General features: G+C 65.5%; 108 protein-coding genes, 1 tRNA gene and 1 pseudogene (1 of these 110 running past the window's edge). 75 read left to right on the forward strand and 35 right to left on the reverse strand.

What is annotated here, in order from left to right:
* Positions 1-1,541: 1,541 nt before the first annotated feature.
* Both FMZ75_RS08180 and FMZ75_RS08185 read left to right on the forward strand, forming a co-directional pair.
* Positions 1,542-3,218: an electron transfer flavoprotein-ubiquinone oxidoreductase gene (locus FMZ75_RS08180; RefSeq protein ID WP_166142100.1), complete on the forward strand. Its 1,677-nt coding sequence runs from the start codon at positions 1,542-1,544 to the stop codon at positions 3,216-3,218.
* A 65-nt stretch (positions 3,219-3,283) separates the two neighbouring features.
* Positions 3,284-4,078 (forward strand): YdcF family protein, encoded by a 795-nt coding sequence (locus FMZ75_RS08185; protein ID WP_166142102.1) that lies wholly within the window; start codon positions 3,284-3,286, stop codon positions 4,076-4,078.
* Between the two features lie 13 nt (positions 4,079-4,091).
* On the opposite strand, the gene FMZ75_RS08190 is transcribed toward FMZ75_RS08185, so the two are convergent.
* Entirely contained in the window at positions 4,092-4,895 is an 804-nt protein-coding gene (locus FMZ75_RS08190) for a class I SAM-dependent methyltransferase (RefSeq protein WP_166142104.1), read from the reverse strand.
* Between the two features lie 23 nt (positions 4,896-4,918).
* Positions 4,919-5,065, reverse strand: a complete 147-nt coding sequence (locus tag FMZ75_RS08195) for a hypothetical protein (RefSeq protein ID WP_158271796.1) — start codon at positions 5,063-5,065, stop codon at positions 4,919-4,921.
* Positions 5,066-5,292: 227 nt separating this feature from the next.
* Between FMZ75_RS08195 and rpsD the strand changes: the two genes are divergently transcribed.
* Positions 5,293-5,910 (forward strand): 30S ribosomal protein S4, encoded by a 618-nt coding sequence (rpsD, locus tag FMZ75_RS08200; RefSeq protein ID WP_108916983.1) that lies wholly within the window; start codon positions 5,293-5,295, stop codon positions 5,908-5,910.
* Positions 5,911-5,950: 40 nt separating this feature from the next.
* Here rpsD and FMZ75_RS08205 read toward each other — a convergent pair whose 3' ends face one another.
* The 3 genes from FMZ75_RS08205 to FMZ75_RS08215 form a co-directional block, all read right to left on the reverse strand.
* Positions 5,951-6,838 carry a TetM/TetW/TetO/TetS family tetracycline resistance ribosomal protection protein gene (locus FMZ75_RS08205; RefSeq protein WP_166142106.1) on the reverse strand — a complete coding sequence of 296 codons (888 nt, stop codon included), beginning with the start codon at positions 6,836-6,838 and terminating at the stop codon, positions 5,951-5,953.
* Positions 6,839-6,931: 93 nt separating this feature from the next.
* A complete protein-coding gene (locus FMZ75_RS08210; protein ID WP_142864264.1) occupies positions 6,932-7,684 on the reverse strand; it encodes a hypothetical protein in 753 nt (250 codons plus the stop codon).
* 91 nt (positions 7,685-7,775) lie between these two features.
* Positions 7,776-8,147, reverse strand: a complete 372-nt coding sequence (locus FMZ75_RS08215) for a Rieske (2Fe-2S) protein (RefSeq protein ID WP_142864263.1) — start codon at positions 8,145-8,147, stop codon at positions 7,776-7,778.
* A 159-nt stretch (positions 8,148-8,306) separates the two neighbouring features.
* Between FMZ75_RS08215 and FMZ75_RS08220 the strand changes: the two genes are divergently transcribed.
* The 4 genes from FMZ75_RS08220 (at position 8,307) to FMZ75_RS08235 (ending at position 11,845) form a co-directional block, all read left to right on the forward strand.
* Positions 8,307-8,783 carry a hypothetical protein gene (locus FMZ75_RS08220; protein WP_166142108.1) on the forward strand — a complete coding sequence of 159 codons (477 nt, stop codon included), beginning with the start codon at positions 8,307-8,309 and terminating at the stop codon, positions 8,781-8,783.
* A 9-nt stretch (positions 8,784-8,792) separates the two neighbouring features.
* Complete coding sequence (locus FMZ75_RS08225) at positions 8,793-9,092, forward strand: helix-turn-helix domain-containing protein (protein ID WP_166142110.1); 300 nt, start codon at positions 8,793-8,795, stop codon at positions 9,090-9,092.
* A 73-nt stretch (positions 9,093-9,165) separates the two neighbouring features.
* The gene (gene shc / locus FMZ75_RS08230; protein WP_166142112.1) at positions 9,166-11,127 is read left to right on the forward strand and encodes a squalene--hopene cyclase; all 1,962 of its coding nucleotides are present in this window, start codon (positions 9,166-9,168) and stop codon (positions 11,125-11,127) included.
* 7 nt (positions 11,128-11,134) lie between these two features.
* Positions 11,135-11,845 carry a phosphorylase gene (locus FMZ75_RS08235; protein ID WP_246659942.1) on the forward strand — a complete coding sequence of 237 codons (711 nt, stop codon included), beginning with the start codon at positions 11,135-11,137 and terminating at the stop codon, positions 11,843-11,845.
* On the opposite strand, the gene hpnH is transcribed toward FMZ75_RS08235, so the two are convergent.
* Positions 11,786-12,937, reverse strand: a complete 1,152-nt coding sequence (gene hpnH / locus FMZ75_RS08240; RefSeq protein ID WP_166142114.1) for an adenosyl-hopene transferase HpnH — start codon at positions 12,935-12,937, stop codon at positions 11,786-11,788. The genes FMZ75_RS08235 and hpnH overlap by 60 nt on opposite strands.
* A 236-nt stretch (positions 12,938-13,173) precedes the next feature.
* Between hpnH and FMZ75_RS08245 the strand changes: the two genes are divergently transcribed.
* The 8 genes from FMZ75_RS08245 (at position 13,174) to FMZ75_RS08280 (ending at position 19,746) form a co-directional block, all read left to right on the forward strand.
* Positions 13,174-13,827 (forward strand): phosphoribosylanthranilate isomerase, encoded by a 654-nt coding sequence (locus tag FMZ75_RS08245; RefSeq protein WP_166142116.1) that lies wholly within the window; start codon positions 13,174-13,176, stop codon positions 13,825-13,827.
* 60 nt (positions 13,828-13,887) lie between these two features.
* Entirely contained in the window at positions 13,888-14,343 is a 456-nt protein-coding gene (locus tag FMZ75_RS08250; RefSeq protein WP_166142118.1) for a type II toxin-antitoxin system PemK/MazF family toxin, read from the forward strand.
* 366 nt (positions 14,344-14,709) lie between these two features.
* Complete coding sequence (trpB, locus tag FMZ75_RS08255) at positions 14,710-15,957, forward strand: tryptophan synthase subunit beta (RefSeq protein ID WP_166142120.1); 1,248 nt, start codon at positions 14,710-14,712, stop codon at positions 15,955-15,957.
* A 57-nt stretch (positions 15,958-16,014) separates the two neighbouring features.
* On the forward strand, positions 16,015-16,266 hold the full coding sequence (locus FMZ75_RS08260) for an antitoxin (protein WP_142863867.1): 252 nt from the start codon (positions 16,015-16,017) through the stop codon (positions 16,264-16,266).
* Positions 16,266-16,598 carry a type II toxin-antitoxin system PemK/MazF family toxin gene (locus FMZ75_RS08265; RefSeq protein WP_142863866.1) on the forward strand — a complete coding sequence of 111 codons (333 nt, stop codon included), beginning with the start codon at positions 16,266-16,268 and terminating at the stop codon, positions 16,596-16,598. The genes FMZ75_RS08260 and FMZ75_RS08265 overlap by 1 nt, the downstream gene beginning before the upstream one ends.
* 52 nt (positions 16,599-16,650) lie before the next feature.
* A complete protein-coding gene (gene trpA / locus FMZ75_RS08270) occupies positions 16,651-17,562 on the forward strand; it encodes a tryptophan synthase subunit alpha (protein WP_166142126.1) in 912 nt (303 codons plus the stop codon).
* Positions 17,559-18,419 (forward strand): acetyl-CoA carboxylase, carboxyltransferase subunit beta, encoded by an 861-nt coding sequence (accD, locus tag FMZ75_RS08275; RefSeq protein WP_108916997.1) that lies wholly within the window; start codon positions 17,559-17,561, stop codon positions 18,417-18,419. The genes trpA and accD overlap by 4 nt, the downstream gene beginning before the upstream one ends.
* 19 nt (positions 18,420-18,438) lie before the next feature.
* Positions 18,439-19,746 (forward strand): folylpolyglutamate synthase/dihydrofolate synthase family protein, encoded by a 1,308-nt coding sequence (locus FMZ75_RS08280; protein ID WP_166142128.1) that lies wholly within the window; start codon positions 18,439-18,441, stop codon positions 19,744-19,746.
* 221 nt (positions 19,747-19,967) lie between these two features.
* Here the strand turns inward: FMZ75_RS08280 and FMZ75_RS08285 are convergent, their stop codons facing one another.
* Positions 19,968-20,651, reverse strand: a complete 684-nt coding sequence (locus FMZ75_RS08285) for a type 1 glutamine amidotransferase domain-containing protein (RefSeq protein WP_166142130.1) — start codon at positions 20,649-20,651, stop codon at positions 19,968-19,970.
* A gap of 178 nt (positions 20,652-20,829) precedes the next feature.
* Here FMZ75_RS08285 and FMZ75_RS08290 point away from each other — a divergent pair, with 178 nt between their 5' ends.
* The 7 genes from FMZ75_RS08290 (at position 20,830) to FMZ75_RS08320 (ending at position 27,808) form a co-directional block, all read left to right on the forward strand.
* Positions 20,830-22,011 carry a (5-formylfuran-3-yl)methyl phosphate synthase gene (locus FMZ75_RS08290; protein WP_166142132.1) on the forward strand — a complete coding sequence of 394 codons (1,182 nt, stop codon included), beginning with the start codon at positions 20,830-20,832 and terminating at the stop codon, positions 22,009-22,011.
* Entirely contained in the window at positions 21,989-22,744 is a 756-nt protein-coding gene (locus FMZ75_RS08295; protein ID WP_166142134.1) for an aspartate kinase, read from the forward strand. The genes FMZ75_RS08290 and FMZ75_RS08295 overlap by 23 nt, the downstream gene beginning before the upstream one ends.
* A complete protein-coding gene (locus tag FMZ75_RS08300; protein WP_036294230.1) occupies positions 22,741-23,310 on the forward strand; it encodes a flavoprotein in 570 nt (189 codons plus the stop codon). Before FMZ75_RS08295 ends, FMZ75_RS08300 begins: the two co-directional genes overlap by 4 nt.
* Positions 23,303-24,697, forward strand: coding sequence for a DUF6513 domain-containing protein (locus FMZ75_RS08305; protein ID WP_166142136.1), 1,395 nt, complete (start codon positions 23,303-23,305; stop codon positions 24,695-24,697). Before FMZ75_RS08300 ends, FMZ75_RS08305 begins: the two co-directional genes overlap by 8 nt.
* 101 nt (positions 24,698-24,798) lie before the next feature.
* A complete protein-coding gene (locus FMZ75_RS08310; RefSeq protein ID WP_166142138.1) occupies positions 24,799-25,368 on the forward strand; it encodes a DUF447 domain-containing protein in 570 nt (189 codons plus the stop codon).
* Positions 25,369-25,443: 75 nt separating this feature from the next.
* Positions 25,444-26,010 carry a DUF4337 family protein gene (locus FMZ75_RS08315; protein WP_108917004.1) on the forward strand — a complete coding sequence of 189 codons (567 nt, stop codon included), beginning with the start codon at positions 25,444-25,446 and terminating at the stop codon, positions 26,008-26,010.
* A gap of 214 nt (positions 26,011-26,224) precedes the next feature.
* Positions 26,225-27,808 (forward strand): ATP-binding protein, encoded by a 1,584-nt coding sequence (locus tag FMZ75_RS08320; protein WP_166142140.1) that lies wholly within the window; start codon positions 26,225-26,227, stop codon positions 27,806-27,808.
* Between the two features lie 7 nt (positions 27,809-27,815).
* On the opposite strand, the gene FMZ75_RS08325 is transcribed toward FMZ75_RS08320, so the two are convergent.
* The 4 genes from FMZ75_RS08325 to FMZ75_RS08340 form a co-directional block, all read right to left on the reverse strand.
* Complete coding sequence (locus FMZ75_RS08325; RefSeq protein WP_166142142.1) at positions 27,816-28,838, reverse strand: hydantoinase/oxoprolinase family protein; 1,023 nt, start codon at positions 28,836-28,838, stop codon at positions 27,816-27,818.
* A gap of 144 nt (positions 28,839-28,982) precedes the next feature.
* Positions 28,983-29,492, reverse strand: a complete 510-nt coding sequence (gene fae / locus FMZ75_RS08330; RefSeq protein ID WP_108917062.1) for a formaldehyde-activating enzyme — start codon at positions 29,490-29,492, stop codon at positions 28,983-28,985.
* A gap of 135 nt (positions 29,493-29,627) precedes the next feature.
* The gene (locus FMZ75_RS08335; RefSeq protein WP_108917007.1) at positions 29,628-30,518 is read right to left on the reverse strand and encodes an NAD(P)-dependent methylenetetrahydromethanopterin dehydrogenase; all 891 of its coding nucleotides are present in this window, start codon (positions 30,516-30,518) and stop codon (positions 29,628-29,630) included.
* A 219-nt stretch (positions 30,519-30,737) separates the two neighbouring features.
* Positions 30,738-30,983 (reverse strand): hypothetical protein, encoded by a 246-nt coding sequence (locus tag FMZ75_RS08340; RefSeq protein WP_166142145.1) that lies wholly within the window; start codon positions 30,981-30,983, stop codon positions 30,738-30,740.
* 102 nt (positions 30,984-31,085) lie between these two features.
* Here FMZ75_RS08340 and FMZ75_RS08345 point away from each other — a divergent pair, with 102 nt between their 5' ends.
* Entirely contained in the window at positions 31,086-31,556 is a 471-nt protein-coding gene (locus FMZ75_RS08345; protein WP_246728855.1) for a nuclear transport factor 2 family protein, read from the forward strand.
* A gap of 201 nt (positions 31,557-31,757) precedes the next feature.
* On the forward strand, positions 31,758-32,051 hold the full coding sequence (gene rpmB / locus FMZ75_RS08350) for a 50S ribosomal protein L28 (RefSeq protein ID WP_108917009.1): 294 nt from the start codon (positions 31,758-31,760) through the stop codon (positions 32,049-32,051).
* 175 nt (positions 32,052-32,226) lie between these two features.
* Here rpmB and FMZ75_RS08355 read toward each other — a convergent pair whose 3' ends face one another.
* Both FMZ75_RS08355 and cobT read right to left on the reverse strand, forming a co-directional pair.
* The gene (locus tag FMZ75_RS08355) at positions 32,227-32,376 is read right to left on the reverse strand and encodes a hypothetical protein (RefSeq protein ID WP_166142148.1); all 150 of its coding nucleotides are present in this window, start codon (positions 32,374-32,376) and stop codon (positions 32,227-32,229) included.
* A 309-nt stretch (positions 32,377-32,685) separates the two neighbouring features.
* Positions 32,686-34,611, reverse strand: coding sequence for a cobaltochelatase subunit CobT (cobT, locus tag FMZ75_RS08360; protein ID WP_166142150.1), 1,926 nt, complete (start codon positions 34,609-34,611; stop codon positions 32,686-32,688).
* 270 nt (positions 34,612-34,881) lie between these two features.
* On the opposite strand from cobT, the gene FMZ75_RS08365 reads away from it, so the two are divergent.
* Positions 34,882-37,365, forward strand: a complete 2,484-nt coding sequence (locus FMZ75_RS08365; protein ID WP_142863856.1) for a bifunctional diguanylate cyclase/phosphodiesterase — start codon at positions 34,882-34,884, stop codon at positions 37,363-37,365.
* A gap of 48 nt (positions 37,366-37,413) precedes the next feature.
* On the opposite strand, the gene FMZ75_RS08370 is transcribed toward FMZ75_RS08365, so the two are convergent.
* The 4 genes from FMZ75_RS08370 to FMZ75_RS08385 form a co-directional block, all read right to left on the reverse strand.
* Positions 37,414-37,498 (reverse strand) — tRNA-Tyr (locus tag FMZ75_RS08370).
* A 150-nt stretch (positions 37,499-37,648) separates the two neighbouring features.
* Positions 37,649-38,467, reverse strand: coding sequence for a transglutaminase family protein (locus tag FMZ75_RS08375; protein ID WP_142863855.1), 819 nt, complete (start codon positions 38,465-38,467; stop codon positions 37,649-37,651).
* A gap of 37 nt (positions 38,468-38,504) precedes the next feature.
* The gene (locus FMZ75_RS08380) at positions 38,505-39,446 is read right to left on the reverse strand and encodes an alpha-E domain-containing protein (RefSeq protein ID WP_108917014.1); all 942 of its coding nucleotides are present in this window, start codon (positions 39,444-39,446) and stop codon (positions 38,505-38,507) included.
* 42 nt (positions 39,447-39,488) lie between these two features.
* Positions 39,489-40,904, reverse strand: coding sequence for a circularly permuted type 2 ATP-grasp protein (locus FMZ75_RS08385; protein ID WP_207783352.1), 1,416 nt, complete (start codon positions 40,902-40,904; stop codon positions 39,489-39,491).
* A gap of 441 nt (positions 40,905-41,345) precedes the next feature.
* Between FMZ75_RS08385 and FMZ75_RS08390 the strand changes: the two genes are divergently transcribed.
* From FMZ75_RS08390 to FMZ75_RS08500, 23 genes are all read left to right on the forward strand, one after another.
* Entirely contained in the window at positions 41,346-41,669 is a 324-nt protein-coding gene (locus FMZ75_RS08390; protein ID WP_166142153.1) for a hypothetical protein, read from the forward strand.
* 228 nt (positions 41,670-41,897) lie between these two features.
* On the forward strand, positions 41,898-44,162 hold the full coding sequence (locus FMZ75_RS08395; RefSeq protein WP_166142155.1) for a carbohydrate porin: 2,265 nt from the start codon (positions 41,898-41,900) through the stop codon (positions 44,160-44,162).
* Positions 44,163-44,217: 55 nt separating this feature from the next.
* A complete protein-coding gene (locus FMZ75_RS08400) occupies positions 44,218-45,234 on the forward strand; it encodes a HupU protein (RefSeq protein ID WP_166142157.1) in 1,017 nt (338 codons plus the stop codon).
* Positions 45,231-46,673, forward strand: a complete 1,443-nt coding sequence (locus FMZ75_RS08405; RefSeq protein ID WP_166142159.1) for a nickel-dependent hydrogenase large subunit — start codon at positions 45,231-45,233, stop codon at positions 46,671-46,673. Before FMZ75_RS08400 ends, FMZ75_RS08405 begins: the two co-directional genes overlap by 4 nt.
* A 191-nt stretch (positions 46,674-46,864) precedes the next feature.
* Positions 46,865-47,938 carry a hydrogenase small subunit gene (locus tag FMZ75_RS08410; RefSeq protein ID WP_108917019.1) on the forward strand — a complete coding sequence of 358 codons (1,074 nt, stop codon included), beginning with the start codon at positions 46,865-46,867 and terminating at the stop codon, positions 47,936-47,938.
* Positions 47,939-48,150: 212 nt separating this feature from the next.
* Positions 48,151-49,941, forward strand: coding sequence for a nickel-dependent hydrogenase large subunit (locus FMZ75_RS08415; RefSeq protein ID WP_166142161.1), 1,791 nt, complete (start codon positions 48,151-48,153; stop codon positions 49,939-49,941).
* Positions 49,942-49,953: 12 nt separating this feature from the next.
* Positions 49,954-50,679 (forward strand): Ni/Fe-hydrogenase, b-type cytochrome subunit, encoded by a 726-nt coding sequence (cybH, locus tag FMZ75_RS08420; protein ID WP_166142163.1) that lies wholly within the window; start codon positions 49,954-49,956, stop codon positions 50,677-50,679.
* Positions 50,680-50,754: 75 nt separating this feature from the next.
* Positions 50,755-51,333 carry a HyaD/HybD family hydrogenase maturation endopeptidase gene (locus FMZ75_RS08425; RefSeq protein ID WP_166142165.1) on the forward strand — a complete coding sequence of 193 codons (579 nt, stop codon included), beginning with the start codon at positions 50,755-50,757 and terminating at the stop codon, positions 51,331-51,333.
* Complete coding sequence (locus FMZ75_RS08430) at positions 51,330-51,551, forward strand: hypothetical protein (protein WP_161911912.1); 222 nt, start codon at positions 51,330-51,332, stop codon at positions 51,549-51,551. The genes FMZ75_RS08425 and FMZ75_RS08430 overlap by 4 nt, the downstream gene beginning before the upstream one ends.
* Positions 51,552-51,564: 13 nt before the next feature.
* Positions 51,565-51,858, forward strand: coding sequence for a HypC/HybG/HupF family hydrogenase formation chaperone (locus tag FMZ75_RS08435; protein ID WP_166142167.1), 294 nt, complete (start codon positions 51,565-51,567; stop codon positions 51,856-51,858).
* A gap of 177 nt (positions 51,859-52,035) precedes the next feature.
* Positions 52,036-52,476 (forward strand): hydrogenase accessory protein, encoded by a 441-nt coding sequence (locus FMZ75_RS08440; RefSeq protein ID WP_246728856.1) that lies wholly within the window; start codon positions 52,036-52,038, stop codon positions 52,474-52,476.
* Positions 52,473-53,327, forward strand: a complete 855-nt coding sequence (locus FMZ75_RS08445) for a hydrogenase expression/formation protein (protein WP_166142171.1) — start codon at positions 52,473-52,475, stop codon at positions 53,325-53,327. The genes FMZ75_RS08440 and FMZ75_RS08445 overlap by 4 nt, the downstream gene beginning before the upstream one ends.
* Positions 53,324-53,521, forward strand: a complete 198-nt coding sequence (locus FMZ75_RS08450) for a rubredoxin (RefSeq protein WP_018266926.1) — start codon at positions 53,324-53,326, stop codon at positions 53,519-53,521. The genes FMZ75_RS08445 and FMZ75_RS08450 overlap by 4 nt, the downstream gene beginning before the upstream one ends.
* The gene (gene hybE, locus FMZ75_RS08455) at positions 53,509-54,018 is read left to right on the forward strand and encodes a [NiFe]-hydrogenase assembly chaperone HybE (protein ID WP_370464690.1); all 510 of its coding nucleotides are present in this window, start codon (positions 53,509-53,511) and stop codon (positions 54,016-54,018) included. The genes FMZ75_RS08450 and hybE overlap by 13 nt, the downstream gene beginning before the upstream one ends.
* Positions 54,015-55,079, forward strand: coding sequence for a nickel-dependent hydrogenase large subunit (locus FMZ75_RS08460; protein WP_166142175.1), 1,065 nt, complete (start codon positions 54,015-54,017; stop codon positions 55,077-55,079). The genes hybE and FMZ75_RS08460 overlap by 4 nt, the downstream gene beginning before the upstream one ends.
* A complete protein-coding gene (gene hypA, locus FMZ75_RS08465) occupies positions 55,072-55,413 on the forward strand; it encodes a hydrogenase maturation nickel metallochaperone HypA (protein WP_108917030.1) in 342 nt (113 codons plus the stop codon). The genes FMZ75_RS08460 and hypA overlap by 8 nt, the downstream gene beginning before the upstream one ends.
* Positions 55,413-56,387, forward strand: coding sequence for a hydrogenase nickel incorporation protein HypB (gene hypB, locus FMZ75_RS08470; protein WP_166142177.1), 975 nt, complete (start codon positions 55,413-55,415; stop codon positions 56,385-56,387). The genes hypA and hypB overlap by 1 nt, the downstream gene beginning before the upstream one ends.
* Positions 56,388-56,400: 13 nt before the next feature.
* Entirely contained in the window at positions 56,401-58,593 is a 2,193-nt protein-coding gene (gene hypF / locus FMZ75_RS08475; protein WP_166142179.1) for a carbamoyltransferase HypF, read from the forward strand.
* Positions 58,594-58,598: 5 nt separating this feature from the next.
* Positions 58,599-58,829, forward strand: a complete 231-nt coding sequence (locus FMZ75_RS08480; RefSeq protein ID WP_166142181.1) for a HypC/HybG/HupF family hydrogenase formation chaperone — start codon at positions 58,599-58,601, stop codon at positions 58,827-58,829.
* Positions 58,826-59,959: a hydrogenase formation protein HypD gene (hypD, locus tag FMZ75_RS08485; protein ID WP_166142183.1), complete on the forward strand. Its 1,134-nt coding sequence runs from the start codon at positions 58,826-58,828 to the stop codon at positions 59,957-59,959. The genes FMZ75_RS08480 and hypD overlap by 4 nt, the downstream gene beginning before the upstream one ends.
* Positions 59,956-61,005, forward strand: coding sequence for a hydrogenase expression/formation protein HypE (gene hypE, locus FMZ75_RS08490; protein ID WP_166142185.1), 1,050 nt, complete (start codon positions 59,956-59,958; stop codon positions 61,003-61,005). Before hypD ends, hypE begins: the two co-directional genes overlap by 4 nt.
* 30 nt (positions 61,006-61,035) lie before the next feature.
* The gene (locus FMZ75_RS08495) at positions 61,036-62,532 is read left to right on the forward strand and encodes a sigma-54 dependent transcriptional regulator (RefSeq protein ID WP_207783348.1); all 1,497 of its coding nucleotides are present in this window, start codon (positions 61,036-61,038) and stop codon (positions 62,530-62,532) included.
* The gene (locus tag FMZ75_RS08500; RefSeq protein ID WP_166142187.1) at positions 62,519-63,901 is read left to right on the forward strand and encodes an ATP-binding protein; all 1,383 of its coding nucleotides are present in this window, start codon (positions 62,519-62,521) and stop codon (positions 63,899-63,901) included. The genes FMZ75_RS08495 and FMZ75_RS08500 overlap by 14 nt, the downstream gene beginning before the upstream one ends.
* A gap of 63 nt (positions 63,902-63,964) precedes the next feature.
* Here the strand turns inward: FMZ75_RS08500 and FMZ75_RS08505 are convergent, their stop codons facing one another.
* From FMZ75_RS08505 to FMZ75_RS08515, 3 genes are read right to left on the reverse strand one after another with little or no spacing between them, the layout of a single operon-like run.
* Positions 63,965-67,084, reverse strand: a complete 3,120-nt coding sequence (locus tag FMZ75_RS08505; RefSeq protein WP_166142189.1) for an efflux RND transporter permease subunit — start codon at positions 67,082-67,084, stop codon at positions 63,965-63,967.
* 15 nt (positions 67,085-67,099) lie between these two features.
* Entirely contained in the window at positions 67,100-68,269 is a 1,170-nt protein-coding gene (locus FMZ75_RS08510) for an efflux RND transporter periplasmic adaptor subunit (protein ID WP_166142191.1), read from the reverse strand.
* The gene (locus FMZ75_RS08515) at positions 68,259-69,917 is read right to left on the reverse strand and encodes an efflux transporter outer membrane subunit (protein ID WP_166142193.1); all 1,659 of its coding nucleotides are present in this window, start codon (positions 69,915-69,917) and stop codon (positions 68,259-68,261) included. Before FMZ75_RS08515 ends, FMZ75_RS08510 begins: the two co-directional genes overlap by 11 nt.
* 170 nt (positions 69,918-70,087) lie before the next feature.
* Between FMZ75_RS08515 and FMZ75_RS08520 the strand changes: the two genes are divergently transcribed.
* Positions 70,088-70,723 (forward strand): TetR/AcrR family transcriptional regulator, encoded by a 636-nt coding sequence (locus tag FMZ75_RS08520; RefSeq protein WP_166142195.1) that lies wholly within the window; start codon positions 70,088-70,090, stop codon positions 70,721-70,723.
* Between the two features lie 93 nt (positions 70,724-70,816).
* Here FMZ75_RS08520 and FMZ75_RS08525 read toward each other — a convergent pair whose 3' ends face one another.
* The 3 genes from FMZ75_RS08525 to FMZ75_RS08535 form a co-directional block, all read right to left on the reverse strand.
* Positions 70,817-71,218, reverse strand: a complete 402-nt coding sequence (locus FMZ75_RS08525) for a four-helix bundle copper-binding protein (protein WP_166142197.1) — start codon at positions 71,216-71,218, stop codon at positions 70,817-70,819.
* 25 nt (positions 71,219-71,243) lie between these two features.
* A complete protein-coding gene (locus tag FMZ75_RS08530) occupies positions 71,244-71,432 on the reverse strand; it encodes a DUF3008 family protein (RefSeq protein WP_108917041.1) in 189 nt (62 codons plus the stop codon).
* Between the two features lie 81 nt (positions 71,433-71,513).
* Complete coding sequence (locus FMZ75_RS08535) at positions 71,514-72,443, reverse strand: DMT family transporter (RefSeq protein ID WP_166142199.1); 930 nt, start codon at positions 72,441-72,443, stop codon at positions 71,514-71,516.
* Between the two features lie 134 nt (positions 72,444-72,577).
* Between FMZ75_RS08535 and FMZ75_RS08540 the strand changes: the two genes are divergently transcribed.
* Positions 72,578-73,576 carry a glycoside hydrolase family 3 protein gene (locus tag FMZ75_RS08540; RefSeq protein WP_166142201.1) on the forward strand — a complete coding sequence of 333 codons (999 nt, stop codon included), beginning with the start codon at positions 72,578-72,580 and terminating at the stop codon, positions 73,574-73,576.
* A 16-nt stretch (positions 73,577-73,592) separates the two neighbouring features.
* Here the strand turns inward: FMZ75_RS08540 and nagA are convergent, their stop codons facing one another.
* Together nagA and FMZ75_RS08550 are read right to left on the reverse strand one after the other, a co-directional pair.
* Positions 73,593-74,753, reverse strand: a complete 1,161-nt coding sequence (gene nagA / locus FMZ75_RS08545; RefSeq protein WP_166142203.1) for an N-acetylglucosamine-6-phosphate deacetylase — start codon at positions 74,751-74,753, stop codon at positions 73,593-73,595.
* Complete coding sequence (locus tag FMZ75_RS08550) at positions 74,750-75,781, reverse strand: SIS domain-containing protein (RefSeq protein WP_166142205.1); 1,032 nt, start codon at positions 75,779-75,781, stop codon at positions 74,750-74,752. Before FMZ75_RS08550 ends, nagA begins: the two co-directional genes overlap by 4 nt.
* 154 nt (positions 75,782-75,935) lie before the next feature.
* On the opposite strand from FMZ75_RS08550, the gene FMZ75_RS08555 reads away from it, so the two are divergent.
* The 11 genes and pseudogenes from FMZ75_RS08555 to FMZ75_RS08600 all read left to right on the forward strand — a co-directional run bounded on the left by FMZ75_RS08555 (position 75,936) and on the right by FMZ75_RS08600 (position 88,287).
* A complete protein-coding gene (locus FMZ75_RS08555; RefSeq protein WP_142862642.1) occupies positions 75,936-76,832 on the forward strand; it encodes an N-acetylmuramic acid 6-phosphate etherase in 897 nt (298 codons plus the stop codon).
* A 92-nt stretch (positions 76,833-76,924) separates the two neighbouring features.
* Entirely contained in the window at positions 76,925-77,716 is a 792-nt protein-coding gene (locus FMZ75_RS08560; protein WP_108917047.1) for a TOBE domain-containing protein, read from the forward strand.
* 166 nt (positions 77,717-77,882) lie between these two features.
* Complete coding sequence (locus FMZ75_RS08565) at positions 77,883-79,172, forward strand: ABC transporter substrate-binding protein (RefSeq protein ID WP_370464691.1); 1,290 nt, start codon at positions 77,883-77,885, stop codon at positions 79,170-79,172.
* Positions 79,169-80,299 (forward strand): annotated as a pseudogene (locus FMZ75_RS08570) (di-heme oxidoredictase family protein); the annotation flags it as partial. The gene FMZ75_RS08565 and the pseudogene FMZ75_RS08570, both read left to right, overlap by 4 nt.
* An 89-nt stretch (positions 80,300-80,388) precedes the next feature.
* A complete protein-coding gene (locus FMZ75_RS21895; RefSeq protein WP_370464693.1) occupies positions 80,389-80,490 on the forward strand; it encodes a di-heme oxidoredictase family protein in 102 nt (33 codons plus the stop codon).
* 105 nt (positions 80,491-80,595) lie between these two features.
* Positions 80,596-82,725, forward strand: a complete 2,130-nt coding sequence (locus FMZ75_RS08575) for a TonB-dependent receptor (RefSeq protein WP_166142207.1) — start codon at positions 80,596-80,598, stop codon at positions 82,723-82,725.
* A 269-nt stretch (positions 82,726-82,994) separates the two neighbouring features.
* Positions 82,995-83,684 (forward strand): histidine phosphotransferase ChpT, encoded by a 690-nt coding sequence (chpT, locus tag FMZ75_RS08580; protein ID WP_108917051.1) that lies wholly within the window; start codon positions 82,995-82,997, stop codon positions 83,682-83,684.
* A 158-nt stretch (positions 83,685-83,842) separates the two neighbouring features.
* Entirely contained in the window at positions 83,843-86,449 is a 2,607-nt protein-coding gene (locus tag FMZ75_RS08585) for a chemotaxis protein CheW (protein ID WP_166142209.1), read from the forward strand.
* A complete protein-coding gene (locus tag FMZ75_RS08590) occupies positions 86,446-86,988 on the forward strand; it encodes a chemotaxis protein CheW (protein WP_166142211.1) in 543 nt (180 codons plus the stop codon). The genes FMZ75_RS08585 and FMZ75_RS08590 overlap by 4 nt, the downstream gene beginning before the upstream one ends.
* A complete protein-coding gene (locus tag FMZ75_RS08595) occupies positions 86,988-87,353 on the forward strand; it encodes a response regulator (RefSeq protein ID WP_166142213.1) in 366 nt (121 codons plus the stop codon). The genes FMZ75_RS08590 and FMZ75_RS08595 overlap by 1 nt, the downstream gene beginning before the upstream one ends.
* A gap of 109 nt (positions 87,354-87,462) precedes the next feature.
* Positions 87,463-88,287 (forward strand): protein-glutamate O-methyltransferase CheR, encoded by an 825-nt coding sequence (locus tag FMZ75_RS08600; protein WP_166142215.1) that lies wholly within the window; start codon positions 87,463-87,465, stop codon positions 88,285-88,287.
* A 178-nt stretch (positions 88,288-88,465) separates the two neighbouring features.
* On the opposite strand, the gene ctrA is transcribed toward FMZ75_RS08600, so the two are convergent.
* A complete protein-coding gene (gene ctrA / locus FMZ75_RS08605; RefSeq protein WP_108917056.1) occupies positions 88,466-89,167 on the reverse strand; it encodes a response regulator transcription factor CtrA in 702 nt (233 codons plus the stop codon).
* Positions 89,168-89,793: 626 nt separating this feature from the next.
* Here ctrA and rpmH point away from each other — a divergent pair.
* From rpmH to FMZ75_RS08635, 6 genes are all read left to right on the forward strand, one after another.
* Complete coding sequence (rpmH, locus tag FMZ75_RS08610; protein ID WP_024878470.1) at positions 89,794-89,928, forward strand: 50S ribosomal protein L34; 135 nt, start codon at positions 89,794-89,796, stop codon at positions 89,926-89,928.
* Positions 89,929-89,965: 37 nt separating this feature from the next.
* The gene (gene rnpA / locus FMZ75_RS08615) at positions 89,966-90,388 is read left to right on the forward strand and encodes a ribonuclease P protein component (RefSeq protein ID WP_166142217.1); all 423 of its coding nucleotides are present in this window, start codon (positions 89,966-89,968) and stop codon (positions 90,386-90,388) included.
* Positions 90,385-92,229, forward strand: a complete 1,845-nt coding sequence (gene yidC / locus FMZ75_RS08620) for a membrane protein insertase YidC (RefSeq protein ID WP_166142219.1) — start codon at positions 90,385-90,387, stop codon at positions 92,227-92,229. The genes rnpA and yidC overlap by 4 nt, the downstream gene beginning before the upstream one ends.
* 32 nt (positions 92,230-92,261) lie before the next feature.
* The gene (gene yihA / locus FMZ75_RS08625) at positions 92,262-92,924 is read left to right on the forward strand and encodes a ribosome biogenesis GTP-binding protein YihA/YsxC (RefSeq protein ID WP_166142221.1); all 663 of its coding nucleotides are present in this window, start codon (positions 92,262-92,264) and stop codon (positions 92,922-92,924) included.
* Positions 92,925-93,159: 235 nt separating this feature from the next.
* The gene (argB, locus tag FMZ75_RS08630) at positions 93,160-94,044 is read left to right on the forward strand and encodes an acetylglutamate kinase (RefSeq protein ID WP_166142223.1); all 885 of its coding nucleotides are present in this window, start codon (positions 93,160-93,162) and stop codon (positions 94,042-94,044) included.
* A gap of 93 nt (positions 94,045-94,137) precedes the next feature.
* On the forward strand, positions 94,138-94,872 hold the full coding sequence (locus tag FMZ75_RS08635; RefSeq protein ID WP_142862632.1) for a pyrimidine 5'-nucleotidase: 735 nt from the start codon (positions 94,138-94,140) through the stop codon (positions 94,870-94,872).
* A 17-nt stretch (positions 94,873-94,889) separates the two neighbouring features.
* Here the strand turns inward: FMZ75_RS08635 and FMZ75_RS08640 are convergent, their stop codons facing one another.
* The gene (locus tag FMZ75_RS08640) at positions 94,890-95,234 is read right to left on the reverse strand and encodes an AbrB/MazE/SpoVT family DNA-binding domain-containing protein (RefSeq protein ID WP_246659809.1); all 345 of its coding nucleotides are present in this window, start codon (positions 95,232-95,234) and stop codon (positions 94,890-94,892) included.
* A gap of 90 nt (positions 95,235-95,324) precedes the next feature.
* Here FMZ75_RS08640 and FMZ75_RS08645 point away from each other — a divergent pair, with 90 nt between their 5' ends.
* From FMZ75_RS08645 to FMZ75_RS08655, 3 genes are all read left to right on the forward strand, one after another.
* A complete protein-coding gene (locus FMZ75_RS08645; protein WP_142862631.1) occupies positions 95,325-95,699 on the forward strand; it encodes a hypothetical protein in 375 nt (124 codons plus the stop codon).
* Positions 95,700-95,784: 85 nt separating this feature from the next.
* Complete coding sequence (locus FMZ75_RS08650; RefSeq protein WP_246728857.1) at positions 95,785-98,061, forward strand: TonB-dependent siderophore receptor; 2,277 nt, start codon at positions 95,785-95,787, stop codon at positions 98,059-98,061.
* A 10-nt stretch (positions 98,062-98,071) separates the two neighbouring features.
* Positions 98,072-99,601: a PepSY domain-containing protein gene (locus tag FMZ75_RS08655; protein ID WP_166142227.1), complete on the forward strand. Its 1,530-nt coding sequence runs from the start codon at positions 98,072-98,074 to the stop codon at positions 99,599-99,601.
* Here the strand turns inward: FMZ75_RS08655 and FMZ75_RS08660 are convergent.
* The gene (locus FMZ75_RS08660) at positions 99,598-100,269 is read right to left on the reverse strand and encodes a pentapeptide repeat-containing protein (RefSeq protein ID WP_166142229.1); all 672 of its coding nucleotides are present in this window, start codon (positions 100,267-100,269) and stop codon (positions 99,598-99,600) included. The genes FMZ75_RS08655 and FMZ75_RS08660 overlap by 4 nt on opposite strands.
* 258 nt (positions 100,270-100,527) lie before the next feature.
* On the opposite strand from FMZ75_RS08660, the gene dapD reads away from it, so the two are divergent.
* The 5 genes from dapD to FMZ75_RS08685 all read left to right on the forward strand — a co-directional run bounded on the left by dapD (position 100,528) and on the right by FMZ75_RS08685 (position 104,780).
* Complete coding sequence (gene dapD / locus FMZ75_RS08665) at positions 100,528-101,385, forward strand: 2,3,4,5-tetrahydropyridine-2,6-dicarboxylate N-succinyltransferase (protein WP_166142231.1); 858 nt, start codon at positions 100,528-100,530, stop codon at positions 101,383-101,385.
* Positions 101,385-101,864 carry a hypothetical protein gene (locus tag FMZ75_RS08670; protein ID WP_166142233.1) on the forward strand — a complete coding sequence of 160 codons (480 nt, stop codon included), beginning with the start codon at positions 101,385-101,387 and terminating at the stop codon, positions 101,862-101,864. Before dapD ends, FMZ75_RS08670 begins: the two co-directional genes overlap by 1 nt.
* Positions 101,865-101,942: 78 nt before the next feature.
* The gene (locus FMZ75_RS08675; RefSeq protein WP_142862625.1) at positions 101,943-102,314 is read left to right on the forward strand and encodes a GIY-YIG nuclease family protein; all 372 of its coding nucleotides are present in this window, start codon (positions 101,943-101,945) and stop codon (positions 102,312-102,314) included.
* A gap of 103 nt (positions 102,315-102,417) precedes the next feature.
* Positions 102,418-104,118, forward strand: a complete 1,701-nt coding sequence (locus tag FMZ75_RS08680; protein ID WP_166142235.1) for a lysine--tRNA ligase — start codon at positions 102,418-102,420, stop codon at positions 104,116-104,118.
* Between the two features lie 113 nt (positions 104,119-104,231).
* On the forward strand, positions 104,232-104,780 hold the full coding sequence (locus tag FMZ75_RS08685) for an alpha/beta hydrolase (protein WP_166142237.1): 549 nt from the start codon (positions 104,232-104,234) through the stop codon (positions 104,778-104,780).
* Between the two features lie 125 nt (positions 104,781-104,905).
* Here FMZ75_RS08685 and FMZ75_RS08690 read toward each other — a convergent pair whose 3' ends face one another.
* The 7 genes from FMZ75_RS08690 to FMZ75_RS08720 form a co-directional block, all read right to left on the reverse strand.
* Positions 104,906-105,640 carry an ABC transporter ATP-binding protein gene (locus FMZ75_RS08690; RefSeq protein WP_166142239.1) on the reverse strand — a complete coding sequence of 245 codons (735 nt, stop codon included), beginning with the start codon at positions 105,638-105,640 and terminating at the stop codon, positions 104,906-104,908.
* Positions 105,591-106,346 carry an ABC transporter permease gene (locus FMZ75_RS08695; RefSeq protein ID WP_142862621.1) on the reverse strand — a complete coding sequence of 252 codons (756 nt, stop codon included), beginning with the start codon at positions 106,344-106,346 and terminating at the stop codon, positions 105,591-105,593. The genes FMZ75_RS08690 and FMZ75_RS08695 overlap by 50 nt, the downstream gene beginning before the upstream one ends.
* Complete coding sequence (locus tag FMZ75_RS08700) at positions 106,343-107,326, reverse strand: ABC transporter substrate-binding protein (RefSeq protein WP_207783349.1); 984 nt, start codon at positions 107,324-107,326, stop codon at positions 106,343-106,345. Before FMZ75_RS08700 ends, FMZ75_RS08695 begins: the two co-directional genes overlap by 4 nt.
* 300 nt (positions 107,327-107,626) lie before the next feature.
* Positions 107,627-109,078, reverse strand: a complete 1,452-nt coding sequence (locus FMZ75_RS08705) for a DUF3526 domain-containing protein (RefSeq protein ID WP_166142241.1) — start codon at positions 109,076-109,078, stop codon at positions 107,627-107,629.
* Positions 109,079-109,086: 8 nt separating this feature from the next.
* Positions 109,087-110,568, reverse strand: a complete 1,482-nt coding sequence (locus FMZ75_RS08710; protein ID WP_166142243.1) for a DUF3526 domain-containing protein — start codon at positions 110,566-110,568, stop codon at positions 109,087-109,089.
* Entirely contained in the window at positions 110,565-111,287 is a 723-nt protein-coding gene (locus FMZ75_RS08715) for an ABC transporter ATP-binding protein (protein WP_142862617.1), read from the reverse strand. The genes FMZ75_RS08710 and FMZ75_RS08715 overlap by 4 nt, the downstream gene beginning before the upstream one ends.
* Positions 111,288-111,520: 233 nt before the next feature.
* Positions 111,521-111,944, reverse strand: partial view of an ATP-binding protein gene (locus FMZ75_RS08720; RefSeq protein ID WP_166142245.1) — the final stretch only. It continues 1,076 nt past the right edge of the window; only the last 424 of its 1,500 coding nucleotides appear in the window; its start codon lies beyond the right edge, outside the window; it ends in the stop codon at positions 111,521-111,523.

Raw genomic sequence — 111,944 nt, forward strand, 5'->3', positions numbered from 1 at the left:
GGAGAATCGCCGGTGGCCGCCGCAAGCCGCTCGCTCGCTACGGCGCTATGAAAAGCGCGCGTCGCAAGCGGCTTGCTCCCGAGCTGCTACACCACCGGTGGGGGCACGACCGTCTCGCTCGTAGACCTGACGTCGGTCGATGCCATACTCAACATCAACCGAATTGACTTTCATCCGCAAACTCACTTTGCGAGACTTAAACCAAAGCTTCGAGTTTTCAAATGTACTCACGATAAAGTGAGAGCCCTCCTTGTGCGGATAGAGCGGGAAAATTGTTTTTCCGTGCGCGGCAACATGTATCGGGGGCGAGATGTCCTGAGAAATGTTCAGCCAATTTTTCTGAAAAAAGACAACGGCGTTGTCTTGATCGAGAAAATGTAATTTTATGCTCTCTTGTGTACCTTCAAGGCATCGAGAGAAAATTGCGTTTCTCTAAACGCAAACAGAATAGGATTCTCTGTTTACATAGATTGATGCCGGGTTAATCGCGAGCTCTGTGTTAGAGTTATTCTCGATCACTATGCACGGAAAGAAGTAATTGGCCTTCGATTGGTCTTGCTTGTCAAATAACACGCTCTTTACGCGGAACGAAATTTTAAGTCTCGGACGACGGATGTAGTTTCTTATCGAGAGATAGAGGTAGGGGGCAAACCTGACAACTAGCCGAAAAGCGGGACTAACCCCTTTCGTGCCAATGTCTTCCAAATCCATCATTGGTCCTCGAAAAATTTCAATATTTGGTCCGGTCGAGAGGACTCGATTCGGCATCGCTGACTGAAACGCGAGCGACGAGACAATCGTGCGTAGCAGTCCGGCGTATCGGGCGCAAGCTTCACGCCGCCTATTGGCTGATGCTCGAACTGCGCGACGCCATTCCCAAAACCCATCCGCTCGTTCGTCATTGCATCCCTTGCGAACCGACCAGCCGGAAACCGCATCACAGATCGCGAGACCCTGCCGCCGTCCTGGCCGGGCTTGTCCCGGCCATCCACGCCGAGCCGCTGAGAAGATGAAGGACAACGCCCGCTATCGACGGGTTCATTCCGCGGCGGGCGCCGCCGGAGCCTCGGCGTCACGCCATCCTTCTGAGACTATTCGGCGTCCTGGCGTGGATGGCCGGGACGAGCCCGGCCATGACGGCGCGGGGGCGAGGAGAAGGATAAGGACGCTTGCGCGTTCCTTCTCCCGCTCGCGGGAGAAGGTGGCCCGGCGTAGCCGGGTCGGATGAGGGTCCGTGCAGATGAGCCGTTTCGACTTCAAATTAAAAAGCGTCGCGCGGCTCGGCGAGCGGCAGGGGCCCTCATCCGACCCTCGCTGACGCGAGGGCCACCTTCTCCCACGAGTGGGAGAAGGAAGCGCGCCGTAGATTCGGCGCGGGCCACTCTTTGGGCGAAAAACTTGCCCCAAATCCGTGGCCCGGGGGTTTCCTCTTTCGAAAAAACATGAAATCGCTCTCATTATCAAATTCGCCGACGCGAGGGCCTTCCCCTCGCGCCTCGAACTGCGCCCGAAAGGGACCGCGCCCGGAAATGGGAAAGACGATGGCTGAGACAGAAGAATTGCCCCCGCGCGAAGCTATGGATTACGACGTCGTGATCGTCGGAGCCGGCCCGGCCGGCCTCTCCGCCGCGATCCGCCTCAAGCAGATTTCGCCCGATCTCTCGGTCGTCGTCATCGAGAAGGGCTCGGAGCCCGGCGCGCATATCCTCTCCGGCGCTGTCATCGATCCGATCGGCCTCGACCGCCTGCTGCCGGACTGGCGCAGCCGCGACGACGCGCCGCTGAAGACGCTCGTGACCAGCGACGACATGTTCTGGCTGACCTCGACCAGCGCCGTCACCATCCCGCATGTCATCAATCCAAAGCTGATGAGCAATCACGGCAAGTTCATCGGCTCGCTCGCCAACGTCGTGCGCTGGCTGGCGCAGGAGGCGGAGGGGCTCGGCGTCGAGATTTATCCCGGCTTCGCCGGCGCGGAGCTGCTCTATGGCGAAAAGGGCGAGGTGCTCGGCGTCGCCACGGGCGACATGGGCGTCGGCCGCGACGGCGCGCCCAAGGACAGCTTCACCCGCGGCATGGAGCTGCGCGGCAAATATACGCTGATCGCGGAAGGCGCGCGCGGCTCGCTGGCCAAGGAGCTCATGAAGAAATACGCGCTCGACGCGAACAGCGAGCCGCAGAAATTCAGCATCGGCCTCAAAGAGCTGTGGCGCATCCCCAAGGAGAAGCACCGCCCCGGCCATATGCAGCATTCGGTCGGCTGGCCGCTCGCCGACGACACTGGCGGCGGCTCCTTCCTCTATCATTTCGACGAGGATCTCGTTTCGGTCGGCTTCGTCGTCTATCTCAACTATTCCAATCCGACGCTCTCGCCTTTCGACGAGTTCCAGCGCTTCAAGGCGCATCCCGCCATCGCGCCGGTGCTGGAAGGCGGGCAGCGCCTCGCCTATGGCGCGCGCGCGCTGACCTCGGGCGGCTGGCAGAGCGTGCCCAAGCTGACCTTCCCCGGCGGCGCGCTGATCGGCTGCTCGGCCGGCTTCATGAATGTCCCGCGCATAAAGGGCTCGCACAACGCCGTGCTGTCCGGGATTCTCGCCGCCGATCATGTGGCGGCGGCGCTGGCGGAAGGCCGCGCGCATGACGAGGTTGCGGCCTATGACGCCGCCTGGCGCACCAGCGACATCGGCAAGGATTTGAAGCCGGTTCGCAATGTGAAGCCGCTGCTGTCGAAATTCGGCACCAAGCTCGGCATTGCGCTCGGCGGCTTCGACATGTGGACGAATGAGCTGTTCGGCTTCTCGATCTTCGGCACGCTGAAGCATGGCAAGCCGGATTACGCCTGCCTGAAGCCGCTCTCGCAGGTGACGCCGATCGTCTATCCGAAGCTCACCAGCAAAGTGGTCTTCGACAAGCTCTCCTCCGTGTTCGTCTCCAACACGAATCATGAGGAGGATCAGCCGTGCCATCTGAAGCTCGCCGATCCTTCGATCCCGATCGAGAAGAATCTGCCGATCTATGGCGAGCCGGCGCGGCTCTACTGCCCGGCGGGCGTCTATGAGGTGGTCTATGCGGAGGAGGCGACGAAGAGCGATCCGCGCTTCGTCATCAACGCGCAGAATTGCGTGCACTGCAAGACGTGCGACATCAAGGACCCGGCGCAGAATATAAATTGGGTTCCGCCGGAGGGCGGCGGCGGCCCGAATTATCCGAATATGTGAGCCATGCGAACGACGGCGGGCGCGGACAGCGCGCCCGCCGACCGCCCCGGCCATTGCGAGCGACGATGTTCTTTCTTCTTTCCAAGATCGGCCAATTTTTCTTCAATCCGGCGCATGTCGCCATATTGCTGGCCGCGAGCGGCGTCGCCCTGCTGTTCACGCGCTTCGCCAAGACGGGCCGTGCGCTGGCGACGGCGGGGATATTCGCCCTCGTCGTCATGTCCTTCTCGCCGCTCGCGATCTATCTGGCGCTCCCCTTGGAGAATCGCTTCGCGCGGCCGGCGCCCGATAGCCCCGCGCCGGACGGGATCATCGTGCTCGGCGGCGCCTTCGACGAGAACATCAGCATGGCGCGCGGCGGCGTCGCCTTCAATGACGCCGCCGAGCGAATGACCGCCGGCGTCGAATTGGCCCGCCGCTATCCGAAAGCGCGCCTCCTCTTCACTGGCGGCTCGGCGGCGCTGCGCGGCTCGCCCTATTCCGAGGCGCAGGTCGCCGGGCGTTTCTTCGAGCAAATGGGCGTCGATCCGGCGCGGCTCATCCTCGAGGACAAATCGCGCAATACTTTCGAGAACGCCGTCTTCTCTCGCGAGCTGGCGGCGCCGAAGCCGGGCGAACGCTGGCTCCTGGTCACATCGGCGATGCATATGCCGCGCTCGATCGGTATTTTCCGGCGCGTCGAATTTCCGGCGATCCCCTACCCTGTCGCCTATCGCACGCGGGGATATTGGACGGATATCAGCCTTCACAAAAATGCGGCGGATATGCTCCGCCTGACCGATCTCGCCACGCATGAGTGGGTCGGCCTCGTCGCCTATCGTTTGAGCGGCAAGACCGACGCGCTGTTTCCCGGGCCCTGAACGAGGCGAGGCCTCAAGTCGTTCCGGTTCGGATCGCCCTTTGTTCGGTCGTGTTTTCTTCACGCGAACCGGTTCCCGGTTCGCTCGAAAACGCTCTCGGCGCTTTCGCGATCGCCAGCAGATTCTGCGACAAAATGCAGTCGAACGACCCCGTCTCCGCTGCATGGAGCGCGCGAAACAGGGTCGACCCGATCTGCCAGACGAGCGCTCTGAGACCACTTTTCAAATTATGTGGCCTGGGCTTGTCCTCATAGCATTCGATTTCGCGGAAGCCGATCGTCCGAAAGAGCTGTCGCACGGATGTCGAGGTGAAGGCCAATTCATGGGTCAGATCGCCATATAAGCTCCGTGAGCCGAAAATGCCCTCGGCATTGGGGACATGGGCGATGATATGTCCGCCCGGCCGCAGCACCCGGAAAATATCGCCGCACGCCTCGAACAAAACCTCCCGGCTCATATGTTCCAGAACGTCGATGACGATGACGAGATCGACGGAGTTGTCGGCGGTGTTTTTCAATTCTTCTCGCAAATCGCCGAGCTTCACTTCGTGAACGCCGCCCTTTGCGGCGGCGGCGACCATTTCCGGCGAGGAATCGACGCCCGCCACATTGCGATAGCCGGCCTTTTTCAGCCAAAATATCGCGCCGCCGGCGCCGCACCCCAAATCCAGAATACGAATATCGCGGTCGGCCGGGAGGTGGCGCGCAATCAGATGATTGATGAATGGCGCTTCGGAACGGTAGCCGCTCGAAGAGCTCGCCCCGCCCTGTTCGCTCGAGACATAATGGTCATACAATCGGCGGCGCCAATCGGACATGCCGTCTCCCCCCGCTGAACCGGTCAGAGCCGCCCAAAGTCGTAGCGACGGCGGATTTCGTCGGCAATCCGTGAAAAGCGCGAGGCGCCCGCGATCGCCGCTTCCGGCCGCATGACGAAATCGCGCTCGGCGCAAAATTGTTGACTTCCGCCAAGGGCGCGGATAATCACCCCAGGTCCGGCGCGGGGAAACCTTCGCCGGCCCGCACCCGTGGCCTTTCGTAAAAAAGGCCTGTCGGCCGGAATTCCGGCAGAGGAGGGCGCGTTCTTTTGACGCGAGAGGCATGACCTCGTCGCGCGGGAACGTGGTTCGGCGACGCTGGCCTCTGACCGAGGCCGGGCGCGGCGTCTCGTTTTCGCGCTTGTGCGAGGCTGCGAAAAAAAGAGGACGCCGGCAAGTGACGAAGCGCGCCGAAGCCAAATATAAAATCGACCGCCGTCTCGGACAGAACATCTGGGGCCGCCCGAAGAGCCCGGTGAACCGTCGCGAATACGGCCCCGGCCAGCACGGCCAGCGCCGCAAGGGCAAGCCTTCCGACTTCGGCACGCAGCTCAAGGCCAAGCAGAAGCTCAAGGGCTATTACGGCAATATCTCCGAGAAGCAGTTCCGCAAATATTATGCGGAGGCCATCCGGCTGAAGGGCGACTCGGGAGACAATCTGATCGGCCTGCTCGAGCGCCGTCTCGACGCCGTGGTCTATCGCGCCAAATTCGTGCCGACCGTCTTCGCCTCGCGGCAGTTCATCAACCACGGCCACATCAAGGTGAATGGCCGCCGGGTGAACATTCCGTCCTATCTGGTGAAGCCGGGCGACGTCGTCGAGGTGAAGGAGAGCTCCAGGCAGATCCTCATCGTCCTCGAGGCGGCCGGCCTCTCCGAGCGCGACGTGCCGGAATATTACGAGGTCGACCATCAGAAAATGACGGCCAAGCTCACGCGCGTGCCGCTCCCCTCCGAAGTGCCCTATCCGGTGCAGATGGAGCCGAACCTCGTCATCGAGTTCTACTCGCGCTGATCGACATTCGCCGGCCCGAAGCTTTCGGGCCGGCGCTTTTTCAGACCGCGGCGCTCGGCCGCACGGCCGCGGCGGGGCGGAAGGGCGTGTCATCCCCCGGCGTCGTCGGCGCATAATGGACGAACCGCAAACTAGAGTTCGCGCGGCCTTTGGTCAGCGCGCTCAGCGCCTCGCCATAGCCGAGCAGTTCCGCGAGCGGCGCGGTCGCCGTTATCCGAGTGGTCTCGTCGCCCTGCTGCGCCTTCAGCGCCTGCGCGCGCCGCCCGCGCAAATCCGCGATCACCGCTTCCGCGCTGTCATTGGGCGCCGTGACTTCGACGCTCATGATCGGCTCCAGCAATTCGCTGCTCTTGGCGAGAGCCTCCCGCGTCGCGGCGCGCGCGGCGATCTCGAAGGCGAGCACCGATGAATCCGAGCCATGGCCGGCGCCGTCCACCAGCACGGCCTTCATCTCCACCACCGGACAACCGAGAATGACGCCCGTCTCCGCCACGGAAACGACGCCGCGCTCCACGCCATCGACGAATTCGGCCGGGACGGCGCTCGCGGGCGCGCGATTTTCAAAAATCTCGCCGCCTGCGCCATCGGGATCGAAGACCAGCTTCACGCGGGCGTATTGGCCGGGCCGCTTATGGGTGAAATCGATCTCCTGGCGGCGCGACAGGCGCTCGCGATAGGCGACGCGCGGCGCGCCGACGATCGCCTCCACCGGCGACAGCTCCAGAAATCGGGCGATGGTCTCTTTCAGCCGCTCCTCGCTGGCGGCCTCGAGCAGCGCGCGCGTTCCGTCGATCACATCGAGGTCCGAGATGCGCAGTCCCGAAGCGCCGGCGGAGAGGCGCGCCAGCGCTTCGACGAGTTCTTCCCAATCATCTTCGTGCTTGGGCTCTATCGTCACCGAGACGAGCAGCGGCGAATTGATCATCATGGCCTCCCACTTCTCCCGCGCCGGCGGCGAATCGGGAGGAGGGAGGCTAGCCGCGGCGTATGACAGTAAGTCATACGCCGCGCTCGAGCCGGTTCAGTTGCGGCGCGCCAGAGAGCGCAGGAAGCCCTCCATATCCTCGGTCAGCTCTTGATCGATGGCGGGCGCCAATTTCAGCAGCAGATTGGCGACGAATGCCTGATCATTGCGCTTTTCCTCGAGCACCTCGCGCAGCACGGGGACATTGTCCTCGATATGGGTGAGGAAGGAGATGCCCTTCTCCAGCGTCTCCGTCCAGCGCTCGCGGCTCCACAGCGCCAGCGGATACATGATCTCATGGACGAAGTTGGACTTGCGCGCAGCTTCGAAGAAGCGAATGCCCGCGTTCCAATTCTCCTTGGCGCGCATGGGCGGCGGCGGAATGTCGCCGAGCAGCATCTTCTTGCCGGCGGCGCCGACGTGATCCTCGAGGCTGATGGGCGGGTCCATCGGCGTGCGGAAGGCCCATAGCGAGGTCGAGCCGGGGAAGTCCTTGCCCAGGGCCTCGGTGAGCGCCGCCTCGACCTTGTCGGCGGCCGCCTTGTCGCCCTTGAGCGCGGCCGTCATGAAGAAGGCGAAGACCGCGTCGCCGCCGTAAGTCACCGCCGCGGCGGCCTTCAATTGCTGGTCCGTGAGCTTGGGCGTGACGCCGTCGGCGGGAACCGTCACATCGCCGGCGCGCAGCGCGGTGATGAAGGTCGTGATCTCCAGCCAGCCCACATAATTGGCGATGAAGGCGTCGGGATCGACATAGACGATCGCCAGATTGAGAGGCTGCTTGCGCTTTTGCAGTTCCGCCATGTCCGTCATGGAATATCCTTCCTGTCCCCAGTCTTTGCTGTCCCAGGTCTATGCTTGGGCGCTCGCGCCCGAGCCCCTCTCTCGGGCGCGGCGCCCGTCCTCACTCGTCCGCCAGCATCACGCCGGTGATGCAGACGTCGCCATCGTCGATCACGAGCGAGAGAGGCGTCAGCTTTCCGCCTTGGCACGGGCCGATGAAGCAATGGCCGGTGTCGAGATCGAATTGGGCGTGATGCCGCCCGCATTCGATGAAATTGCCCGACTCGTCGAGGAAATTGCCGGGCGAGGTGTCGAGACGCATCTGCTCATGCGGGCAGGAGTTCTCGAAGCCGTAGAAATTGTTGCCCTTGCGGGTGATGAGGATCGGCCACGGATTGGTGTCGCCGTTGTCATAGGCGCGCATCAGGACAAAGCCATGGGCTTGGCCGTCCTCTATGTGGCCTGTGCGACAAATCACAAACAGATCGTCCATGGGCTGACCCCTTTCGAACAAACATCCACGCTCCGTGCGACCCGGAGCGGACCCGTGAAATCGGGTAGCAAGCGATGAGCCAGCCTGATCCGACGCTTGACGATATGGTTAGATCACCATATTGAACGAGAGGAATTTCAGACGGAGACCAGCGGCGAGATGAGCGCATCGGCAATCTTGAAGCTCCAAGCAGCCGGCTTCTCGACGGAGCAAGTGACGGCGCTCGCCGAGCTCATCGACTCGCAGGCGGCCACCAAGGCCGATCTCGAGGCGGCGAAGCACGAGCTCGGCGCACAGATCGGTGGCGTGAAGTCCGAGCTCGGCGCGCGCATCGACGGCGTGAAGTCCGACCTCGAGGCTGCAAAGCACGAGCTCGGCGCACAGATCGGTGGCGTGAAGTCCGAGCTCGGCGCGCGCATCGACAGCGTGAAGTCCGACCTCGAGGCTGCAAAGTACGAGCTCGGCGGGAGAATTGACAGCTTAGAACATAGTCTCGGCTCGAAGATCGACGCAGCCGATCACCGGCTCGACATGAAGATTACCCGTCTCGACGGCGAATTCGCATTGGTAAAATGGATGCTCGGCTTCACCCTCGCATTCGAGGTCGCCCTCTTCTACAAGCTTTTCCTGCACTGAGCGACGAAGATGCGGGATCGTCCTGAAACTTATGAAGCCTCGCCCTGCGGCGCGGAAAACGCGCTCAAAGCGCAGCTCATCGGCAAGATCGGCCGGCTGATGAAGGAGCGCGGCTTGAAGCAGGTGGAGGCCGCCGGCCTGCTCGGCGTCAAGCAGCCGGACGTCTCCAAAATGCTGCGCGGCGATTTGCGCCAATTCTCGGTCGAGCGGCTGCTGCGTTTTCTGGTGGCGCTGGGGCAGGACGTCGAGATCGTCGTCAAGCCGCCGAGCGGCGCGGAGGCTCCGGCGCTGCGCGTCGCGCGTCTGTGACGCGGATAGACCATTCTTTTGAAAAAAGAGACGAAGGGATCGTGATGACCGAACTGCGATGGAGCGCGAAGATATGACCGCCGCCCTTGCGATCGAGCCGAAGCGCGACGACGCGCTCGACCAGAGCATCGCGCGCGCGTCCGGCGCGCTGCGCGCGCTCGCCAAAGGCGACGGCCATTGGTGCTTCGAGCTCGAGGCCGACGCCACCATTCCCGCCGAATATGTGCTGATGCGCCATTTCCGCGACGAGCCGATCGATCACGCGCTCGAGGGCAAAATCGCCGTTTATCTGCGCCGCATTCAGGGCGCGCATGGCGGCTGGCCTTTGTTCCACGAAGGCGCCTTCGATATGAGCGCCAGCGTGAAGGCCTATTTCGCGCTGAAAATGATCGGCGACGATAGAGACGCGCCCCATATGAAGCAGGCGCGGGAGGCGATCCTCGCCCATGGCGGCGCGGCGCGCACGAATGTCTTCACGCGCGCGCTGCTGGCGCTCTATGGCGAGATTCCCTGGCGCGGCGTGCCGGCCATGCCGGTGGAGATCATGCTGCTGCCGAAATGGTTTCCCTTCCATATCGACAAGATTTCCTATTGGGGCCGCACCGTCCTCGTGCCGCTGCTGGTGCTGCAGACGCTGAAGCCGCAGGCGGTCAATCGCCTCGGCGTACATATCGGCGAGCTCTTCGCCACCCCGCCGAACGAGGTGAAGAAATGGCCGACCGGCGCGCATCAGCATCCGGCGCTGGTCGCGATGTTCGGCGCGATCGACAGACTGCTGCGCGCCGCCGAGCCTTTGTTTCCGAAAGGCCCGCGCCGGCGCGCGATAAAAGCGGCGGAAGCCTTCGTCACCGAGCGGCTCAATGGCGTCGACGGGCTCGGCGCCATTTTCCCCGCAATGGTCAACAGCCTGCTGATGTATGACGTGCTCGGCGTTCCCGCCGATGACGAGCGGGTGAGACTGGCGCGCGAATCGATCGAGCGCCTGCTGGTGATCAAGGAAGACGAGGCCTATTGCCAGCCCTGCGTCTCGCCCGTGTGGGACACGGCGCTCGCCTGCCATACGCTGCTTGAGGTCGGCGGCGAGGAGGAGGAGGCCCGCGCCCGCGCCGGGCTCGATTGGCTCGCGCCGCTGCAAGTGCTGGATGTGAAGGGCGATTGGGCCGTGCAGCGGCCGAATGTGCGCCCCGGCGGCTGGGCCTTCCAATACGCCAACGCCTATTATCCCGATGTCGACGACACCGCCGTGGTGGTGACGGCGATGGATCGCTCCTACGCCGGCCGCTCCGACCGGCCCTATGACGAGCGCATCGCCCGCGCGCGCGAATGGGTCGAGGGGCTGCAGAGCAAGAATGGCGGCTGGGGCGCCTTCGACGCCGACAATGAATATTATTATCTCAACCACATTCCCTTCGCCGATCATGGCGCGCTGCTCGATCCGCCGACATCGGACGTCTCGGCCCGCTGCGTCTCCATGCTGGCGCAACTCGGCGACACGATCGAAACCAGCCCCCGCATGAAAGCCGGCGTCGATTATCTCCTCGCCGAGCAGGAGCCGGACGGCAGCTGGTTCGGCCGCTGGGGAATGAACTATATATACGGGACCTGGTCGACGCTCTGCGCGCTCAACGCCGCCGGGCTGAAGCCGGAACATCGCGCCATGCGCCGCGCCGTCGATTGGCTCGTCGCGATCCAGAACGAGGACGGCGGCTGGGGCGAGGATGGAGACAGCTATAAGCTCGACTATCGCGGCTATGAGAAAGCGCCGAGCACGGCCTCGCAAACGGCCTGGGGCGTGCTGGCGCTGATGGCGGCGGGCGAGGTCGGCCATCCGGCGGTCGCCCGCGGCGTCGCCTATCTGCAGGCCAATCAGGACAAGGACGGACTGTGGAAGGAGGAGCGCTTCACCGCGACGGGCTTCCCGCGGGTCTTCTATCTGCGCTATCACGGCTACGCGAAATTCTTCCCGCTGTGGGCGCTCGCGCGCTATCGTAACCTCGAGAGGGGCAACAGCAAAATTGTCCAGACCGGACTCTAGACGTCGCTTGGACGGCCCGGATGAGGTGGAGCCCCCGCGGTTCCTCATCATCACGGGGCTGCTGAGCGAGCGCGCCTGCGCCGAGGGCGAAGGTCTGGTGCCGATTTGCAGCGGCGCCGACACAGAGGGCCTGCGCGCCGCGCTGGAGCGCACGCAGGGCTTCGCGCTCGCGGGCGTCGTCAGCTTCGGCATAGCGGGCGGGCTCGATCCGGCGCTGCGGCCGGGCGACGTCGTCATCGGCTCCTCCGTCGTCGCGGAGGACAAGCGCTATGAGACCAGCGCCGAGCTCTCGTCCATTTTGAGCGAAGGCCTCGGCGCCTCGGGCGGCAAAATCGTCGCGGGCGTCATCGCCGGCGTCGAAGCGCCCGTGCTCGATCCCCAGGGAAAGGCGGCGCTGCGAAAAAAGACCGGCGCGGCCGTCGTCGATATGGAGACGCATATCGCCGCGGAATTCGCTGAGCGCCGGCGCCTGCCACTCGCCGTGGTGCGCGTCGTCAACGATCCGGCGGCGCGGGCGCTGCCGCCGCTGGCCACCTCCGCCGTCACGCCGGACGGCGGCGTCGATTTCCGCGCGGTGTTTCGCGATCTCGCCCGCGAGCCGCGCCAGATCGGCGATCTCATTCTCGCCGGTCTGGACTTCCGCAAGTCTTCGGCGACCTTAGGCCGCTGTGGGCGTCTTCTCGGCCCGCTCCTTAGCCTCGGCCTCTCGGAGCTCTGAGAGCGTCGCGACATTCTTGTCGAAGACATATTGCGCCGGCCGCTGCTTCTCGAGCGAGATGTCGGGCGCGAAATCGCCTTCCGTCCTCACGCCGCGCAGAGCGACCAGCGCCGCCTTCCACGGACGCGCGACGGCGTCCTTCACCGCCGTGGCCTCGAAGCCGCAATGGACCATGCAATCGGCGCATTTCTCGTAATTGCCGACGCCGTAGGAGTCCCAATCGGTCTCGTCCATCAGCTGCTTGAAGCTCTGAGCATAGCCCTCGCCCAGGAGATAGCAGGGACGCTGCCAGCCGAAGACGGTGCGCGCCGGATTGCCCCAGGGCGTGCAATGATAGGTCTGATTGCCGGCCAGAAAGTCGAGGAACAGGCCCGACTGCACGAAGGACCAATCACGTCCGCCGCGTCCGCGCTTCAGAATGCCGCGGAACAGCTCCTTGGTGCGGGCGCGATTGAGGAAATGCGCCTGATTGGGCGCGCGCTCATAGGCGTAGCCCGGCGAGACCGTCATGCCGTCTATGCCGATGCGCTTCACCTCGTCGAAGAAATCGGCGACGCGGGCCGGATCGGCGTCCTGGAAGAAGGTGCTGTTGATGGTGACGCGGAAGCCTTTCGACTTCGCCAGCTTGATCGCCTCGACGGCGCGCTTGTAGACGCCCGTCTGGCTCACCGCGCGATCATGCATCTCCTCGTCGCCGTCGAGATGGATCGACCAGGTGAAATAAGGGCTCGGCTTATACTGGTCGATCTTTTTGGCGAGCAGCAGCGCATTGGTGCAGACGATGGCGAATTTCTTGCGCGCCATTATGCCCTGCACGATCTGCGGCAGCTCCTTGTGCAGCAGCGGCTCGCCGCCGGCGATCACGACGACCGGCGCGCCGCATTCGTCCACCGAGGCGAGGCAGTCCTCCGCCGAGAGGCGCTTGTCGAGAATATGGTCCGGATAGTCGATCTTGCCGCAGCCGGCGCAAGCGAGATTGCAGCGAAACAGCGGCTCGAGCATCAGCACCAGCGGATAGCGCTTCCGGCCGGCGAGATGCTGGCGGAGGATATAGCCGCCGATCGACATGATGTAGCGAAGCGGAATGGACAAGAAAGCTGTTCCTTCCAGGGACCGGCTCTTCGACAGAGCGGCGCGGAGGCCGCCCGGCTTCGACGCGCGAGAAACACAGCGTCGGAACGTTCCGTCTAACACGAAAGCTCGACTGCGCAAACCGGCGGCCGAGATCGCCGGCTGCGGCGACTTCGCCTCGAGGATATGGCGTTTTTCAGGCCCGAGCGGATCATGATAGGGTCGCCGCCCCGTTACGGAAGCCGCGAGAGGGAAGCTTGGCCGGCGTGATCGTCAAAATCTGCGGCTTGTCCACCCTGCCGACGCTCGAGGCCACGATCGCCGCCGGCGCGGATATGGCCGGCTTCGTCTTCTTCGAGAAGAGCCCGCGCCACATCACGCTCGAGACGGCGCGGGAACTCGGCCGGGTCGCGCAGGGACGCATCGCCAAGGTCGCACTCACCGTCGACGCGGACGACGATGCGCTCGACGCCATCGTCGCCGCCCTCGCGCCGGACCTTCTGCAATTGCACGGCCGGGAGACCCGAGAGCGCGTCGCCGCCGTGAAGGCGCGCTTCCGCCTGCCCGTCATCAAGGCGATCGGCGTCGCCGGCGCCGCGGATGTTTCCAGCGCTGCAGCCTTTCGGGAGGTCGCCGATATTCTCCTCTTCGACGCCAAGCCCGCGCCGAACGCCGCCGTCCCCGGCGGGGCCGGGACCGTCTTCGATTGGGAGCTGATGCGCGGCTATAGCGGCGGCGACTGGATGCTCTCCGGCGGCCTCGACCCCGCCAATGTGGCGGAGGCGCTGCGGCTCACCGGCGCGCCGGCTGTGGATGTGTCGTCCGGCGTGGAGCGCGAGCGTGGCGTGAAGGACGAGGCGAAGATCGCGGCCTTCGTCGCGGCGGCGCGAAAAGGCGGAGCGTTTTTCTAGCGCACGAAATTCGCCGGCGTTTGCGTAGAACGATCGAATTTATCGGGGGCATTCTCGAAAATGAACGATGAAGAAAGGCCGCCGACGCCCGGTAATGCAATAAAATCCGCCGGAACCGGTTCTGAATACAAGCCTCGCCGTATTCGCCCGCGAATTAAAGCCGTTCCGGCCATTCGCCAAATTTATTGGTGCGACTTCGGAATGGAGCCCATTTTGCCCGAAATGGGTAAGACACGCCCTGCCGTCATTGTGTCGTTCAAGCATACGCTCACTGGGCACTGCCTCGTCCTCCCCACATCCACAGACCCACAGGAAGGCGAGAGCGGGAGATGGGCGCACAAGCTGTCGCTCGAGATCGAGAAGGGAAAGGTCTCCTACGTCGTCTGCAACCACCCCCACACGGTTTCGACGGCCAGACTTCAGATGCTCTGGGGAAAGAACACGCCTCGGCTCGATATTCAGGAGTTCAGGCTGATAATCGATAAGCTCATGGCTTGGCTTCCAAAGCTCGATTGACTTTTATGGAGGCCGCCCGCGTTCTCGAACAACGAGTTTTCCGTTGACGGAATTAGCGACCATCGCTAGATGTAACGTTACCTGCGGCCCCGAAAGGGTGTCCGTTTCTCCGCGAGGAGAGTGAAAGGCGAAGGGGACCGAAAAGGTCCCCTTTCGTTTATCTTCGAGAGTAATTCGCTGCAACATGCGCGAACTCCGAGCGAGCGGCTCCGTCTCTTCCCCGCGTCCGAATCGAGCGTCCCCGCGCGATCAGGGGACATCGACTTCAAACGAGAGGACGCCGACGCTTTCATCCTGACAGCCGAACGTCTATGAGAGTCGGCTCTGAAAGAGACCGGCAGCGAACAGCCCCGAGGACGAACGGCGTTGAACGAGCAGACCCCCAATTCCTTCCGCAACGGCCCGGACGAGAACGGCCGCTTCGGCCTGTTCGGCGGCCGCTTCGTCGCCGAGACCTTGATGCCGCTCATTCTCGACCTCGAGCGCGCCTATGGGGAGGCCAAGGCCGACCCCTCCTTCCAGGCCGAGCTGGACAGTCTGCTGAAGCATTATGTCGGCCGGCCGAGCCCGCTCTATTACGCCGAGCGCATGACCGAATATTTGCGCGGCCTCACGGCGGCGGTGAGCGGCCAGGGCGGCGCCAAAATCTATTTCAAGCGCGACGAGCTGAACCACACCGGCGCGCATAAGATCAACAATGTGCTCGGCCAGATTCTGCTCGCCCGCCGCATGGGCAAGAAGCGCATCATCGCCGAGACCGGCGCCGGCCAGCACGGCGTCGCCACAGCCACCGCCTGCGCGCGCTTCGGGCTCGATTGCGTGGTCTATATGGGCGCCGTCGATGTCGAGCGGCAAAAGCCCAATGTCTTCCGCATGAAGATGCTGGGCGCGGAGGTCCGCCCGGTGCAGTCCGGCGCGCGCACGCTGAAAGACGCGATGAACGAGGCGCTGCGCGATTGGGTGACCAATGTCGCCGACACTTTCTATTGCATCGGCACCGCCGCCGGCCCGCATCCCTACCCCGCCATGGTGCGCGATTTCCAATCGGTGATCGGCAATGAGGCGAAGGCGCAGATGCTAGAGGCGGAAGGTCGGCTTCCCGATTCGCTGGTCGCCTGCATCGGCGGCGGCTCCAACGCCATCGGCCTGTTCCACCCCTTCCTCGACGACGCTTCGGTCGAGATTTACGGCGTGGAGGCCGCCGGCCACGGCCTGGACGTCGAGAACGGCCACGCCGCCTCGCTGGCAGGCGGACGGCCCGGCGTGCTGCACGGCAACCGCACCTATCTGCTGATGGACGACGACGGCCAGATTCTCGAAGGCCATTCGATCTCCGCCGGCCTCGATTATCCGGGCATCGGCCCGGAGCATTCCTGGCTGCGCGACATCGGCCGCGTGACCTATCTGTCGGCCACCGACAAGGAAGCGCTCGCCGCCTTCCAGCTCTGCTCCAAGCTCGAGGGCATCATCCCCGCGCTGGAGCCCTCCCATGCGCTGGCCAAGGTCATGGAGCTGGCGCCGCAGAAGTCGCAGGATCATCTGATGGTGATGAATCTGTGCGGACGCGGCGACAAGGATATTTTCGCCGTGGCGGAGCATTTGGGCGGGATGTGAGCTTGCCGGCGGGTCCGGCTAGGGTTATATTTTTGTATAATTCTAAAAGGCAGGACTATGCAGACGGCCAAGCTACGAAAAGTCGGCGGCTCGATCATGGTGGCGGTTCCGCCCGCCATGCTCAACGCGCTCGAGCTCGCGGCCGAATCGACCGTCGGCCTTTCGGTCGAGGGCGGCCGCCTGATCATCGAGCCGCAACCCCAGCGCCGCTATTCCCTCGACGAGCTTTTGTCCGAAGAGGCTCCTTCTGTCTCCGACCGAGACGAAGCTTGGATGAATTCGCCGCCCGTCGGCCGCGAACTTCTCTGATGGATCGAGGCGATATCTACCTCGTCGATCTCGATCCGACCGAAGGTCGTGAGCAAAAAGGCCGCCGCTGCGTGATGATCGTTTCGGCGAGCCGCTTCAACCGGCACACCGGGGCCCCGCTCTGCGTGCCGATCACTGGCGGGGGCGGTTTCGCTCGCGCAACCGGCTTCACGGTTCCGCTCACGGGCAGCGGACTTTCGACCGATGGCGTCGTCCGCTGCGATCAGGCGCGGACGCTGGATCTGCGCGCCCGCGGCGCCCGCAAGCTCGAGAGCGCTCCCGACTATATCGTCAATGAGGTGATCGCCCGGCTCTCGACATTGCTGGAATGACGCCCAACCCCGCCATTCCCCTTCGCCCTCCCCTATGCTATCGCCTGCGGCCATGACTTCCGCCGCCACGACCACACGCATAGACGCCCGCTTCGAAGCCCTGCGCGCCGAGGGCCGCGCCGCCCTCGTGACCTTCGTCATGGCCGGCGACCCGGACATCGAGACCTCGCTCGCTCTATTGAAGAGCCTGCCCAAGGCCGGCGCCGACGTCATCGAGCTCGGCATTCCCTTCACCGACCCCATGGCCGACGGCCCCTCCATCCAGGCGGCGGGCCTCCGGGCGCTGAAGTCGGGCATGACGCTGAACAAGACGCTCGAACTCGTCCGCGCCTTCCGCGCGCAGGATCAGGCGACGCCGATCGTGCTGATGGGCTATTACAACCCGGTCTATGTGCATGGCGTGCCCGCTTTCCTCGAGGAGGCGAAGGCGGCCGGCGTCGACGGGCTCATCATCGTCGATCTTCCGGCCGAGGAGGACGCCGAGCTGTGCCTGCCGGCGCGCGCGGCGGGGCTCAATTTCATCCGCCTGGCGACGCCCACCACGGATGATAAGCGCCTGCCCAAAGTGCTCGAAAACACGAGCGGATTCGTCTATTATGTGTCGCTCACCGGCATCACCGGCGCGGCGCTCTCGGATTATTCGGGCGTGTCGGAGGCGGTCGCGCGCATCAAGCGCAGCACGCCTCTGCCCATCGCCGTCGGCTTCGGCGTCAAGACGGCGGCGAACGCCGCCGCCATTGCGCGCTACGCCGATGGCGTGGTGGTGGGCACGGCGCTGGTCGATGCGCTGGCCAAATCGCTCGACGCGGAAAATCGCGCCGGTCCGCGGACGGTGGAGGCGGTCACGAGCCTCGTCGCCGATCTCTCCCGCGGCGTGCGCAGCGCGCGGGCGCAAGAGGCGAAGAAGGACGAGCCCTTCTCGCTGAAATCCGCCTTGGGGGCGCTCGCGAGGCTCTGGTCATGAACTGGTATTCCAACGTCGTTCCGCCCAAGATCAAAGCTCTCATCAAGCGCGAGGCGCCGGAGAACGCTTGGGTCAAATGCCCGGAGAGCGGCCAGCTGGTGTTCCACAAGGACATAGAGGACAATCTCTATGTCGTGCCCGGCTCCGGCTATCACATGCGCATACCGGTGGAGGCGCGGCTCGCCAGCCTCTTCGACAATGGCGAGCATGAGGTGGCGCCGACGCCGGACGTGCCGAGCGATCCGCTGAAATTCCGCGACATCAAGCGCTATGTCGACAAGATCAAGGAATATCGCCTCAAGACCGGCCATCAGGACGCGGTGACGATCGCCTATGGCAAGCTCGAAGGCGCCGCCGTCACTGTCGCCGTGCAGGACTTCGAGTTCATGGGCGGCTCGCTCGGCATGGCGGCGGGCGAGGCGATCATCGCCGGCATGACGCACGCGATAGAAAAGCGCACGCCCTTCATCATTTTCACCGCCTCCGGCGGCGCGCGAATGCAGGAAGGCATGTTCTCGCTGATGCAGATGCCGCGCACCACCATCGCCGTGCGCCGGCTGCGCGAGGCGCGCCTGCCCTATATCGTCGTGCTCACCAATCCGACGACCGGCGGCGTCACCGCCTCCTACGCCATGCTGGGCGACATTCACATCGCCGAGCCCGGCGCGATCATCGGCTTCGCCGGCGCGCGCGTCATCGAGCAGACGATTCGCGAGAAGCTGCCCGAGGGCTTCCAGCGCGCCGAATATCTGCGCGACCATGGCATGGTGGATATGGTGGTGCCGCGCACGGAAATGCGCGAGACGCTGGCCCGGCTCTGCGCGCTGCTGACCAAAGCGCCGCGCCGCGCGGCTTGACGGAACGAAAGCCGATATCATGGATCAGCGCGACGCGATTCTGACGCGCTTGCTGGACCTTCATCCCAAGAAGATCGATCTGTCGCTCGGACGGACCGAATGGCTGCTGGCCGAAATGGGCCATCCCGAGCGCCGGCTGCCGCCGATCATCCATGTCGCCGGCACCAATGGCAAAGGCTCGACGCTGGCTTTTCTGCGCGCCATTCTGGAGGCCGCCGGCCAGCGCGTTCACGTCTATACCTCGCCGCATCTCTTGCGCTTCAACGAGCGCATCCGCCTCGCCGGAACGCTCGTCGACGACGCGCGGCTGACGCGCGCGCTGGAGGAGTGCGAGCGCGCCAATGGCCAGCGGCCCATCACCTTCTTCGAGATCACGACGGTCGCCGCCTTCATGCTCTTCGCCGAGGAGAAGGCCGATTGGCTGCTGCTGGAGACGGGCCTCGGCGGACGCTATGATTCGACCAATGTGATCGCGAGCCCGAAGGCGACGATCATCACCTCCATCTCGCGCGATCATCCCGAATTTCTCGGCGATACGATCGAGAAAATCGCCTATGAGAAGGCTGGCATTTTCAAGCGCGGCGCGCCCGCGATCATCGGCTTTCAGCAGCATGACGGCGCCCGCGACGTGCTGGAGCGCGAGGCGCGGCGCGTCGGCGCGCCGCTCTCCATCGCCGGCGAGGATTTCCATATTCGCGAGGAGAACGGCCGCTTCGTCTATGAGGACGAGCGCGGCCTGCTCGATCTGCCGCTGCCGCGCCTGCCCGGCCGCCATCAGCAGGCCAACGCCGCCGGCGCCATAGCCGCGCTGCGCGCCGTGGCGCCGCATATCGGCGCCGAACATATCGAGGCGGGCCTCACCCGCGCCGAATGGCCGGCGCGGCTGCAATTGCTCTCGCGCGGACGGGTGGCGGATCTGGTTCCGCCGGGCTCGGAAGTCTGGCTCGACGGCGGCCATAATGACGACGGCGGCCGCGTGCTCGCCGAGGCCATGGCGCAATTCGAGGAGAAGAACGCCCGGCCGCTGGTCTTCGTCTGCGGCGCGCAGGTGACGAAGGACATTCGCGCATTGATAAAGCATTTCGTCGGCCTCGCCGGCGAGGTCGTCGCCGTGCCGGTGGAAGGCGAGCATAAGAGCTGGCCGCCGGAGGAGATCGCCGCGCTGGCCTGCGCCGAGGGCATGAGGTCGGCGGCCGCGCAGAGCGTCGAGGAGGCGTTGGCGATCATCGCGCAGCGCAGCTATGCGGTCCCGCCGCGCATATTGATCGCCGGCTCGCTCTATCTCGCCGCCGGCGTGCTGGCGCTGAACGGCTCTGTCATAGAGTGACAGGCTCTCCCTTCTCCCGCTTGCGGGAGAAGGTGGCCCGGCGCAGCCGGGTCGGATGAGGGTCCGCGCCTATTTACAAGAGACTCCAATATTTTGCGTCGAGACGCCGCTCATGTTCGGACTATCCAGATCGTCGTGGCGTGGATGGCCGCGACAAGCGCGGCCATGACGCTCGAAAAATTTCGTTCATCGAACCGCGTTCGTAGCCCGGGCCGAGTACATCACCCTTTCGCGAGCGCTTCCAGCAGCTTGCGGGCGGCCGGACCAGAGGACGCCGGATTCTGTCCGGTAATCAGCAATCCGTCCTGAACCACATAGCTCGCCCAGTCCGCTCCTTTCGAGAAGAGCCCGCCCTTTGCGCGCAGCTCGTCCTCCACCAGAAACGGCACGACCCCGGTGAGGCCCATGGCCTCCTCCTCGCTATTGGCGAAGCCCGTCACCTTTTTGCCCGCGACCAGCGGCCGTCCGTCCGGCGCGCCCACATGGCGCAGCACGCCCGGCGCATGGCAGACGAGGGCGATGGGCTTTCCCGCGCGAATGAAGGATTCGAGCAGCGCGATCGAATGCGCATCCTCGGCGAGATCCCAGAGCGGACCATGGCCGCCGGGGTAGAAGACCGTGTCGAAATCCTCCTGACGGACGTCGGCGAGCGGGACCGTCTGCGCGAGCTGCGCCTTCGCCGCCGCATCCGCCTCGAAGCGTCGCGTGAGGTCGGTCTGGAAGTCCGGCTCATTGCTCTTGGGGTCGAGCGGCGGCTGCCCGCCCTTCGGCGAGGCCAGCGTGATCGTCGCCCCGGCGTCCTCAAAGGCGTAATAAGGGGCGGCGAGCTCTTCCAGCCAGAAGCCGGTCTTGCGGCCGGTGTCGCCGAGCCGATCATGTGATGTGAGCACGATGAGAATTTTCATGGGGCCGCTCCGTCGTCTCTATTTTTCGCGCAGGCGCTCGCCGAAAGATAAGGAGCCCACCCGCGGACGCCCACTCGAATTCGCCTGCGGCGCCACTTGGATTTCGGAAGAAATTGCTCCACAAGCGTCCTGCCTCTCCCGCCGCGGGCCGAGGCGAGATCGAAAGAGCGCCTGATCGATGACCCTTATGTTGACGAGCGTCGCCAGCGTGGCGGAAGCCGAGATCGCCGCCGCCGGCGGAGCGGACGTCATCGATTGCAAGGACGCCGCCCGCGGCGCTCTCGGCGCTCTGCCTTCGGCCGAGGTCGCGGCGATCCTGCGCGCCGTCGCCGGCCGCCGGCCGGTCAGCGCCGTCGTCGAGCTGTCGCATGATCCGGCTCTGGCGCGAGCGGCGATAGAGGAGACCGCCGCGCTCGGCGTCGCTTTCGTCAAATTCGCGCTGCCGGCGACGCCCGACGCCGATGCGCTGATCGCGGCTCTGGCGCCGATCGCGCAGCGCGTGCGGCTCGTCGCCGTGCTCTTCGCCGATCTCGGGCCGGACCTCGACGTGCTGCCGCGCCTCGCCGCGGCGGGCTTTTCCGGCGCGCTGCTGGACACGGCGCATAAGGGCAAGGGCAGGCTCATCGAGCATTTCGACATTGGCGCGCTCTCCTCCTTCGTCGAGCGCTGCCATGCGCTGGGCCTCGAGGCGGGGCTCGCCGGCTCGCTGGAGGCGCCGGACGTGCCGCGCCTTCTGGTGACGGGCGTGGATGTGATGGGCTTTCGCGGCGCGCTGTGCCGCGACCACGACCGCAAGAGCGCGATGGACGCCGCGGCCGTCGCGCTGATCCGCGACCTCATCCCCGGCGGCCCGGCGCGGGCCAGCGGCAAGGGCTCGGCGCTCGCCGCCAATGTCGATTGGTCGCTGGTCGTCGGCCGCGGCTATCTCGAGAGCCGCGAGCGCACGCGGGAGATCGACCATGTCTTCGTGCGCGATCTCGTCATTCCGGTCGAGATCGGCGCTTATGATTTCGAGCGCGGCCGTACGCAGCGGGTGCGCTTCAACGTCGATGTCGATGTGACGCGCGTCTCCGCCGGCGGCGACGACATGCGCAATGTCTTCTCCTATGACGTCATCATGGACGCGATAAAGATGATCCTCGCCTCGGGCCACATAGAGCTCGTGGAGACGATCGCCGAGCGTCTGGCCGAGCTGGTGCTGCGGCACGAGCGCGTGCAGGCGCTGACCGTGCAGGTGGAGAAGCTCGACGTCGCGCCGGGCGCGGTCGGCATTCGCATCCGCCGCGAGCGCCAGGCCGAGACCGCCAAGGTTCACAACCTCTTTCCGGGCCTTCCCGATGCCGCCGAGCCCGAGCGCTGAGACGCGGCCTCTCGTCGTCAAGCTCGGCGGAAGCCTCGCCGCCTCCCCCGCCTTGCGCCAATGGCTGGCGGCGCTGCGGCGCTATCCCGGCCCTCTCGCCCTCGTTCCCGGCGGCGGCCCTTTCGCCGACGCTGTGCGCAGCGCGCAGAAAGTCTTGCGCTTCTCCGACGCGGCGGCGCATGACATGGCCATAATGGCCATGGAGCAATATGGCCGCGCATTATGCGACCTCGAGCCGGGCCTCCGTCCCGCCGCGACGCCGCAGGAAGCCGCCGCCGCGCATGCACGCGGCGCAATCGCAGTGTGGAGCCCGGTTGCGATGACGCGCGCCGATCCCCAGATTCCAGCGAGCTGGGACATGACGTCCGACAGTCTCGCGGCCTGGTATGCGCATGAGGCGGGAGCGCGCGCGCTATTGCTGATCAAGAGCGTCGATTTCCCACCTCCCCCTAGAGGGGGGAGGTCGAGCGCCGCAGGCGCTCGGGTGGGGGTGACGCCCGCAGACGTGGGGATGACCCCACCCCGGACCGCTCCGCGGTCCGACCCTCCCCCTGAAGGGGAGGGTGGGGGCGCCGCATCGATCGTCGATCCCTGCTTCGCGCATTATGCGCGCGGGCTCGACGTCTACATCGCCGGCCCCGCAGCCTTGCGCGAGGCGCCCGAAACTTTCGCGCGCGGCGGCCTTCCCGGCGCGCGCTTCGATTTCACCAGAGAGCAAAGCATCGCATCATGAAAAAGGTCGTCACGCCGCGCTGGGGCTGGGCGCTCACCGGCTCGGGACATTTCTTCACCGAATGTCTCGACATCATCCGCTCGCTCGACCATGTCGACCTCTTCGTCAGCCGGGCGGCGGCGGAAGTCATCCGCATGTACAAGCACAGGCTCGAGGACATGCCGGACCATGTGCGCGTGTTCAAGGACACGACGGCGAGCTCGGTTCCGGTCGGCGGCTTCTATCACAGCTATTATCACACGCTGATCGTGGCGCCGGCGACCTCCAACACGGTCGCCAAATTCGTCTATGGCATCTCCGATAATCTCGCGACCAATGTCTTCGCCCAGGCCGGCAAATGCCGCGTGCCGACGGTGGTGTTCGCCTGCGACACGGCGCCGGAGCTGGAGACGCAGGCGCCCGATCGCAAGGTGATGGTCTATCCGCGCCGCATCGACCTCGAGAACACCGACAAATTGAAGACCTTCGAGGGGACGCAGGTCGCCGAGAGCCTCGCCGCCCTGCATGAGGCCGTCGAGCGCCGGCGCCGCGAGCTTTCCGCTCGGGAGCCGATCGGGAATGTCTGAGCGCCTGCTGTTCCTCACCGGCCACCTCGCTCTGCCGCGCCTCGAGCGCATGTTGGCGGGCTTCGGAGAGGAGGCGAGGAACTGGCGCATCCACGACATTGGCGTGAAGGTCGCGGCGCTGATGACGCAGGAGATCATCCTGCGCCGCCTGCCACGCCCGCTGGAGGCCGATCGCGTCATATTGCCCGGACGCTGCCGCGCCGATCTCGCCACCCTCGCGGAGGCCTTCGGCGCCCCTTTCGAGCGCGGGCCGGAGGAGATCGCCGATCTTCCAGCCTATTTCGGCAAGCGCGGCGGCAAAGCCGATCTGACGCGCCATGACATGCGCATTTTCGCCGAGATCGTCGACGCCTCCATCATGAGCGTCGACGAAGTGATCGCCCGCGCCACATTGCTGAAAGAGGCGGGCGCCGACGTCATCGATCTCGGCTGCCTGCCGGACACGCCCTTTCCGCATATGGAAGAGACGATCGTCGCGCTGAAAGCGCGCGGCTTCTCCGTCAGCCTCGATTCGGCCAAGCGCGAGGAGCTGGAGCGCGGCGCGCGCGCCGGCGCCGATCATCTGCTCAGCCTCGACGAGCATACGCTCTCGATACTGCCGGACAATTCGCCGCTCGTTCCGATTCTCGTGCCCAATCCGCACGGCGATCTCGACTCTCTACAACGCGCCGCGCGCATCGCCGAGCGACGCGGCATTTCCTACATTCTCGATCCGATCCTCGATCCCATTCACTTCGGCCTCGCCGCCTCCATAGAGCGCTATGTCGAGACGCGCCGCCGCGAGCCGGGCGCCGAAATGATGATGGGCACGGGCAATCTGACCGAATTGACCGACGCGGACTCCTCGGGTGTCACCGCCGTTCTGCTGGGCCTCTGCTCGGAGCTGGACATTCGCCATCTGCTCACCGTGCAGGTGAGCCCGCATACGCGCCGCACGGTGCAGGAGCATGACGCGGCGCGGCGCATGTTGTTCGCCGCGCGCGCCGACGCCGCCCTGCCCAAGGGCTATAGCGAGGCGCTGCTGCAGATCCACGACAAACGCCCCTATGCCGCGACGCCGGAGGAGATCGCCGAGCTCGCGCGCGAATTGCGCGACGAGAATTTCCGCATAGAGGTCGCCGCGGACGGCATTCACATTTACGCGCGCGGCTTTCATCGCGTGGCGCAGGACGCCATGTCGCTCTTTCCCGAGCTCGGGGTCGAGAAGGACGGCGCCCATGCCTTCTATCTCGGCGCGGAACTGATGAAGGCGGAAATCGCTTTTCGTCTGGGCAAGCGCTATCGGCAGGACGAGCCGCTGGACTTCGGCTGCGCTTCGGATAGATCGCAGGAGGACGAGACGCGCCTACGCGAAGCCGCACATACGCTGCGCAAGGCGAAAGACTAGATGATCGCGAGCGAGCGCCCCCTCCCCCTCTCACGCATAGCGAGGGAGGGCTGGGGAGGAGGCGACCCCGAGCTTTCGATGAAGGCCAGCAGGAGCGCCCGATGCCGATGATCCGCGAATGCATCGTCACCACGGTCGGCCCCACGGGCCAGCATCACATCGCGCCACTCGGCCTCATAGAGCGGGACGAATTCTGGGTCATCGCGCCCTTCCGTCCCTCCACGACGCTGACCAATCTCGAGGCAGCGCCTTTCGCCACGGCGAGCTTCATCGACGATGTGCGAATTTTCGCCGGCTGCGTCTGCGGCCGGAGCGATTGGCCGATGGAGGCCGTTCCGGGCTGGCCGGCGCCGCGCCTTTCCGCCGCCCTCACGCACGCCGAGCTGGAAGTGGCGCGCAACGAGGGCGATCCTCAGCGCCCTCGCTTCTTCTGCAAGATTAGAAAAATCGTCTCTCACAAGCCCTTTTTGGGGCTGAACCGCGCCCAGGCGGCGGTCGTCGAGGCCGCCATTCTGGCGACGCGGCTGGGCATGATCCCGCGCGAAAAAATCGACACAGAATTGGCCTATCTCCGTATCGCGATCGACAAGACGGCCGGAGCCGCCGAGCGCGAAGCCTGGGAGCTGGTGACGGCCAAGATCGAGACTTATCTTCGAACACAGCCGGAATGACCGATTCGGCGGAGCCGGACGGGCGGCGCGCCCAGCGCGCGAATTTCGACGCGAATTTTCGATGAAGGATGACCCATGTCCGAAGCTATGACGACAGAACATCTCGAACATGCCGAACATGCCGAGCATGTCGCCCATGAGGGCACGCCTTTCATGACGCAAGTGTCGCTGACGATCGCGATTTTCGCTGTCGTCGCCGCGACCATCGGCAGTCTGGAGACGATCGAGACCGCGGCGACGCTCGGCGCGCAGAACGCCGCCGCGCTCAGCCAGAGCAAGGCCAGCGATCAATGGGCCTTCTTTCAGGCCAAGAGCATCAAGAAGAGCGTGAACGAAGTCGCCGCCAAGCAGGGCGGGCCGCTGGCCGATCAGCTCGCCCGCGAGGCCAAGCGCTATGACGACGAGACCAAGGCGATCAAGACCGACGCCGAGGCGCTCGAGCATCGCGTCGAGGAGCATCTTCACGAGGCCGAGCATCACGAGCATCGCCATCACATTCTGACGATGGCGGTGACGCTGCTTCATGCGGCCATCGCCATAGCGACGATCGCGATCATCACCCGCGGCCGCAAATGGCCATGGTACGGCGGCCTCGCCCTCGCCGCCTCGGGCGTCATGCTCGCCGGCTACGCTTATATTTGAGCGCCCGTGAACGGCCGGGCCCGCGGCGCAGCGTCGCGGCCGCCCGGCCGAAGCCCGCCCAAATTCCGCATATTACCGAGACTTCTGCATTAATTTCTTAGACTTGTCCCGTTTTTCGGGCTCGGCCCGCGCGAGCGGAGGGTTGCGCCGCCGCCGGGACATGGGTTGTTTTTTCCCCATCCACCGCAATCTTTTCGGTGGTGGAGTGACTCCAATGTCTGCTTTGAGCGAATGGCTCTTCGGCGTCGACAATCTGACGCCGCATGGTTTCTGCCTCCTCTGGGAGCCGGGCCTGATCTGGCTCTTCGCAATCTCCGACGGCTTGATCGCGCTCGCCTATTTCTCCATCCCGCTGGCGCTGGTCATCATCGGGCAGAGACGCGCCGACCTCGTCTTTCGGCCCTTGCTGTGGCTGTTCGCGGCCTTCATCCTGCTCTGCGGCGCCACCCATTGGCTGGATGTCGTCACTCTGTGGAAGCCGCTCTATGGCGTGCAGGGGATCGTCAAGGCGGCGACGGCGATCGTCTCGGTCGGCACTTCGGTCGCGCTCTGGTGGTGGCTGCCGAGCTTTCTCGCTCTGCCCTCGCCCGATCAGCTGCGCAAGGCCAACGCCGCATTGCTGGAGAGCGAGGCGCGGCTGGCCCATGCGCAGAAGATGGAGGCGATCGGCCAGCTGACCGGCGGCATAGCGCATGATTTCAACAATGTGCTTCAGGTGATCCTCGGCTCGCTCGGCGTCGTCGAGCGGCAATTGGCGCGCGGCCGCGCCGAGGAGATCGGCCCTTCCATCGGCGCCATTCGCAAAGCGACCAATTCCGCCGCCAATCTCATCGACCGGCTGCTCGCCTTCTCCCGCCGGCAGACGCTGCTGCCGCGCGTCGTCGCGCCGGACAGGCTCGTCGTCGGGCTCGAAGATCTGCTGCGGCGAACGCTGGGCGGCGGCATAGAGCTCGATCTGCGTCTCGGTCGGTGTCGGCGCAATGTCGTATGCGACCCGTCGCAGCTCGAGAGCGCGCTGCTCAATCTCGCGATCAACGCGCGCGACGCCATGCCCAAAGGCGGCGTGCTGGAGATCGCCACCGCCGATCGCCGCCGCGAGGCCGACGCCGGCGAACCCGACATCGCGCCCGGCGACTATGTCGAGATCAGCGTGACGGACAATGGCGCCGGCATGAGCCGCGACGTGCTGGCGCATGTCTTCGAGCCTTTCTTCACGACCAAGCCGGTGGGGCGCGGCACCGGCCTCGGCCTTTCGCAGATCTATGGCTTCGTAAAGCAATCGGGCGGCTTCGTGCGCATAGACAGCGCGCCGGGAAAAGGGACCGCCGTGCGCCTCTATCTGCCCGGGCGCGACCCTCCGAATGCCGCGCCGGCAGAAGCCGTCGCCGCCCCGGAGCGGACGCCGGAGCGCCCCGCCGCGCCCTGCGGAAAAACGCTGCTCGTCGAAGATCAGCTGGAGGTGCGAATGCAGATCGCCGACACGCTCGAAGAGATGGGCTGCGAGGTCATAGAGGCCGATGACGGAAGCGCCGGGCTGGAGGTCGTCGAATCGGATGAGAGATTGCGCCTCCTGGTGACGGATGTCGGCCTGCCGGGCGTCAGCGGACGCCAGCTCGCCGAGGCCGCCCGCGCCGCGCGTCCCGATCTCCCCATACTGCTCATCACCGGCTATGCCGGGAAATCGCTCGACAGCCTCGATCCCGCATCGAACATAGAAGTTCTGCGCAAGCCCTTCACGCTCGAGGAGCTGACGACGCGCGTGCGCGCCTTGCTCGCGCGCACCGCCGCTGCGCAATAGAACGCGCTCAACCGGAGGCGAGCAGCGCCACCGCGCAGGCCGGCGCGCAATCGGCGGCGTCTCGCGCGACGTCCGGCGTCGCATCGATGAGATCGGCGATGTCGCGATAGGCGCGGCCTTCGGCCAGAGCGAGACGCGCGACCAACGCGCGGCCGACGCCGGCGCCGACGACGGGCGCGTCCTCCGCCACCGCCGCGCGCGAGCGCAGCAGCGCGATCTGATCCTCGATCGAGCGCATCTGCGCGCGGGCGAGAAAATCCGCGAAGGCGCGCCATTGCGCCGGCGTCGCCTCGGCGGCGTCGCGGCCGGCGAGGCGGGCGAGGCGCGCGATCGATTCGGCGACGCTCTTGCCGCGCCCGTCGGCGGTCGGCTCGGCGTCCTCCGCGGCGAGATCTCCGGTCACGCGGCGCACATCCGCCATTGTGGCGAAGCTTTCGCGCGCCGGCGGGGTCCAGCGGCCGGCCATGGGCGCGAGGGTCACGCCGGCCAGCGGATCGCCGCGCGACAGGCCCGTGTAGAGCAGCTCGCCATTGGCGAGGCGTGCGGCGTCGCCGCCGCCGATGGCGCTCACGCGGCCGCCGCGAATGGGGACGAGATCAGTGGTCGTCGAGCCCATGTCGATGAACAGCGCCTCGGGAATGCGCCGCGCCACCAGCTCCGCGCTCGCCCGCCAATTGGCGGAGGCGATCGCCTGCTCGGCGCCGCGAAGCGCGTCGAAGGGGAGCAGGCCGGCCTCCCCGGCGTAGAACAGCGTCTGCGCGCCCTTCACCCGCCGGGCGACCACCGAGGCGATGGTCGTGACGCCGGCGGCGCGCGTCTCGAAAGCGTCGGAGAGCTCGGCCGTCATGGTGACGGCGAAACGATCGGCCGCGCCGAGCCGGGCGACGGCCTCCTCTATCGCGCCCTCGAGCCGCGCGAGGCCGTAATGCGGATTGCAGGGCAGCAGCAGCACCTCGACGATCCGCCCGTCGCTGGCGCGCGCCGCTTTCAGATGCGCGCCGCCTATGTCGAAGCCGATGACGCTGGCCATGAGCCTTTCCGTTTCCGGCTCGCGCCCCGAGCCCCGAGCCCCTCTTCCCGCACGCGGGAGAGAGGGAATTCTGCGCGCGCTCTCAAAAAGCAAAAGGGGAGCCGCGAACGGCTCCCCCGACGATAAATGATCCGGTCGAAGCCGTCAGTTGGCGCCGAAAGGATGCTTGACGTCGTTGCGCTTGGCGACGACTTCGGCGGCCTTCGGCTCGCCCTTGATGGCGCGCGCGATGGCTTCCTTGGTGGCCTGATAGTTGTACTCCTGGATCTTCTTGTCGTCGTTCGCTTCCCAATGGATGAACACGCCGACCGAGATGAACAGGTCGTCGGCCTCGGCGACCGGGATCACGCCTTCGGCGACCGAATCGGCGACGGCCTTGGCGACGCCGGCCTGGGCCGGTCCGAACATCTGAACGGCCTGCTTGGCGTTCTTGATGGTGACCTTGTTGAAGAGGATCGTGTTCGGCTTGGCCAGCAGGTTCGGCGCGACGACGGCGAGCAGCGTGGTGAAGCCGTCCTTGTTGTTGACCAGCGCATTGGCGAAGGCGGTCTCGGCGGCGCTGCCGCGCGGTCCGATCAGCAGGTCGATGTGGGCGACCTCATTGCCTTCGCCGACGAGCGACTCACCGACCAAAAGCTTGTTGATCACGGCCATTTTCTTTTCCTCATGGCATATCGCTGGGGGAATCCGAGCGAGGGAAGACGCGCCGCCGTCATCAATCATTTTCGCATGACGGCGGCAAGTCGGGACGAAACCGTCGGGACGAGACCCGATCCAGATTCGAGCGGCTCAGAGCAGGCTGCGCGCCAGCGCGAAAGCGTGGCGGAAGTCGAGACGCAGCGGCTTGTCGGAAGTGGTCATCTGCCGGAAGAGACCGGCCTCCGTTCCGTATTTGATGTCGCCGATGGCGAGCGCGCCGATGCCGAGCGCGCCCGACGGCAGCTCGACGCCCTTGTCGTGCAGCTTGACGCCCTCGACGCCGAGCGGCGGCACGGCGTTGACGTCCGCGGCGATGAGCAGCGATTTGGCGGCGGCGAGATCTTCCGCGGACAGAACCTGCACGCCGGCGCGGGCCGCGCAGAGCGCGATCTCATGCTCGACGAGGAGGGCGCGCACCTGCTCGGCCTTGCTGCCGTCGGCGGGCGTCACCTTCACGCCGAAGCGCTTCTCGATCTCCTCGGCCTGCGTCGTCACGCGCTCGAGGCCGCTATAGCCGACGATCGTCACCTCGGCGCCCTCGAGCGCGGCGATGACGGCGGAGGAATAGCCGACGACGCCGGTCGCGCCATAGACGACGATCTTGGCGCCCTTCAGCTCGCGGCCCTTCTTCTCGCGCAGCACCTTCTCGACGAAGGCGACCATGGCGCCGGCGGTGGTGAAGGAGCCGTAAGGATCGGCGAAGAGCGAAATTTCGAAGGGCTTCAGCAGCGCCTTCTCGGCGGCGTCCAGCATGTCGAGCGCGAGCACGGCGTCACGGCCGGCGAAGAAAATTCCGGTGCGCAGGGCGGCCGAGGGCGCGCGGGAGAACATGGCGTCCTGCACCAGCGCCGTCACCTCGTCGAGAGTGACATTCGTATAAGGAATCGCCACGTCGAAGCCCGCGTCGATCGCCATGTTGACGTCGAACGGGCTCATATGCTTCAGCGTGCTCAACATATGAAGGATCGATTTGGCGGCCATGGGAAATTCCTAACCTTTCTGTCCGTTCCTCACGCGTTCCGGCGCGCGAATGCGCAGCGCCGCGTAACGCCCGAGCTTGGAGAAGCTTTTCGGTGATACCGGGACGGCGGGCGCGAGCGGAGCCCCGGTCTCGAATGGCGAGACGCATAGACCGCAGAACGGGGCGAATGTCCAGCCTATTGTCCCGACGCGCGACAGCGGAAGCGCGAGGGCGTGGGCTCAATAGCCGAAAGGCGAGGGCGCGAAGGCGGAGCCGGCGCCCGGCGGATCGAAGCGATAGCCGTCGGCGCCCCAGACCGGCGCGGGGCGAGCCGGCGCCGCGGGGACGGCATAAGCGGGAGCGGCATAGGCGGGGGCGGCCGGCTGCGCATAGGCCTGTGGCTGGCGGGAGGCGCGCTTGGCCTCGGCGGGAGCGGCGGCGAGCGCGCCGGCGAGCAGGACGATCGCAAAGCCGCCGATTTTCATGATCCATTGCCCCCATTGACCGCAGATGCAGCTCCGCTGGAGAAAATCGGGCGGCGCCCGGCGGCGTCAAGGGCGCCGCTGCGACGCGCGACGGCTTTCGCGATGCGTTTCCTCGTCATCCCTTATTGCCATCGGCTCGAGCTAAGCGCATTCTTCGCGCCCATGTCGGACGAGGCGTCTCTGCTCGCGGCCAACGCCGCTTATTATCGAGCCTTCGTCGCCGCAGACCCGGACGGGATGGCGGCGATCTGGGGCGATGAGGAAATCTGCTGCATCCATCCCGGCTGGCCGCCGATCTTCGGGCGCGAGCAGGTGCTGGCCTCCTTTCGCGAGATTTTGCGCAACCCCATGCAGGACCCGGTTCTGCGCCGCAGCGAGCGGGCGCTGCTCTGCGGCTCCGAGGGACGCATCGTCTGCATCGAGATGGTCGGCCAGGCGGCGCTCGTCGCCACCAACAGCTTCCGGCTCGTCGATGGCGCGTGGCGGCTGGTGCATCATCAGGCGAGCCCGCTGATGGTCCAGAGCGAGCCGCCGCCGACCCCGCAGGCGCCGCCGACGCGCTCGCTGCATTGATGGTTCGCAGGTTCGCCGAAGCTTCACAGCAACGCCATCGTGGCGACATCCCCTGTTGACCTTTCGCCGCCCCTGCCTCTATAAGACCGCCCAACCAAGGGCCTGCCTCCCGGGGCGTGGAGCCTTTGCGCGAATTTCATATCATACGGCCATCGAATGGCGCGGGCCCCCGCGCTCCGCGCCGATCGAAAGGAAAAGACAATGTCCCGCCGTTGCGAACTGACCGGCAAAGGCGTGCAGACGGGCAATCTCGTCAGCCACTCCAATCGCAAGACGCGCACCCGCTTTCTGCCCAATCTGGTCAATGTGACGCTGGCCTCGGACGCGCTGGCGCGCTCCGTCCGCCTTCGCGTCTCGGCGGCGGCTCTGCGCTCGGTCGAGCATCGTGGCGGCCTGGACGGCTTCCTCGTCAAGGCGCGCGACACGGAGCTCTCCGACGACGCCCGCGCGCTGAAGCGCGAGATCGTCAAGAAGCTGGCCACAGCGACCGCCTGATCTCGACGCCACGGGAAACGGACCTTTAAAGGCTCGGTCTGTTCGGGCGCAAAGACGATCCGGCGCAAAGACAAATAGACCCCGCGCTCTGGGAAGAGCGCGGGGTCTTTCCTGTTTCGGCCGCCCTCGCCGACGCGAGCCCCCAGCCGCGCGCCGGCGATCCGCTCCGGGCGTGTCAGCCCCAGATCGACAAAGCGACGCTGAGCAGCAGGGGAAGGGAGGCCAGCGAGAAGATCGCGGCGACGCAGAGAACCCTCTGGACGTCGAGCGGCTCGTGAGACGCCGCGGGCAATCCCGCATTTCGAACTTTGCCAAGGGAAATCATACGCAACTCCTTCGTCACTCCCGGACGGCGCCGATCGCTCGGACGTCCGATCGTCACTGCACGCGCACCCGACGGTCGCGCCGAAATATTAATGCAACAGCCGCCCTGAAGGTTCCCCGCCGAGTCGTTTTCGGCGCGGTCGAGCGCTGGTGACGAAATTAACGCGCATTAAACTTATTCACCATTCGGTGAATTACGAGAGCCGTTCGGCGGCGAGCGGCGCCCCCTTTCCAGCGTAACGTCGCCGCCTTCCCTCTCCCGCAGCAGCGGCGGAGGGTGAGGGAGAGGGAGAGGGCGCCTCGCCCCCTCTCAAGGAGCCGCGGCGAGCACGCGCGGTCGCGGCGCCGCGCGTTGCGGCGCGCGCGCCGGAGCGGGAGCGTCGTTCTCGCTGAACAGCTCGGCGAGCTTCTCCGTCATCGCGCCGCCCAATTCCTCCGCGTCCACAATGGTCACGGCGCGGCGGTAATAGCGCGTCACGTCATGGCCGATGCCGATGGCGATCAGCTCGACCGGCGATTTGGTCTCGATCTCCTGAATGACATGGCGCAAATGGCGCTCGAGATAATTGCCCGGATTGACCGAGAGCGTAGAATCGTCGACCGGCGCGCCGTCTGAGATCATCATCAATATGCGCCGCTGCTCCTGCCGCGCCATGAGACGGCGATGCGCCCAGTCGAGCGCCTCCCCATCGATATTCTCCTTCAAGAGGCCCTCGCGCATCATCAGGCCGAGATTGCGGCGCGCGCGCCGCCATGGCGCGTCGGCGGCCTTGTAGACGATGTGGCGTATGTCGTTGAGGCGGCCGGGGTTCGGCGGCTTGCCGTCGGCGATCCAGGTCTCGCGCGACTGCCCGCCCTTCCAGGCCTTGGTGGTGAAGCCCAAAATCTCCACCTTCACGCCGCAGCGCTCCAGGGTGCGGGCGAGAATATCGGCGCAGGTCGCCGCCACTGTGATCGGCCGGCCGCGCATGGAGCCGGAATTGTCGAGCAGCAGAGTGACCACCGTGTCGCGGAAATTCGTGTCCTTCTCGCGCTTGAAGGAGAGCGGCTGCTGCGGATCGATGACCACGCGCGGCAGGCGCGCCGGATCGAGCATCCCCTCCTCGAGGTCGAACTCCCAGGCGCGATTCTGCTGCGCCATCAGCCGGCGCTGCAAGCGATTGGCGAGCCGGCCGACCACAGAGGAGAGATGCGAGAGCTGCTTGTCGAGATAGGAGCGCAGGCGATCCAGCTCCTCGGCGTCGCACAAATCCTCCGCCTTCACCGTCTCGTCGTAGCGCGTGGTGTAGGCTCGGTATTCGCCGCCGGAGCGATCGGCGGAGGAGACCTGCGGGCGGCGCGTTTCCATCGCCTCGTCCACGTCGCCGGATTCGATCTCCTCCAGCATCTCGCTGTCGAGAATTTCGGCGGCCTCGCTCTCGCCCTTCTCGAGCGCTTCCTCGGAGGCCGAGGCCGTGTCCATCTCGGAGGAGCCGGACTGCTTCTCCTCCTCCGTCTCCTCGCCCTCGGCCTCGTCGGGATTTTGCGGCTGGTCCTCGCTCGGCTCCTCGGCGTCCTCCTCGCCGCCGGCGCTCTCGCCCTCGAGCTCGAGCGACGCGAGCAGCCGATGCGCGAGCTGCGCGAAGCCGCGCTGATTCTCGAGCGCGCTCGACAGCCTGTCGAGATCCTCGCCGGCGCGCTCCTCGATCCAGGGCCGCCAGAGGTCGACGACCTTCTGGCCATGAGGCGGCGGAGCGATGCCGGTGAGCCGCTCGCGCGCGATGAGCGCGAGAGCGTCCTCGAGCGGCGCGTCCTCGCGGGTCTCGATCTCGGAGAAGCGCGCGCGCTGAAAGCGATCGTCCAGCATGGCGCCGATATTGGCGGCGACGCCGTCCATGCGGCGCGAGCCGATCGATTCGACGCGCGCTTGCTCCAACGCGTCGAAGGCGGCGCGGGCGTCGGGCGATTGCGGCTGCGCGCGGCGGTGAATCGCCTCATCGTGGCAGGCGAGGCGCAGGGCGATGGAATCGGCGTGGCCGCGCACGATGGCGGCGTCATGGGCGGTGAGCTTGCGCGGCGGCTCCGGCAGGCGCGCCTTGGCTTTGTCATCGCCGCCGAGCAGCATGGCGCGCTCCGGCGAGAAGGACACTTCCAGCTCCGAGCGCTTGGCCATGGCGCGCATCGCGCCGGCGACGGCGCGCTTGAACGGCTCCTGCGGAGCCTCCTTCGGCGTAGCTGCTTTGCGATTGGATGACATTTGGTCCGTTCGATCGTCGCTCTCCGCCCGCCTTTCGGACGAGAGAGGCTTTATAGCCTATGCCGGATCGCGAGTTATGAAAATCATGGAAGCGAAATCGCGCGACGAAGCGCGCCGATCGCAAATTTTCTGCTGTCTGATCAAAGGCTTCGTCGGATTTATGACCGACAAATGACGCGCTTCCCATTAAATCATTGAAAATTTTACTGTTTTTTCAAAGCTTCCGGTCAATTTCACCTGCGCCGAAGGCCTGCGGAGTTGAGCCTAGCCATGTATGAGATCGCCACCCAATATGGCGTCGTCACCGAATTTCGCGATGTGGACGAGCTGTGCTTCCAATGGCAGGTCGAGGCTCCGACGGGCGGCCTGCCGCCTTATGAGCAGATCGCGCTCGGCAGCCTCGGCCGTCTCGCCGACGATGTGGCGCTGGCCGGACGCGCGGCGGACGGCGCTTTCGAATTTCTCTATGGCGGCGGCGCCTTCGAGGCTTGGCTCGGCGCGTCGCTGCGCGGCCTGCGGCTGGACGGACTCGAGCGCAATTACCGCGATCCCATAGGCGAGGCGCTGGCGACGGCCGCGACGCGCGGAACGCCGGCGGCGACGATCGCGCGCAGCATTCGCGACGGGCTGGTGCGGACCAGCGAGATCGTCGCCTTCCCGCTGTCGAGCCATTGGGGCGACTCGCTGTTCCTGGTGTTCGCGCGCGAGCGCGCCGCGAAATATGATCTCGTCGACGCCATTTATCGCGCGACCGACGACGGGCTCACGACGCTCGCCGCCGTCCACGCCGGCCGCGACATAATCGATTTCGTCATTGTGAGCCTCAACGCCAGCGCCAGCCGCCTCTTCGGCGGCGCGGAGCGCGATCTGCAATGGCGGCGGCTCGGCGAGATCGCGCCGACCTGGATGACGGACGGGACATTCGAACGGCTCTCGGCCATTTTCCTTTCGGCGATTCCCGACACATTCGAGGTCTCGCATCGCTCGGCCGAGGGCGAGGCGTCGCATCTTCGGCTCGCCGCCGCGCCCATGGGCGATCTGATCGGCGTCACGCTCACCGACGTGACTCCGCTGAAGGCGCGCGAAGCCTCCTTCCGCCTGCTCTTCGAGAGCAATCCCATGCCCATGTGGGTGCATGATCCGCAGAGCCTGCGCATCATCGCCGTCAATGACGCGGCGGTGGCCCATTACGGCTATGAGCGCGAGCAGTTTCTCGGCTCGACCTTGTTCGATCTCTATGCGGAGGAGGAATGGCCGGCGGTGACGATCGCCCATGAGAATCCGGCCCTTCGCCGGCCCTCGGACCGCATTTGGGCCAATCGCACGGCGGACGGACGCATGATCAAGGTGCAGAATTACGCGCGCGAGATCAGCTTCGACGATCGCTCCGCTATCTTGCTGGCCATCGTCGACGTCACCGAGCAGCGCGAGCAGGCCGCCCGCATCGCCCATCTCGCCCATCACGATCCGCTGACCGGATTGGCCAATCGCGTGCTGTTCCGCGCGCGGCTGACCGAGGGCCTGCAACGGCTCGAGGGCGGCGAGGATCGCCTCGCCGTGCTCTATCTCGATCTCGACGGCTTCAAGGATGTCAACGACGCCTTCGGCCATCCGATCGGCGACCGGCTGCTCGTCGCCGTCGCCGAGCGCCTGCGCCTCACTCTGGCGCCGGGCGATATGGTGGCGCGCGTCGGAGGCGACGAATTCGCCATCGTTCAGCTCGGCGCCGGCGCGGCGGAGGCGGATCGGCTCGCCGAGCGCATCGTCAATGAGGTGAGCGTCCTCTACGAGATCGACGGCCATGCGGTGGCGGTCGGCGCCAGCGTCGGCATTTCAGTCGCGCCCATCGACAGCTGCGACGCCGACATATTGCTCAAAAACGCCGACATCGCTCTTTATCGCGCCAAGGCCGACGGGCGCGGCCTGCATCGCTTCTTCGAGCCGGAGATGGCCGCCTCCATCCTCGTGCGGCGCACGCTGGAGGCGGATTTGCGCCATGCGCTCCCGGCCGGCGAGTTCCAGATCTATTATCAGCCGCTCGTCGACATAGGGGCCAATCGCATCGTCGCCTCGGAGGCGCTGCTGCGCTGGTTCCATCCCGTTCGCGGGCTCGTGTCCCCCAATGACTTCATCCCGCTCGCCGAGGAGACCGGCCTCATCACGCCGATCGGCGAATGGGTGCTGCGCGAGGCGTGCCGCGAGGCGGCGAGCTGGCCGGAGCCGATCGGCGTCTGCGTCAATCTCTCTCCGGCGCAATTTCGCTCGCGCTCGCTGGTGCAGTCGGTTCTCTCGGCGCTGGCGACGAGCGGGCTCGCGCCGCAGCGGCTCGAGCTCGAGATCACAGAATCGGTGCTGCTCGCCGAAAATCACGCCAATCTCGCCGTTCTGCATCAATTGCGCGCCCTCGGCGTATGCATATCGATGGATGATTTCGGCACCGGCTATTCGAGCCTCAGCTATCTGCGCTCCTTCCCCTTCGACAAGATCAAGATCGACCGCTCCTTCGTGAAGGAGCTGCCGGAAAATCACGAGTGCGGGGCGATCGTGCGCGCGGTGGCGGGAATCGGGCAGTGCCTCGGCGTCGCGACCGTGGCCGAGGGCGTGGAAACGCCCGAGCAACTGGCGCGCCTGCGCGAGGAAGGCTGCACGCAGATGCAGGGCTTTCTGTTCAGCCGCCCGGCGCCGGCGGCGGAGCTGCGGCGGATGCTGGAAGGCGGCGACGAAAAATGGGCGGAGCCGGCGAGCGCGGCGTGAGCTTTTTCTTCGCCGCGGAGGCAGGCTGGAGAGCGGCAGGCTGTCGAATGGTGGGGGAAGTAGGACTCGAACCTACGAAGGCATAGCCAGCGGATTTACAGTCCGCCCCCTTTGCCGCTCGGGACATTCCCCCCAGCTTCTCGATGGACCCCGAAGAAAGGCCCCGCGAGCGACGGCCCCGCGAGAGGGCCGATGAAGCAGGGCGCATATGGGGAATTTGCGTCCCCGCTGTCAACCCGAAAATGACAGCCGAAAGACCGAAGCCGTCGCCGCCCGCCCCGGCTCAGGACTGGCTCTGGAACTGGCCCTGCGCGCGGGCGACGCTCACCTCGACCTCCATCGTCTCCTCGCCACCGCCGGAATGAGCGGCGCGAACGGGAGCCGCGCCGAGATGATCCAGCGCGACGGCGACGCGCACATAGCTCTCGTCCGGCGAGGCGCCGCGCGTCGAATCGAAGCCCACCCAGCCGAGCCCCGCCACATGCGCTTCCGCCCAAGCATGGATGGCGGCGCCGGCGTCGGGACGCAGGGCGTAGCCGGAGACATAGCGCGCGGGGATGTCGAGACTGCGCGCGCCGGCGATGAAGACATGCGCCAAATCCTGCGCCGCGCCGCGACGGCGCGCGAAAACATCGGCCGCGGCCGCGGCGCCGCTCGCCGCCCCCTCCTCCACGACGAGAGCCTCGTGCAGAGCGCCGACCAGCGCATGGAGCTTGGACAGCGTGTCGGACGGACGCGCGGCCGCCAGCGCAAAATCGCAGATCGCCTGATCCGCCTCGGTCAGCGGCGTCTCGCGCAGATAGAGCTCCGGCGGGAAACGCTCGATCGCGCCGCGCGCGACGCCGGCCGTGTCGAAGGTCTCGACCGAGCCCTCGACCACGGTCGTCAGCGCCTCCAGCGGTCCGTCGACATAAATGCTGTGCGCCACATTGCCGAAAGCGTCCTCGCATGCGCGCAGGCGGCAGTCGCGATCGACATCGATGCGCCAGTCGAGGACATGCTGCCCGTCATAGTTGCGCGGCGTCAGCGCCAATTTCTGAATCGCCGCCTTGACCGGCTCGGCGTAGCGAAAAATCGTCTCGCGCCTTACTCTTATGTGCATCTTTCACCGCGAGGGGGAGCTTCGAAGCGACGACATATTAGAAAAGATATTGCTCCGAGACCAGCGTCCCCAGCCGATGATTGTCGGCGATGAAGCTCTGAATGAAATCATGCAGCCCATTATGGAAGACGCTCTCGATCGTCGCATGTTCGAGCTGGCCGAAGACGGCGCGGGCGTGGCGCTGCGCCGGGCCCTGCTTGCCATGCGATTTGCCGAGACGATCGAGATTTTGCACGACGCTCTCATAGCAGGCGATGAGCGAGCGCGGCATTTCCGGCCGCAGGATCAGGAGATCGGCGACGAGCCAGGGCTTGAGGCTGTCGCGATAGACCCAATGATAGGCGGTGTGCGCGGAGACGGCGCGCAATATCGCAGTCCATTGGAAATAGTCGAGCGAGCCGCCGACCGCCTCGGTCTCCGGCAGCAGCACATGATATTTCACGTCCAGAAGGCGCGCGGTGTTGTCGGCGCGCTCGAGATAGAGGCCGACGCGCGAGAACCAATAGGCGTCGTTGCGCAGCATTGTTCTATGCGCTCCGCCGTCGTAAGCGGCGGAGACCTGTTTCACGAAATCGAGGAAGCGCGTCACCTCCTCGGCGGAGCGGCTCGCGCGCTCGAAGGCCTCGAGCTCGAGGAAGGCGCCGTTGATCGCCTCCCACATCTCCACGGTGAGCGCAGTGCGCACGGCGCGGGCGTTGATGCGGGCGAGCTCGATGCAATTGCGGATCGAGCTCGGATTATCGGGCGAGAAGGCCAGAAATTGCGTGACATTGGCCTCGTCGACCGTCAGCCCCGCCGCATGAAAGGCGGGCGCCGCGCCGGAGGAGAGCAGCGCGCTCTCCCATTCGGTCTCCACGCCGCCATAGGCGCGGGGCAGAGTGGCGAGACGCCTGGACGCTTGCAAAATTCGCGCGAGGAAATCTGCGCGTTCCATATATCGGGCCAGCCAGAAGAGGTTGTCGGCGGTGCGTGAGAGCATGAGATCCCGTCGGTTCGGCGCGCTGTTCTTATTTCGAATTCGTCATGCGCGCGCGAGCGGCGCATCGTCGATGATCCATGTGTCCTTGGTCCCGCCGCCCTGGCTCGAATTCACGACGAGAGAATTCTCCTTCATGGCGACGCGCGTCAAGCCGCCGGGCACCACGCTCGCGCCATTGGGCCCATAGAGCACGAAGGGCCTGAGATCGACGTGGCGCGGCGCGACGCCGCTCGCCACCGAAACCGGGCAGGTGGAGAGGGCGAGCGTCGGCTGGGCGATGAAATTGGTGGGATTATCGGCGAGCTTGGCCGCGAATTCCGCGATCTGCGCCTTTGTGGCGTGAGGGCCGACCAGCATTCCATAGCCGCCCGAGCCATTGACCTCTTTCACCACCAGCTCGCCCAAATGGTCGAGCACATAGGCCAGAGCCTCCTTCTCGCGGCAGCGCCAGGTGGGGACATTCTTCAGCAGCGGCTCCTCGCCGAGATAGAAGCGGATCACCTCCGGCATATAGGTGTAAATGGCCTTGTCATCGGCCACGCCCGTGCCGACTGCATTGGCGAGCGTCACATTGCCTGCATGATAGGCGCCCATCAGGCCGGCGACGCCCAGAGCGGAATCGGGGCGGAAGGCCAAAGGATCGAGGAAATCATCATCTATACGGCGGTAGATCACATCGACGCGGCGCGGCCCCTCCGTGGTGCGCATATAGACGATATCGTCCTTGACGAAGAGATCGCGCCCTTCGACCAGCTCTATGCCGAGCTTGTCGGCCAGGAACGAATGCTCGTAGAAGGCGGAATTATATTGGCCGGGCGTCAGCAGCACGCTCACCGGATCGGCCCCCGCCCCGCGCGGCGCGGCGGAGCGCAGAGTGGCCAGCAGTTGATCGGGATAATTCTCGATCGGCGCGACGCGGTGCTGCGCGAAGAGATCCGGCAGCAGCCGCATCATCACCTCGCGATTCTCCAGCATGTAGGAGACGCCCGACGGCGTGCGGGCGTTGTCCTCCAGCACATAGAAGCCGTCGTCGTCGGTGCGGATGATGTCTATGCCGGCGATATGCACGAAGATGTCGTGCGGCACGCGGCGTCCCGCCATCTCCGGCCGAAAGGCGGGATTGCGATAGACGAGCTCGGAGGGAACCACGCCCGCTTTCAAAATCTCGCCGGGGCCGTAGAGATCGGCCAAGAATAGATTGAGCGCCTTCACCCGTTGAATCAGGCCCTTCTCGAGCTGCGCCCATTCGGCGCGGGCGATGATGCGCGGCAGAATGTCGAAGGGAATGAGCCGCTCGGTCGCCTCTTGCGAGCCATAGACGGCGAAGGTGATGCCGATGCGCCGAAACAGCAGCTCCGCCTGCGCCCGGCGGGAGGCGAGAAACTCGGGCTCCACCGAGGTGAGCCATTTGGCGAGCTTTTCATATGGAATACGCGTCGCGCCGTCGACGCCGCCCATTTCGTCGAATTTCGCCACCTTCGAAAGCACGTTTTCGCTCTCCCTCGGGTTTCGGCGAACGGCCGCTCACGCCGCACGATGCGCCTTCGTGAGCAGAGCATGGCAAGAAGCGAGCCAGACGGCTCGAGCGTCGCCGAAACCCTTGTCGATCGATCCCGCCTTCTAATCCGTTTGTCGTTGACAAGCCATGCGCCGCGCATCAAAACCAAAAGCGTCGGCGCGATTTTCGAGTCGCACGGCGATCCACACTTGCGAAGGACTCATGGGCAGTAGCCTCGGCAACAGCCGCCTCGGCGCAGCCGCCGCAGCCTCGTCTGCGCGCGTCGCGCCTCACACAGAAGCCCGCGGCCGAAAGGACCGCGTGAGAGGCGTCGCCAGAGCCTAGCGCTCCACCCGCCGCTCACGCCTTCGGCCGCCGCAATGGCCAGAAGGACGAGAGCGATGAAGATGTTTTCCCGCCCCTATCCGAACCTCCGTCTGCGCACGGCGCAGAGCGGCGTCATGCCCATCGCCGCGCCGGCGGAGCTGCGCGATCTGCGCCTCACCGGACGCCGCATGCGGCTGCGCGCCGCCTGGACGATCGACGCCGCCACACGCCGGCCCGTCTGCCTCTGGGACAAGGAGACGGACACGCCCGGCCGCGCCGAGGACGAGGATGCGCAGAGTCGCCAGCGCGGCTTTTCCCGCCGCCATGCGCGCCTCATCCGATCGATACGCGAAAGACCCTTTTCGCGTATCGCATCGCGCGCGATCGGGATTCGATAGAGCGCTCTCCAATCGAACGGCGCTCCAACGAAGGATTATGAAAATCCGCGCGGTTCGTCCCGGTCGGCGATCCCGCCGGGACGAACCGCGCCCCACGTCTCGACCATCGTCATCAAAGCTTCATAACCCTGAACTGTAAAGGCGCCGCTCGTACGTTTTTCCCTTTCGCGCGTGCGACATGAAACTCTGCCAATATCCGAATCACATAGAAGACAGAACGACGAGCCGATGCATTTCCGAATTCCCGCCACTCTGGCGACGCTGACGTTCGCGCTCCAATGCGCGAGCCCATCGACGGCCGCCGACAAGCCGTCCGAGACGCCGGCATTCACATCCCCGCCCGCCTTCACTTGGGCGGGACTGCATATCGGAGTGAACGCCGGCGGCGGCCTGCCCATTGCGAGCGGCGGAACGCTGGAGGCCGGCAGCGGCTTCACGAGCCGCGCCTTCGACCTCGCGGCGCCGAACCGCGACCGCGCCGGAGCGAGCTTCGGCGCGCAGATCGGCTATGACTGGCAGCATGGCCCCTGGGTCTATGGGCTGGAGACGGATTTGAGCTTTCTCGGCCTGCGCCGCGCCTCCACCGGAATTTTTCCGGCGCCCGCCGCCTATCGCCCGCTCGGAATCACGGCCTATGGGCTGACCTCGGACGAGAATGGCGATTACTTCGCCAGCATTCGCGGACGCCTCGGCTACGCCTTCGACCGCACGCTGCTCTACGCCACTGGCGGAATCGCCGCCGGCGGCTGGCGCGGCGCGTCCAATCTCGTCTTTTACGACGCGGGGGCGCTCGGCCTCTTCTTCGCGCCGCTCTCCAAATCCTCGCGCATGAAATATGCGATCGGCGGCGGGATCGAGCAGGCGCTCGACGACCATGTCTCGGCGCGGCTCGAATATCTCTATGTGAACCAGCAATTGCAGAACCGCGTCTACGACAATAATTTCTCCTTCCAATTCGCCGCGCGTCAGCGCAGCGAGGCGCATGTGCTGCGTCTCGGCCTGAACTATCGCTTCGATCCGCAGGAGGAAGCCGGCGGGAGCGATGACGCGGGCAAGGGCGACACGGGCAAGGGCGACGTGGACGAGAAGGCCGACGCCAAGAACAGCGATTCGGCGAAGAACGAGAAGCGCGACGCCGACAAGAAGGGGCGCGGCAAAGAGAAGGACGAGGAGAAAAAGGACGCGGCGGACGACAAGTCGAAGAACGGGTCCGAGGAGGTCTACAGCTTTCACGGCCAGACCACCGCCGTGCTGCAGGGCTATCCGAAATTTCGGGCGCTCTACAGCGGCAAGCGCAGCTTTCCCGCGAATGGGCTCGCCAATGCCGGCTCGACCAGCAATCTCTTCTTCGGCATGCGGCTTTGGAAAGGGGGCGCCGTCTATGTCAATCCCGAGATCGACATGGGCTATGGCCTCGCCAATTCGGTCGGCGCAGCTTCCTATGTGAACGGCGCCGTCGCCAAGGTCGGACGGGCCGCGCCCTACATGCGCTTCCAACGCTATTTCCTGCGCCAGATCATCGGGCTCGGCGGCAATGGAAAAGTGGATGATCCGGACACTGGCTCCTTCAACGAGGTGCTCGAATCGACGCTGAACCAATTGTCGGGAAAGGTCGACAAGGACCGCATCATCCTGACGATCGGCAAGTTCGGCGTGCCGGACATTTTCGACGACAACAAATACGCTCACGACCCGACGACCGGCTTCTTGAATTTCGGCGTGAACACGCTCGGCGCTTTCGACTACGCCGCCGATTCCTGGGGCTACACCTATGGCGCGGCGATCGAGTGGAAGCAGGACTGGTGGACGGCGCGCGGCGGCGTCTTCCAGCTCTCCGACATTCCCAACAGTCCGACCATCGAGCCCGTGCTCGGGCGGCAATTCATGGGCGTCGCCGAATTCGAGGCCCGCTACGATCTCTTCGATCAGCCGGGCGTCATCAAATTTCTCGCCTACGGCGACAATGGCTATATCGCCAAGGTCGACGACATTTCGAATTACGCGCTGGCGAGCGGCAATCTGCCGCCGGATGTGAACAATCCCTGGCTGCGCCGGCGCCAGCTCAAGATCGGCGGCGGCGTCAACGTCCAGCAGCAGATTTCCAAGGAGATCGGCTATTTCCTGCGCGCCAGCATGTGCGACGGACGCTTCGAGACCGTCGACTACACCGACATCGACCGCTCGCTGTCGACGGGATTCATCGCCGCGGGATCGCTATGGGGACGCGACAAGGACGAGATCGGCGGAGCCGTGGTGTTCTCGGGACTTTCCGGGCCGCGCCAGCGCTATTTCGGCCTCGGCGGCCTCAGCGTCTATATCGGCGACGGCGCGCTGAACTACGCGGGCGAAAAAGTGCTGGAGACCTATTACAAATACAACGTCCGCGACGGCGTCGAGCTGACGCTCGACTATCAGCTCATCGGCAATCCGGCGCATAATTCCGCGCGCGGCCCGATCAATGTCTTCGGCCTGAGGCTGCACACGCAGTTTTGACGGCCGGCGCCGGGGATTTGGGCGCTGTCGCCGATTGTTCTACAATCGGCCTCCGATGACCAAGGCGCGCGACGACTTCACTCTGCTCTGGCTGCAGGCCGGCAGCTGCGGCGGCTGCACGATGGCGACGCTGGAGCGCGGCGCTTCCGGCTGGTTCGAGGAGCTGCGCGGCTTCGGCATACGTCTCCTCTGGCATCCGAGCGTCAGCGAGGAGACGGGCGAGGAAGCCCGCGCCATTCTCGCCCGCGTCGAGCGCGGCGAGCAGAAGCTCGGCGCGCTCTGCATAGAGGGCTCTATCCTGCATGGGCCGGAGGGCACCGGCCTTTTCAACAAGCTCTCCGGCACCGGCCGCAGCATGTTGGATTGGGCGCGCACTCTGGCGCCGCGCGCCGATTATTGCGTGGCGGTGGGCAGCTGCGCCGCTTTCGGCGGCGTGCCGGCCGGCGCGCCAGACCCCACCGACGCCAGCGGGCTGCAATATTCGGGCGTCGATATCGGCGGGGCGCTGGGGCCGGATTATCGCTCGGTCAAAGGGCTGCCGGTCATCAATGTCTCCGGCTGCGCGCCGCATCCGGGCTGGATCATGGAGACGCTGCTCGCGCTCTCGCTCGGCCGTTTCACGCAGGCCGATATGGATGATTACGGCCGGCCGCGCATTTTCGCCGACCATCTCGCCCATCACGGCTGCAGCCGCAATGAATTCTACGAGTTCAAGGCCAGCGCCGAGGATGTCTCCGAGCGCGGCTGCCTGATGGAGCATTTGGGCTGCAAGGCGACGCAGGCGGTGGGCGACTGCAATCAGCGCTCCTGGAACGGCGGCGGCTCCTGCACGCAGGCGGGCTCGACCTGCATCGCCTGCACCTCGCCGGGCTTCGAGGCGACGCGCGGCTTCCATCGCACGCCCAAGATCGGCGGCATTCCGGTCGGCCTGCCGCTGGATATGCCGAAAGCCTGGTTCGTCGCGCTCGCCGCCCTCTCCAAATCGGCGACGCCGAAGCGCGTGCGCGAGAACGCGCGCAGCGACCATATCGCCCGCGCCCCGACGCCGGGGGCGGAGAAGAAAAAAACATGAGCCGCATCGTCATCGGGCCGTTCAATCGCGTCGAGGGCGATCTCGAGGTGACGCTCGACGTCGAGAATGGCGTGGTGCGCGAGGCGCGCGTCTCGGCCTCGCTCTATCGCGGTTTCGAGCAATTGCTGCTCGGCCGCCCGGCCGCCGACGCGCTGGCGATCGCGCCGCGCATCTGCGGCATATGCTCGGTCTCGCAATCTCTGGCCGCCGCCGCCGTGCTGCGCGCCGCCCAGCCGATCGCGCCCGCGCCCAATGGGCTTCTGGCCACCAATATCGCCCATGCGGCGGAGAATATCGCCGACCATCTGACGCATTTCTACGTTTTCTTCATGCCGGATTTCGCCCGCGCCGCCTATGCCGGACGGCCCTGGCGTGCCGCCGCCGAGGCGCGCTTCAAGGCGGTCTCCGGCGCGGCGCTGCGCGAGGCGCTGCCGGCGCGCGCGCGCCTATTGGAGACGATGGGGCTGATCGCCGGCAAATGGCCGCACAGCCTCGCCTTCCGCGCCGGCGGCGTCACGCGGGCGCTGGCGCTCGGCGACGAGATGCGGCTGCGCGCCCTGCTCGCGGATTTTCGTACTTTCCTCGAGCGCACGCTCTTCGCCGCGCCGCTCGAGGCCGTGACCGCCCTCTCCTCGACCGAGGAACTCGATCGCTTCGCGGACAGCGCCGCCGGCGATTTTTCCGCATTCCTCCGCATCGCCCGCGATCTTCGCCTCGCGGAGATGGGACGCGGTCCCGGCCTGCTGCTCTCCGCCGGAGCCTATCTCGGGCCGGAGGGCCATCGCTTCCCCGCCGGTCTCCTCGACACGAAGACGGGCGGGCTGCGCGCACCGCCGCTAGATCATATCGAGGAGGATGTCTCGCACGCCTATATGCGCGACACCGCCGCCGATCCCGCCCTTTCCGACACGCTGCCGGATATTCACCGCGAGGGGGCCTATAGTTTCGCCAAGGCGCCGCGGCTCGAAGGCCGCGCTGTAGAGGTGGGCGCGCTGGCGCGCCAGGCGGTCGCCGGCCATCCGCTGATCCGCGACCTGCTCGCGGGCGGCGGCTCCACTGTCCTCGCCCGCATCGTCGCGCGCGTCCTGGAGATCGCGCTGCTCATCGAGGCGATGGAGGATTGGACCCGCGCGCTGGCGCCGAGCGAGCCCTATTGCGCGCCCGACGCGCCACTCGCCGACGGCGCCTTCGTCGGCTTCGTCGAGGCGGCGCGCGGAACGCTCGGCCATTGGGCGAGCTTCCGCGACGGCCAGATCGAGCGCTATCAGATCATCGCGCCGACGACCTGGAATTTCTCGCCGCGCGACGCCGCCGGCAATCCCGGCCCGCTGGAGCAGGCGCTAGCGGGCCTTTCTGTGGGCGAAGACGGCGCAACCAATGTCGCGGTGCAGCATATCGTGCGCTCCTTCGATCCCTGCATGGTCTGCACGGCGCATTGACTGTCTAGACGCTTTCCGCGACTGGAAAGTCGCTTCTCCTCATAGCGCCCTCCGCGAGCGAAGAGATTTTCGGCAATCGCCTGAGAGCCTGGAAAGATTCTCCTTACCCTCGCGCTGGCCCGCATCTTGCCGTTCTTTCCCCAAGCGGCGCCGTCGCGCGAATGCCGCATTGCACAAGGGTGGGGAAGGAAATGGCCGCCATCGAAACCTTCTACGACGTCATTCGCCGTCAGGGCGTCACGCGCCGCAGCTTCACCAAATTCTGCTCGCTCACCGCGGCGAGCCTCGGCCTCGGCCAGAGCGCCGCCGTGCAAATGGCGCAGGCGCTGGAGACCAAGCCGCGCATTCCGGTGATCTGGATGCATGGGCTCGAATGCACCTGCTGCTCGGAGAGCTTCATCCGCTCGGCGCATCCGCTCGCCAAAGACGTCGTGCTGTCGATGATCTCGCTCGACTATGACGACACGATCATGGCCGCCGCCGGACATCAGGCCGAGGCGATCCTCGAGGAGACGAAGGAAAAGTACAAGGGCAAGTATATTCTCGCCGTCGAGGGCAATCCGCCGCTGAACGAAGGCGGCATGTTCTGCATCGACGGCGGCAAGCCCTTTGTCGAGAAGCTGAAATGGATGGCCGAGGACGCCATGGCGATCATCGCCTGGGGCGCCTGCGCCTCCTGGGGCTGCGTGCAGGCGGCCAAGCCCAATCCGACGCAGGCGACGCCGATCGACAAGGTCATCAAAGACAAGCCGATCATCAAAGTGCCGGGCTGCCCGCCCATCGCCGAAGTGATGACCGGCGTCGTCACCTTCGTCACCACTTTCGGCAGGCTGCCGGAACTCGACCGGCAGGGCCGGCCGAAGATGTTCTACTCGCAGCGCATCCACGACAAATGCTACCGCCGCCCGCATTTCGACGCCGGCCAATTCGTCGAGGAATGGGACGATGAGGCGGCGCGCAAGGGCCATTGCCTCTACAAAATGGGCTGCAAGGGTCCGACCACCTATAACGCCTGCTCCACCGTGCGCTGGAATGGCGGGGTCTCCTTCCCCATCCAGTCCGGCCATGGCTGCATCGGCTGCTCGGAAGAGGATTTCTGGGACAAGGGCTCCTTCTACGACCGGCTGACCAAGATCAACCATTTCGGCATTGAGCATAACGCCGATGAGGTGGGCCTCGCGGCCGCGGCCGTCGTCGGCGGCGCCGTCGCCGTCCATGCGGGCGTCACCGCGGTGAAGCGCATCACGACCAAGCACGAAGGGTAGCGCGGAGCAGCGAAACCCTCGCCCCTCATGCTGAGGAGGCGGCGTAGCCGCCGTCTTAAAAGCGCGAGGGGCGAGTTCCAGAGGGCGCGCGTGACGCTTCCCTCGTCCTTCGAGACGCGGCCTACGGCCGCTCCTCAGGATGAGGGAAGCTTCTGCCGGCCGTCCTGGACAAGAATTACACCGGCAACGGCCGATCTCGAGGAAACGCGATCATGGGCATTCAGACGCCGAACGGCTTCAATCTCGACAATTCCGGCAAGCGCATCGTCGTCGATCCGGTCACGCGCATCGAGGGACACCTCCGCGTCGAGGTCAATGTCGACAAGAACAATGTGATCCGCAACGCCGTCTCGACCGGCACAATGTGGCGCGGCATCGAGGTCATCTTGAAGGGCCGCGATCCGCGCGACGCCTGGGCCTTCACGCAGCGCATCTGCGGCGTCTGCACCGGCACACATGCGCTCACCTCGGTGCGCGCGGTGGAGAACGCGCTCGGCATCACCATCCCCGAGAACGCCAACTCCATCCGCAACATGATGCAGCTGGCGCTGCAGGTGCATGATCATCTCGTGCATTTCTATCATCTTCATGCGCTCGATTGGGTCGATGTGGTCTCGGCGCTCTCCGCCGATCCCAAGGCGACCTCGGCGCTGGCGCAGTCGATCTCCGATTGGCCGCTGTCCTCGCCCGGCTATTTCAAGGATCTGCAGATCCGCCTGAAGAAGTTCGTCGAGTCGGGACAGCTCGGCCCGTTCAAGAACGGCTATTGGGGCCATGCGGCCTATAAGCTTCCGCCGGAAGCGAATCTCATGGCCGTCGCGCATTATCTCGAGGCGCTCGATTTCCAGAAGGAGATCGTGAAGGTCCAGACGATCTTCGGCGGCAAGAATCCGCATCCGAACTGGCTCGTCGGCGGCGTGCCCTGCGCCATCAATGTCGACGGCACCGGCGCGGTCGGCGCGATCAATATGGAGCGCCTCAACGACGTCACCTCGATCATTCAGCAATCGATCGATTTCGTCGAGAAGGTCTATCTGCCGGATGTGCTGGCCATCGGCTCCTTCTACAAGGATTGGCTCTATGGCGGCGGCCTCTCGGGCAAGAATGTCATGGCCTATGGCGATATTCCCGAGCACGCCAATGACTTTTCTCCCGGCAATCTCGGCCTGCCGCGCGGCGTGATCCTCAACGGCAATCTGAAAGAGATTTTCCCCGTCGATCACACCGACCCCGAGCAGATCCAAGAGTTCGTCACCCACTCCTGGTACAAATATCCAGACGAGTCCAAGGGGCTGCATCCCTGGGACGGCGTCACCGAGCCCAATTACAAGCTCGGCCCCAACGCCAAGGGCACGCCGACCAATATTCAGGAGCTGGACGAGGCCGGCAAATATTCCTGGATCAAGGCGCCGCGCTGGCGCGGCAACGCCGTCGAGGTGGGTCCGCTGGCGCGCTATATCGTCGGCTACGCGCAGGGCAAGGCGGAGTTCAAGGAGCCGACCGACGAGTTTTTGAAGAAGCTCGGCGTGCCGGTCACCGCGCTGTTCTCGACGCTCGGCCGCACGGCGGCGCGCGCGCTGGAGGCGCAATGGGCGGTGCGCAAGATGGAGCACTTCCAGAACAAGCTGATCGCCAACATCAAGGCCGGCGACTCCTCCACCGCCAATATCGACAAATGGAATCCGCAGGCCTGGCCGAAGGAGGCCAAGGGCTTCGGCTTCACCGAGGCGCCGCGCGGCGCGCTCGCGCATTGGATCAAGGTGAAGGACGGCAAGATCGAGAACTATCAGTGCGTCGTGCCGACGACCTGGAACGGCAGCCCGCGCGATCCCAAGGGCAATATCGGCGCCTTCGAGGCCTCGCTGATGGACACGCCGCTGGCCGATCCGCAGAAGCCGCTCGAGATTCTGCGCACCATCCACTCCTTCGACCCCTGCCTCGCCTGCTCCACGCATGTGATGAGCGAGGACGGTCAGGAGATGACGCAAGTCAAGGTTCGCTGAGGAGGCGAGGTCATGACCGAGGCGACGCAAATCCATGGCGTGCTCGACGCTCACGGCGAAAAGGCCGCCGAGCTGCAGAGCGTCTATGTCTATGAGGCGCCGGTGCGACTCTGGCACTGGATCAATGCGGCGGCGATCGTCGTGCTGGCGACGACGGGCTATTTCATCGCCTCGCCCTTGCCTTCGACGCCGGGCGAAGCGAGCTCGCAATTTCTGATGGGCTATATTCGCTTCGCCCATTTCTCGGCGGGCTATGTTCTCGCCGTGGCGCTGCTGCTGCGCATCTATTGGGCTTTCGTCGGCAATGAGCACGCCAAGCAGATTTTCTATCTGCCGGTGTGGGACCGCAAATGGCTGTCGGGCGTGCTCTATGAGGCGGGCTGGTACGCCTTTCTGGTGAAGCAGCCGAAGAAATACATCGGCCATAATCCGCTCGGCCATCTGATGATGCATCTCTTCATGCTCAATCTGGCCTTTCTGGTGGTGACGGGCTTCGCGCTCTATTCCGAGGGCGCCGGCCGCGACAGCTGGCAGTACAAGCTGTTCGGATGGGTGTTCACGATCTGGCCGAACAGCCAGGACGTCCATACTTGGCATCATCTCGCCATGTGGGGCGTCGTGCTCTTCGTGATCATCCACATCTACACCGCCGTGCGCGAGGACATCGTCTCCCGCCAGAGCCTCATCTCCTCGATGATCTCCGGCGAGCGCGTGTTCCGCGACGAAGCCGACAAGTGACGCCATTGCATGGCGGCGACGCGGCTCGACGCCGCTGCGCCGCCATAGCGCGTGAGAAGTGACTGAGGAGACGCGATGCGCACTCTCATTCTCGGCATAGGCAATATTCTCTGGGCCGATGAAGGCTTCGGTGTGCGCGCGGTGGAGGAGTTCCATGCGCGCTATGAGACGGGCGCCGATGTCACCATTCTCGACGGCGGCACGCAGGGGCTCTATCTCGTGCAATTCGTCGAGGCCTGCGATCAGCTGCTCGTCTTCGACGCCATAGACTATGGCCTCGAGCCCGGAACCTTGCGCATCGTGCGCGACGGCGAGGTTCCGCGCTTCATGGGCGCGAAGAAGATGAGCCTGCATCAGACCGGCTTTCAGGAGGTGCTCTCCGCCGCCGATCTGCTCGGCCGCTATCCCTCGCGCCTCGCGCTGATCGGCTGCCAGCCGCAGGACCTCGAGGATTGGGGCGGCCCGCTGACGCCGCCGGTCGTCGCCGCGATCGAGCCGGCGCTCGACGCAGCGGTCGCGACTCTGACAGAATGGGGCGTCGGCTTGCGCCCGCGCGCGGAGAGCGCGCAGAGCTTTCAGCGCCTGCTGGGGCATGACCTAGACCACAGTGCCTATGAGAGGCGCCTCGGCGCCGATGAGGAGACGAGACCATGAAGGCGATCCGTTTCGCGGCTGCGGCCGCCGCTTTTCTGCTTCCGGCGACCGCCATGGCGCATCCGGGCGACCATCCCAACGATCTCGCCTATGACATCGCCCATATTTTCACCGAGCCGGATCATCTGCTCGCCATGGCGATGGCGCTCGGCTGGGGCGCGATGGTCGTCGCCGTGGCCTTCTGGTTCAAGCCCTGGCGCGCTTCCTCCTGGCGCTGACGGACCCTCGAGCATGTGCGTCGGCTTTCCCATGACCGTCGTCGAAGGCGACGCTTTCGAGGCGCTATGCGAGCGGCGCGGCGAACGCCAGGCCGTCTCCATGGCGCTGGTCGGCGCGCAGCCCGCCGGGACCAAGGTGCTGGTCCATGTCGGCACGGCCGTCCGCGTGTTGGACCCGCTCGAGGCCGCGCAGATCGACGACGCTCTGGATGCGGTGGAAAAAGCCCTCGCCGGTGAGAATGTCGATCACCTTTTCGCCGATCTGGTCGATCGTGAGCCGCAGCTGCCCGAATTCTTGCGCAAGTGACCGCACTTGGAAAGCATCTATCCAGAATGATAAGCTACATTCCAGATACGGCCTGTCGAGCCTTCGGCTCCTACTGGAAAGGTTCTTTCGACTCAGTCGCCTAGCTCGTCGCCGTCACGAGCCGCCCATGGCATGGCGATTGCGGCCTCTTCGGCAAAAATAAAATGGGAGGACCGCATGTCCGGGTCGTTGCAGCTGGCGCTGAGCGAAAAATCCGGCGTCGCTCTGCTGGACGAGACCAATATCGACGCTTTTCTGGCCCCGCCGCCCGGCGCGAGCGCGCATACGCTGCTCTTCTTCGGCGGCGATCCGGACCAGCGCAGCGAGACCCATGATGTGGCGATCATCTTTCCACAGCTGGTCAAGGCCTTCGCCGGAAGGCTGCGCGCCGCCATCATCGCGCCCGCCGCGGAAAAGGCTCTGGAAGGGCGCTTCAGCGTCTGCGTCTATCCGAGCCTCGTCGTGACCTATGGGAGCGAGACGCTCGGCGTGCTGCCGAAAGTCTATGACTGGTCCGAATATCTCTCGCGGATCGAGGCGCTGCTGCAGTTGCAGGCCGCGCCGCCGAAAGAGCCGCGCGTGCGCATCACCTTCACGGAAGGGGAGACGAGCTCATGAAAGCCGGATTCTGGGTTTCGCCGGACGGCGCCGACGAAGCGATGACGGTCATGCCGATCGGCTATGACGCCGAGGCGGAGACCAAGCGCAGCGTCATCGCCTTTCTCGCGACCGCGACCGGCGAGCAGGCCGTCGCCGAATGCCCCCGCGCCGCCGCCCTCCTGCCGCAGCTCGCCGATGCGCTCGCCGCGCAGCGCGCCGATGCGCCGGGCAGACTCTTCGACATCACCGATTATGAGGCGAAAGAGCGCGAGCTCATCGGCCAGGTGCTCGGCGAGGGCGAGGTGAGCGGCGTCGCCGCCCTCCCCGACGGCGTCACCGCGCAAATCCTCGAGGCCTCCATGGCGGGCCTGTGGCGCGTGCGCTTCACCGACGCCGAGGGACGGCTCACCGCCGATTATCTCGAGATCGCCGCCATTCCCCATGTCGTCGAGCGCGCAGCGGAAATCACCGCCGAGAGCATCGCCATCGGCGCGGAGCCGGAAGGCGCGATGAATGTGATGCCCATGCTGGCCGAGATCGACGCCCGCATGCGCGCGCATAAAGCCGGCGATCCGTCGCATGTCATCAATTTCTCGCTGCTGCCCGTGTCGGAGATCGACATGGAGCATTTGCAGCAAACGCTCGGCAATGGACCCGTGCAGCTCATATCGCGCGGCTATGGCTCGGCCAAGATCACCGCGACCGGCGCCCGCAATGTGTGGTCGGTGCAATTCTTCAACGCCATGGGCACGATCATCCTCGACACGCTGGAGATCGGCGACACGCCCGCCGCGGCCTGCGCCGCCGATGAGGATTTCCACGATTCGGCGGAACGTCTGCGCGAGATTCACGAGGCCTATTTCACATGAGCGACGAAACGCTTCGCGATATCGCCCCCGACGCGCGCATGGAATGCGGCGTGTGCTGGCATGTCTATGATCCGGCCGAGGGCGATCCCGTCTGGCAGATTCCGCCGGGCGTCGCCTTCGCCGATCTTCCCGCCGACTGGCGCTGCCCCGAATGCGACGCGCCGCAAGAGAAATTCTTGAGGTGCGAGAATTGAGCGACGCCGCGGCGAGAGGCGAGAAGCTCGCGGATTTCTACCGCCGCGTCCATGAGACGTCGATGCGGGACTCCGGCCTCTGCAACGAGGCGCTCGCAGTGGAGCCGGTGGGCTTTCGCGACTTCGGCCCTTATGCGCTGGGCGTGATCGTCACGCCCTGGTTCGCCAATCTCGTCGTCACCGCGCCACGCGAGGGCGCCGATGCGCCCTTTCCCGATCCGGCGCGGCTGCAATTGCGCTTTCCGGCCGGCGACGTCGAATTCAATGTCAGCGAGATCGAGGGTTTCGGCCGCATCGCCGCCTGCTCGCTGTTCTCGCCCATGGATGATTTCGCCGATCACGAGGCGGCGCGGACCGCAGCGCGCGCGGCGCTCGACGCTCTGCTCGATCCCGCGATGAACGAGACGCCAAAGCGCGAGCCCGAGCCTACCGCGGCCCTCGATCGGCGCGCATTGTTCGGCGGCCGTCGACGCAGCGACGAAGAGGCCTCGCCATGAGCGTGGGCGCCGATCTCGGAGGGCTCGGCCCCGGCGCGATCTCCATCGTCGCCGAGCTCGCCGATGATCGCATCTGCTCGGTGCGCGTGCGCTCGAGCCGGCCAACGCATCTCACGCGTCTGTTTCGCGGCCGCCCCGCTGCGGAAGTCGCGCCGCTCGTCGGACGGCTGTTCTCCCTCTGCGGCCTCTCCCACGCTTTCGCCGCCTCGCGCGCCATCGCCGCGGCGCGCGGAGCAATGCGCAAGCCCACGCCGCAAAATCTCGTCGCGCTCGATTGCGAGCGCCTCTCCGAGACATTGCGCGCGCTGACGACAATGGCGGAGGACGCTGTTCCGCCGACGGCCCTGCGCGCGGTTCTGGCGCTGACGCGCGAGCTCGCCGCAGGCGACGCGCGCGACCGCAGCGCGACCGCCGCCCGCCTGCGCGCCGAAGCGGCGAAGCTCGGCCTGCCGGACGCTTCCAACTCGGCCGCGAGCAGCGATACGCCTTTCGGCAAATTGTCGCGCGAGCTGGCGCGCAGCCCCGCCATAGCCGCGAGCGTGCCCGATACGCTGCGCGCGGAGGACGACGGCGCCGTGCTAGAAGGAATAAGGGCGCAGGGCGAAAGCTTCAGCGCTACGCCCAGCATCGCCGGCCGCGCGCCGGAGACCGGTGCCTTCGCGCGTCATTGGCGCGAGACCGATCTCTCGCGCGGCGCAATCTGCGCGCGCTTTTCCGCGCGCATGATCGATCTCGATCGGCTCGTGACGCGCCTCTCCGACGGCGCCGAAGACGCCTCCCGCAGCGAGGCTCCCGCCACACGAGAAGCCTATTGCGCGGTCGAAACTTCACGCGGGAAGCTGTATCATTGGGTTCGGCTCACACCGGACGATAGGATCGAGAATTATGCGATCGTCGCGCCGACAGAATGGAATTTCCATCCCGCCGGACCTTTCGTCGCCGCTCTGCTCGGCGCGCACATTCCGCGCGCCGCCGCGGCGCAGACGATCACAGGGCTCGCAGGCCTCTTCGATCCCTGCATCGCCTTTCGCGTCGAGCTTCGCGAGGCCGCCTATGCATGAGATGGCGCTGACCGAGAGCATCGTCGAGCTGATCGAGGAGGAGAGCCGCAAGCAGGGCTTTTCGCGCGTACGCGTGGTGCGGCTCGAGATCGGCGCGCTCAGCCATGTGGAGCCGGAGGCGATCCGCTTCTGCTTCGAGGCGGTGGCGCATGGCGGAATCGTCCAGGGCGCGCGGCTCGACATTGTGCGCACTCCCGGCGAAGGCTGGTGCCTCGATTGCGCCAAGACCGTCGCCGTCGAAGAAAGATTTGGTCCTTGCCCGGACTGCGGCGGATACCATGTCCAAGTCACGGGCGGCGAGGATATGCGGGTGCAGGAACTGGAGGTCGACTAATGTGCACGGTCTGCGGCTGCGGAACTTCCAGCATCGAAGGAAAGCCAGAACATAGCCACGACCATCCGCATGATCATGCGCATGGCCACGCTCACGATCATCATCATGGTCATGACCACGATCACGATCACCACCATGACCACGATCATCATCATGATCACCCGCATCCGCACGATCATGACCATCATCATGCGCATGATGGCGATCACGCGCATGACGACCACGGCCATCGTCACGATTATGGCTCCGGCGCCGCGGGCGTTCATGTTCCCGGCCTCAGCCAGGAGCGTATCGTCCGCATAGAGCGAGATATTCTCTCCAAGAACAACGACCACGCGCGCGAGAACCGGGTGCGCTTCGAGCAATCCGGCGTCTTTGCGCTCAACTTCGTCTCCAGCCCCGGCTCCGGCAAGACGCAGCTTCTCGTGCGCACGATCACCGATCTGAAAGACCGCTTTCCCATTTCCGTCATCGAAGGCGATCAGCAGACGTCCAATGACGCGGAGCGGATCCGCGCGACAGGCGTTTCGGCCTTGCAGATCAACACCGGCAAGGGCTGCCATCTCGACGCGCATATGGTCTCTCGCGCGCTCGCCGAGCTCGCTGTCGCGCCCTCCTCGCTGCTCTTCATCGAGAATGTCGGCAATCTCGTCTGCCCCGCCGCCTTCGATCTCGGCGAGGCGCATAAGATCGTCGTGCTCTCGGTGACGGAGGGCGAGGACAAGCCGCTCAAATATCCCGAAATGTTCGCGGCCTCCGATCTCATGCTGCTGAACAAATCCGATCTTCTGCCGCATGTGGAGTTCGACGTCGGGCGCTGTCTTGCCAATGCGTTGAAGGTCAATCCCGATTTGCAGACATTGGTCGTCTCCGCGCGCACCGGCGAGGGCATGGCGGCCTTCTACGCCTGGATCGAGGCGCGCGCGGCGCGGGCCGCCGCGAGAAGCGCGCGCGCCGCCGCCGCGGCGAAGTGAGGAGAAAAGGCTTATGCCGTCGAGCGAGGCGACGAGGCTGAGATTGCGCGTGACCGGCGCCGTGCAGGGCGTCGGCTTTCGGCCCTTCGTGCATTCGCTCGCCGACCGCTACGCCCTCGCCGGCTTCGTGCGCAATGATTCGCAAGGCGTGCTGATGGAGGTGGAAGGCGCGCGCGTCGATGATTTCGTCGCGGCGCTGAAACGCGAGCCGCCGCCGCTCGCGCGCATCGACACGCTGGAATGCGAGACGATCACGCCGCTGCGCGACGCGAAATTCTCGATCGAGCCGAGCCGCGACGGCAAGACGCAGACGCGCATCACGCCGGACGCCGCCGTCTGCGACGACTGCCTGAGTGATCTCTTCGATCCGAAGAGCCGCTTCTATCTCTATCCTTTCGTCAATTGTACCCATTGCGGCCCACGCTACACGCTGACGCGGCGCCTGCCCTATGATCGTGCGCAAACCTCTATGGCGCCTTTCGCAATGTGCGAGGATTGCGCGCGCGATTACGCCGATCCGACCAACAGGCGCTTCCACGCGCAGCCGATCGCTTGCCCGAAATGTGGTCCGCGGCTCGATCATTCGATCGAGCAGATCGTCACGGCTCTCCAGAGCGGCGGAATCGTCGCGCTGAAAGGAATCGGCGGCTTTCACCTCCTCTGCGATGCGCGCAATGAAGCCGCCGTCGCCGAACTGCGCCGCCGCAAGGGCCGCGACGCCAAGCCCTTCGCCATTATGGTCGCCGACGCTGCGGCGGCGACGCGCGCCGGCCTCTTCGACGCGCAATCGCTACGCCTGCTGCAATCGCGCGCGCGGCCCATCGTCATCGTCGAAAAGCGCGAGGAATTCGCTCCCTCCGTCGCGCCCTGCCTCTCGCGCATCGGCGTCATTCTGCCCTATGCGCCGCTGCATCGTCTGCTGTTTCACGCCGCCACGGATCTGGCGCTCGTCGCCACCAGCGCCAATCCGAGCGGCGAGCCGCTGATCGTCGATGACGACGAGGCGCGCGAGAAGCTCGCCTCCATCGCCGATCTCATCGTCGGCCATGATCGCGCCATCGTCGCGCGCGCGGACGATAGCGTGATGTCCGTCATCGCCGGCGCGCCCGCCTTCTTGCGTCGCGCGCGCGGTTTCATTCCCGAGCCCGTCGCGCTCACGAATGACGGCCCCGACACTCTGGCGCTCGGCGCGCATCTCAAATCCACCATCACCGTCACGCGCGGACGCGAGGCTTTCGTCTCGACGCATATCGGCTCGCTCGACGATCGCGCGACGATCGATTTCTTTCGCGAAACCATCGCGCGAATGCTCGACATTCTCGATGTGAAGCCCGAGCGCGTCGCCTGCGATCTCCACCCTGATCTCGCCTCGACGCGCTACGCCGAAGAGACCGGCCTGCCCGTCATTCGCGTGCAGCATCACGCCGCCCATATCGCCGCGATCGCCGCCGAGCATAAAATCGAAGGCCCCGTCCTCGGCGCTGCGCTCGACGGCCATGGCTATGGCGACGACGGCGGCGCCTGGGGCGGCGAGCTGATGCTGGTCGATGAAGGCTATTGGCGCCGGCTGGGCCATATCGCGCCTCTGCCGCTGCCCGGCGGCGACCGCGCCGCGCGCGAGCCTTGGCGCATGGGCGTCGCCGCGCTCGCCGCGCAGGACCGCTGCGGCGATGTGTTCGATCGCTTTCCCGGCATGGAGCTCGCCGGCAAAGTGGCCATGCTGGCGAGCGCGCCAAATGTCGCGCGAACGACGAGCCTCGGCCGCATGTTCGACGCCGCAGCTGCGTTGCTCGGCGTGCGGCTCATGCAGCAATATGAAGGGCAGGCGGCGATGGAGCTGGAGGCGCTGTGCAAAAGCCCGCGCGCGCTCGACAATGGCTACCGAATCGAGAGCCACATTCTCGATCTGACCAAGCTCTTCGCCGCGCTGCTGAAGCCCAGCCTCTCTGCAGCGCAAGGCGCCGAGCTGTTTCATGGAACGCTGATCGAAGCGCTCGCGCAATGGCTCTGCGCGGCGGCGCAGGCGCGCGGCCAAACGCGCATCGCGCTCGGCGGCGGCTGCATGATGAATAAAATTCTCGCGGAGGGTCTCGTCTCGCGCCTTCGCGATTTTGGAATAGAAGCGCTGGTCGCGCGCGCGGCGCCGACGAATGACGGCGGACTCTCGCTCGGCCAAGCCCATATTGCGCGAATGAGAAAGGTCTAACGCAAATGTGCCTCGCCATTCCCGCTCGCGTGGAGGAGTTGCTGCCCGACGATATGGCGCGCGTCAGCGTCGATGGCGTCGGCAAGCTCGTGTCTGTCGCGCTCGTCGATGGTCTTACGATCGGCGATTATGTCGTGCTACATGTCGGTTATGCGCTCGCCAAGATCGACGAGGAAGAAGCGATGGCGACGCTCGCTCTGCTGCGCGAGGCCGCGGCGCTGGGAGACGCGCAATGAGGCATGTCGACGAATATCGCGACGGCGATCTCGCCCGCGCCATAGCGCAGCGCATCACCGCGGAAGCGCAGAGCGATCGACAATATCGCTTCATGGAGTTTTGCGGCGGCCATACGCATGCGATCTCGCGCTATGGCATAGAGGATTTGCTGCCCGAAAATATCCGTCTCATTCACGGCCCCGGCTGCCCCGTCTGCGTGCTGCCGATGGGCCGCATAGACGACGCCATTCGCCTCGCCGCGCGCGAGGAGGTGACGCTCTGCACCTATGCCGATCTGATGCGCGTGCCGGCCTCCGGCGGCTCCAGCCTAATGAAAGCCAAGGCGAACGGCGCCGATATTCGCATGGTCTATTCGACGCTCGACGCCATCGCCATCGCCGAGAAGGAGCCGCAGCGCCAAGTCGTCTTTTTCGCCATAGGCTTCGAGACGACGACGCCGCCGACCGCGGTCGCCATTCGCCTCGCGCAGAAGAAGGGCCTCGCGAATTTCTCCATCTTCTGCAATCATGTGCTGACGCCGGCGGCGATGCAGGCCATTCTCGACACCGACAATGGCGTGGAGATCGAAGGCTTCGTCGGCCCCGCGCATGTCTCCACCGTCATCGGCTCCGCGCCCTATCGGCGTTTCGCGAGCGATTATCACAAGCCCGTCGTCATCGCCGGCTTCGAGCCGCTGGATGTGCTGCAGGCCATTTTGATGCTGCTGCGGCAGATCAACGAGGGCCGCTGCGAGATCGAGAATCAATATCGCCGCGCCGTCACCGAGAGCGGCAACGCCAAAGCCATCGACGAAGTCGCGGAGATTTTCGAGCTGCGCGAGGCCTTCGAATGGCGCGGGCTCGGCGAGATTCCGCACAGCGCGCTGAAGCTGCGCGAAGCCTACGCCGACTATGACGCAGAGCGCCGCTTCGCCATGGAGACCAAGCCGGCGCGCGATAATCCGGCCTGCGAATGCGGCGCGATTCTGCGCGGGCAGAAGCGTCCGCAGGATTGCAAGCTGTTCGGCGTGGCCTGCACGCCGGAGACGCCAATGGGCTCCTGCATGGTCTCCTCGGAAGGCTCTTGCGCGGCCTATTGGGCTTATGGAAGATTCCGGCAATATCAGAACGAAACGCGGAAAGCGTCATGAACAAGCATGAGCCGGCAGGCCGCAAGCTCGATCTCCGCAATGGCCGCGTGGAGCTATCGCACGGCTCCGGCGGACGCGCCATGGCGCGGCTGATCGGCGAGATTTTTCACGCCGCCTTCGACAATGAATGGCTCGCCGCCGGCAATGACCAGGCGGCCTTCGACATTCCCGCCGGACGCATGGCGATGACGACGGACGGCTATGTCGTCTCGCCCTTGTTCTTCCCCGGCGGCGATATCGGCAAGCTCGCCGTGCACGGCACGATCAACGACGTCGCCATGGCCGGCGCGCGGCCGCTGCATATGTCCGCGAGCTTCATCATAGAGGAAGGCTTTCCGCTCGCCGAGCTGAGGCTGATTGCGCAGAGCATGGGCGAAGCCTCGCGCGCGGCCGGCGTCGCCGTCGTCACCGGCGACACCAAAGTGGTGGAGCGCGGCAAGGCGGATGGCGTCTTTATCTCGACGAGCTGCGTCGGGATCATTCCGGCCGGGCTCGCGCTGTCCGGCGACAGAGCGCGGCCGGGCGATGTCGTGCTGCTCTCCGGCTCCATCGGCGATCATGGCGTCGCGGTCATGTCGAAGCGCGAGAATCTCTCCTTCGATACAGAAGTGCTGTCCGACACGGCGGCGCTGCACGAGCTCGTCGCCGCTATGGTGGAGACCGCTGGCGACGCGATTCGTCTGATGCGCGATCCGACGCGCGGCGGCGTAGCGGCGACGCTCAATGAGATCGCGCATCAATCGCGCGTCGGCGTGCGCATCGACGAGAAAGCCATTCCTATCGCGCCGCAAGTGGCCGCCGCCTGCGAGCTGCTGGGGCTCGATCCTCTGCATGTCGCCAATGAGGGCAAGCTCCTCGCAGTGGTCGCGCGCGAGGCCGCCGATGCGCTGCTCGCCACGATGCGCGCGCATCCGCTGGGCGCGCAGGCGGCGCGCATCGGCGAGATCGTCGCCGATGAGCATTGCTTCGTGCAGATGACGACCGCTTTCGGCGGCGGTCGCATCATCGACTGGCTCTCCGGCGAGCAATTGCCGCGCATCTGCTAGAGTCTTTTTGTTTTGAGGCGAGGCGTCGAGATGAACAAGCACGAGGACAGCCGCGAGATGGAGAGCGAGGCGACGCCGATCTCCCGCGGCGCCACTGTGCTCATCGTCGATGACGAGAAGCGCTCGCTCGAATCGCTGCGCCGCGTGCTCGGCGGCGAGTTTCAGATCGTCTGCGCGAGCAGCGCCGCCGAGGCGGAGGCCGTGCTCGCCGGCGATTTGGTGCAGGTGATCCTCTGCGATCAGCGAATGCCGGGCGAAAGCGGCGTCGAATTTTTGACGCGCGTGCGCGAGCATTGGCCGGAGCCGGTGCGCATGATCATCTCCGGCTATACGGATGCGGAAGATATTATCGCCGGCGTCAATGAGGCCGGAATTTTTCAATATGTGACCAAGCCCTGGGATCCGGACAAGCTCATCCGATCGGTGCGCGAGGCCGCGCAGCTCTATGCGGCGCAGAAGGATGGCGGCGCCGCGCCGCCGCTCGAGGCCAAGCCCTCGCATGAGCGCTTGCAGCGGCTCGCCAGCGACAGACGCCGCGCCGAGCGACGCATGTTCGAGTTCGGCCGCATCGTCCATGCGCCGGAAAGCCCGATGCGCCAGACGCTCGCGCTGGCGCGGCGCGCGGCGGAATACGACATTTCCGTGCTCATCACCGGCGCCTCGGGCACGGGCAAGGAGCTGCTGGCGCGCGCCATTCATCACGGCTCGGCGCGCGGCGAGAAGAGTTTCGTCGTCGAAAATTGCGGCGCGCTGCCGGATGAATTGCTCGAGAGCGAATTGTTCGGCTGCAAGAAAGGCGCATTCACCGGCGCCTATCAGGATCGCGTCGGCCTGTTCGAGGTCGCGGATGGCGGCTCGATCTTTCTCGACGAGATCGGCGAGACCTCGCCGTCCTTTCAGGTGAAGCTGCTGCGCGTGCTGCAGGAGGGCGAGATTCGGCCGCTCGGCGCGCAGCGTCCGCGCCGCGTCGATGTGCGCGTCATCGCCGCCACCAATCGCAATATCGTCGCCGATGTGGAGGCCGGACGTTTTCGCCGCGACCTCTATTATCGCCTCGCCGCTTTTCCGATCCATCTGCCGCCGCTCAGCGAGCGGCGCTGCGACATCGCCATCATCGCCGCGCGCATACTCGTCGCCGTGAACCAGACCTTCAATCGGCGCGTACCGGGCTTCGAGCCGGAGACGCTGCGGCTGATGGAGCGCTATGGCTGGCCCGGCAATGTGCGCGAGCTGCACAATGAGATTCAGCGCATGGTGGCGCTGAGCGACGGCGACGCCAATCTGCCGCCGGGCCTGCTGTCGCCTTGCATAACCGATCATCGCGCGACGACCACATGCGACGACCAGCAGCGCTTCACGCTGAAGGAGCGCGTCGAGATGCTGGAATGCGCGCTGATCAAGGAATCGCTGGAACGCAACGGACGCAACATCAGCCATGTGGCCGACGAGCTCGGACTGTCGCGCGTCGGCCTACGCAGCAAGATCGCCCGCTATGACATCTCCCGCGTCGTCGATGACGAAAGCTGACGTCAAATCCTACGCCAAGCATGGCGATCTCATCGCGCTGGTCGCGGGCAAGGAGGAGATTGCGCTGTCGGAAGGCGGCGAGTCCGTCTGGCTCGAAGTCATCAAGAAGATGGACGAGGTCTATACGGACCTCATCGGCTATGAGGCCGATCTCGAGCGCAAGAATGGCGAGCTCGAGGCCGCGCGCAATTTCATTCAGAGCGTCATCGCCTCCGTCTCGGACGTGCTGATCGTCTGTGACGAGCGCGGCGCTATTCTGCAAGTCAATCCCGCTTTCGAGGCGCTCGCTGGGCGCGGCGAGGCGGAGCTGAAAGGCGCCTCTGTGGCGACGCTGTTCATCGTGGAGGACGAGGCGCGCGCCGCCGCCATCGTCGCCGGACAGGCGCGCGAACCGACCAGCGTCGAATCGCGTTTCCGCACGAGCAACGGCCCGTCCGATCTGATGGCGATCAATTGCTCGCCTTTGTTCGATTCGGATGGGCGCAGAGCCGGCGCGGTCTTCACTGGCCGGCCGATCGGCGAATTGCGCCGCGCCTATGAGGCGCTGCATCGCGCCCATGTCGATCTGCAACAGGCGCAATCGCGCCTCGTCGAGCAGGAGAAAATGGCGAGCCTCGGCCGCCTCGTCGCCGGCGTCGCGCATGAGCTCAATAATCCGATCAGCTTCGTCTATGGCAATATTCATACGCTCGACCGCTATCGCAAGGCGATCGCCGCCTATCTCGAGGCGATTCATGCCGGCGCGAGCGCGAAGGAGCGCGAGACGCTGCGACGCGCGAGCGGCATAGACGCCATTCTCTCCGATCTCCAGCCCTTGATCGACGGCACGCTGGAAGGCGCCGTGCGCATCAGCGAGATCGTCAAGAATTTGCGGCGCCTCTCCTTCAGCACCAAGGCGCCGCGCGAGGCGGTGTCATTGTCGAAAGTGGTGGAGACCGCCGCGCAATGGGCCTCGCGCAGCAAGAAGGCCAAAGCGCGCGTCGTCGCCGATCTCGAGCCCGAGCTCTACGCCTCGGGACAGAGCGGCCAGATTCATTCGGTGCTGGTCAATCTCATCGACAATGCGCTCGACGCCGTGCGCGAGGTGGAGCAGCCGATCGTCTCCATCACCACGCGCGGCGAAGGCGATTGCGCGATCGTGGTCGTGGACGACAATGGCAAGGGCGTGCCGGAGGCGCTGCGCGGCCGGATCTTCGAGCCGTTCTTCACCACCAAGGCCGTCGGCGAAGGCACCGGGCTCGGATTGTGGATCAGCTATTCGATCGCCCATGAACATGGCGGCTCGATCGAATACGAAGCGCCGCCCGAAGGCGGCGCGCGTTTCACGCTTCGATTGCCGCGCGCCGAGGACGGCGAGACGCGAACCTGAAGACCCGCAGCCCGGGGGTGGGGCGGTGGACCGCGAGTCTTCGGCTCCGCATATGCCGTCGCCTCAAGAGGCGACGACGCGAATCTTACTCTCGCCATGCGCGTCATGCGCATCATCGAAATCGACGGCGCTCGCTTCGCGCGTCTTCGAGTGATCTGCGGCGAGCACGAGATAGACCGCCGGCAGCACGAAGAGCGTGAACAATGTGCCGATCGACAGGCCTGAGGCGATGACGAGGCCCATATTGTAGCGCGAGGCCGCGCCGGCGCCGCTCGCCATGATGAGCGGCAGCACGCCGAGCACCATGGCCGCCGTCGTCATCAGGATCGGCCGCAGGCGGATCGAGGTCGCTTCTATGATCGCCTCATATTTCGACTTGCCGAGATGCTGCTGCTCATTGGCGAATTCGACGATGAGAATGCCGTGCTTGCTGATGAGGCCCATCAGTGTGACGAGGCCCACCTGCGTGTAGATGTTGATGCTCGCGCCGCCGAAGCCCAGCATGATGAAGACGAGCGCGCCGGCGATCGACATGGGCACGGAGACGAGAATAATGAGCGGATCGCGGAAGCTCTCGAATTGCGCCGCGAGCGCCAGGAAGATGATGATCAGCGCGAAGCCGAAGGTCACGGCGAAGCCGCTCGACTCCTGCACGAACTGCCGCGAGGCGCCGGCGTAGTCGATCGTGTAGGCGGGCGGCAGCGTTTGCGCGGCGACTTCCTTCAACGTCTCCAACGCCTCGCCGGCGATGACGCCGGGCGCGGCGACGCCGGAGATGGTGAAGGAGTTGATCTGCTGGAAGTGGTTGAGCGATTCCGGCACGACCATGGTCTGGAACTTCGCCACCGTCGACAGCGGCACGGAGGAGCCGTCCGCGGTCTTGATGTAATAGCTCAATATCTGATCCGGATTGAGCCGGAACTGCTGCGCCATCTGCGGGATGACCTTGTACGAGCGTCCGTCCAGCCCGAAATATTGCGTGTAGCCGCCGCTCAGCCCCGTGGTGAGCGCGCCGCCGACGTCGACCATTTTGAGCCCCAGCTGCGCCGTCTTCTCGCGATCGATGACGAGCGACATCTGCGGCTGGTCGATCTTCAGATCGGTGTCGAGGAACATGAACTTGCCCGTCGCCAGCGCCTTGGAGAGGAAGTCGCGCGAGATGTCGTTCATCTTGTCGAACGTGTCGGTGCTCTGCACCACGAATTGAATCGGCAGACCATTCGAGCCCGGCAGCGGCTGCGGCTGGAAGGTGACGAGGCGCTGTCCCGGCACCGACTGCGCCAGCTCCTGCTGCAGCGTCTGCTGCATCTGCTCGGCGCCGATCTTGCGCTTGTCGGCCGGCGTGAGAACGAGGCCGCCGAAGATGAGGCCGGGCGTGACGATCTGGAACGAGCTCGTCATTTCGGGATGCTTGGCGAAGGTCTTGTAGACCTGATCGCCATAGAAGAGCTTCTGCTTCAGCGTGGCGTTGGGCGCGGAGGTCGATTGCGCGAAGACGACGCCTTGGTCTTCGTTGGGCGCGAGCTCGTTCTTCGAGTTCGAATAGAGCCAATAGATGCTCACGAGCACGAGGCCGCCGAAAGCGAGCGTCACCGGCACGAAATGGAGCGAGCGCTCGAGCAGGCGCTGATAGCGCTCCTTGAGCCAGTCCATTTTCGCGTCGATATAAGCGACGATCTTCGTCTCCAGCGTCTCCTCGCCTTGTTGTGGCGCCTTCAGCACCAGCGCGCAGCTGACCGGAGAAAGAGTGAGCGCGATGATCGCCGAGACCGTCACCGAACCGGCGAGCGTGAAGGCGAATTCGACGAAGAGCGCGCCTGTGAGGCCGCCCTGAAAGCCGATCGGCACATAGACGGCGATCAGCACGATGGTCATGGCGATGATCGGCCCGGCGAGCTCGCGCGCCGCCTGCAAGGCCGCGTCGAAAGGCTTCATGCCGTCGGCGAGATGGCGATTGACATTCTCGACGACGATGATCGCGTCGTCGACGACGAGACCGATCGCCAGAACCAGCGCCAGCAGTGTGAGCAGATTGATCGAGAAGCCGAGCGCCAGCAGAATGGTGAATGTGCCGATGAGCGACAGAGGAATGGCGACGATCGGTATGACCACCGAGCGCCAGGAGCCGAGAAACAGAAACACGACGCCGGTGACGATGAGGATGGCCTCGATCAGCGTGTGAATCACCTCGTCGATCGAGCTGTTCACGAAGTCGGTCGTGTCATAGACGATATCGCTGTTCAAACCCTGCGGCAGCGATTTCAGAATATCCGGATAGGCCTCTTTGACGCCTTTGACGACATCGAGGAGATTGGCGTTGGGCGCGACGAGAATGCCGATATAGACCGCCTGCTTGCCGTTGAAGGCCACGGCGGATTCGTAATCTTCCGAGCCGAGCGTGACATTGGCGACGTCGCGCAGCTTCACATTGGCGCCGTTCACCTGCTTGACGACGAGATTGCGGAACTCCTCGAGCGAATGCATCGAGGTCGCGGCGGTGAGCGTCACCTGCACCATCTCGCCCTTGGTCGAGCCGAGGCCGGCGATATAGTCATTGCCCTGCAACGACGCGCTGAGCTCGCTGGCGGTGAGGCCATAGGCGGCGAGCTTGACCGGATCGAGCCACGCCCGCAGCGCGAAAGTCTTGCCGCCGATGAGCTCGGCCGTCTGCACGCCCGGCACCGATTGCAGGCGCGGCTGCACGACGCGGATCAGATAATCGGTGACCTGGCTCGACGTCAGAATATCGCTATTGAAGCCGATATACATGGCGTCGGTGGTCTGGCCGATCTTCACCGTGATGACCGGACGCTGCACGGCCGACGGCAGCTGATTGAGAACCGAATCGATCTTGGTGCTGATCTCGGTCAGCGCCTTGCCGGAATCATAGTTGAGCCGCAGATTGGCGGTGATCGTGCTCGTTCCGACCTGGCTCGTCGAGGTGAGATAGTCGATGCCGTTGGCCTGCGCGATGGCGTTCTCGAGCGGCGTGGTGACGAAGCCGGCGACAGTCGCGGGATCGGCGCCGAAATAAGAGGTCGTCACCGTGACGACGGCGTTTTGCGTGCGCGGATATTGCAGCGTCGGCAGGGTGAAGAGCGAGCGCAGGCCCAGCACCAGGATCAGCAGGCTCACCACCGAGGCGAGCACCGGGCGACGCACGAAAATGTCGGTGAAACGCATATTCGTTGTCTCCGTTCACTGATCCACGGGCTTGGGATCGGGATCGACCGGCGGCTGCGGCGTGTCGGAAATTTTCAGCGGCGAGCCGTTTCTGAGCTTCACCTGTCCAGCGGTGACGACGGTCGCGCCTTCCGTGACGCCCTCGAGCACCGCGACCTCGTCGCCGCGCGTCGCGCCGAGGCGCACGAAAGCCTGCTGCGCGGAGAGGCCCGCGCCCTTGTCGTCGGCCGCCGCGCTCTTTTGAACGAGAAACACCGAATTGCCGAAGGGCGCATAAACGATCGCCGTCTGCGGCAGAGTGATGAGGCGCTCGGGATTTCCAGTCGCTATGTCGATCTGAGCGAACATTCCGGGCGTGAGCTTGTGATCGGCGTTGGCGAGGCTGGCGCGCACCTGCACATTGCGGCTCGCCTGATCGACCTTGGAGTTGATCGCGACGATTTTGCCGGTGAACTTCTTGCCCGGAAAAGCATCGACGCCGGCGTCGATCGATTGGCCGACCTCTATGCCGTTCAACGCCTGCTGCGGCAGAGTGAAATCGAGATAGATCGGATCGAGCGCCTGCAGCGTCACGATGACCGAGCCCGCGCCGATATATTGGCCGAGATCGACGCCGCGAATGCCGAGCCGCCCCCCGAAAGGCGCGCGCAGAGTCTTCTGCGCGATCACCGCCTCCTGCTGCGCGACTTCCGCCTCCGCGCTCTTGAGATTGGCGAGGTCGGTGTCGACGCTCGCCTGGCTCGCGGCGTGAATCTTCAGCTGCGCCTGATCGCGGCGAAGATTGACCCCGGCGAGCTCGGCGGAGGCCTTCAGCGCGGCGAGCCTGGCGATATCCGTGTCCTTGCGCAATTCCAGCAGCAGCTGACCCGCCTCCACTTGCTGACCGGACTGAAAGTGAATCTTCTCGACGATGCCGGACGCCTCCAGCGACAGATCCGCGCCGTTCACTGCGCGAAACGTGCCGACCGCAGTGAGCTTGGAGCGCCATTCCTGAAATCCCGCGGTCGTGACCGAGACGGTCTGCGGCGGATTGGCCATGGAGGCGAGAAAACCCTTGATCATCATGTTGCGGAAGGCGTTGAAGCCATAGAGTCCGCCAAAGACCAGCGCGACGATCGCGAGCATGATCGCCATCGGTTTCGCCAGGGCTCCGAAACGATCCTGCAGCAAGGTTCTAGCGACCATCTCGAGCGTCCTCCGCCTCTGCTCTGATCGCCGCGGCGATCGGCGATGTAGCGATAATATCCGTGGGCTTGGCCTGCGAGGCCGGCGTCTCGTCTATGCGGTTCCACCAGCCTCCGCCGAGCGATTGCAGCAGCGCCGCCGTATCGGCGAAGCGCGCCGCCTGCGCCTTGACGCGATTGAGCCGCGCATTGAGCAAAGTCTGCTCGGCGTTCAGCACGATCGAATAGGTCGTCGAGCCGGCGCGATATTGCGCGCGCGCGATCTCGAGGCTCTCGGCCGCCGCCTTCTCCGCCGCCACTTGCGCGCGCAGCGTGCCGGCGTCGTGCTTCACGGCCTGCAGAGAATCGGCGACATTCTGGAAAGCGGAGATGACCGTGGAGCGATATTGCGCCGCCGATTGCTCGAAGGCCGCGACCTTGGCCTCGCGCGTGTGGAACAGCGAGCCGGCGTCGAAGGCCGTAGCCGAGGCCTGCGCGGCGAGCGTGTAGACCATGGTCTGCGGCGTGAACAGCGAGGTGAAATTCGTCGCCTGCGTCCCACCCGTGGCGCTGAGCGTGAATTGCGGCAGCATGTTCGCCGTCGCGACGCCGATCTGCGCGCTCGCCTGATGCACTTGATTCTCGGCGGCGAGAATATCCGGCCGCTGGCGCACCAGAGTCGAAGGCAGGCTGACCGGCAATTCGCCGGGCAGGCGCAGGCCGGAAAGGTCGACGGCCTCGCCTTTGTCGGCGTTGGGAAGACGGCCGAGATAGGCCATCAGCAGATTGCGATTCTGCGCGCGCGCTTTTTCCAGCGGCGGCAGCGTCGCCTCCGCCTGCGCGAGCTGCGCGCGCTCGGACAGCACATCGGCCTGGCTGACGGCGCCGAGCTCGAATCGCTTCTCCAGCAGATCGAGCTGCGTGCGATAGGCGGCGATGAGATCGCGCGTCACCTTGATCTGCGAGGCGTAGGAGGCGTCGGAGATCGCCGCGGTGACGACATTGGCGGTGAGCGCGAGATAGGTCGCCTCGAGCTGGAAACGCTTCTGCTCGGCGGCGGCCGTGTCGCTCTCCAATGTGCGCCAGGATTTTCCGAACACGTCCGGCGAGAAGGACACGGACACATTGGCGTTGTGCAGCCCGTAGACAAAGGTCGAGGCCGAGCTGGACGAAGAAGACGAGGACGAAGACGACGACGAACTCGACGAGGAGATGCCGGCGTATTGCGCCGTCGTCGATTGCTGCCGCGTATAGCTGTCGCCGAGCGTGGCCTGCGGCAGAAAGGTGGCCGAATTGGCCTCTATCGTCTCGCGCGCCTGACGCAGCGCGGCCTCGGCCGCCATAATGTCCGGGTGATTCGCCACAGCCTCGGCGACCAGCGCCGATATTTGCTTGGAACGAAACAGCTTCCACCATTCGCCCGGCACGTCGCGGCCATGGGCGAAGCGCTGCGAAGCCCCGCCCGCCACCGCGGCCGCCTCCGTCTTGGCTCCTATCTTGCCGTAGCCTGCGTCGGCGGGCGCCGGGGGCGGAACGAAATCCGGCCCGACAGCGCAAGCGGTGAGCGCCGAAGCCGCGAATGTGACTGCCCCAGCGGCGGCGGCGCGTGCTATCCCCCGCCTAGGCGCAGTTTTCGCTTCTCGGATAAGGCTTCGCGAAAATTTCGGCATGACCCTCTCGAAAACTGAACCGTTCAGTTTTAATATAAACGCAAAGGCAGAGTGTCAATGCTGAAACTGAACGGTTCAGTTTTTCCCGGGGCTGGCGAAAGCGCGCCGAGACTGAAAAAAGACCCGGGAACGGGCGAAGGGGACAGAATGGAACGGGCGGAACCGAGGATATGACCGAGGGAGCGGAATGGACCGCGACCGAGGCGTGCGCGGAGCATGTGCCGAACCGAAAGGAATGTCAGATCCTTTCGGCGGCGCGGACGCAATTTCTGGAGCAGGGCTTCGCCGATACGTCCATGGACGCGATCGCGCGCGCGGCCGGCGTGTCGAAAGCGACGCTCTACGCCTATTTCCCCAGCAAAGAGGCGCTGTTTCGCAATCTCATCGAGATCGAATGCAGCCAAAAATGCACCGATGTTCCCGAGCCCGATTTCGGAGCCGGCGTCGAGCAGGCGTTACGCGAGCTCTGCGGACATTTCGTCGCGCGCTTCCTGACCAAGGAATGGGCGGCCTTTTTTCAAGCGGTGTCGAGCGAGCGCTGGCGCTACCCCGAACTCTGTCACCTTTATTTCAACAGCGGCAAGCAGAATGTCCTCGATCTGGTCTCCAACTATCTCGAGGAGGCGAAGGCGCGAGGGCTGCTCGCCATCGACGACGCCCAAATGGCGGCGGAGCATCTGTTGCATCTCACCGTCTCGGACCTGCCGATGCGCGTCGCGCTGGGATTGGACCTGCGCAGCGAGGCCGAATATCAGCGCGTGATGGAGTCTGGTCTCGCCGTATTTTTGAAGGCCTATAAAGCGTGAGCGCGATTCGCGCGACATACGCGATGCCCTCCCCCTGACGGCAGGAGAGGGGCGAAGTCGCGATCGTTCGACGCGTTTCCAAACGCGTGCGGCCTAATGCGCGGAACCCATTGCGCGACGGCAGGCGCCTTCGCATTCCTTGCACACATCGGCGCAGATGCGACAATGCTCGTGATGCTTGGCGTGGCGGCGGCATTCCTTCTCGCAGGCGCGACACATATCGACGCAGGCTTGTAGAATGGCGCGCATCGCCGTCTCATCCGTCGCGCTGCGACGCGAGGCTATGGCGCCGGTCGCGAGACATATGTCCGCGCAATCCTGATCGAGCCTGATGCAGCGACGCAGATCCGCGACATTCTCCTCCGAAAGGCAGGCGTCGGCGCAGACAGAGCAGGCCTGAGCGCAATCGAAACAGGCTTCGACGCAGCCGACGAGCGCCGCGTCGGCGCGGCCGCGCATTTGCGGATGACTGGCGATGATGGCTTCCACATGCATTGAGGCGTCCTCCTCTATTGGGCAATCATGATTTGGCCGCGTGCTGCGGCTTGCCCTTGCGCTTGGTGGCGGCGAATTCCTCGAGCTGCTTCTCGCTCATCGAATCGAGCATGGAGCGCGAGGCTCCTTTGAGCTCGCTCTTCGGAATCTCGCCGCGCTTGGCCGCGAGCGCGGCGCCGGCCGCCATTTGCTGAGCCTTGGATTTGGCGGGCATGGACTCCCTCCCTTGGATTTTTCGCGCCGCGGGAAGGCGACGCGGGGCGGAGGATAACCCGCGCGGGCGGGCGTGGTTCCGTCAGCCGCGCCGCCCTATGCGCAGGCTGGGCGCTCTGCCGCCGCTCGCGAGATAGACGCCGAGAGAGACGCAGAGCAGCGCGATCTGCTCGATGAGCGACGGCGTTTCGCCGAGCAAGGGAATTGCGATCAGCGCCGCCATGGGCGGCACCAGCGCCGAGAAGGCGGCGCCGGCCGAAGCGCCGAGAAGCTCTATGCCCTTGCCGAACAGAAACAGCGCGACGATCGAGACCATGACGCCCTGAAACAAGGTCTGAATCACAATGTCGCGCAGCGGCGCATCCATGCCGTGCAGCCCGTGAAAGGCGAGATAGACGGGCCCGTAGAGAATGAGCGAGCCTGTCGACACCAGCGCCGCGGCGTGCAGGGAATCGAGGCCGGACGCGCGCAACACGATGGCGTAGCCGGCCCAGATGAAGGCGGCGACCAGCAGCAGAATATGCCCTATCTGCGTATCGCCGAACGAGACGGCCGTCGGCCCCGCTATGGCCGCGCCGCCGATGGCGATGAGCGCATAGCCGATGAGCCGGCTCGCGGCGAAGCGCTCGCGGGTCAGAAGAAACGACAGAAGCGCGACGAAGAGCGGCATAGAGCCCGGCAGCAGCGCGCCCGCATGAGCGACCGGCGCCAGCCTGAGCCCGCTGGCGGCGACGAGCACATAAGGCGCGCCCGCGCTGCAGACGAGAATGAAGAGACGCAACGCGCCGAGCCGCTCGAGCGCGAGCCCCTTGCGCAGCACGATCGGAAACAGCAATAGGCCGGCGGCGCCGAAGCGCAGCATTGTGAGATCATAGACGGAGAGCGTCGTCGTCACGCCGAGCCGTGTGACGACGAGCCAAGTCGCCCAGACAGTGACCGCGGAAACGCCGAACATCGCGCCTGTGGCGTATCGCGCCGTTTGCGGCGCGCCCTCGGCGACCTCCTCGCTCATCGCATATCTCCCGCTCGAAACTTCGCTGCGCCGCACTCATAATCGAGCGAGAGGGAAAGCGCGAGCTTCTCCTTTTCGCCGCAATTTCGCCCGGCGCGTTTGACGATGCGGCGCGATGCGCCATCTCAACGCGCATGTCCGCGCCAATTCCCATAGGCGAGCTCTTCCTGCTCGGCTTCCGCACGCCGCATGTTCCGCCCTGGCTGCGCGATTTCGCGCGCGACTATGGGCTCGGCGGCGTCATCCTCTTCGATTACGACTGCACGGATCGCAAATATGAGCGCAATATTTTCGATCCCGCGCAAGTGAAAGCGCTCTGCGCGGAGATACACGCGTTGCCGACGCGCCCGCTGATCTTCATCGATCAGGAGGGCGGCAAGGTGCGGCGGCTGAAGGAAGAACGCGGCTTCGCGCCGCTGCCGAGCGCGCGCCAATTCGGCCGGCTGACGCCGCAGGAACGGCTCGACGCATTGCGTCCGGCCTTTACGGAATTGCGCGATCTCGGCGTAGACGCCGATCTCGCGCCCGTCGTCGATCTCGACATAAATCCAGACAGTCCCGACATAGGCTCGGCGCAGCGCAGCTTTTCCGCCGATCCGCGCGTGGTCGAGGATTGCGTCGGCGCGCTCGTCGAGGTCGCGCGCGCCACGGGGCTGAAGCTGTGTCTCAAGCATTTTCCCGGAACCGGCGGCGCCAAGGTCAATCCGCACGATCATGTGATGGATCTTTCCGACTGCCTCACCGATGCGCAGGTGAAGATATTCGAGACGCTGGCGCCGCGCGTTCCCATGGTCTTGTTCAGCCATGGCGTGGTGAATCAATGGGAGCAAGACACGCCCTGCTGTCTCTCTTCCGTCGCCGTGCGCAAATTGCGCCGATCGGCGCCGGGCGTCGTGATATTGACCGACGACCTTCAGATGCAAGGCGTGCAGAAGCTGATGACCACCGGCGACGCCGCATTATGCGCGCTACGCGCCGGCGCGGATTTCATCCTCATCGGCAATAATATGAAAGACGAGCAAGCGGAGTCGGCGCGCTATGCGCAAAATCTGCTCGACGCCTGCGCGAAGGATGCGTCGCTCGCCGACAATGCGCGCGCCGCGATCGAGCGCATAAGACGCCTGAAGGCGTGAAGCGCGCATCGCTCTTTCACCATTCTTCGGCGGAGCGCTCGCCAGCGACCCAGGTCGAAACGATGCGAAGAGTCTGCGGATCGAAGGCGGTCATATCGGCGCGATAGCCGGCGACGAGCCGGCCGAGCCTCTTGCCGAGCCCCAAAAAATTCGCCGGATTGGTGGAGGCGAAGACGAGCGCGCGTTCGAGCGGCAGATCGAGCAGCGACACGCAATTGCGCACAGCGCTCGCCATATCGAGCGAAGCGCCGGCGAGCGCGCCCTGCGCCGTCATGCAGCGACCGTCCCGCACGAGAATCTCCTGGCCTTGCAGCGCAAATCCCTTCCCGCTTCCGCCGACCGGCGGCATTGCGTCGGTGACGAGCATGGGATGGCCGAGACCGGCGCGCAGAGCGAGACGCAGCATCGCCGGAGCGACATGCTCGCCATCGACGATCAGCCCGTAATAGGCGGACGACGATTCGAGCGCCGCCGCGATCGGCCCCGGCTCGCGGCTGGCGAGCGGACGCATGGCGTTGAAGAGATGGGTGAAGCCGGTCAAGCCCTCCGTCATCGCTTCGCGCGTCTGCGCGTAATTCGCCATGGAATGGCCGAGCGCGACCTTGCAGCCGGCCGCGACGAGCTCGGCGATGAAGCCCGGCGGCGTCTCCTCCGGCGCGAGCGTGACGAGCGATACGCCGCCACGCGGCGGCGCGAGCATGTCCACATGATGCGGCGAAGGCGCGCGGCGAAGATCGGCGCGATGCACGCCCAATCGCTCCGGCGAGATGAACGGCCCTTCGAAATGCACGCCCAGCACGCCGGGCGCATGAGGCATGATATCGGTCACGGCGCGCTTGGCCGCGATCATCTTCTCATCCGTGTCGGTGATCAGCGTCGGCAGCAGCGACGTCGCGCCATATTTGCGATGCGCGTGGAGAATCGTCGCGATCGCCTGCGGCGTCGGCGCGTCATTGAACAGAACATCGCCGCCGCCATTCACCTGAATATCGATGAATCCCGGCGCGAGCCAGACGCCTTTCGGCAACTCGAACACATCGGCGCCGCGCGGAATCTCACGGCGCAGAATGAGCGCGGCGATGTCTCCGCCCTCTATCGCCACGGCGCAGTCGCGATGGGCCGATTCGCCGTCGAAGACGACATCGGCGGCGATCATCCGGCGCGGCTCCTCGCTCATCGCGTGCGCGTCACCTTCTGCAAATGACGGGGACGATCGACATCGACGCCGCGCACGACGGCGAGTCGCGCCGCCATGGCGTAAAAGCTCTGAATGAGGCAGATGGCGTCGGTCTCGGGATGGTCGGGCGCGAGCGCCGGCAGGCGGCCGCGCGTCTCGTCCTCGCGATCGGTGGTGAAGAGCGCCGCGCCTTTGCCGCGCAAATCCTCGGCAAGACGACGCATTCCGATCGCCGCTTCATCGGTCGGCGTCAGCATCAAGATCGGATAGAGCGGCGAGACCAGCGACACCGGCCCGTGCATGAATTCCGCCGAGCTGAAGGCTTCGGCGTGGAGATTGGCGGTTTCCTTCAGCTTCAACGCCGCTTCGCGCGCAATGGCGAGCGTCGGCCCGCGCCCGATGGCGACGAGACTTTCCGCGCGCGCGAACGCCTCGACGAGGCGCGACCAATCGAGCTCGCAAGCGCGCGCGAGCCGCTCCGGCAGGCGCGCGAGCGCGTCATCGAGCGCGCGATCCTGCGACCATGATGCGACGAGACGCGTGAGCGCGGCGAGCGAAGCGATGAAGGTCTTGGTCGCCGGCACGGCGAATTCCGGCCCCGCCGCCATGGGCAGAACGAATTCGCATTGCGCAGCGAGATCGCTCTCCACTTCGTTCACGAGACAGACGGTGACGGCGCCGCTGCGGCGCGCGGCGGCGGCCAGCTCGATCAGATCATTGCTGCCGCCCGATTGCGAGATCGCCAGAAACAATTGGCCGTCGAGCCGCAGCGAGCCGCCATAGACGCTGGCGATGTTCGGCGCAGCGGCGGCGACGGGAACGCCGAGGCCGCGCTCGACGAGATGCTTGGCGAATGTCGCCGCATGAGCGGAGCTGCCGCGCGCGCAGGTGACGACGACGCGCGGATCGACAGCGCGCAAGCGCGCGACGAGCGGCGCGAGACGCGGAGCGAGCTGCTCCTGCTGCCGCGCGACCGCATGAGGCGCCTCGCGCGCCTCGATCGCCATTCGATTGTCTCGCATGATCATCGGCGGCTCTGCTGCAGCTTCGTCACGCCCCCCGCCCGCGCCTATATGTCACAAGAACGCGCTTCGGGCGAGCGCGAAATCCCCTCGCGCGGCAGCGCCTTCGCTTGCGATTTCGCGTCGAGGGACGAATTCTTGTCTTCAAAGGAGACATCGCATGGAAACGGAGCGTCCGAGCCCGCGCTATTCGTCGATCGACGCATGGGAGCCGCGCGAGATTCTCGATGCGATGATCGAGGGGCAATTCGCCGCCGTCGCCGCCGTGCGCGCTGCGCGTCCGGCGATCGAGACCGCGGCGCTCGCCGTCGTGCGGCGCCTCTCGCGTGGGGGACGCATCGTCTATGTCGGCGCAGGAACCTCCGGCCGGCTCGCTGTGCAGGACGGCGCCGAATTGACGCCGACCTTCAGCTGGCCGCAGGAGCGCTTGCTGCTATTGATGGCCGGCGGCGACGATGCGCTGCTGAAAGCCGTCGAAGGCGCCGAGGACGAGGCCGAGCGCGGCGCCGAGCTGATGCGCCGCCATGCGATCGGCGAGGCCGATGTCGTCATCGCCGTCGCCGCCAGCGGCACGACGCCTTTCACGCTCGCCTGCCTGCGCGAAGCGGCGCGGCGCGGCGCGCTGACCATCGGCGTCGCCAATAATCGCGATGCGCCGCTGCTCGCGGCGGCGGAACATGCGCTGTTTCTCGACACGGGCTCGGAGGCGATCGCCGGCTCGACGCGCATGAAGGCGGGCACGGCGCAGCGCATCGCCCTGCTGATGCTCTCCTCGCTGGTGATGATTCTGCAAGGACGCGTCTATGAAGGGCTGATGGTGGATGTGCAGGCCTCCAACAAAAAGCTCCTGCGCCGCAGCGAGCGCATTCTCGCGCGCCTCACGGGCGGCCGCGACGCCGCCGAAATAGACGCGGCGCTGCGTCGCGCCGACGGCAGCGTCAAGCTGGCCTATCTTCTTCTCCAGGGCCATGGACTCGATGAGGCGCGCGCCGCGCTCGAAGACGCGCGCGGCCATTTGCGCCGCGCCGTGGAGGCTCTGGCCGGCGCGCCGATTTGAAAATTCTTCGGCATCCGGGCCCCGACGGTTCGAATTTTGATGCGTATTCGACGAAGACGTATAATTATTCGCCGAAAGGGAATCGTGAGAGCATGACAGTCAACAAGATCGACGCGCTGCTGGCGCTTCGCAGCGAAGGGCGCTTTCTCGTCGGGCGCGATCGCATCAAGCTGCTCGAGGCTGTCGCCGAATATGGCAGCATCACCAAGGCCGCGAAGGTCGTGGGCTTCAGCTATAAGACGGCCTGGGACGCCGTGAACGCGATCAACAATCTGCTGCCGAGCCCCGCTTTTGTGACAAAGGCCGGCGGCCGTTCCGGCGGCGGCGCCGAGGTCACGGCGGAAGGGCGCCGGCTCATCGCCACCTTTCATCGTCTGGAGGAGCGGCTGTCGCGCATCTCCTCGCTCATCGCCGAAGAGGGCCTCGAGGATCAGGATGATTTTCTGCTCTGGAGCGTGGGCGTCAAAATTTCTGCACGCAATGTATTTCAGACGGAAGTCGTCTCGGTGAAGAAATGGCCCGTCGATGTCGAGGTTCTGCTGCGCGTCTCGCCGGAGACCTCCATTCACGCCATCGTCACAAACGACTCGGCGGTCGAGCTCGGCCTGGAGCCGGGACGCAAGACGCTGGCGCTGATCAAATCCTCCTTCGTCCATCTCACCACGCCCGAGCACACGCCCCCCGGCGTGCGCAATCAGTTCACCGGCGTGGTGCGGCGACGAATCGACGCAGAGCGCAACAGCGAGGTGCTGCTCGACATCGGCGCGGGCAAGACGATGCACGCTGTCGTGCCGCGGCAGACGGCGGAAGATCTCGGCATAGCGGAAGGCGAGCGCGCCGTCGCCAGCTTCAGCCCGACCGACGTCATACTCGCGGTAGACTGAAATCGAAATTCATATCGCCGGTTGAAAGTTCAATCCGCAGGCGTCTCGCCCGGAAAATGAGCGCTCGTGTCGATTGACACGCCCGCGGCGGCGCTTTTATGTTTTCATTATGTATCACCGAGACATAACGAATCGCCTCTCCCTTCGCCCCAGCCGCCGCAGCGTGGTGGCGGGCATTCCGTCTGCGCTCGGCGTCGCTCTGCTCGGCAGGCCCGCGCGCGCCGCGGACCAGCGCCTCGTGGTCGTCACCAGCTTCCCGGAAGAGTTGACGACTCGCTATGAATCCGAGTTCGAGAAGCTCCATCCCGGCGTTCACGTCCAATTCGTCTGGAAGCAGTCGCGCGACGCGCTCGCCATGCTGAGCGAGACGGACCAGGGCGGCGCCGACGTCTATTGGGCGCCCGCTCTCGGAAATTTCCCTATATTGCGAGACCGCGGCGCCTTTCAGAAAGTCTCGGTCGACCGCGCCGCTCTGCCGGGGCGGCTCGGCGGGCAGCTTCTCTCGGATCCCAATGGGCTGTTCGAAGCCTATGACGTCGCCGGCTATGGCATTGTCGTCGATCCGGCCGCGCTCGCCCGCGACGGGCTGAAGCTGCCCGAGAGCTGGAGCGATCTCGCCGCGCCCGCTTATGCCGGCCGCATCGTCATGCCCATTCCGGCCAAGGTCGGCTTCTCGCCGGCGCTCTATGACATCGTCCTGCAATCGGAGGGCTGGGAGCGCGGCTGGGCGCTGCTCGCCGAGATCGCCGGCGGCGCGGAGCTGCTCGGCTCCGGCGCCGGCCCGACGGCGACCGTGAAAGAAGGGCGCGCGGCGCTCGGCCTGACGATCGACTTCTTCGCTTTCGGCGCGCTGGCCAATGGCGAGAAGATTTCCTTCGTCTATCCGCAGAAGACCGCCTTTCTGCCGGCCCATATCGCCGTCACCGCGGGGACGCGCCGCCTCGAGGCCGCCAAAGCCTTTGTCGATTTCATGCTTTCGACCAAGGGCCAAAAGCTGATGATGGAGGCCGACAGCAGCCGCCATCCGGCCCGGCCTGACGCCTATGCCGACAAGCCGGCCGCCGTCGTCGATCCTTTCGCCCTGCCGCCGGGAACCTTCTACCCTTATGATTCCGAGATCGGTCGGCGGCGGCCCGGCGTCGTCAGCGTGCTGTTCGATTTCGCCATTACAGAGCGCCACGCCGAGACGCAGCGCCTATGGCGCGCCATTCACGCCGCCGAAGCGCGGCTCGCGGCCGCCCCGGACGCCGCGGGAAGCGCCGCCGTCGCCAAGGCGCGCAAGCTCGCCGGCTTCACGCCCGTTTCCGAGGCGCAGGCGAAAGACCCCGCTTTTCTCGATCGTTTTTCCAGCCGCGAGCTGAAGGACGGCGATCTCGCCGCCCGTTGGCGCGCAGAAATTTCATCGGCCCGAGCCGAGGCGCTGAGCCTCGTCGCCTCCGCCGAGCCGCGTCTGTGAGGCGGCGGCTTCTCCTCCCATTCGCGCTGTTCGTTCTGACCGCCGGCGCGCCCTATGAGAATCCCAAGCTCGACGGCGATGCTTTTTCCCGCCCCTTCGTCGGGCTGGACGAGGGGTTTTTGCGCGCCTTTCGGCAGGGGAACGCGCTGTTTCGCCAGGCCTGGGTCATCGGCCCGTCGCAGGATCAGAGCGAAATCACCGGACTCGGGCCGCTCTATAATCGACTCTCCTGCATCGCCTGCCACGTCAAGAACGGCCGCGGCCCGGCGCCGGACCCGGAGAATGGGATCGCCCGCGCCATGGTGGTGCGGCTCGGCCTGCCCGGCCGCGACGCCCATGGCGGGCCGTCGCCGCATCCGACCTATGGCGGCCAGCTCAATCCGGAGGGCAATCCCGGCGTCGCCGGCGAAGGCCGCGCGATCGTGGCGTTCGACGAAGTCGAGACGCGCCTTCCCGATGGCGAGGCCGTTTCACTGCGTCGGCCGCGCCTCTCCTTTCGTGATCTCGCCTATGGACCGCTCGGCGACGATGTGCGGATTTCGCTGCGCAATGCGCCTCCGGTCTTCGGACTCGGCCTGCTGGAGGCCGTGCCCGACGAGGAGATTTTGCGCTATGCGGCGGGCCAGAGCCGCGGCCGGCCGAACCATGTCTATGACATGGCGGCCGGCCGCATGGCGCTCGGCCGCTTCGGCCTGAAGGCCAATCAGCCCAATCTGCGCCAGCAGATCGCCAACGCCTTCGCCGAGGACATCGGCATCTCCTCCTATCTCTTCCCCGAACCCAATTGCACCGCTGCGCAGTCGGAATGCCGCGCGGCGGCGGGACGGGAGATCGAGCTCTCCGACGCGCGGCTCGAGGCTTCGCTCGCCTATATGCGCGGCCTCGCCGTTCCGGCCCGCCGCGATCTCTCCGATCCGCGCGTCGCCAAAGGCGAGACGCTGTTCCGCGATATCGGCTGCGCCGCCTGCCATCGCGAGACGATGACGCTCGGAGAGGCCGCCTACGCGCCCTGGCTGAGCGGGAAGGAGATTCATCCCTATAGCGATCTTCTGCTGCACGACATGGGCGATGGGCTCGCCGACGGGCGCGAGGATTTCGAGGCCGGTCCGCGCGACTGGCGCACGCCGCCGCTATGGGGCCTCGGCCTCGCCGGGCGCTTTGGAACGCCCGCGGATTTTCTCCATGACGGGGCCGCGCCCGCAGCGTCACGGAAGCGATCCTCTGGCACGCCGGAGAGGCGGAGGACGCGGCGCAGCGGTTTCGCGGCCTGACGCACGCGGAGCGCGAGGCGCTGCTCGCATTTTTGGGGTCGCTCTAATGGACGCGAAATCTCGATGAAGCGCGGAATCTGCCCCCTCTCCCGCTGAGTGGGGGACGGCTGGCGAGGGGGCGTCGGGACTATGGGACAATCGGGGGAAGAACGATGAAACTCAGCAAATTCGCGCCCTTGGGCGCCGCCAGCGTCGCCGCGCTCATCGCGAGCGGCGCAACGCTCGCCGCCGAGCAGCCGCAGCCTTTCGATCTCGGCGAGATTCACGTCGGCCTCGAGCACAAGGCTCTTCCGCTCGACAAGAAGAAGGACGACGGCCCGGCGCCGCTGCAGCAGACCGACTCTTATGGCGGCGTGACAATCAGCAACCGCCAGAACGAGACCTTCCAGCGCGATTCGCTCGATCGCGCCGTCAATCTCGCGGCCGGCGTCGTCAGCAATTCGACAGGCGGCACGCGCAATGAGCAGAACATCTATGTGCGCGGCTTCGACCGCTGGCAGGTTCCGCTCACCATCGACGGCGTTCGCGTCTATCTGCCTGCCGACAATCGCCTCGATTTCGCGCGCTTCATGACGCCGGACGTCGCCTCGGTGCAGATCGCCAAGGGCTATGTCTCCGTTCTGGACGGTCCGGGCGGCATGGGCGGCCAGATCAATCTCGTCTCCCGCAAGCCGACGAAGGAGATAGAGGGCGAGTTGCGCACCGGCCTCGAATTCGGCCGCGACGGCAGCTATGAGGGCATAAAGACCTATGCGCTGCTCGGCACGAAGCAGGATAATTATTATCTCCAGCTCAGCGGCTCCTGGCGCGATCTGCGCGGCTGGATGCTGCCGGAGAGCTATACGCCCACCAATAATCAGGGCGAGGGCTTCCGCGGCAATTCGGGGACCTATGATTGGAGCCTCAACGCCAAGGCCGGCTACACGCCCAACGACACCGACGAATATTCGCTGAGCTTCATCCGCCAGGACGGCAAGAAGGGCGCGCCCTATCACACGACCGACGGGCTGAACAGCCAGCGCTATTGGCGCTGGCCCTATTGGCGCGTGCAGAATCTCTATTTCCTCTCCAACACCAAGATCGGCGATTCGTCCTATGTGAAGACCAAGGCCTATTGGAGCAAGTTCGATAATGATCTCTTCTCCTACAACGACCCCTTCCTGGCCTATCAATCCTCGGCCAAAGCCTTCCGCAGCTATTATCAGGATTATGCGCTCGGCGCGGATATAGAGGCCGGGCATGATTTCGGCGAGCTCGACACGCTGAAGATCGCCGGCCACTATCGCTTCGACGAGCACGCCACCTGGCAGGAATATTACGGCGTCAATGTCGCCAATAAATCGACCGGATGCGTCATAAACGTCATCTGCTTCACTCAACCGATCGTCTACACGCAGGAAGACACTTATTCGATCGCGGTCGAGAACACCTTTCATCCGACCAAGGACATCGATCTCGTCGGCGGCTTCGCCTATGACTGGCGCCATCTGCGCAAGGCGGAGGATTTCGTGGTCGGCACGGGCGTCATCGGCTATCAGCTGCGGGATGTGCAGGCCCCCAATTTCCAGGGCGCGGCCATCTGGCGTTACAGCGACACCGACAAAGTCTATTTCAACGTCTCCGACCGCGAGCGCTTCCCCACCATCTTCGAGCGTTTCAGCTCGCGTTTCGGCGGCGCCACCTCCAACCCCGGACTGATGCCCGAGCGCGCGATCAATTTCGACATCGGCTGGGCGAGCGAGTTCGCGCCGGGCAGCCGCATTCAATTGGACGCCTTCCACTCCATCGTCCGCAATCTGATCCAATCCGTGCCGGCGCCCGCCTATGGCGCGAGCGTCACCCAGAGCCAGAATGTCGGCGACGCCAGCTTCTGGGGCGGGGAGGTCACGGTCGATTATCGCGCCTCCGACGAGCTGTCGCTGGGCGGCAATCTGACGCTGATGCGCCGCTCGGTCTATGCGCCCTACATCCTCAACTTCCAGCCGACGGGCGTGCCGGACGGCAAAATGTTCCTCTACGCCGGCTGGCGGCCGTTCGACGGGCTGACGCTGACGCCCAATGTCGAGATGAACAGCAATCGCTGGACCTCGAACACGGCGGGGACGATCTATTATCGGACCGGCGCCTTTTTCCTGGCCAATTTCACGGCCGAATATCAGCTGCATCCGAATTTCAAGATCGAAGGCGGGGTGCGCAACATGTTCGACACCGCCTACACATTCACCGACGGCTATCCCGAGGCGGGGCGCAGCTTCTTTCTCGGCGCCAAGGCGACGTTCTAGAGCGCTTTCCGATCGAACGGAATCGTTCGATCGATCAGAATTCGCTCCCACGCGAGAATCTACAGCGCTATCCGATCCAATTGGATCGGATAGCGCAACGGCTCGCGTGGGGCTGGCCGCGCGCCGGCCGGCCCCGACGGCGACGCTTTGCAAGCGGGCGCGGCGCGGCTACCAATGGGGCAAATGGGCGCGGGTGATTCGTTTTAGCCGCGTTCCCGCTCTGGCCGGGGCCGCTCCATGGCGTTCCGGCAGATCATTCGGATGGCCTCATGACCAAATTCGCGCTCGACTCCCTCGATCTCGCCGCGCTGCTCTCCTCCCGCGTCTGCCATGACGTGATCTCGCCCGTCGGCGCCATCGTCAATGGACTGGAGGTGCTGGAGGAGGAGAAGGACGCCGAGATGCGCGGCCATGCGCTGGCGCTCATCAAATCCAGCGCGGCGGAGGCGTCCGCCCGGCTGCAATTCTGCCGCCTCGCCTTCGGCGCCGCCGGCTCCAAGGGCGCCGAGATCGACACCGGCGACGCCGAGCATGTGACGCGCCAGCTGCTCGCCGACGAGCGCACCAAGCTCGAATGGAGCGTGCCGCGCGTGCTGATGTCGAAGAACAAGGTGAAATTGCTGCTCAATCTCTGCCTGATCGCCGATGCGGCGATTCCGCGCGGCGGCGTCATCTCGGTCGCCTCCACCGGCGCCGGAGACGAGGTCGCCTTCACCCTCGAGTCGAAGGGCGTGAATGCCCGCATCGCCGCGGCGATTCCGGCCCTGCTGGCCGGCGAGCCGGAGGAGGGCGTCGTCGACGCGCGCGCCATTCAGGCCTATTACGCCGGCCTCGTCGCAAAGGCGAGCGGGCTCGAGGTCGAAATCTCCACAGAGCCGGAGCATGTGACCATCACCGCGCGGCCGGCCGCCGCGCAGGCGGAGCAGGAGATCGAGACGCCGACGGCGCTCGAGGCCTGAGACGAGAGCGTCTCCGGCCGAAGCGGACGCCGGTTCGGCGCTTGAAACGCGTCGGAACGAGAACTCGCGGCCTTTCTGCGCTTCGACGACCACAGAAAGCCCGCGCCTTCGACCTCGAGCGTGGGAATTTCACTTCTCTTAACCAGAATGCGTCAAGAATGGCGTCGACGCTGCTCATGCGGCCCGAGATCGACGACGCCATGGACGAACTTCTCAACGATTTCCTCGTCGAGACCGCCGAGCACATCGATGCGGCGACGATGGAGCTCGTCTGTCTCGAGAAGGACCCGAGCGATCGGGCGCTCATCGCCAGCCTCTTCCGCCATGTGCATACGATCAAAGGCACCAGCGGCTTTTTGAAGCTGCCGCGCGTCGGCCGGCTGACCCATTCGACCGAGGCGCTCATCGGCGCGCTGCGCGACGGCGCGCCGGTCCGCGCCTCGCATGTCACGCTGATCTTCGCCGCCGTGGACCGCCTGAAGGAAATTCTCGCGGAAATGGGCCGTTCCGAGGAAGAGCCCGCGGGCGACGACGAGGAGCTCGTCGTCGCGCTGGAGGACGCGACGCGACGCGCGCGCCTCGGCGAGGCCGAGCCGCCGGCGGCCGAAATCGCCGAAACGGACCTCGCCGCGCCGCTCGCGGGACCGCGCGCCGCGCAGCCGCCGAACGAGGCGCACGCCGCCGGCGTCGCCCATATCGGCGAGACGGTGCGCGTCTCGGTCAATGTGCTCGACCGGCTGATGGGCATCGTCTCCGAGCTCGTCTCCACCCGCAATCGGCTGCTCGAATTGTCGAGCGCCTGGGCCGGCGGCGACGAGGCGATGAGCAGCACGGTGCAGACGCTGTCCAATATCACCAGCGATTTGCAGGATGCGGTGATGAGCGCGCGGATGCAGCCGGTCGGACGGCTGTTCTCGACGCTGCCGCGCCTCGTGCGCGATCTCGCCCATGATCTCGGCAAGAAGATCGTCATCACGACGGAAGGCTCCGACACCGAGCTCGACCGGCAGGTGATCGAGCTCATTCGCGCGCCGCTGACCCATATCATCCGCAATAGCGCCGATCACGGCATAGAGCCGCCGGCCGAGCGCGCGCGCATCGGCAAGAACGAAACCGGCGTCATCACCGTGCGCGCCGCCTATGACGCCGGCCAGATCATCATCGACATCGCCGACGACGGCCGCGGGCTCGACGTCGCGCGCATCCACGCCAAGGCGCTGGCCAATGGGCTCGTCGGCGAGGCGGACATCTCCAAATTCACCGACAGCGAGCTGTTCGAATTCGTCTTCACGCCCGGCTTCTCGACGGCGGACGGCGTCACCAAGGTCTCCGGCCGCGGCGTCGGCATGGATGTGGTGCGCGAGAATATCCAGTCGATCGGCGGCTCCGTCTCGCTGACCTCGCGCTATGGCCGGGGCGCCTGCGTGACGCTGCGCATTCCGCTGACGCTCGCCATCACGCCGGCGCTGATCCTGACCAGCAACGGCTCCCGCTTCGCCATACCGCAGATGACCGTTGTCGAGCTCGTCGGCGTCGGCGACGGTTTCGAGCACGCGATCCAATATATTCATGACGCGCCGGTGCTGCGCCTGCGCAATGACGTGCTGCCGCTGCTCGATCTCTCCACGACGCTCGCGCTCGGCCGCCCGGCCGAGGAGGAGACGCGCGACGGCTTCGTCGTCGTGCTGCGCGTCGGCGCCGCGCGTTTCGGCCTGCTGGTCGAGACGATCGCCGATGTGCAGGAAGTCGTCATCGAGCCGCTGGTGAGCGCGCTGGCGCGTCTCGGCGTGTTCTCGGGCCAGACGATCCTCGGCGACGGATCCGTCGTGCTCATTCTCGATCCGGCCGCGCTGCTCGAACATGGCGGATTGCAGCGGCTGGCCGAGCGCCCGGCCGAAGCGGCGACGCCGGAAGCCTTCACGCCGCGGGCGGAGAAGACGCGGATCATACTGGTCAAGGCGGGCCCGGGCCCGCTGAAGGCGCTGCCTCTGTCCCTCGTTCTGCGCATAGAGGATGTGCCGCGCGAGCGGCTGATCCCTTCGGACGGGGCTTTCGTCATGGCCTATCGCGACAGCCTTCTGCCGATCATTCCGGCGACGGCGGATGTGTCGCTCGACCGCCCCTCCAGCCCGATCCTGGTGCTGTCCGGCGCGGGCCAGTCCATGGGCCTGCTCATAGAGGATATCGTCGACGTGACCGACGAAATTCTCGATCTGCAGCGGGAGAGCAATTCCCCGCATATCCTCGGCTCGATCCAGCTCGGCGGCGAGATCGTCGAATTTCTCGACGCCACTTACTACATGCGCATCGCCTGCCCCGCCGCCGTGGCGCGCGGCGTCAGCAAGCGGCATCGCATTCTGCTCGTCGACGACAAGGCCTTCTTCCGCGACATGCTGGCGCCGATTCTCGGCTCCGCCGGCTATGAGGTGACGACCGCGGCCTCGGCGCCGGAAGCCCTCTCCTTCTTGCGCAAAGGGCTCGCCGTCGAAGCCGTGGTGACGGATACCGACATGCCGGAGATGGACGGCTATAATTTCGCCCGCGCGCTGCATGAGCTGCCCGGCCTCGCCGATCTGCCGGTGGTGGCGCTCGCGGCGCAAGCCGCGCCGAGCGTGCTCGCCGCCGCGAAAGCCTGCGGCATCGCTTCCGTCACCGGCAAATTCGATCGCCGCGCGCTCATCGAATGCGTCGGCCGCCTGCTCGACAAGGCGGACACAGCGCCGCGCGATCTCGAATTGCGCATCATGTCGGAGCTCGCCGCATGACGCAGCAGCAACGCGAGACCAATGGACGCCGCCGGCCGATCGACGCGCCCAAGCGGCCGACCCGCAATTTCACCATAAAGGTGCGCGGTCAGAGCTTCGGCCTGCCGGTCGAATGCGTGAAGACGATCTTCCATGTCGACAAAGTGACGCCGGTCCCGCTGGCGCCGCGCGAGATCGCCGGCCTCGCCAATCTGCGCGGCCGCATCGTCACCGCGCTGCGGCTCGATCGCTGTCTCGAGCTCGACGGCGGCGACCGACCCGATTCGAAGCTCGCCGTCTGCATAGAGCACAATGGCGAGCGCTACGCTCTGCTCATCGACGAGACCGGCGACGTCGTCACCTGCGAGGAGGACGAGCGCATGGTCTGCCCGACCCATGTCGGACAGCAATTCATCGACGCCACCAACGCCTGCTACCGCCTCGACGACGATTTCCTGCCGATCCTCGACATTCCGGCGCTGGTGCGGCGCCTGTCGAGGCAGAGCGAGAGCGGCGGCCGCGACGGCCATTCGAGAGACGCATCCCGAGGAGGAGACTAATGAAGCAGATTCTGGTCGTGGACGATTCTGCGGTCATCCGCAAAGTCGCGCGCCGCATTCTCGAAGGAATGCAATTTTCCACCATCGAGGCGGAGAACGGCCGCAAGGCGCTGGTCGCCTGCGAGCAGGCGATGCCGGATGCGATCCTGCTCGACTGGAACATGCCGGAGATGGACGGCGTCGAATTCCTGCGCGCGCTGCGCAAAATGCCCGGCGGGGCGGGTCCCAAAGTGGTGTTCTGCACCACGGAGAACGAGGCGAGCCATATCGCTCTGGCGATGGACGCCGGCGCCGACGAATATATCATGAAGCCCTTCGACCAGCATGTGGTGCGGTCGAAGCTCGAGGATATCGGCGTCATCTGAGCCCGAACGGCAGGAACAGGGACGCTCTCGCGAGCGACGGCGCAATGCGGAAACGGGCGGCGGTCCGCGTTTTTCGACCCGGCGCGGAGACTGCGGCGGGGAGGCTGGAATGAGCCTCGCCTTCGCGCGCCTGCGGCGCCTCATCGGCTCGGTCGCCGGCATTTCGCTCGACGCCGACAAGCTCTACTTCGCCCAGAGCCGGCTCGAGCCGATCATGCGGGCGCATGAATGCCGCGATCTTGCCATGCTCATGCGCCTCATCGAAAAGCACGAGGACGAGGCGCTGCTGCAGCGCGTCGTCGAAGCGATGACGAATAACGAAACCTCGTTTTTCCGCGACCGCGTTCCCTTCGAGAAGCTGAGGCAGGAATGGCTTCCCGAACTGATGGCGCGGCGCGGCGAGCGGCGCCGCCTGCGCATTTGGTCGGCCGCCTGCTCGACCGGACAGGAGCCCTATTCCATCGCCATGGCGCTCGCCGAGTCGGAGCCCGATCTCGAGGACTGGACGATCGAGATCCTGGCGACGGATATTTCGGAACTGGCTCTGGAGACGGCGCGGCGGGGCGTCTATAGCCAGTTCGAGGCGCAGAGGGGCCTCACCGCGGCGCGGCTGCTGCGCCACCTCGAGCCCTTCAAAGGATATTGGCGCGTCAATGACGCGCTGCGGGCGCGCGTCGCCTTCCAAAAGCTCAATCTGCTCGACGAATTTCGCGACGCCGGACCTTACGACATCGTCTTTTGCCGCAATGTGCTCATGTATTTCGAGCCCGATGTGCGGCGCGACGTCATGACGCGCCTGTTCGGCGCCCTGGCGGAAGACGGCGTGCTGATTCTCGGCGCGGCGGAGACGATGGAGTTCGACGAGCGCTTCACGACATCGACCTCCGGCGACTGCCGCATTCTGCCACGCCGGCGCCGCGCCGCCATCGCGTGATCCGCGCGGCTTCGGGCGCGATTCGGGCAGCCGATCTCATGAGTTCTCGTTTCGACGCGTTTCCAACGCCGAGCCAGCGTCCGCTTCGGCTGGAAACGCTCTCGAAGCCAGATGAGCGGCAAAAATGCAAAGGGGCCCGGCGAGGGCCCCTTTGCATTTCGTCGCTCCGGCTTCGGGCTCAAGCGGTGATGCGCTCGTCGGCTTCGCTCGGCTCGCGCAGCACATAGCCGCGGCCCCACACCGTCTCGATGTAGTTACGGCCTTCGCTGGCGTTGGCGAGCTTCTTGCGCAGCTTACAGATGAACACGTCGATGATCTTGAGCTCCGGCTCGTCCATGCCGCCGTAGAGATGGTTGAGGAACATCTCCTTGGTGAGCGTCGTGCCCTTGCGCAGCGAGAGCAGCTCGAGCATCTGATATTCCTTGCCGGTCAGATGCACGCGGGCGCCGGAGACCTCCACCGTCTTCTGGTCCAGATTGACGACGAGATCGCCCGTGGTGATGACCGATTGGGCGTGGCCCTTGGAGCGGCGCACGATGGCGTGAATGCGCGCCACCAGCTCGTCCTTGTGGAAGGGCTTCGTCAGATAATCGTCAGCGCCGAAGCCCAGACCCTTCACCTTGTCCTCTATGCCGGCGAGGCCGGACAGGATCAGAATCGGCGTCTTGACCTTGGCGACCCGCAAGGTGCGCAGCACCTCATAGCCGGACATGTCGGGCAGATTCAAATCGAGCAGGATGATGTCGTAATCGTAGAGCTTTCCGAGATCGATGCCCTCTTCTCCGAGGTCCGTCGTATAGACGTTGAAATTCTCGGATTTGAGCATGAGCTCGATGCTTTGAGCGGTCGCGCTGTCATCCTCTATCAGTAAAACGCGCATTTTCGATCCCCACCCAGCTCCACCAAATCTGCCCCCGGACGCCGTCGCGCCGCCCGAGCGTCGACGATGCGCCGAGATTCGTCGGGCGCGCGCCGAGTTCTATGTCTATTTGTCGAAACGCTAAGCGGTAATGGTTAACAAACCCTGACCTTCGGCCCGGCGGCAAACCAGAACCTCGATCGTCGACGGCCGGAGGAGCCGCCACGAGCCAGAACAGCGTCTCTCGAGGGGGACGAATCGACCGGCTCCCTCATTTATACAAGCCGCTCGCGCGGCTGCGAAGCGCTCCGGCGCTACGCAAACTCCGCGGCGAAAGCTTCACGAAAGCCCCGCGACGCCACGGTTCGCGCTGCGCTGCGTGATTGACTTATGCGCGGGCTTTCTCCTATATGCCGGCGCGGCGTCGGAAAGACGCGTTTCGTGCGGGGGCTTGCGCGCCCGCAAAAATGCGGATGCAGCCGGCCGCGGGCGAGACGCCCGACGAGACCTGAACACAAGATCGAGGGCCGTGGCGGCGGCCGGCCGATGACGAGCTGTCGGCGCGAGGGCGATGTCGACGCGAGCGCTGTCGGCGCGCGCGGCGGGACGGCTCTTCGATCGGCGACCTGAGCGAGCGGAGACCCAAGGTGAAGAGAACTTATCAACCCAGCAAATTGGTGCGCAAGCGCCGCCACGGCTTTCGCGCCCGCATGGCGACCGTCGGCGGCCGCAATGTCCTCGCGGCGCGCCGCGCCCGCGGACGCAAGCGCCTGTCCGCCTGATTTTCGCAGGCTTCTCGGCCGAACGAGGACGAGAGGCATGAGCGAGAACATCCCGGCCGAAACGCGGAAGACGAAACCGCGACGCCTGCGAAAACGGCGCGAGTTTCTGCGCGCCGCCAAGAGCGGGCTCAGTCGCGGCGCGCGCGCCTTCAAGCTGCAGGCGGCGGCCCGAGAGGGCGAAGATGCGGAGGCGCCGCGCTTCGGCTTCACCGTGACGAAGAAAGTCGCCGGCGCCGTCGGCCGCAACCGTATCCGGCGCCGATTGAGAGAGGCCCTGCGGCTCTGTGGCGCATCCGGTCTCCCGGGCTATGATTATGTCTTCGTCGCCCGGCCCGAGGCATTGACGGCGCCTTTTCTGGAATTGACGGCGCAAATCGCGGACGGACTGACGAAGCTCAGGCCGGGCGACAAGACCCGGCGCCACCATCGCAACTCCAAAGACAGGCCGCAGGCGTCATGAACGAATATACGAAGAATGTCCTCATAGCGGCCGGCCTGTCGATGCTGGCGATCGCCGGCTGGGATTATTTCTACGCTTTCCCCAAGCTCGAGCAGCAGCAGAAGGAAGCGCAGCTCGCGCAGCAGCAGAGGCCCGCGGCGCAAAAGCCGGCCGCCAAGCCCGCCGATCAGTCCGCCGCCGACAAAGCCGCGCCCCCGGCCGCCCGGCAGCCACAGCAGAACGTCGCCGCCGCTCGGCCCGCGCCCAAGACGCGCGAGGCCGCGCTCGCCGAGAGCAAGCGCGTCTCCATCGACACGCCCTCCATTTCCGGCTCGATCGCGCTGAAAGGCGGACGCATCGACGACGTCTCGCTGAAAAACTATCACGAGACCGTCGATCCCACGAGCCCGATCATCGTGCTGCTCTCGCCCGAGGGCGCGCCGCAGCCCTATTACGCCGAATCGGGCTTTCTCGCCTCCGACAAGGACACGGCGCCGCCCGCTCTGCCGACCAGCGAATCGCTGTGGAGCGCCGATCGCGATCAGCTCACCGTCGGCCAGCCGCTGACGCTGTCCTTCGACAATGGCCAGGGCCTCGTCTTCAAGCGCAAAATCGCGATCGACGATCAATATATGTTCTCGGTGACCGACAGCGTCGAGAATCACGGCCAGAGCCCCGTCACCCTCTATCCCTATCTGCGCGTGTCGCGCATCGGCGCGTTTCCGAGCGCCGGCTACGCCGTTCTGCACGAAGGCTTCGTCGGCGTCTTGGGCGAGGCCGGCCTGCAGGAGCTGAAATTCGACAAGGTCGAGAAAGAGCCGCACGCCACGAAATCTTTCGAGGCGACCGGCGGCTGGCTCGGCTTCACCGAGAAATATTGGGCGGCCGTGCTGGTGCCGCAGCAGGATCGGCCGCTGGTGGCGCGCTTCTCGGCTTCGGGCGCCGGAACGGCCAAGGCCTATCAGGCCGATACGGTCGAGGCGCCGCTGACGATCGCGCCGGGCGCCTCGGGCTCGGTCGCGTCGCGCATCTTCGCCGGCGCCAAGGTCGTCGACACGCTCGACGCCTATGAGGGCCAGGGCATCAAGCTCTTCGACCGGCTCATCGATTGGGGATGGTTCTACTTCCTCACCCGGCCGATGTTCCGCATCATCGACAGCCTGTTCCATGTGCTCGGCAATTTCGGCCTCGCCATTCTGGCCGTCACCGTGCTCGTCAAGATCGCCTTCCTGCCGCTCGCCAACAAGAGCTATCTGGCCGTCGCCAAGATGAAGGAAATTCAGCCCAAGATTCAGGCGCTGAAGGAAAAATACGGCAGCGACAAGCAGGCGATGAGCCGCGAGCAGATGGAGCTGTTCCGCCGCGAGAAGGTCAATCCCGCCGGCGGCTGCCTCCCTGCTTTGCTGCAAATTCCGGTGTTCTTCTCGCTCTACAAGGTTCTGATCATCACCATCGAAATGCGCCATGCGCCCTTCTATGGCTGGATCAAGGACCTCTCGGCGCCGGACCCGACCAATATCTTCAACCTCTTCGGCCTCATCCCCTTCGATCCGACCCATATTCCGGTCTTCGGCTCGTTTCTGTGGCTCGGCGTCTGGCCGCTCGTCATGGGCGTCTCCATGTGGGTGCAGATGAAGATGAATCCGGAGCCGACCGACGAAATCCAGAAAATGGCTTTCGGCTGGATGCCGGTGATCTTCACCTTCTCGCTCGGCAGCTTCGCCTCCGGCCTCGTGATCTATTGGACCTGGAACAATGTGCTCTCGGTCGCGCAGCAATGGGTCATCATGAAGCGCGCGGGCGTGAAGTTCGAGCTGTGGGACAATCTGAAAAAGACGTTCACCTTCAAAAAGGCCGCCTGATCGCAGGGCGCGCCGCACCCTTGGATCACGCTTTGAACGAAACCCGCGACGAGGATTTCACCGAGCCGGGCCGGCTGCTCTTCGCCGGCCCGTGCGATTTCATATTCGCCAGCGCGAAATCCGGCGATTTGCCGCCGATCGGCCCGCCGGAGATCGCCTTCGCGGGCCGCTCCAATGTCGGCAAATCCTCCCTCCTCAACGCTCTCACCGGCCGCAAGACCTTGGCCCGCGTCTCCAACACGCCGGGGCGCACGCAGCAGCTCAATTTCTTCGCTCTCGGCGCTGCGCCGGGCGCGGAGCCGCTGCGCCTCGTCGATATGCCGGGCTATGGCTACGCCGCCGTCGGCAAGGAGAAGATCGCCAATTGGACACGGCTGATGGAGGAGTTTCTGCGCGGCCGCGCCTCGCTGGCGCGCGTCTTCGTGCTCATCGACAGCCGCCGCGGCGTGAAGGATCTCGATGAAGAGATGTTCGATCTGCTCGACCGCGCCGCGGTCTCCTATCAGATCGTGCTGACGAAGTATGACGAGCTGAAGGTCTCCGAGCGCGAGGCCGCCGTCGCCGCCGTGGAGGCCGCGCTGGCCAAGCGCCCGGCCGCCTTCCCGCGCCTCGCTGTCACCTCCTCCCGCACGGGCGACGGCGTGACGGAGCTTCGCGCCGGGATCGCGCGGCTGCTGGCCGAACGAAACGCTTGAATATTGCAGCCTCGTCGGTTCTAACCACCTCATTCGAATGAAGCGTCGCCGCGCCCACCCTCCCCTTGCAGGGGGAGGGTCGACCGGCGAAGCCGGACGGGGTGGGGTGCAAGCCCGAGACTCGGGGCGTCACCCCCTCCCGAGCGCCTTCGGCGCTCGACCTCCCCCCTCGAGGGGGAGGTGGGGCGTCGGTCATTCGCTCGATTGGCGTGTTCTCTCACCATTAGGCGGACCCATGACCGAGGATTCGGCCGACAGCGCGCTCCAGCAAGCCCGTATTCTGATGCAGGCGCTGCCCCATATGCTGCGCTATGACGAAGCGACAGTCGTGGTGAAATATGGCGGCCACGCCATGGGCGACGACAAGGTCGCGCGCGACTTCTCCCGCGACATGGTGCTGCTCGAGCAATCGGGCGTGAACCCCGTGGTCGTGCATGGCGGCGGCCCGCAGATCGGCGCCATGCTCGGCAAGCTCGGCATAAAATCCGAATTCGCCGACGGGCTGCGCGTCACCGACAAGGCGACGATGGAAATCGTCGAAATGGTGCTCGCCGGCTATATCAACAAGCAGATCGTCGGCTTCATCAATTCCGAGGGCGGCCGCGCGATCGGCCTTTGCGGCAAGGACGGCCGCATGGTGACGGCCGAGAAGCTCGCGCGCGCCAATCATGAGGACGGCAAGGCGATCGATCTCGGCTTCGTCGGCGAGGTGGCCAAGGTCGACACCACAGTGCTCGACCAAGTGCTCGGCCGCGAGCTGATCCCCGTGCTCGCGCCGGTGGCGCAGGGCCTCGACGGCGAGACCTACAATATCAACGCCGACACTTTCGCCGGCGCCATCGCCGGCGCGCTCGGCGCCAAGCGGCTCTTGTTCCTCACCGACGTTCCCGGCGTGCTGGACAAGAACAAGCAGCTCATCAAGGAGCTGAAGGTCGAGGATATTCCAGGCCTCGTCGCCGACGGCACCATCACCGGCGGCATGATCCCCAAGGTCGAGACCTGCATGTATGCGATCGAGCGCGGCGTCGAAGGCGTCGTCATTCTCGACGGCAAGCTGCCTCATGCGGTGCTGATCGAGCTTTTGACCGACCATGGCGCCGGCACGCTGATAACGAGGTGAGGCGTTGACAGCGAAGCGCGTGGCGACGATGCGATCCTGGAGCCGCCTCACGGCTCCGGATCGCGTCGCCCCACGCACGGGGCGGCGCGCGCGATGACGGAGCCCGCCGACGAGCCGCGCCTGCTGACCATCGCCAATCGCTTCGCCCATGTCGACACATGGGTCTTCGACCTCGACAACACGCTCTATCCGGCGTCGTCGGACCTCTGGCCGAAGATCGATCATCGAATCACTTTGTTCATGATCCGCCTGTTCGGCCTCGACGGAATGTCGTCGCGCGCGCTGCAGAAGCATTATTACAAGCATTACGGCACGACTCTGCGCGGGCTGATGACCGAGCATGGCGTCGACGCCGACGCATTTTTGAAATTCGTCCATGACATCGATCGCTCGTCGCTGCCGCCAAATCATTCGCTGGCGGCGGCGATCGCGGCGCTGCCGGGCCGCAAGCTCATCCTCACCAATGGCTCGCGCGAACATGCGCTCGATACGGCGAAGCAGCTCGCCATCGATCATATTTTCGAAGATGTGTTCGATATCGTCGCGGCCGATTTCATCGCCAAGCCGCATGAGGGCGCCTATGAGCGCTTCTTCGATCGCCACGCCGTCGAGCCGAAGCGCTCCGCCCTTTTCGAGGACATAGCGCGCAATCTCATCATCCCCCATGCGCGCGGCATGACCACCGTGCTGGTGACGCCGGAAGCCGGCCATGAAGAAAAGCGCGAATCCTGGGAGATCGCCCATGGTCGCGAGCCGCATGTGGATTTTACGACCAATGATCTCGCTGGGTTTTTGGAGGGGCTGACGGCGACGTCACAACCCCAGTAGAGGCCTGATCTTCGCCGTCATCGGACAGCAGGCGGCCCGAAGCTTTCCTCGTCATGCAGGTTTTCTGGCGTCACCCCGGCGAGTAGATCATCGAGAGAGCATTCGGGCGCTGTAAGCGGCTCGATCACAACGCGGCCGCCTTCGACGCGCAACTCGACAGTCTGGCCGATCTCGAGGCGCGCCTGCTCCATGACGGCCGAAGCTATGCGCACGGCTGCGGAGCTGCCCCATTTTTCGACGATCGCTCGCATCAGGAAACCTCGCTTATCTACAGCTTCGAAGCCTACGACCGGGACGCCGCGTCGTCGAGCCGTTTTCCCATCCCGTTCAGAAACTGTCACATTTCCGCAACGGAACAGCATTCTTTGCAACGTCGCCTTGACTGTGGAGCACCCGCTCTCTTCAATGCGGCAATGATGCGAGCGGGGGCACATCGGCATTTGAGAGCGAGCGTGATCGCGCGCGTGCTCGCCTGCCTGCTCATGCTGCAAGGCTTCATCGTCGCCGCTGGCACCACTCTCGCGGAACAAACAAGCGGCGCCGCCGGCTGGACCGAAATTCACGCGACGGCGACCGAGCGCTGCGCTGGCCAGAACGGCGCCGAAAATCCGCTGAACGGCCACTCCTCTTGCGAGCGCTGCATGTTCTGCACGCTCGGCGCGCGTGGCGCCGCGCTGATCCTCGCGGCGCTCTGGTGCGTGACCGCGATCTCGCCGCCCGAACCGGATTGGCGCCTTGCGCCACGCAGCGCCGACGCGGCCGAATCCTCGACGCCGCTCGGCTGGGCCAGCACCTGGTCGTCGCGCGCGCCGCCTTCCCTCTCCTGATCCGAAACGAATCGCGGCTCTCTCGCCGCATCTTTCTATCGGAATCGCGCGCGCCTGCATGGCGTCGCGCCAGGAGCAATTTCACATGTCTCGCAACGCCCTCATGCGCGGCGCATCCGCCGGCGCGCTGTCTTTCGTCGTCTTTTCATCCGCCGCTGCGCAGGAGGCCCTGCCCGCCATCGACATCTCCGGCGAGCAGCGCCCTGCCGCCGGCCCCTCGCGCGGAAAGCTGCAACCGCCGAATGGCAAGCTGCAGCTCGATGTCGCCTCGCAGACCGGCAGCCGCCTCGGCCTGACGCCGCGCGAGACGCCGTCCTCCGTCTCCATCGTCGATCGCGCGACGATCGAGGCGCGCGGCGCGCAGACGACGCAGGAGGTTATTCAGCGAATGCCCGGCGTCGTCACCTCGGACCCGCCGGGCTCGGCCGGCGCGATCAGCCTGCGCGGCTTCGGCGCGTCATCGGTGACGCAGATGTTCAACGGCATCACCGTGCAATATGACGCCATCGCCGGACGCCCCGTCGACAGCTGGCTCTACGACCGCATCGAGCTTCTCGGCGGCGCCTCCTCTTATCTCTACGGCCAGGGCGCCGTCGGCGGCGCGGTGAACTACGTCAGCAAGATCGCCACGCGCGGCGAAGAGCGCAATGAGGCGCTGTTGATGGGCGGCATGTGGTTCAACCGCCGCGCCTCTTATGGCTTCAACAAGCAGCTCGACGAGACTAATTGGCTGCAATTCGATCTGAGCTACAAGGGCTCGCAAGGCTGGGTCGAGGATTCCAATCACAATTCCGGCGCCGGCTCCATCTCCTGGCTCACCGATATCGCGCCCGGCCTCTCCAACACTGTCGCGGTGGAATTCCAGAGCGAGCAGCGCGACGCCTATTGGGGCACGCCGGTTCCGCGTCCGTTCGGCGGAACGGGCACGATTGCCTGGGGAACCTTCGGCCTGCCGGTTCTCGATCTCAAATTCGATCCCGGCGTGCGCTTCAAGAACTACAACAGCCTGAAGCCGGTCTTCGACCAGCAGGTGCTGTGGGTGCGCGATATTGCGGAATATAAGCTCGACGAGGAGACGAGCTTCAAAAACACCTTCTATCTCTATCGCGCCGACCGGCAATATCAAAACGTCGAATCCTATCGCTACGATGCGACCAACACGCTCATAGAGCGCAGCGGATCTTTCGCCACCCGGCACGTCCAGAGCCTCGTCGGCGACAGGCTGGAGGCGACGAATGCGACGACGCTATTCGGCCTCGAATCGAAGACGGTCGCAGGCATAGATTTTTCGCTCAATCAGCAGACGCGCAACGGAAGCCTGGAATCGGGGCTGACCGTCGACTCGGTCGAGCCCTATGGCTACTCGGCCTATAAGCTCTATCAGGACAATCCAGCGGCGACGAGCTATGTGGGCGACGCCCGCAGCAAGCTCTACACGCTAGCGCTCTTCGCCGAGAACCGGCTGTCGCTGACGCCGCAGCTTCATCTCGTGACGGGCCTGCGCTGGGAGAAGATCAGCCTCGAGCGCTTCAATTATCGCATTCCGACCCTGCCCAGCGCCTCGAACCCCTATGGCAATCCCGCCTATTTCGGCAAAGGATACGAGCCGATCACCTGGCGCGCCGCGCTGATGTACGACGTGACCAAGGAGGCGAACGTCTATGTCTCCTACAGCACGGCGGCCGATCCGCCCTCCGGCATTCTGCTCACCAACAACGCCGGCGGCGTGCGCAATTTCGAGCTCACCACCGGCTGGCAGATCGAGGCGGGAACGAAGCTCGATTTCTGGGAGGGCAGAGGCTCGGCGACTCTCGCCGGCTATTTCATCGAGCGCAACAATCTCACCACTTCCGATCCCGCCAATCCCAACAATGTCATCAATGTCGGCAAGCAATCGTCGAATGGCATAGAGGCCAATGTCGGCTTGCAGGTGTTGGATAATCTCAGCGTGCAGGGCAACGCGGCCTGGATCAATCCGAAATTCGAGACATTCGAGGAGGCGGCGACGATCGCCGGAACGACGATGCGCGTGTCGCGCGCCGGCAATCGGCCGACCAATATGGCGCGCTGGATCGCCAATGGCTGGATCACCTGGGATTTCCTGCCCGATTGGCAGGCGACCTTCGCGACGCGCTTCGTCGGCGATCGTTTCGCCGACAACGCCAACACCATGCGCATACCGGCCTATACGACTTTCGACGCTGGCCTCTCCTGGCGCATAACGCCCAATGCGAAGCTGACCGCCATGCTGAAGAACATGACCGACGCCGCTTATGTCGAATGGGCGTCGGGCGGCACTGGACCGCTACTGCGGCTCGGCCAGCCGCGCACTTTCGAATTGTCGCTGAAGATGACCTTCTGAGGAGGCGGACATGAAGAGATATCTCTATCTCGCTCATCGCTGGCTCGGGATCGGGCTCTGTCTGTTCATGGCCATGTGGTTCTTCTCGGGCGTCGTCATGATGTATGTCGGCTATCCCAAGCTCTTGCCGTCGGAGAGGCTGGCGGCGCTGCCGCCGCTCGATCCGGCGCGCTGCTGCATCGATCTCTCCCGCGCTTTCGACGCTGCGGGCGAGGGCGGCGCGCCACAATCCGTCCGCCTCACCAGCATCGCCGGCGCGCCGGCTTTCATTTTCGGGCGGCGCGCGAAGGACAGCGGACCGCAATTCACGGCGGTGCGCGCCAGCGACGGCGCGCGCGTGACCAGCGTTTCGGAGCAGGACGCCACCGTCGCCGCGCGCGCCTTCCTCGGCGGCGAGGCGAGCTATGACGGAATCGTCGACGAAGACCAATGGACGCATTCCAAAGGTCTCGACGGACTGCGCCCGCTCCATCGCGTCTATATGTCCGATGCGGATTCGACGCTGCTCTATGTCTCTTCCGTCACTGGCGAGGTGGTCCGCGACGCGACGCGGACGGAGCGCCTCTGGAACTGGGCCGGCGCCTGGATCCATTGGCTCTATCCGTTTCGCGGCGGCTGGTTCGAGGCCTATTGGCACGATATCATCGTCTATTCCTCGCTCATCGGAACCGTGCTCGCCGTCACCGGCCTCGTCGTCGGAGTGATGCGCTGGCGCTTTCGCGCGCCCTATAAGACCGGCGCGCGCACGCCCTATCGCGAAGGCATGATGAAATGGCACCATATCGTCGGCCTCATCGGCGGCGCGACGGCGATCACTTTCGTGTTCAGCGGCCTGATGTCGATGAACCCTTGGAAAATCTTCGAGACGAAATCGGCCTTCGACGCCAAAGCCTATTATGGCGGCGCGCTCGCGCCCGAGCGATTCCATCTGTCCATTGCGCAAGCGCTGACGAAATTCGCGGATGACGGATTCGCCGCGCGCGAGCTCGAGCTGCGCGTCATCGACGGCGCCGGCTATTATGTCGGCTTCAGCGCCGGCGGCGCGACGCGAATCTTGCGCGCAGAGGCCGACGCCGCCCCCGCCTTCACCCTGCCGCTCGAGGAATTGAAGCGGCTCGGCGCGCGGCTCGTTCCCGACGCGAAAGTCACAGCGGCGACGGTGATGGAGACCTACGACTTCTATTATTTCGCGCGCGCGCCACACACCATGCATGGCGATGTCGACAAGCGCCTGCCTGTGTTGCGGCTCGAGTTCGACGACGCCGCCGGAACCTGGGCGCATATCGACCCGCATACGGGCGCCGTGCTCGGCAAGCTGGATTCCGGGCGCCGCGCGAGCCGCTGGCTCTTCGCCTTTCTGCACAGCTGGGATGCGCCGGCGCTGCTCGCCGCGCGGCCCTTGTGGGACGCGCTCATGCTGGCGCTCAATGGCGCGGGCTTCGCGCTCAGCGTCACCGGAATCGTGATCGGCTGGCGACGGCTGAAGCGCAAATTCGGCGAGCGCAGAGCGCCCGCTCTGGCGGTCCCGCGCAGGGCCTAGCGCCCGACTCCCGCCGGCAGCCGCACGCTGTCGAGATCGGCGCCGTGGAAGCTCGCGCCCGTGACGTCGGCGCCCGAGAGATCGGCGTCGCCGAGCTTGGCGTGATCGAGCCGCGCATTGCGCAGGCTCGCGCCGGCGAAGCGCGCCGAGGCCAAGACCGCATGGGTGAGATTGGCGCCGGTCAGATCGGCGCCGTCGAAGATCGCGGCGGTGAGATCGGCGCGCACAGGGACCATGCCCTGATTGGCCGGATCGGCGCCGAGATCGGCCTCGACGAGCTTCGCCTTCACGAAGCGCGCGCCGCGGCCGCCGCCGATGATGCGGGCGCGCGTCAGATCGGCGCCGGAAAAATCCGCCTCGTCGAGAATGGCCGCATAGAGGATCGCGCCGGAAAGATCGGCGCCCGAGAGATCGGCCTCGCGCAGATCGGCGCGGGTGAGATTGGCCTCGCCGAGCCTTGCGCCGACGAGCTTCGCCCCGGCGAGCCGCGCAGCGAAGAGATCGGCGCGCCGAAGGTCGAGCCCCGAGAGATCGAGGCCGGAGAGATCGAGATCGGTGAGCGCCACAGGCTTTCCGGCGGAGGCGGCGATCAGCTGCTCTATATCGGCGCGGCTTCGGTCCGCCGCCGCGGCCGCCGGCGGCATGAGAATCAGGAGGACGGCGGCCAAAAGGCGTCTCGCTCGGGCCGAGGACATGGTGAAGGCTCCCTCGCTCTGCGTCGCTTCTGTGGCGACGGCGGGCGAGCCTACCCCCGCCACGCGTCCACGGCCGCGGGAAAGAATGCGCCGCAGGCAGGAAAGACGTCCCGCCGCCGACGCGGCGATAGGCCCTATTTCCGCGATTGACAGGGCGGCGGCCTTGCCGCCTATAGCCCTGACCCTTTCTGCGGGCCGCCTGCCCGCGACGTCTCGGAGCTAGACGATTTCATGCCGCACACTGGTCTCGAGAACCTCATCACCACCGCCTTCGAAGACAGGGCCAATATCGACGCCTCCACGCAGGGCGACATTCGCCACGCGGTCGAGAGCGCGCTGCGTCTGCTCGATTCGGGCAAGCTCCGCGTCGCCGAGAAAATCGAGGGCGAGACCGGAGCCGGCTCCTGGAAGGTCAATCAATGGCTGAAGAAGGCCGTGCTTCTCTCCTTCCGCCTCAATGATATGAGCGTGATCGAGGGCGGGCCGGGCGGCGCGAGCTGGTGGGACAAGGTTCCCTCCAAATTCGCCGGCTGGGGCGCGGCCGAGCATAGAGCCGCGGGCTTCCGCTCCGTGCCGGGCGCGATCGTGCGTCACTCGGCCTTCGTGGCGCCGGGCGTGATCCTGATGCCGTCCTTCGTCAATCTAGGCGCCCATGTGGACGCCGGCACGATGGTCGACACTTGGGCCACGGTCGGCTCCTGCGCGCAGATCGGCAAGAATGTGCATCTTTCCGGCGGCGTCGGCATTGGCGGGGTGCTGGAGCCGCTGCAGGCCGGCCCCACCATCATAGAGGATGATTGCTTCATCGGCGCGCGCTCGGAGATCGTCGAGGGCGTCGTCGTCGGCCAGGGCTCGGTGATTTCCATGGGCGTCTTCATCGGCGCCTCGACCAAGGTGATCGACCGCGCCACCGGCCAGATTCACATCGGCTACGTGCCGCCCTATTCGGTCGTGGTGTCGGGCAATCTGCCGGGCAAGCCGCTGCCGGACGGCTCGGCCGGGCCGTCGCTCTATTGCGCCGTCATTGTGAAGACCGTCGACGCGCAGACGCGCGGCAAGACGGCGATCAACGAGCTGCTGAGGGACTGATGGAGCTGCCCTCGCGCGAGCGCCTGAGCTTCCTCTATCGCACGGAGGAGGGAAGCCTCGACCGCGCCGGCTGGCGCGGCGGCGCGGCCGGCCTCGTCACCCTGCTCGTTCCGCTGACGCTGATCTGGCTGGCGCTCTTCCCCTATACGGATCACGACCTTGCGAAGGACCCGTTCTTCGTCTGGCAGACGGTGGTCGCCTACGCCTATCTGGCGCTCTATTCGCTCGCCGTGCTGCTGATCGCGGTGAGCTTCGTCAACCTCTCGGCCAAGCGCTTCCGCGCGCTCGGCCGGCCGGCGCCGCTGCTGCTGGCCGGCCTCCTGCCCTTCGCCGCACTGGTGGCGGGCGCGATGCACTGGCTGCAGCCGCGCGTCGCCGAGGTGATGCCCTATTGGCCGGTGGCGCTCACCGATCTCGCGCTCGCCGCGGTCGCGCTGTGGACGGGGTATGAGCTGGGGGTGAGAGAGAGCGGGGAGTGACGGTTTCACCTTGCGGCGACAAGCAGCCCTCATGCTGAGGAGGCCGCGCAGCGGCCGTCTCGAAGCACGAGGGCTGCGATGCCGATCGAAGGGGCGACAGTCTACATCCTCCTCTGCGCCGACGGCGCATATTACACCGGCCTGACTCGCAAAAGCGTCGACGAGCGCGTCAGCGAGCACAATCAGGGAATCCATGAAGGATTCACGGCGACGCGCTTGCCGCTTCGCCTTCTCTGGTCGGCGCATTTCGAACGCGTGACGGAAGCGATCGCGACAGAACGGCGCATCAAGGGCTGGAGCCGGGCCAAGAAGGAAGCGCTGATGCGCGGAGATTTGGACGCCCTTCCTGGCTTGGCCGCTCGCGGCGGAAAGAAGGAACGTCGAGATTGCGGCGTCCCCTCGCCCTTCGAGACGCCTGCTGCGCAGGCTCCTCAGGGTAAGGGGACTTAAAGATTCCGTCTTCGGTCGGATCCTCGTCCCCCCCACGCGTTGACGCCTCCGCCCGGCGCCCATAGTGTGCGCGCCTCTTCGCAACCGCAACAAAAGCCGCATCATGCCCATGTCCGAGCCTTTGCCCGCCGATCTCCTCGAAGCCGCCCGCGTCTCGCCGGCCTGGCCGTTCGAAGAGGCGCGCAAGCTCGTCAAACGCGTGGCGGAGACCGGCCAGACCAAAGTTCTGTTCGAGACCGGCTACGGCCCCTCGGGCCTGCCGCATATCGGCACTTTCGGCGAGGTGGCGCGCACCTCCATGGTGCGCCACGCCTTCGAAGTGCTGACCGAAGGAAAGATCGAGACGCGCCTGCTCGCCTTCTCGGACGATATGGACGGGCTGCGCAAAGTGCCCGACAATATCCCCAATAAGGAGCTGGTCCGCGCCCATCTCGGCAAGCCGCTGACCAAGGTGCCGGACCCGTTCGGCACGCATGAGAGCTTCGGCGCGCACAATAACGCACGCCTGCGCGCCTTTCTCGACGCTTTCGGCTTCAAATACGAATTCGCCTCCTCGACGGACTATTACACCTCCGGCCGCTTCGACGCCGCGCTGCTGCATATGCTGGCGCGCTATGAGGAGGTGATGAAGATCATGCTGCCGACCTTCCGGGAGGAGCGTGCGGCGACCTATTCCCCCTTCCTGCCGATTCACCCGCACACGGGCATCGTCATGCAGGTTCCGCTCGATTCCATCGACGCCACAGCGGGGACGATCTCCTGGCGCGATCCCGAGAGCGGCGACGCCTTCGTCACGCCCGTCACCGGCGGACACTGTAAACTTCAATGGAAGCCGGATTGGGCGATGCGCTGGTATGCGCTCTCGGTCGATTATGAGATGGCCGGCAAGGACCTCATCGATTCGGTGAAGCTGTCCTCTGCGATCGTGCGCGCGCTCGGCGGCCGTCCGCCGGAGGGCTTCAATTACGAGCTCTTCCTCGACGAGAAGGGCCAGAAGATTTCCAAATCCAAGGGCAATGGACTCACCATCGAGGAATGGCTGACCTACGCCAGCCCGGAGAGCCTCGCGCAATTCATGTTTCAAAAGCCGAGCGCAGCCAAGAAGCTCTATTTCGACGTCATTCCGCGCAATGTCGACGATTACCTCTCCTTCCTCGAGGCCTATCGGCGGCAGGCGTGGAAGGAGCGGCTCGGCAATCCGGCCTGGCACATCCACTTCGGCGCGCCGCCGGAGCCGGAGACGCTCGCCCATGAGGGCGAGGCCAAGGGGACGGCGATCTCCTTCTCCATGCTGCTCAATCTCGCGACCGTGGCCAATGCGGAAGACCCGTCTGTCCTGTGGGGCTTTCTGCGCCGCTATGCGCCGAATGTGTCGCCGCAGAATCATCCGCGCCTCGACAAGCTCGTCGGCTATGCGGTCGCTTACTTTCGCGACTTCGTGCGGCCCGCGAAAAAATATCGCGCCGCCGACGATGTGGAGCGCGGCGTGCTGACGACTCTTTCGCAGACGCTGGCGTCGCTGCCGAAGGACGCCTGCGCCGAGGATATTCAGACCGCGCTCTATGATGTCGCGCGCGCCGTGCCGCGCTATCAGGATTTGAAGGCCAAAGGCGCGACGCCGGAACGGCCGGGCGTGTCGAACGACTTCTTCAACATGCTCTATGAGGTTCTGCTCGGCGAGAGCAGGGGCCCGCGCTTCGGCTCCTTCGTCGCGTTGTTCGGAATTGACGAGACGCGCGGCCTCATCGCCAAGGCGCTCGCCGGGGAGTTGCTCGGCGTCTCGAGCACAGCGCCCTCGCCCTGAGGAGGCCCCGAAGGGGCCGTCTCGAAGGGTCGCCCCCTGTGGAACATCCTTCGAGGCTTTTTGCGTTCCGCAAAAAGCGCCTCAGGATGAGGGGTGGGTTTGTCGGAGGAAACATGCGCGCTGCGGATGCGGATATTCTGATCCTGCCGGGGCTCGGCGGCTCCGGCCTCGAGCATTGGCAGACGCGCTGGGCGAAAAAGCTCTCCACCGCGCGCTGCGTGGCGCAGGCGGATTTCGATGCGCCGCGTTTTCCCGAATGGATCGAGAGCATAGAGCGCGAGATCGCCGCGGCGACGCGCCCCGTGGTGCTGGTCACGCATTCGCTCGGCGGCATAGCGGCGCTGCATGTCGCCGCGCGCGGCAGCGACAAGATCGCCGCCGGCTTCCTCGTCGCGCCGCCCTCCGAGCGCGCGATCGCCGAGCTGACGGCGATCGATCCCGCCTTTCTGCCGATTCCGCGCGAGCGGCTGCGCTTTCCCGCGCTTCTCGTCGCCAGTTCTGACGATCCTAATGCGGAGGCGGATTTCTCGAGGGTCTTGGCGCAGGACATAGGCGCGGAGCTGGTGGACGCCGGCGCGGCCGGACACATCAACGCCGATAGCGGCCATGGGCCTTGGCCCGAGGGCTCGCTGCGCTTCGCGGGCTTTCTGTCGAAGCTGTAGCGTCCCCTCCCTCACCCTCTCCCGCTTTCGCGGGAGAAGGAGGCGGCGGGCATTGCGCAAAGCGTCGATGAAGCGCCGAATCTGCTCCCTCTCCCGCGAAGCGGGGGAGAGCTGGGGAGGGGGCCTCACCGCCCGCGCATCGCCTCTATTTCCCTGCGCGCCCGCGCCTCCAGCGCATCGGCGGCCTCTCGCGTCATCAGCCGGCGCGGCGTCGCCACGTCGAGCGTCGCGCCGACGTGCGAGGGGCGCGGCGACAGAAGAAAAATCACATCGGCGAGCTCGATCGCCTCGCGCAGATCATGGGTAACGATCAGCGTCGTCACATGGCGCTCGTCGATCAGCGCGGCGATGCGCGCGCGCAGATCGCGCGCCAGCGCATCGTCGAGCGAGACGAAAGGCTCATCCAGCAGCAGAAGATCGGGCTCGATCGCCAGCGCCCGCGCAATGGCGACGCGGCGCGCGAGGCCGAGCGATAATTCCCCCGGAAAATGCCGCGCATGGTCCTCGAGCTCCAGCGCGGCGAGCAGAGCGGCGAGCGCTTCCTCGCTGGCCTGCGGCGCGGCGATGCGCAGATTGTCGATGACGCTGCGCCAGGGCAGAAGGCGCGGCTCTTGAAACACCATGCCGAGCCGCCCGCCCGCCGGAAGCGTCACCTCGCCGGAAAATTCCGTATCGAGTCCGGCGATGATGCGCAGCAATGTCGTCTTGCCGCAGCCGGACGGGCCGACCACGGCGCCGGCGCGTCCGGCCGGCAGGGAAAGCATGAGATTTTCCAGCGCCCGCTGCGGCCGGCCGCCGCTGGCGTAATCCTTATGCGAAACCCTGACCTCGAGCAGGGCGGCGGCGCCATCGCGAGACATGTCGTTCAAAGGGCTGCACCAGGAGAGTTTCGACGGCGAGCATCAGCAGGACGAAGGGAATCGCATAGGCGAGCAGCAAACGCACGTCGAAAAGCTGAAACGCCATATTGATCTCGAAGCCGACGCCATTGGAGCGGCCGATCAGCTCCACCACCAGCACGATCTTCCAGACCAGCGAGAGGCCCGAGCGCGTCGCCGCCGCGATATAGGGCGCGAGCTGCGGCAAGACGATATGCCGCAGCCGCGCGGCCGGGCGCAGGCGGAAGACCTCGGCCATCTCATCGAGCTCGTGATCGAGCGCGCGGGCGCCCTCCCGCATCACGACGATGGCGTTGGGGAGCTTGTTGAGCGCCACCGCGCCCACCGCCGCCGCCTCGGTGAGGCCGGCCCAGAGATAGGCCAGCACGATGACCACCAGCGCCGGCAGATTGAGGAGAATGACCAGCCAGGGATCGAACAGCCGATCCAGCGCCGGCCGCCGTCCCATGGCGTAGCCGAGCGCCGCGCCCAGACTCATGGCCAGCAGAAAAGCGGCGGCGACGCGCGCCAATGTCGCCGCGAGATTGGTGAACAGCGCGCCGCTCTCGGCCTCATGAGCGATCGCCTCGAAGACAGGGAGCGGCCCCGGCAGGCGGCGCGGATCGGAAAACAGCGCCGCGCCCTGCCAGAAAGCCAGCAGCAGCGCCAGCGACAGGAGGCGGATCACCGCACCGCGCTCGCCGCGGGCTCGTAGAAAGTGCCCGCGGGCAAGGTCTTCGCCGAGCCGACCAGCGCCGCGCCGCCGATCTCGGCCAGAGTGGCGTAGAGCCCGGCGGCGTCTTCCCGCTCCTGCTCGACGCTGCGGGCGGGAATGCCCTCCACATAGCTCTTGCGATAGAGCGCGAGCACGGCGGGGTCCTTGGCCGGAATGCGCTGCAGGGCGATGCGCCAGGCGGCGTCCGATGTCGCGATCAGGCGTCGCGCCTTGTCGATCATGGCGAAGAAGCGCGCCAGCGACGCGGGACTCTTCGCGGCGAAGCCCTCGTCGAACACATAGCCGGTGACGACCGGCGCGCCCTTGGCGCCGAGCGCCGTCTCCACCTTGCGCAGATCGATGACGCGGGAGAGGCCGCGCGCCTCGAGATCAGCGGCGAAATTCCAGAATTCGAGCGCGGCGTCCAGCTCGCCCTCGGCGGCCTTCTCGGCGATGAGCGGCGGCGCGCCGTAAACGATGGTCGCCGATTTGGTGAGATCGACGCCCTGCCGCTGTGCATAGGCGCGCAGCAGCAGCCAGCTCTTGTCGAGCGGGCCGCCGGCGACGCCGAGCTTCTTGCCGGCGAGATCGGCGACGCTCTTCACCGCTTTGTCGCGCGCCATCAGCGCGCCTATGGCGGTGGAGTGCGGATAGAAGGTGAGCTTGGCGCCGTCGGCGCGCTGGCGCGCCACCCACAGCCAGTCGGAGACCACGATATCAACGGAACTGCTCTGAATGGCGATCTTGGCGGCGTCGGTATTGGCGAGTTCCGTGACCGTCAGCTCGAGCCCCGCCTCCTTATCGAGGCCGAAGGCGGAAATGACGGCGAGCTCCCAAACGCCCGAGCCGGTCTTCTGCAGGCCTAGGCGGAGCCGGTCGGCCGCGCGCGCCGGCGCGACGGCGAGAAGTGCGACCAGCGCCGCGAGCAGGAGCTTTTGGAAGATTGGTCGCAAGATGAATCCCGCCTCTGTGCCGAGCGCTCGCGTGAACGAAGAAACGGGGCCTTCACCCTCCCCTCGAGGGGGAGGGTCGGATGGCGAAGCCATCCGGGGTGGGGTCGCACGGCAAAGACTCGGCGGAAACACCCCCACCCGATCGCCTTCGGCGCTCGACCTCCCCCCTCTAGGGGGAGGTGGAAACGCCTCTCCCGGCGCCACTTCTCGTTCACCCTGCGCCTCTGTGATGATTATTCACGAGACAGGATAGCACAATTCCCGAGGCGGGCGCGCAAAACGCCCGCGACGCAGCGTCGCTCACGCCGCCTTGCAGCGTCGCAGCCCCCGCCACGCCAGCACGGCGAGCAGCAGAGCCGGCAGCCCCACGCCGGCCGCGAGCGCGGAGGCGACGCCGGCCAAGGCGCTCGCCGCATCTGCGCTCGCGGGGAAGCACGGCAGAGCGGCGTAATCGGCCTGCGTCAGCGTCTGGCCGGCATGGGCGCGCGACCAGAAGAAATCGCGCCAGCGCTTGTGGAAGTCGTCGAGCCGGTCGGAGAATTCCGCATAGCGGCGGTCGCCGGAGCCGGCGATATCGGCGACCGAGCGATACATCAGCAGCGCCGGCGAGAGAAAGGACAATTGGTCGGCGAGCGCGCGCTGGCGGGCGAGTTGCTTCTCGTGACGCGCCATCACCTGCTCGACGCGGGCGTTGGCTGTCTCCAGCACGGCGAGGCGGCGAATGGTGCGCTCCTTCGCATCGCCGAGCTTCATCTCCGCCGCCGTAGCGTCGGGGTGCTCCTCGGCGTAGCGGGCGAGGGCGGCGTCGCGCTCGCGATCGGCGTCGGTCGCAGCGGCGCGCGCGGCCAGCGTCATCTCCGAGCGCGAGGGCGCCGGATAGAGCGCGTCGGCGAGCGTGTTGACGGCGGCGGGCGCGATCATGGTGAGGCCGGCCCAGACGGCGATGAGCGCCAGCGCATTATAGGCGGAGCTTTTGCCGAAACTGTCGACGACGGCCGCGAGCAGCGCCCAAAAGGCGCCATAAGCGAAGATCGCCGCGATGAGCAGCGCGAAGGCGCAGGAAGCGAGCGGCTCGGCTCCGCGCAGCAGATAGACGCCGGCGCAGGTCGCCGCGATCATCGCCAATATCGGCAGACCGGCCCGCGCCGCGAGCTTGCCGAGCAGAACGGCAGTCTGGCTCTCCGCGCTGGCGAACGTCAGAGCGAGCGTGCCCTTCTCGCGCTCGCCGGCCGAAAGATCGAAGCAGAGCGCGAGAATCGCCAGAGGAAAGACGAAGACCAGCACGAAGGAGAGATCGATCGAGCCGCTGGCGAGATGCGCCGGATTCTCGATCTCATCCGCGAAGAGGAAGCTGTCCTTGGTCCCGCTCGTCACTTTGAGCGCGGCGGGGAAAAGATCGCTCTGCCCTGTGGCGACGATCGCGAGCGGGGTCGGCTCCAACGCCGCCACCGCCGCCGCAGAGCCGCCGCCGACGAAGACCGCGTTGCGCGGATCGCGATAGGGCGGCGTCTCGCCCTTCACGCGGCCGGCGTCCAAATCGGCGAGCGTCTTGCGCAGCGAATCGAGACGCAGCGTCTCGTCGCGCCGCGCATCCTCTATCGCCGCTTTTTGCGCGGCGATGCGCTCGGCGCCGTCGAAAAAGGCGAGCGCGCTCATTGTCGCGATCGCCGCGAGCACGGCCCAAGCGGCGGCGTCGCGCCGCAGAAGCCGCCATTCGAACCGCCATGCGGCGAGAAACGCAGAGAAGGTCATGGCGGGCCTCACAGGGGTCTGAGGCGTCGCGCGGCGAAGCCGGCGAGCGCCGCGGTCAGCACGGCCCAGAGCGCGAGCGCGACGAGATCGCCGCGCGCATGGGAGAGCGCGAAGGAAACGGCCGGCGCGGCGTAATCGAAGGAGGGAATGCGCTCCCACATATCGCGTGAAGCGACATAGGCGGCGTCGCCATAGCGCGCATTATGAATGAGGTCCTCGCTCGCCGCCGTCTGAATGCGGCGCCTGTGCGCCTCCGCCGCTGTGGCGAAATCATATTGATGCCAGGAATCCGTTCCCGAGAAGCTCGTCGAGAAGGGCTGCATGGCGAGCGCGGGGAAGAGGAAGCCCGGCGCCGCGCGCAGCCTGTCCTGCGCGTCGAAGTCGGCCTGCAGCGCGCCGAAATGCTTGTCGAAAATGACGAAGCCGTTCTCGTCGTCCTTGCGCAGCGCGAGGCCGCGGAAATTGACCGGCAGATCCTCTATGCGCGAGACGCCATATTGCGCCAGCACGCCGTCGCGAAAGGCGACGAAGGCCGGATGAGATTCGTCATGGCCGAAGGTCTTGTTCTTGTCCTCGGCGATGGCGTTGCGGAATTCGAGCGCGGTGGGCAGCGGCGCGACGCGCTTGGCGACATCGGTCATCACGCGCGGGGCGAGAAAACAATTGGCGAGCCAGAAAGCGAGCAGGAGCACCAGCGCCGTGCGCGTGGACTTCGAAAAAGCCGACACGCCGAGCGCGAGAAAGACGAAGCCAGCGAGATAGAGGCCGTAGCCGAAGGAGAGCGCGAGCAGCCGCTCGAGCTGATCGGCGACGGAGAAATCATGATCGGCGAGGAAGAGCGTCGCCAGCACGGCGATGGCGAAAGCCGGAACCAGCAGAACCGAAAGCGCGCCGAGCGCGGCGAGCGCCTTGCCGGCGAGAATATCGACGGGCGAGGCGCCGAGGCTCATCAGCTGGCGCAATGTGCCGCGCTCGCGCTCGCCGGCGAAACCGGCGAAGCCGAGCAGAACGGCGACGAGCGGCATGATCGTCTGCAGCACGAAAGCGAAGGAGAGGCCCCCGAGCCGCGCGCCGACGCCGGCGTCGCGCGCCGCGCGAAATTGCGCCTCGTTCTGCTTATGCGCCTCCAGCCAGACGGCCTCGCCGACATAGGCGTCGACGCCCGGATCGGCGAGCGCCAGCGGGCTCTGCGGCTTGAACGCGTATTGGCCGAAATGCGCGGCGGCGTGCGGGTTCTTCGCGCCTTGGCCAGTCCACAGCGCGCGATCGGTCGCGGCGGCGGCGGCGCGCTCGCGATCCAGCCGCATATGCTGCGCGGCGCCGAAAGCGAGCGCGCCGAGCATCAGCAGGAAGACGAGGCCGAACAGCCAGGCGAGCCGGCTGTCGCGGCGCAGCTCCGCCCATTCCTTGAGGGCCACGGCGCGGGCGACGCGCCAGCGGCCGGCGGGCGCCTGCGTCGCAGGCGCTTTCGCGACGACGATCTCGCTCATGCGGCCGCTCCTCTGAACTGCTCGAGATAGGCCCGCTCGAGGCCGAGATGATCGACGTCATCGGCGCCGAAGACGGAGACGAGCCGGCCCGCCTGCATCACGCCGATGCGCGTGCCGCATTGCTTGGCGAGGAAGAGGTCGTGCGTGACCATCAATATCGCCATGCCCTGCTTGCGCAGCTTCTCGACCAGAGCGGCGAATTCATTGGCGGCGAGCGGATCGAGGCCGGAGGTCGGCTCGTCGAGCAGCAGCGCCTGCGCGCGCCGCGCCAGAGCGACGGCGACGCCGACCTTCTGCCTCATGCCCTTGGAATAGCCCGAGACGCGCCGAAAGGCCGCCTCCTCCGCGAGCCCGGCCTCGCCGAGCAGGGCGAGCAATTCCGCCCGCGCGAGGCGCCGGCCGCCGGAAATCTCGGTGAAATATTCCAGATTCTCGAGCCCGCTGAGCGCGCCATAAAGCATCACCGTCTCAGGGATATAGGCGAGACGACGCCGCGCCTCGAGCGGCTCGCGCGCCGAGTCGACGCCGCCGACGAGCGCCTGGCCGGAAGTCGGCGCAATGAAATTGAGGAAGAGATTGACGGTCGTCGTCTTGCCGGCGCCATTGGGGCCGAGCAGACAGAACGCCTCGCCGCCGGGAATATGCAGATTCAGCCGGTCGAGGGCGGGGCGATCCGCCTTGCCCTCATATCTCTTGGTCAGCTCGCGCGCTTCCAACATGCGAAATCGCCTCCCGACGCCGAGGGCTGTTCTCGCAGCTTTCCGCGCGTGGCGTGGGAAGTCGTCTCGAAGCGCCCGTCCGACCCGGCATCACATCGGCGCGCGCTCGCACGATACGACAGCGCAGTCACGCCCGATCGGCTGTGCTGGCCTCTGTGCTGTCGTATGCAATTCGTACGAGTTTTTCATGCTCGCGCCTTCCGTGTCAATGCGCATCGAGCGGAATAGCGCGATCAGAAAGTGAGCCACCGCTCGAAATCATCCATGTCGATGCAGAGCATCCCAGCGCGCCCCAGCGCCTCACGCTCGAAGGACGAGAAAATCGGCGCATACACCGCTTTTTCGATTCTCCAATCGCGATAGGGCGCGCCGGTCTTCGTCGCCAGAAACCGCGCCACATGTTCCTCGAAAGTCGCGAGCGCTTGCGAGTCGTGCGCGGTGGCCGAACGCTTGCAGGAACCGAAACGGATGCGACGATTGGTTTCGTCCAGCGCGATCATATCGATTTCGATGTCGCTGCCGTCGGCCTTGTTCCAATAGCCCGCGACGAGTTCTGTCAGCGGAAAATCGCCGACGCCTTTGCGGGAACATTCCTCGGTGATCTGGCGCACGAGCTTTTCGAAAGCGTAGCCCTCGTGGGTTTGGAGGGACACATCG

This window comes from Methylosinus sp. RM1, from assembly GCF_011378635.1.
GTDB lineage: Bacteria > Pseudomonadota > Alphaproteobacteria > Rhizobiales > Beijerinckiaceae > Methylosinus > Methylosinus sporium.

What these genes read in the sequence shown, in the direction of transcription:
- FMZ75_RS08180 (WP_166142100.1), top strand. Translation starts at nt 1,542, where the DNA reads ATGGCTGAGACAGAAGAATTGCCCCCGCGCGAAGCTATGGATTACGAC.
- FMZ75_RS08185 (WP_166142102.1), top strand. Translation starts at nt 3,284, where the DNA reads ATGTTCTTTCTTCTTTCCAAGATCGGCCAATTTTTCTTCAATCCGGCG.
- FMZ75_RS08190 (WP_166142104.1), bottom strand. Translation starts at nt 4,895, where the DNA reads ATGTCCGATTGGCGCCGCCGATTGTATGACCATTATGTCTCGAGCGAA.
- FMZ75_RS08205 (WP_166142106.1), bottom strand. Translation starts at nt 6,838, where the DNA reads ATGATGATCAATTCGCCGCTGCTCGTCTCGGTGACGATAGAGCCCAAG.
- FMZ75_RS08210 (WP_142864264.1), bottom strand. Translation starts at nt 7,684, where the DNA reads ATGACGGACATGGCGGAACTGCAAAAGCGCAAGCAGCCTCTCAATCTG.
- FMZ75_RS08215 (WP_142864263.1), bottom strand. Translation starts at nt 8,147, where the DNA reads ATGGACGATCTGTTTGTGATTTGTCGCACAGGCCACATAGAGGACGGC.
- FMZ75_RS08220 (WP_166142108.1), top strand. Translation starts at nt 8,307, where the DNA reads ATGAGCGCATCGGCAATCTTGAAGCTCCAAGCAGCCGGCTTCTCGACG.
- FMZ75_RS08225 (WP_166142110.1), top strand. Translation starts at nt 8,793, where the DNA reads ATGCGGGATCGTCCTGAAACTTATGAAGCCTCGCCCTGCGGCGCGGAA.
- shc (WP_166142112.1), top strand. Translation starts at nt 9,166, where the DNA reads ATGACCGCCGCCCTTGCGATCGAGCCGAAGCGCGACGACGCGCTCGAC.
- FMZ75_RS08250 (WP_166142118.1), top strand. Translation starts at nt 13,888, where the DNA reads ATGAACGATGAAGAAAGGCCGCCGACGCCCGGTAATGCAATAAAATCC.
- FMZ75_RS08260 (WP_142863867.1), top strand. Translation starts at nt 16,015, where the DNA reads ATGCAGACGGCCAAGCTACGAAAAGTCGGCGGCTCGATCATGGTGGCG.
- FMZ75_RS08265 (WP_142863866.1), top strand. Translation starts at nt 16,266, where the DNA reads ATGGATCGAGGCGATATCTACCTCGTCGATCTCGATCCGACCGAAGGT.
- trpA (WP_166142126.1), top strand. Translation starts at nt 16,651, where the DNA reads ATGACTTCCGCCGCCACGACCACACGCATAGACGCCCGCTTCGAAGCC.
- accD (WP_108916997.1), top strand. Translation starts at nt 17,559, where the DNA reads ATGAACTGGTATTCCAACGTCGTTCCGCCCAAGATCAAAGCTCTCATC.
- FMZ75_RS08280 (WP_166142128.1), top strand. Translation starts at nt 18,439, where the DNA reads ATGGATCAGCGCGACGCGATTCTGACGCGCTTGCTGGACCTTCATCCC.
- FMZ75_RS08285 (WP_166142130.1), bottom strand. Translation starts at nt 20,651, where the DNA reads ATGAAAATTCTCATCGTGCTCACATCACATGATCGGCTCGGCGACACC.
- FMZ75_RS08290 (WP_166142132.1), top strand. Translation starts at nt 20,830, where the DNA reads ATGACCCTTATGTTGACGAGCGTCGCCAGCGTGGCGGAAGCCGAGATC.
- FMZ75_RS08295 (WP_166142134.1), top strand. Translation starts at nt 21,989, where the DNA reads ATGCCGCCGAGCCCGAGCGCTGAGACGCGGCCTCTCGTCGTCAAGCTC.
- FMZ75_RS08300 (WP_036294230.1), top strand. Translation starts at nt 22,741, where the DNA reads ATGAAAAAGGTCGTCACGCCGCGCTGGGGCTGGGCGCTCACCGGCTCG.
- FMZ75_RS08305 (WP_166142136.1), top strand. Translation starts at nt 23,303, where the DNA reads ATGTCTGAGCGCCTGCTGTTCCTCACCGGCCACCTCGCTCTGCCGCGC.
- FMZ75_RS08310 (WP_166142138.1), top strand. Translation starts at nt 24,799, where the DNA reads ATGCCGATGATCCGCGAATGCATCGTCACCACGGTCGGCCCCACGGGC.
- FMZ75_RS08315 (WP_108917004.1), top strand. Translation starts at nt 25,444, where the DNA reads ATGTCCGAAGCTATGACGACAGAACATCTCGAACATGCCGAACATGCC.
- FMZ75_RS08320 (WP_166142140.1), top strand. Translation starts at nt 26,225, where the DNA reads ATGTCTGCTTTGAGCGAATGGCTCTTCGGCGTCGACAATCTGACGCCG.
- FMZ75_RS08325 (WP_166142142.1), bottom strand. Translation starts at nt 28,838, where the DNA reads ATGGCCAGCGTCATCGGCTTCGACATAGGCGGCGCGCATCTGAAAGCG.
- fae (WP_108917062.1), bottom strand. Translation starts at nt 29,492, where the DNA reads ATGGCCGTGATCAACAAGCTTTTGGTCGGTGAGTCGCTCGTCGGCGAA.
- FMZ75_RS08335 (WP_108917007.1), bottom strand. Translation starts at nt 30,518, where the DNA reads ATGGCCGCCAAATCGATCCTTCATATGTTGAGCACGCTGAAGCATATG.
- FMZ75_RS08340 (WP_166142145.1), bottom strand. Translation starts at nt 30,983, where the DNA reads ATGAAAATCGGCGGCTTTGCGATCGTCCTGCTCGCCGGCGCGCTCGCC.
- FMZ75_RS08345 (WP_246728855.1), top strand. Translation starts at nt 31,086, where the DNA reads ATGCGTTTCCTCGTCATCCCTTATTGCCATCGGCTCGAGCTAAGCGCA.
- rpmB (WP_108917009.1), top strand. Translation starts at nt 31,758, where the DNA reads ATGTCCCGCCGTTGCGAACTGACCGGCAAAGGCGTGCAGACGGGCAAT.
- FMZ75_RS08355 (WP_166142148.1), bottom strand. Translation starts at nt 32,376, where the DNA reads ATGATTTCCCTTGGCAAAGTTCGAAATGCGGGATTGCCCGCGGCGTCT.
- cobT (WP_166142150.1), bottom strand. Translation starts at nt 34,611, where the DNA reads ATGTCATCCAATCGCAAAGCAGCTACGCCGAAGGAGGCTCCGCAGGAG.
- FMZ75_RS08365 (WP_142863856.1), top strand. Translation starts at nt 34,882, where the DNA reads ATGTATGAGATCGCCACCCAATATGGCGTCGTCACCGAATTTCGCGAT.
- FMZ75_RS08375 (WP_142863855.1), bottom strand. Translation starts at nt 38,467, where the DNA reads ATGCACATAAGAGTAAGGCGCGAGACGATTTTTCGCTACGCCGAGCCG.
- FMZ75_RS08380 (WP_108917014.1), bottom strand. Translation starts at nt 39,446, where the DNA reads ATGCTCTCACGCACCGCCGACAACCTCTTCTGGCTGGCCCGATATATG.
- FMZ75_RS08385 (WP_207783352.1), bottom strand. Translation starts at nt 40,904, where the DNA reads ATGGGCGGCGTCGACGGCGCGACGCGTATTCCATATGAAAAGCTCGCC.
- FMZ75_RS08390 (WP_166142153.1), top strand. Translation starts at nt 41,346, where the DNA reads ATGAAGATGTTTTCCCGCCCCTATCCGAACCTCCGTCTGCGCACGGCG.
- FMZ75_RS08395 (WP_166142155.1), top strand. Translation starts at nt 41,898, where the DNA reads ATGCATTTCCGAATTCCCGCCACTCTGGCGACGCTGACGTTCGCGCTC.
- FMZ75_RS08400 (WP_166142157.1), top strand. Translation starts at nt 44,218, where the DNA reads ATGACCAAGGCGCGCGACGACTTCACTCTGCTCTGGCTGCAGGCCGGC.
- FMZ75_RS08405 (WP_166142159.1), top strand. Translation starts at nt 45,231, where the DNA reads ATGAGCCGCATCGTCATCGGGCCGTTCAATCGCGTCGAGGGCGATCTC.
- FMZ75_RS08410 (WP_108917019.1), top strand. Translation starts at nt 46,865, where the DNA reads ATGGCCGCCATCGAAACCTTCTACGACGTCATTCGCCGTCAGGGCGTC.
- FMZ75_RS08415 (WP_166142161.1), top strand. Translation starts at nt 48,151, where the DNA reads ATGGGCATTCAGACGCCGAACGGCTTCAATCTCGACAATTCCGGCAAG.
- cybH (WP_166142163.1), top strand. Translation starts at nt 49,954, where the DNA reads ATGACCGAGGCGACGCAAATCCATGGCGTGCTCGACGCTCACGGCGAA.
- FMZ75_RS08425 (WP_166142165.1), top strand. Translation starts at nt 50,755, where the DNA reads ATGCGCACTCTCATTCTCGGCATAGGCAATATTCTCTGGGCCGATGAA.
- FMZ75_RS08430 (WP_161911912.1), top strand. Translation starts at nt 51,330, where the DNA reads ATGAAGGCGATCCGTTTCGCGGCTGCGGCCGCCGCTTTTCTGCTTCCG.
- FMZ75_RS08435 (WP_166142167.1), top strand. Translation starts at nt 51,565, where the DNA reads ATGTGCGTCGGCTTTCCCATGACCGTCGTCGAAGGCGACGCTTTCGAG.
- FMZ75_RS08440 (WP_246728856.1), top strand. Translation starts at nt 52,036, where the DNA reads ATGTCCGGGTCGTTGCAGCTGGCGCTGAGCGAAAAATCCGGCGTCGCT.
- FMZ75_RS08445 (WP_166142171.1), top strand. Translation starts at nt 52,473, where the DNA reads ATGAAAGCCGGATTCTGGGTTTCGCCGGACGGCGCCGACGAAGCGATG.
- FMZ75_RS08450 (WP_018266926.1), top strand. Translation starts at nt 53,324, where the DNA reads ATGAGCGACGAAACGCTTCGCGATATCGCCCCCGACGCGCGCATGGAA.
- FMZ75_RS08460 (WP_166142175.1), top strand. Translation starts at nt 54,015, where the DNA reads ATGAGCGTGGGCGCCGATCTCGGAGGGCTCGGCCCCGGCGCGATCTCC.
- hypA (WP_108917030.1), top strand. Translation starts at nt 55,072, where the DNA reads ATGCATGAGATGGCGCTGACCGAGAGCATCGTCGAGCTGATCGAGGAG.
- hypB (WP_166142177.1), top strand. Translation starts at nt 55,413, where the DNA reads ATGTGCACGGTCTGCGGCTGCGGAACTTCCAGCATCGAAGGAAAGCCA.
- hypF (WP_166142179.1), top strand. Translation starts at nt 56,401, where the DNA reads ATGCCGTCGAGCGAGGCGACGAGGCTGAGATTGCGCGTGACCGGCGCC.
- FMZ75_RS08480 (WP_166142181.1), top strand. Translation starts at nt 58,599, where the DNA reads ATGTGCCTCGCCATTCCCGCTCGCGTGGAGGAGTTGCTGCCCGACGAT.
- hypD (WP_166142183.1), top strand. Translation starts at nt 58,826, where the DNA reads ATGAGGCATGTCGACGAATATCGCGACGGCGATCTCGCCCGCGCCATA.
- hypE (WP_166142185.1), top strand. Translation starts at nt 59,956, where the DNA reads ATGAACAAGCATGAGCCGGCAGGCCGCAAGCTCGATCTCCGCAATGGC.
- FMZ75_RS08495 (WP_207783348.1), top strand. Translation starts at nt 61,036, where the DNA reads ATGAACAAGCACGAGGACAGCCGCGAGATGGAGAGCGAGGCGACGCCG.
- FMZ75_RS08500 (WP_166142187.1), top strand. Translation starts at nt 62,519, where the DNA reads ATGACGAAAGCTGACGTCAAATCCTACGCCAAGCATGGCGATCTCATC.
- FMZ75_RS08505 (WP_166142189.1), bottom strand. Translation starts at nt 67,084, where the DNA reads ATGCGTTTCACCGACATTTTCGTGCGTCGCCCGGTGCTCGCCTCGGTG.
- FMZ75_RS08510 (WP_166142191.1), bottom strand. Translation starts at nt 68,269, where the DNA reads ATGGTCGCTAGAACCTTGCTGCAGGATCGTTTCGGAGCCCTGGCGAAA.
- FMZ75_RS08515 (WP_166142193.1), bottom strand. Translation starts at nt 69,917, where the DNA reads ATGCCGAAATTTTCGCGAAGCCTTATCCGAGAAGCGAAAACTGCGCCT.
- FMZ75_RS08520 (WP_166142195.1), top strand. Translation starts at nt 70,088, where the DNA reads ATGACCGAGGGAGCGGAATGGACCGCGACCGAGGCGTGCGCGGAGCAT.
- FMZ75_RS08525 (WP_166142197.1), bottom strand. Translation starts at nt 71,218, where the DNA reads ATGCATGTGGAAGCCATCATCGCCAGTCATCCGCAAATGCGCGGCCGC.
- FMZ75_RS08530 (WP_108917041.1), bottom strand. Translation starts at nt 71,432, where the DNA reads ATGCCCGCCAAATCCAAGGCTCAGCAAATGGCGGCCGGCGCCGCGCTC.
- FMZ75_RS08535 (WP_166142199.1), bottom strand. Translation starts at nt 72,443, where the DNA reads ATGAGCGAGGAGGTCGCCGAGGGCGCGCCGCAAACGGCGCGATACGCC.
- FMZ75_RS08540 (WP_166142201.1), top strand. Translation starts at nt 72,578, where the DNA reads ATGTCCGCGCCAATTCCCATAGGCGAGCTCTTCCTGCTCGGCTTCCGC.
- nagA (WP_166142203.1), bottom strand. Translation starts at nt 74,753, where the DNA reads ATGAGCGAGGAGCCGCGCCGGATGATCGCCGCCGATGTCGTCTTCGAC.
- FMZ75_RS08550 (WP_166142205.1), bottom strand. Translation starts at nt 75,781, where the DNA reads ATGATCATGCGAGACAATCGAATGGCGATCGAGGCGCGCGAGGCGCCT.
- FMZ75_RS08555 (WP_142862642.1), top strand. Translation starts at nt 75,936, where the DNA reads ATGGAAACGGAGCGTCCGAGCCCGCGCTATTCGTCGATCGACGCATGG.
- FMZ75_RS08560 (WP_108917047.1), top strand. Translation starts at nt 76,925, where the DNA reads ATGACAGTCAACAAGATCGACGCGCTGCTGGCGCTTCGCAGCGAAGGG.
- FMZ75_RS08575 (WP_166142207.1), top strand. Translation starts at nt 80,596, where the DNA reads ATGAAACTCAGCAAATTCGCGCCCTTGGGCGCCGCCAGCGTCGCCGCG.
- chpT (WP_108917051.1), top strand. Translation starts at nt 82,995, where the DNA reads ATGACCAAATTCGCGCTCGACTCCCTCGATCTCGCCGCGCTGCTCTCC.
- FMZ75_RS08585 (WP_166142209.1), top strand. Translation starts at nt 83,843, where the DNA reads ATGGCGTCGACGCTGCTCATGCGGCCCGAGATCGACGACGCCATGGAC.
- FMZ75_RS08590 (WP_166142211.1), top strand. Translation starts at nt 86,446, where the DNA reads ATGACGCAGCAGCAACGCGAGACCAATGGACGCCGCCGGCCGATCGAC.
- FMZ75_RS08595 (WP_166142213.1), top strand. Translation starts at nt 86,988, where the DNA reads ATGAAGCAGATTCTGGTCGTGGACGATTCTGCGGTCATCCGCAAAGTC.
- FMZ75_RS08600 (WP_166142215.1), top strand. Translation starts at nt 87,463, where the DNA reads ATGAGCCTCGCCTTCGCGCGCCTGCGGCGCCTCATCGGCTCGGTCGCC.
- ctrA (WP_108917056.1), bottom strand. Translation starts at nt 89,167, where the DNA reads ATGCGCGTTTTACTGATAGAGGATGACAGCGCGACCGCTCAAAGCATC.
- rnpA (WP_166142217.1), top strand. Translation starts at nt 89,966, where the DNA reads ATGAGCGAGAACATCCCGGCCGAAACGCGGAAGACGAAACCGCGACGC.
- yidC (WP_166142219.1), top strand. Translation starts at nt 90,385, where the DNA reads ATGAACGAATATACGAAGAATGTCCTCATAGCGGCCGGCCTGTCGATG.
- argB (WP_166142223.1), top strand. Translation starts at nt 93,160, where the DNA reads ATGACCGAGGATTCGGCCGACAGCGCGCTCCAGCAAGCCCGTATTCTG.
- FMZ75_RS08635 (WP_142862632.1), top strand. Translation starts at nt 94,138, where the DNA reads ATGACGGAGCCCGCCGACGAGCCGCGCCTGCTGACCATCGCCAATCGC.
- FMZ75_RS08640 (WP_246659809.1), bottom strand. Translation starts at nt 95,234, where the DNA reads ATGCTGTTCCGTTGCGGAAATGTGACAGTTTCTGAACGGGATGGGAAA.
- FMZ75_RS08650 (WP_246728857.1), top strand. Translation starts at nt 95,785, where the DNA reads ATGTCTCGCAACGCCCTCATGCGCGGCGCATCCGCCGGCGCGCTGTCT.
- FMZ75_RS08655 (WP_166142227.1), top strand. Translation starts at nt 98,072, where the DNA reads ATGAAGAGATATCTCTATCTCGCTCATCGCTGGCTCGGGATCGGGCTC.
- dapD (WP_166142231.1), top strand. Translation starts at nt 100,528, where the DNA reads ATGCCGCACACTGGTCTCGAGAACCTCATCACCACCGCCTTCGAAGAC.
- FMZ75_RS08670 (WP_166142233.1), top strand. Translation starts at nt 101,385, where the DNA reads ATGGAGCTGCCCTCGCGCGAGCGCCTGAGCTTCCTCTATCGCACGGAG.
- FMZ75_RS08675 (WP_142862625.1), top strand. Translation starts at nt 101,943, where the DNA reads ATGCCGATCGAAGGGGCGACAGTCTACATCCTCCTCTGCGCCGACGGC.
- FMZ75_RS08680 (WP_166142235.1), top strand. Translation starts at nt 102,418, where the DNA reads ATGCCCATGTCCGAGCCTTTGCCCGCCGATCTCCTCGAAGCCGCCCGC.
- FMZ75_RS08685 (WP_166142237.1), top strand. Translation starts at nt 104,232, where the DNA reads ATGCGCGCTGCGGATGCGGATATTCTGATCCTGCCGGGGCTCGGCGGC.
- FMZ75_RS08690 (WP_166142239.1), bottom strand. Translation starts at nt 105,640, where the DNA reads ATGTCTCGCGATGGCGCCGCCGCCCTGCTCGAGGTCAGGGTTTCGCAT.
- FMZ75_RS08705 (WP_166142241.1), bottom strand. Translation starts at nt 109,078, where the DNA reads ATGACCTTCTCTGCGTTTCTCGCCGCATGGCGGTTCGAATGGCGGCTT.
- FMZ75_RS08710 (WP_166142243.1), bottom strand. Translation starts at nt 110,568, where the DNA reads ATGAGCGAGATCGTCGTCGCGAAAGCGCCTGCGACGCAGGCGCCCGCC.
- FMZ75_RS08715 (WP_142862617.1), bottom strand. Translation starts at nt 111,287, where the DNA reads ATGTTGGAAGCGCGCGAGCTGACCAAGAGATATGAGGGCAAGGCGGAT.